Annotated in this window: 100 protein-coding genes and 3 tRNA genes (2 of these 103 only partly in view); 19 read left to right on the forward strand and 84 right to left on the reverse strand. The window is 40.1% G+C overall.

Features of this window, described 5'->3' with window-relative positions:
- The 7 genes from R8G33_05085 to R8G33_05115 all read right to left on the reverse strand — a co-directional run.
- Window positions 1-538, reverse strand: partial view of a hypothetical protein gene (locus R8G33_05085; protein MDW3095032.1) — the 5' portion only. 47 nt of this gene lie to the left of the window's left edge; only the first 538 of its 585 coding nucleotides appear in the window; the start codon lies at window positions 536-538; the stop codon falls past the left edge of the window.
- Between the two features lie 241 nt (window positions 539-779).
- Complete coding sequence (trxC, locus tag R8G33_05090; protein ID MDW3095033.1) at window positions 780-1,217, reverse strand: thioredoxin TrxC; 438 nt, start codon at window positions 1,215-1,217, stop codon at window positions 780-782.
- Window positions 1,218-1,777: 560 nt separating this feature from the next.
- Window positions 1,778-4,027: a multiheme c-type cytochrome gene (locus R8G33_05095; protein ID MDW3095034.1), complete on the reverse strand. Its 2,250-nt coding sequence runs from the start codon at window positions 4,025-4,027 to the stop codon at window positions 1,778-1,780.
- 210 nt (window positions 4,028-4,237) lie between these two features.
- The gene (locus tag R8G33_05100) at window positions 4,238-5,764 is read right to left on the reverse strand and encodes an arylsulfatase (protein ID MDW3095035.1); all 1,527 of its coding nucleotides are present in this window, start codon (window positions 5,762-5,764) and stop codon (window positions 4,238-4,240) included.
- A 117-nt stretch (window positions 5,765-5,881) separates the two neighbouring features.
- Window positions 5,882-6,640: a hypothetical protein gene (locus R8G33_05105; protein ID MDW3095036.1), complete on the reverse strand. Its 759-nt coding sequence runs from the start codon at window positions 6,638-6,640 to the stop codon at window positions 5,882-5,884.
- Between the two features lie 91 nt (window positions 6,641-6,731).
- Window positions 6,732-7,529, reverse strand: coding sequence for a hypothetical protein (locus R8G33_05110; protein MDW3095037.1), 798 nt, complete (start codon window positions 7,527-7,529; stop codon window positions 6,732-6,734).
- A 229-nt stretch (window positions 7,530-7,758) separates the two neighbouring features.
- A complete protein-coding gene (locus R8G33_05115; protein ID MDW3095038.1) occupies window positions 7,759-8,739 on the reverse strand; it encodes an AraC family transcriptional regulator in 981 nt (326 codons plus the stop codon).
- 165 nt (window positions 8,740-8,904) lie between these two features.
- Here R8G33_05115 and R8G33_05120 point away from each other — a divergent pair, with 165 nt between their 5' ends.
- Window positions 8,905-9,996, forward strand: a complete 1,092-nt coding sequence (locus R8G33_05120) for an integrase core domain-containing protein (protein ID MDW3095039.1) — start codon at window positions 8,905-8,907, stop codon at window positions 9,994-9,996.
- 153 nt (window positions 9,997-10,149) lie between these two features.
- On the opposite strand, the gene R8G33_05125 is transcribed toward R8G33_05120, so the two are convergent.
- The 6 genes from R8G33_05125 to R8G33_05150 all read right to left on the reverse strand — a co-directional run bounded on the left by R8G33_05125 (window position 10,150) and on the right by R8G33_05150 (window position 16,227).
- Window positions 10,150-10,239: transfer RNA gene (locus tag R8G33_05125), tRNA-Ser, on the reverse strand.
- Between the two features lie 25 nt (window positions 10,240-10,264).
- Window positions 10,265-10,600 carry a DUF1820 family protein gene (locus R8G33_05130; GenBank protein ID MDW3095040.1) on the reverse strand — a complete coding sequence of 112 codons (336 nt, stop codon included), beginning with the start codon at window positions 10,598-10,600 and terminating at the stop codon, window positions 10,265-10,267.
- Between the two features lie 36 nt (window positions 10,601-10,636).
- Window positions 10,637-12,304, reverse strand: a complete 1,668-nt coding sequence (locus R8G33_05135; protein ID MDW3095041.1) for a diguanylate cyclase — start codon at window positions 12,302-12,304, stop codon at window positions 10,637-10,639.
- 62 nt (window positions 12,305-12,366) lie between these two features.
- Window positions 12,367-13,059: a response regulator transcription factor gene (locus R8G33_05140; GenBank protein MDW3095042.1), complete on the reverse strand. Its 693-nt coding sequence runs from the start codon at window positions 13,057-13,059 to the stop codon at window positions 12,367-12,369.
- 39 nt (window positions 13,060-13,098) lie between these two features.
- Entirely contained in the window at window positions 13,099-14,442 is a 1,344-nt protein-coding gene (icd, locus tag R8G33_05145; GenBank protein MDW3095043.1) for an NADP-dependent isocitrate dehydrogenase, read from the reverse strand.
- A 198-nt stretch (window positions 14,443-14,640) separates the two neighbouring features.
- Window positions 14,641-16,227 carry an isocitrate lyase gene (locus tag R8G33_05150; GenBank protein ID MDW3095044.1) on the reverse strand — a complete coding sequence of 529 codons (1,587 nt, stop codon included), beginning with the start codon at window positions 16,225-16,227 and terminating at the stop codon, window positions 14,641-14,643.
- Window positions 16,228-16,577: 350 nt separating this feature from the next.
- On the opposite strand from R8G33_05150, the gene rraA reads away from it, so the two are divergent.
- From rraA to R8G33_05165, 3 genes are all read left to right on the forward strand, one after another.
- Entirely contained in the window at window positions 16,578-17,054 is a 477-nt protein-coding gene (gene rraA, locus R8G33_05155; protein MDW3095045.1) for a ribonuclease E activity regulator RraA, read from the forward strand.
- A 31-nt stretch (window positions 17,055-17,085) separates the two neighbouring features.
- The gene (locus R8G33_05160; GenBank protein MDW3095046.1) at window positions 17,086-18,039 is read left to right on the forward strand and encodes an MBL fold metallo-hydrolase; all 954 of its coding nucleotides are present in this window, start codon (window positions 17,086-17,088) and stop codon (window positions 18,037-18,039) included.
- 104 nt (window positions 18,040-18,143) lie between these two features.
- Window positions 18,144-20,609, forward strand: a complete 2,466-nt coding sequence (locus R8G33_05165; protein MDW3095047.1) for an MMPL family transporter — start codon at window positions 18,144-18,146, stop codon at window positions 20,607-20,609.
- A gap of 5 nt (window positions 20,610-20,614) precedes the next feature.
- Here R8G33_05165 and R8G33_05170 read toward each other — a convergent pair whose 3' ends face one another.
- From R8G33_05170 to R8G33_05180, 3 genes are all read right to left on the reverse strand, one after another.
- On the reverse strand, window positions 20,615-20,887 hold the full coding sequence (locus tag R8G33_05170) for a Rap1a/Tai family immunity protein (protein MDW3095048.1): 273 nt from the start codon (window positions 20,885-20,887) through the stop codon (window positions 20,615-20,617).
- Between the two features lie 168 nt (window positions 20,888-21,055).
- The gene (locus R8G33_05175; GenBank protein MDW3095049.1) at window positions 21,056-21,499 is read right to left on the reverse strand and encodes a DUF6174 domain-containing protein; all 444 of its coding nucleotides are present in this window, start codon (window positions 21,497-21,499) and stop codon (window positions 21,056-21,058) included.
- 4 nt (window positions 21,500-21,503) lie between these two features.
- Window positions 21,504-23,210, reverse strand: coding sequence for a M12 family metallo-peptidase (locus tag R8G33_05180; GenBank protein MDW3095050.1), 1,707 nt, complete (start codon window positions 23,208-23,210; stop codon window positions 21,504-21,506).
- Between the two features lie 246 nt (window positions 23,211-23,456).
- On the opposite strand from R8G33_05180, the gene rrtA reads away from it, so the two are divergent.
- The gene (gene rrtA / locus R8G33_05185) at window positions 23,457-23,990 is read left to right on the forward strand and encodes a rhombosortase (protein ID MDW3095051.1); all 534 of its coding nucleotides are present in this window, start codon (window positions 23,457-23,459) and stop codon (window positions 23,988-23,990) included.
- 17 nt (window positions 23,991-24,007) lie between these two features.
- Here the strand turns inward: rrtA and R8G33_05190 are convergent, their stop codons facing one another.
- The 12 genes from R8G33_05190 to R8G33_05245 form a co-directional block, all read right to left on the reverse strand.
- Window positions 24,008-24,817: an ABC transporter ATP-binding protein gene (locus R8G33_05190; protein MDW3095052.1), complete on the reverse strand. Its 810-nt coding sequence runs from the start codon at window positions 24,815-24,817 to the stop codon at window positions 24,008-24,010.
- 88 nt (window positions 24,818-24,905) lie between these two features.
- On the reverse strand, window positions 24,906-26,249 hold the full coding sequence (locus R8G33_05195; protein MDW3095053.1) for an ABC transporter substrate-binding protein: 1,344 nt from the start codon (window positions 26,247-26,249) through the stop codon (window positions 24,906-24,908).
- Window positions 26,250-26,318: 69 nt separating this feature from the next.
- The gene (locus R8G33_05200; GenBank protein ID MDW3095054.1) at window positions 26,319-27,425 is read right to left on the reverse strand and encodes a branched-chain amino acid ABC transporter permease; all 1,107 of its coding nucleotides are present in this window, start codon (window positions 27,423-27,425) and stop codon (window positions 26,319-26,321) included.
- A gap of 2 nt (window positions 27,426-27,427) precedes the next feature.
- Window positions 27,428-28,348, reverse strand: a complete 921-nt coding sequence (locus tag R8G33_05205; GenBank protein ID MDW3095055.1) for a branched-chain amino acid ABC transporter permease — start codon at window positions 28,346-28,348, stop codon at window positions 27,428-27,430.
- 33 nt (window positions 28,349-28,381) lie between these two features.
- Window positions 28,382-29,170 (reverse strand): ABC transporter ATP-binding protein, encoded by a 789-nt coding sequence (locus R8G33_05210; GenBank protein MDW3095056.1) that lies wholly within the window; start codon window positions 29,168-29,170, stop codon window positions 28,382-28,384.
- Between the two features lie 13 nt (window positions 29,171-29,183).
- Window positions 29,184-31,019 carry an AMP-binding protein gene (locus R8G33_05215; GenBank protein ID MDW3095057.1) on the reverse strand — a complete coding sequence of 612 codons (1,836 nt, stop codon included), beginning with the start codon at window positions 31,017-31,019 and terminating at the stop codon, window positions 29,184-29,186.
- Window positions 31,020-31,453: 434 nt separating this feature from the next.
- Complete coding sequence (locus tag R8G33_05220; GenBank protein MDW3095058.1) at window positions 31,454-35,959, reverse strand: EAL domain-containing protein; 4,506 nt, start codon at window positions 35,957-35,959, stop codon at window positions 31,454-31,456.
- Between the two features lie 8 nt (window positions 35,960-35,967).
- Window positions 35,968-36,924 (reverse strand): ABC transporter substrate binding protein, encoded by a 957-nt coding sequence (locus R8G33_05225; protein MDW3095059.1) that lies wholly within the window; start codon window positions 36,922-36,924, stop codon window positions 35,968-35,970.
- A gap of 31 nt (window positions 36,925-36,955) precedes the next feature.
- On the reverse strand, window positions 36,956-39,019 hold the full coding sequence (locus R8G33_05230; protein MDW3095060.1) for a TonB-dependent receptor: 2,064 nt from the start codon (window positions 39,017-39,019) through the stop codon (window positions 36,956-36,958).
- Between the two features lie 34 nt (window positions 39,020-39,053).
- Window positions 39,054-39,857, reverse strand: coding sequence for a citrate/2-methylcitrate synthase (locus R8G33_05235; GenBank protein ID MDW3095061.1), 804 nt, complete (start codon window positions 39,855-39,857; stop codon window positions 39,054-39,056).
- A gap of 6 nt (window positions 39,858-39,863) precedes the next feature.
- Window positions 39,864-40,670 carry a citryl-CoA lyase gene (locus R8G33_05240; GenBank protein ID MDW3095062.1) on the reverse strand — a complete coding sequence of 269 codons (807 nt, stop codon included), beginning with the start codon at window positions 40,668-40,670 and terminating at the stop codon, window positions 39,864-39,866.
- Window positions 40,671-40,816: 146 nt separating this feature from the next.
- Window positions 40,817-42,754, reverse strand: coding sequence for a thiamine pyrophosphate-binding protein (locus R8G33_05245; GenBank protein MDW3095063.1), 1,938 nt, complete (start codon window positions 42,752-42,754; stop codon window positions 40,817-40,819).
- A gap of 701 nt (window positions 42,755-43,455) precedes the next feature.
- Here R8G33_05245 and mltF point away from each other — a divergent pair.
- A complete protein-coding gene (gene mltF, locus R8G33_05250) occupies window positions 43,456-44,877 on the forward strand; it encodes a membrane-bound lytic murein transglycosylase MltF (protein ID MDW3095064.1) in 1,422 nt (473 codons plus the stop codon).
- A 1-nt stretch (window position 44,878) separates the two neighbouring features.
- Here mltF and tadA read toward each other — a convergent pair whose 3' ends face one another.
- From tadA to guaB, 3 genes are all read right to left on the reverse strand, one after another.
- A complete protein-coding gene (gene tadA / locus R8G33_05255) occupies window positions 44,879-45,358 on the reverse strand; it encodes a tRNA adenosine(34) deaminase TadA (protein ID MDW3095065.1) in 480 nt (159 codons plus the stop codon).
- Complete coding sequence (gene guaA / locus R8G33_05260; protein ID MDW3095066.1) at window positions 45,349-46,938, reverse strand: glutamine-hydrolyzing GMP synthase; 1,590 nt, start codon at window positions 46,936-46,938, stop codon at window positions 45,349-45,351. The genes tadA and guaA overlap by 10 nt, the downstream gene beginning before the upstream one ends.
- An 80-nt stretch (window positions 46,939-47,018) precedes the next feature.
- Entirely contained in the window at window positions 47,019-48,479 is a 1,461-nt protein-coding gene (gene guaB, locus R8G33_05265) for an IMP dehydrogenase (GenBank protein MDW3095067.1), read from the reverse strand.
- 100 nt (window positions 48,480-48,579) lie between these two features.
- On the opposite strand from guaB, the gene xseA reads away from it, so the two are divergent.
- The 3 genes from xseA (at window position 48,580) to gluQRS (ending at window position 51,773) form a co-directional block, all read left to right on the forward strand.
- Window positions 48,580-49,980, forward strand: a complete 1,401-nt coding sequence (gene xseA, locus R8G33_05270) for an exodeoxyribonuclease VII large subunit (protein MDW3095068.1) — start codon at window positions 48,580-48,582, stop codon at window positions 49,978-49,980.
- Between the two features lie 66 nt (window positions 49,981-50,046).
- A complete protein-coding gene (gene dksA, locus R8G33_05275) occupies window positions 50,047-50,844 on the forward strand; it encodes an RNA polymerase-binding protein DksA (GenBank protein MDW3095069.1) in 798 nt (265 codons plus the stop codon).
- Window positions 50,845-50,867: 23 nt separating this feature from the next.
- On the forward strand, window positions 50,868-51,773 hold the full coding sequence (gene gluQRS, locus R8G33_05280; protein MDW3095070.1) for a tRNA glutamyl-Q(34) synthetase GluQRS: 906 nt from the start codon (window positions 50,868-50,870) through the stop codon (window positions 51,771-51,773).
- A 52-nt stretch (window positions 51,774-51,825) separates the two neighbouring features.
- Here the strand turns inward: gluQRS and R8G33_05285 are convergent, their stop codons facing one another.
- The 46 genes from R8G33_05285 to hrcA form a co-directional block, all read right to left on the reverse strand.
- Window positions 51,826-52,041, reverse strand: coding sequence for a hypothetical protein (locus R8G33_05285; GenBank protein MDW3095071.1), 216 nt, complete (start codon window positions 52,039-52,041; stop codon window positions 51,826-51,828).
- A 39-nt stretch (window positions 52,042-52,080) separates the two neighbouring features.
- On the reverse strand, window positions 52,081-53,163 hold the full coding sequence (locus R8G33_05290; protein MDW3095072.1) for a 2Fe-2S iron-sulfur cluster binding domain-containing protein: 1,083 nt from the start codon (window positions 53,161-53,163) through the stop codon (window positions 52,081-52,083).
- 82 nt (window positions 53,164-53,245) lie between these two features.
- Window positions 53,246-53,899 carry a glutathione S-transferase family protein gene (locus R8G33_05295; protein ID MDW3095073.1) on the reverse strand — a complete coding sequence of 218 codons (654 nt, stop codon included), beginning with the start codon at window positions 53,897-53,899 and terminating at the stop codon, window positions 53,246-53,248.
- 101 nt (window positions 53,900-54,000) lie between these two features.
- The gene (locus R8G33_05300; protein MDW3095074.1) at window positions 54,001-54,180 is read right to left on the reverse strand and encodes a (4Fe-4S)-binding protein; all 180 of its coding nucleotides are present in this window, start codon (window positions 54,178-54,180) and stop codon (window positions 54,001-54,003) included.
- 34 nt (window positions 54,181-54,214) lie between these two features.
- The gene (locus tag R8G33_05305; protein MDW3095075.1) at window positions 54,215-54,577 is read right to left on the reverse strand and encodes a group 1 truncated hemoglobin; all 363 of its coding nucleotides are present in this window, start codon (window positions 54,575-54,577) and stop codon (window positions 54,215-54,217) included.
- 101 nt (window positions 54,578-54,678) lie between these two features.
- Window positions 54,679-55,821, reverse strand: coding sequence for a fatty acid desaturase (locus R8G33_05310; GenBank protein ID MDW3095076.1), 1,143 nt, complete (start codon window positions 55,819-55,821; stop codon window positions 54,679-54,681).
- Window positions 55,822-56,029: 208 nt separating this feature from the next.
- Entirely contained in the window at window positions 56,030-56,425 is a 396-nt protein-coding gene (gene msrB / locus R8G33_05315; GenBank protein ID MDW3095077.1) for a peptide-methionine (R)-S-oxide reductase MsrB, read from the reverse strand.
- A gap of 10 nt (window positions 56,426-56,435) precedes the next feature.
- The gene (pnp, locus tag R8G33_05320; GenBank protein ID MDW3095078.1) at window positions 56,436-58,511 is read right to left on the reverse strand and encodes a polyribonucleotide nucleotidyltransferase; all 2,076 of its coding nucleotides are present in this window, start codon (window positions 58,509-58,511) and stop codon (window positions 56,436-56,438) included.
- Window positions 58,512-58,638: 127 nt separating this feature from the next.
- Window positions 58,639-58,908 carry a 30S ribosomal protein S15 gene (gene rpsO, locus R8G33_05325; GenBank protein ID MDW3095079.1) on the reverse strand — a complete coding sequence of 90 codons (270 nt, stop codon included), beginning with the start codon at window positions 58,906-58,908 and terminating at the stop codon, window positions 58,639-58,641.
- A 94-nt stretch (window positions 58,909-59,002) separates the two neighbouring features.
- On the reverse strand, window positions 59,003-59,920 hold the full coding sequence (gene truB / locus R8G33_05330; protein ID MDW3095080.1) for a tRNA pseudouridine(55) synthase TruB: 918 nt from the start codon (window positions 59,918-59,920) through the stop codon (window positions 59,003-59,005).
- A gap of 62 nt (window positions 59,921-59,982) precedes the next feature.
- A complete protein-coding gene (gene rbfA, locus R8G33_05335) occupies window positions 59,983-60,333 on the reverse strand; it encodes a 30S ribosome-binding factor RbfA (GenBank protein MDW3095081.1) in 351 nt (116 codons plus the stop codon).
- A gap of 5 nt (window positions 60,334-60,338) precedes the next feature.
- A complete protein-coding gene (gene infB, locus R8G33_05340) occupies window positions 60,339-62,840 on the reverse strand; it encodes a translation initiation factor IF-2 (protein ID MDW3095082.1) in 2,502 nt (833 codons plus the stop codon).
- A 39-nt stretch (window positions 62,841-62,879) separates the two neighbouring features.
- Complete coding sequence (gene nusA, locus R8G33_05345) at window positions 62,880-64,409, reverse strand: transcription termination factor NusA (protein MDW3095083.1); 1,530 nt, start codon at window positions 64,407-64,409, stop codon at window positions 62,880-62,882.
- A gap of 24 nt (window positions 64,410-64,433) precedes the next feature.
- Complete coding sequence (rimP, locus tag R8G33_05350) at window positions 64,434-64,895, reverse strand: ribosome maturation factor RimP (GenBank protein MDW3095084.1); 462 nt, start codon at window positions 64,893-64,895, stop codon at window positions 64,434-64,436.
- Window positions 64,896-65,072: 177 nt separating this feature from the next.
- Complete coding sequence (locus R8G33_05355) at window positions 65,073-66,101, reverse strand: polysaccharide deacetylase family protein (protein ID MDW3095085.1); 1,029 nt, start codon at window positions 66,099-66,101, stop codon at window positions 65,073-65,075.
- A 146-nt stretch (window positions 66,102-66,247) separates the two neighbouring features.
- Window positions 66,248-66,324, reverse strand: a tRNA-Met gene (locus tag R8G33_05360).
- Between the two features lie 123 nt (window positions 66,325-66,447).
- Window positions 66,448-67,875 (reverse strand): NADH-quinone oxidoreductase subunit NuoN, encoded by a 1,428-nt coding sequence (gene nuoN, locus R8G33_05365; GenBank protein MDW3095086.1) that lies wholly within the window; start codon window positions 67,873-67,875, stop codon window positions 66,448-66,450.
- A gap of 1 nt (window position 67,876) precedes the next feature.
- Window positions 67,877-69,379: an NADH-quinone oxidoreductase subunit M gene (locus R8G33_05370; GenBank protein ID MDW3095087.1), complete on the reverse strand. Its 1,503-nt coding sequence runs from the start codon at window positions 69,377-69,379 to the stop codon at window positions 67,877-67,879.
- Between the two features lie 10 nt (window positions 69,380-69,389).
- The gene (nuoL, locus tag R8G33_05375; protein MDW3095088.1) at window positions 69,390-71,348 is read right to left on the reverse strand and encodes an NADH-quinone oxidoreductase subunit L; all 1,959 of its coding nucleotides are present in this window, start codon (window positions 71,346-71,348) and stop codon (window positions 69,390-69,392) included.
- A gap of 3 nt (window positions 71,349-71,351) precedes the next feature.
- The gene (nuoK, locus tag R8G33_05380; protein MDW3095089.1) at window positions 71,352-71,657 is read right to left on the reverse strand and encodes an NADH-quinone oxidoreductase subunit NuoK; all 306 of its coding nucleotides are present in this window, start codon (window positions 71,655-71,657) and stop codon (window positions 71,352-71,354) included.
- Window positions 71,658-71,668: 11 nt separating this feature from the next.
- Window positions 71,669-72,271: an NADH-quinone oxidoreductase subunit J gene (locus tag R8G33_05385; GenBank protein MDW3095090.1), complete on the reverse strand. Its 603-nt coding sequence runs from the start codon at window positions 72,269-72,271 to the stop codon at window positions 71,669-71,671.
- A 17-nt stretch (window positions 72,272-72,288) separates the two neighbouring features.
- The gene (gene nuoI, locus R8G33_05390; protein ID MDW3095091.1) at window positions 72,289-72,768 is read right to left on the reverse strand and encodes an NADH-quinone oxidoreductase subunit NuoI; all 480 of its coding nucleotides are present in this window, start codon (window positions 72,766-72,768) and stop codon (window positions 72,289-72,291) included.
- A gap of 40 nt (window positions 72,769-72,808) precedes the next feature.
- Window positions 72,809-73,867: an NADH-quinone oxidoreductase subunit NuoH gene (nuoH, locus tag R8G33_05395; GenBank protein MDW3095092.1), complete on the reverse strand. Its 1,059-nt coding sequence runs from the start codon at window positions 73,865-73,867 to the stop codon at window positions 72,809-72,811.
- A gap of 2 nt (window positions 73,868-73,869) precedes the next feature.
- Window positions 73,870-76,266, reverse strand: a complete 2,397-nt coding sequence (gene nuoG, locus R8G33_05400) for an NADH-quinone oxidoreductase subunit NuoG (protein ID MDW3095093.1) — start codon at window positions 76,264-76,266, stop codon at window positions 73,870-73,872.
- Window positions 76,267-76,269: 3 nt separating this feature from the next.
- Window positions 76,270-77,556, reverse strand: a complete 1,287-nt coding sequence (nuoF, locus tag R8G33_05405; GenBank protein MDW3095094.1) for an NADH-quinone oxidoreductase subunit NuoF — start codon at window positions 77,554-77,556, stop codon at window positions 76,270-76,272.
- 3 nt (window positions 77,557-77,559) lie between these two features.
- The gene (gene nuoE / locus R8G33_05410) at window positions 77,560-78,054 is read right to left on the reverse strand and encodes an NADH-quinone oxidoreductase subunit NuoE (GenBank protein ID MDW3095095.1); all 495 of its coding nucleotides are present in this window, start codon (window positions 78,052-78,054) and stop codon (window positions 77,560-77,562) included.
- Window positions 78,055-78,058: 4 nt separating this feature from the next.
- Window positions 78,059-79,312, reverse strand: coding sequence for an NADH-quinone oxidoreductase subunit D (locus tag R8G33_05415; protein MDW3095096.1), 1,254 nt, complete (start codon window positions 79,310-79,312; stop codon window positions 78,059-78,061).
- Between the two features lie 2 nt (window positions 79,313-79,314).
- Window positions 79,315-80,034: an NADH-quinone oxidoreductase subunit C gene (locus R8G33_05420; protein ID MDW3095097.1), complete on the reverse strand. Its 720-nt coding sequence runs from the start codon at window positions 80,032-80,034 to the stop codon at window positions 79,315-79,317.
- Between the two features lie 10 nt (window positions 80,035-80,044).
- Entirely contained in the window at window positions 80,045-80,521 is a 477-nt protein-coding gene (locus tag R8G33_05425; protein MDW3095098.1) for an NADH-quinone oxidoreductase subunit B family protein, read from the reverse strand.
- Between the two features lie 21 nt (window positions 80,522-80,542).
- Complete coding sequence (locus tag R8G33_05430) at window positions 80,543-80,899, reverse strand: NADH-quinone oxidoreductase subunit A (GenBank protein ID MDW3095099.1); 357 nt, start codon at window positions 80,897-80,899, stop codon at window positions 80,543-80,545.
- A gap of 368 nt (window positions 80,900-81,267) precedes the next feature.
- Window positions 81,268-81,558, reverse strand: a complete 291-nt coding sequence (locus R8G33_05435) for a hypothetical protein (protein ID MDW3095100.1) — start codon at window positions 81,556-81,558, stop codon at window positions 81,268-81,270.
- Between the two features lie 151 nt (window positions 81,559-81,709).
- Window positions 81,710-82,084, reverse strand: coding sequence for an antibiotic biosynthesis monooxygenase (locus R8G33_05440; protein MDW3095101.1), 375 nt, complete (start codon window positions 82,082-82,084; stop codon window positions 81,710-81,712).
- A tRNA-Leu gene (locus R8G33_05445) sits at window positions 82,043-82,127 on the reverse strand. The genes R8G33_05440 and R8G33_05445 overlap by 42 nt, the downstream gene beginning before the upstream one ends.
- Before the next feature lie 35 nt (window positions 82,128-82,162).
- Entirely contained in the window at window positions 82,163-82,669 is a 507-nt protein-coding gene (gene secG, locus R8G33_05450) for a preprotein translocase subunit SecG (GenBank protein MDW3095102.1), read from the reverse strand.
- A 26-nt stretch (window positions 82,670-82,695) separates the two neighbouring features.
- Window positions 82,696-83,454 (reverse strand): triose-phosphate isomerase, encoded by a 759-nt coding sequence (tpiA, locus tag R8G33_05455; GenBank protein ID MDW3095103.1) that lies wholly within the window; start codon window positions 83,452-83,454, stop codon window positions 82,696-82,698.
- Between the two features lie 112 nt (window positions 83,455-83,566).
- Window positions 83,567-84,907, reverse strand: a complete 1,341-nt coding sequence (gene glmM / locus R8G33_05460) for a phosphoglucosamine mutase (GenBank protein MDW3095104.1) — start codon at window positions 84,905-84,907, stop codon at window positions 83,567-83,569.
- Window positions 84,908-85,051: 144 nt separating this feature from the next.
- The gene (gene ftsH / locus R8G33_05465; protein ID MDW3095105.1) at window positions 85,052-86,968 is read right to left on the reverse strand and encodes an ATP-dependent zinc metalloprotease FtsH; all 1,917 of its coding nucleotides are present in this window, start codon (window positions 86,966-86,968) and stop codon (window positions 85,052-85,054) included.
- Window positions 86,969-87,015: 47 nt separating this feature from the next.
- Entirely contained in the window at window positions 87,016-87,639 is a 624-nt protein-coding gene (locus R8G33_05470; GenBank protein ID MDW3095106.1) for an RlmE family RNA methyltransferase, read from the reverse strand.
- A 30-nt stretch (window positions 87,640-87,669) separates the two neighbouring features.
- Window positions 87,670-88,146: a transcription elongation factor GreA gene (gene greA / locus R8G33_05475; GenBank protein MDW3095107.1), complete on the reverse strand. Its 477-nt coding sequence runs from the start codon at window positions 88,144-88,146 to the stop codon at window positions 87,670-87,672.
- 20 nt (window positions 88,147-88,166) lie between these two features.
- The gene (gene carB / locus R8G33_05480; GenBank protein MDW3095108.1) at window positions 88,167-91,391 is read right to left on the reverse strand and encodes a carbamoyl-phosphate synthase large subunit; all 3,225 of its coding nucleotides are present in this window, start codon (window positions 91,389-91,391) and stop codon (window positions 88,167-88,169) included.
- A gap of 5 nt (window positions 91,392-91,396) precedes the next feature.
- Window positions 91,397-92,527, reverse strand: coding sequence for a glutamine-hydrolyzing carbamoyl-phosphate synthase small subunit (gene carA / locus R8G33_05485; GenBank protein ID MDW3095109.1), 1,131 nt, complete (start codon window positions 92,525-92,527; stop codon window positions 91,397-91,399).
- A 145-nt stretch (window positions 92,528-92,672) separates the two neighbouring features.
- The gene (gene dapB / locus R8G33_05490; protein ID MDW3095110.1) at window positions 92,673-93,476 is read right to left on the reverse strand and encodes a 4-hydroxy-tetrahydrodipicolinate reductase; all 804 of its coding nucleotides are present in this window, start codon (window positions 93,474-93,476) and stop codon (window positions 92,673-92,675) included.
- Between the two features lie 9 nt (window positions 93,477-93,485).
- A complete protein-coding gene (dnaJ, locus tag R8G33_05495; GenBank protein MDW3095111.1) occupies window positions 93,486-94,622 on the reverse strand; it encodes a molecular chaperone DnaJ in 1,137 nt (378 codons plus the stop codon).
- Window positions 94,623-94,739: 117 nt separating this feature from the next.
- Entirely contained in the window at window positions 94,740-96,662 is a 1,923-nt protein-coding gene (dnaK, locus tag R8G33_05500) for a molecular chaperone DnaK (protein ID MDW3095112.1), read from the reverse strand.
- A 153-nt stretch (window positions 96,663-96,815) separates the two neighbouring features.
- Window positions 96,816-97,388, reverse strand: a complete 573-nt coding sequence (gene grpE, locus R8G33_05505) for a nucleotide exchange factor GrpE (protein MDW3095113.1) — start codon at window positions 97,386-97,388, stop codon at window positions 96,816-96,818.
- 59 nt (window positions 97,389-97,447) lie between these two features.
- Complete coding sequence (hrcA, locus tag R8G33_05510; GenBank protein MDW3095114.1) at window positions 97,448-98,494, reverse strand: heat-inducible transcriptional repressor HrcA; 1,047 nt, start codon at window positions 98,492-98,494, stop codon at window positions 97,448-97,450.
- A gap of 195 nt (window positions 98,495-98,689) precedes the next feature.
- Here hrcA and R8G33_05515 point away from each other — a divergent pair, with 195 nt between their 5' ends.
- The 6 genes from R8G33_05515 (at window position 98,690) to R8G33_05540 (ending at window position 105,984) form a co-directional block, all read left to right on the forward strand.
- On the forward strand, window positions 98,690-99,568 hold the full coding sequence (locus R8G33_05515; protein ID MDW3095115.1) for an NAD(+) kinase: 879 nt from the start codon (window positions 98,690-98,692) through the stop codon (window positions 99,566-99,568).
- Window positions 99,569-99,573: 5 nt separating this feature from the next.
- Window positions 99,574-101,247: a DNA repair protein RecN gene (recN, locus tag R8G33_05520; protein ID MDW3095116.1), complete on the forward strand. Its 1,674-nt coding sequence runs from the start codon at window positions 99,574-99,576 to the stop codon at window positions 101,245-101,247.
- Window positions 101,248-101,276: 29 nt separating this feature from the next.
- The gene (locus R8G33_05525; GenBank protein MDW3095117.1) at window positions 101,277-101,672 is read left to right on the forward strand and encodes an outer membrane protein assembly factor BamE; all 396 of its coding nucleotides are present in this window, start codon (window positions 101,277-101,279) and stop codon (window positions 101,670-101,672) included.
- Window positions 101,673-101,981: 309 nt separating this feature from the next.
- Window positions 101,982-103,649 (forward strand): L,D-transpeptidase family protein, encoded by a 1,668-nt coding sequence (locus R8G33_05530; protein MDW3095118.1) that lies wholly within the window; start codon window positions 101,982-101,984, stop codon window positions 103,647-103,649.
- 29 nt (window positions 103,650-103,678) lie between these two features.
- Window positions 103,679-104,248, forward strand: coding sequence for a DUF882 domain-containing protein (locus R8G33_05535; GenBank protein ID MDW3095119.1), 570 nt, complete (start codon window positions 103,679-103,681; stop codon window positions 104,246-104,248).
- Between the two features lie 392 nt (window positions 104,249-104,640).
- Window positions 104,641-105,984, forward strand: coding sequence for a DUF3179 domain-containing protein (locus R8G33_05540; GenBank protein ID MDW3095120.1), 1,344 nt, complete (start codon window positions 104,641-104,643; stop codon window positions 105,982-105,984).
- Between the two features lie 41 nt (window positions 105,985-106,025).
- Here the strand turns inward: R8G33_05540 and R8G33_05545 are convergent, their stop codons facing one another.
- The 3 genes from R8G33_05545 to R8G33_05555 form a co-directional block, all read right to left on the reverse strand.
- Complete coding sequence (locus R8G33_05545; GenBank protein ID MDW3095121.1) at window positions 106,026-106,295, reverse strand: RnfH family protein; 270 nt, start codon at window positions 106,293-106,295, stop codon at window positions 106,026-106,028.
- A gap of 67 nt (window positions 106,296-106,362) precedes the next feature.
- Window positions 106,363-106,794 (reverse strand): type II toxin-antitoxin system RatA family toxin, encoded by a 432-nt coding sequence (locus tag R8G33_05550; protein MDW3095122.1) that lies wholly within the window; start codon window positions 106,792-106,794, stop codon window positions 106,363-106,365.
- A gap of 18 nt (window positions 106,795-106,812) precedes the next feature.
- Entirely contained in the window at window positions 106,813-108,174 is a 1,362-nt protein-coding gene (locus R8G33_05555; protein MDW3095123.1) for a sodium-dependent transporter, read from the reverse strand.
- 109 nt (window positions 108,175-108,283) lie between these two features.
- Between R8G33_05555 and smpB the strand changes: the two genes are divergently transcribed.
- Window positions 108,284-108,760: an SsrA-binding protein SmpB gene (smpB, locus tag R8G33_05560; GenBank protein MDW3095124.1), complete on the forward strand. Its 477-nt coding sequence runs from the start codon at window positions 108,284-108,286 to the stop codon at window positions 108,758-108,760.
- Here the strand turns inward: smpB and dnaQ are convergent.
- The 3 genes from dnaQ to R8G33_05575 are packed head-to-tail and all read right to left on the reverse strand — an operon-like array spanning window position 108,757 to window position 110,678.
- On the reverse strand, window positions 108,757-109,479 hold the full coding sequence (gene dnaQ, locus R8G33_05565; protein MDW3095125.1) for a DNA polymerase III subunit epsilon: 723 nt from the start codon (window positions 109,477-109,479) through the stop codon (window positions 108,757-108,759). The two genes, smpB and dnaQ, sit on opposite strands and share 4 nt — an antisense overlap.
- Before the next feature lie 31 nt (window positions 109,480-109,510).
- Entirely contained in the window at window positions 109,511-109,951 is a 441-nt protein-coding gene (gene rnhA / locus R8G33_05570) for a ribonuclease HI (protein ID MDW3095126.1), read from the reverse strand.
- Complete coding sequence (locus tag R8G33_05575) at window positions 109,935-110,678, reverse strand: methyltransferase domain-containing protein (protein ID MDW3095127.1); 744 nt, start codon at window positions 110,676-110,678, stop codon at window positions 109,935-109,937. Before R8G33_05575 ends, rnhA begins: the two co-directional genes overlap by 17 nt.
- Before the next feature lie 228 nt (window positions 110,679-110,906).
- On the opposite strand from R8G33_05575, the gene R8G33_05580 reads away from it, so the two are divergent.
- The 3 genes from R8G33_05580 to R8G33_05590 are packed head-to-tail and all read left to right on the forward strand — an operon-like array spanning window position 110,907 to window position 113,962.
- Window positions 110,907-112,235 carry a serine/threonine-protein kinase gene (locus R8G33_05580; GenBank protein MDW3095128.1) on the forward strand — a complete coding sequence of 443 codons (1,329 nt, stop codon included), beginning with the start codon at window positions 110,907-110,909 and terminating at the stop codon, window positions 112,233-112,235.
- A 20-nt stretch (window positions 112,236-112,255) separates the two neighbouring features.
- Complete coding sequence (locus R8G33_05585; GenBank protein MDW3095129.1) at window positions 112,256-113,083, forward strand: Stp1/IreP family PP2C-type Ser/Thr phosphatase; 828 nt, start codon at window positions 112,256-112,258, stop codon at window positions 113,081-113,083.
- Between the two features lie 6 nt (window positions 113,084-113,089).
- Window positions 113,090-113,962 (forward strand): FHA domain-containing protein, encoded by an 873-nt coding sequence (locus R8G33_05590; GenBank protein ID MDW3095130.1) that lies wholly within the window; start codon window positions 113,090-113,092, stop codon window positions 113,960-113,962.
- 21 nt (window positions 113,963-113,983) lie between these two features.
- On the opposite strand, the gene R8G33_05595 is transcribed toward R8G33_05590, so the two are convergent.
- Window positions 113,984-115,343: the 3' portion of a dipeptide ABC transporter ATP-binding protein gene (locus R8G33_05595; GenBank protein ID MDW3095131.1), read on the reverse strand. It continues 299 nt past the right edge of the window; 1,360 of the gene's 1,659 nt are visible here — the last part of the coding sequence; its start codon lies beyond the right edge, outside the window; it ends in the stop codon at window positions 113,984-113,986.

The following is a 115,343-nucleotide window of genomic DNA, read 5'->3' on the forward strand; positions in this document are numbered from 1 at the left end:
AAGGACCTAGTGGCTTGGAGCTTTCGATCTTTTCATGTAATGCAGGGATGCCGCCGCTTAACTTATAAACAACAATATCTTTTTTAATTAAAATGACACCCTCAAATGTCCATCCAGTAATATTAGTTTTACGTTTAAAATTGAGTAAGTCTGAAAAAAAATTCCCATAACGTTTACTTCTTAAAAATTTTTCATTTACTAAATAGCCCTTGCATTCCGACTTTGCAATTATACATTCACTAATACCTTTGTCTGGTATATAGCCATGGATATAGCTACCTAAATCGAAACGATTTGCAATGTCTGCATAATTTAATAAAGTTATATTTTTGTTATTTTCAAGATTTAAATTTAAATTGATAAGCTCATCTTTAGTCGTAACATATGGAATAATTGCATTGAATGTGTTTTCTGCCTCTTCATATGTATCCCAGACACCTACAGTTAGATTCTTTTCCTTTGGCAACAAACTAGAACATCCGCTTAATAAATATAAGATTAAGACAAAGTTAAGGAAAAAATAATATTTTGAATTCACTGCTAAAATATAATATGTATTTTACTTGGTGGATAATTTATTAAACCCTTAATCACGTATTTTATACTTTTTAATTATCTCTTAATTGATATAAGTCACTTAAGGAATATCGGAGATTCACTTTGCCCCCCCATTTCAACAAGTTCGTAGTTGTTGCTAGTAATGACCGCTATTGAGCCATTAGTAGGAAAAACTTATAAGCAGATTATTTATAATTACTTTTGACTCAATGAGAATAAGTTTAAATATTATTCTGTATAAAATTACTCAAAGTTTTTAAATCCATTGCACCTGACTGCCTACTAATCTCTTTACCATTCTTAAAAATTAATATTGAAGGAATGCTGCGTATACCATATTGAGATGCTATTGCATGAGAGCTTTCAGTATTAACCTTGGCAAGTATTACTCTTGGCTCCAACTGATTTGATACTTGAGCAAAGATTGGTGCCATCATTATGCATGGCCCACACCAAGATGCCCAAAAATCTACGACCACTGGTATACTTGTCTTGTCGATGAATCTACTAAAGTTATTATCGGATAGCTCAATAGGCTTGCCTGTAAATAGCGATTGACGACACTTACCACAGACTGGGCCATCCTTTAATTTGCTGTTTGGCACTCTGTTTGAAGTAAAGCAGTATTGACAGACTATATATGTAGAATCATTACTCATTTACCTAATATATGGCTTGAATAAATCATTTCAAGACTCAGAATCTTTTATTCTTACCTAGGGATAAGTGATGACTGCCATTTCGCCGGAAGCGGACATAAATTTCACGAATTAGTGCAAGTTTGGAGTCTAATTATTGAAGCAATAGTTAACTACAAAAGGAACCGCGTTTTTGCGAAAGGAGACTTTTTACAGATCTTGCTCTAAATACATCAAACCCGATTCTCTTACTTGGATTCGAACTGCGCAAAGCCTGCAGAAATAGGCTATTTTTCATGTATTTACGTAGTCTCCGAACGGAGACAGACTCGGTGGCGGTGGTTGGAGTCTGTAGCGAACTCTACTCTTCTATAATTTCCCTATTAAACAGCTAATTTACAGGGAATATTTGAATTTTTGCCACTATTTTTTCTTCAAATTCCAAATAGTCTCTGAAATTACACGTACTTACAAAATTTTAGTCCAAATTTAATTTTTCAATAACAGGGAAAATACAGGGAATTCTACACAAATTTATATCAAAGTATTTCCAAAATTACTAATTCGCCATGCACAGTCATTTACTGGATCAAGTTTCGTAATATTTTTTCATAATTTTGTGATTTTTTAATATCACCTTGCTCTTTATTTATCGATACCAGTGCGCTCAGAATATCCGTATTTGTAGGATACTGGTGCTGTGCTTTTTCTAAAACCTTGAGCGCCTGCTGTGCTTTTCCAATAGAGTTTAGTGCTATAGCGTAAACATAAATATAACGATCAGTTGTTTCGGTGCTATCTGCTGCCAAATGCAGATACTCAACTGCAGCATCCATTTTTTTTTGTCTTACCTTTAATAAACCCAATGCATGATAAATAGTCGATTTGTTTCTTACCTGGGACAAAGCGATGTTTAAAACCTCTTCGCCTCTTATATCATTTCCTAAACTACGGTAATGATTCGCCATATTCACGTATGCCGGCGTAAAATAAGGTGCCAGTTCTATCGCCTGGTTATAATATTTTTCTGCTAGTTCTGGTTTATTTTGTTGCTCATAAAAATCGGCAAGATTGACTAACGACTCAGGTCGGTCAGCATTAAATAACTGTACGTTTTGGTATTCCTTGATCGCGTTGTTAAACCTATCTGCCGCATCTTCTGGTAGATCATTCAGCGAGACACCCAGTAGCGATCTGCCGGCCAGCATTCGTGTACTTCTGCTGTCATCGTATAGCAAGGGATAAGCAAATGGCAGGCGATGTTGTGAGGCGATCGAATCAAGCGCATTCGCTAATCCAAGGCCTAACAAAGGCTTTTCGTCATTAGCAGCTAATTGCAGCACAGGTGCAGTCTGCTGTGACAGATACGGTGGCAATAAAGTGACTGCCGTCGCACGCGCTATGGCAGGTTGAGTTTCATCCAAAATCAATTGTGATAAAAATTGCGGCGCTCCTGGCAGCCTGAATCGTCCAGCATGAATCGCTTCTGCAAAGTGTTTTTTAGTAGGCTTACCATTTTTATCTTTTAATATTGCTGCAGCCCATTCTGCCGTTTTATCACTATGACATTGACTACATGCATTGGGCACACCTAACTTAACGGACAAATCTGGACGTGGTATGCGCATGCTATGATCACTCCTTGCATCGATCACCATGTAATTTTTTTCAGGCATATGACAATCCACACACTGGCTTCCCGGCGTATCGTTAACATGTAAATGATGTTCTGTAGAATTATATTTATCTACTTGATGGCATTGCGCACACAACGCATTACCATTAGCTCGAAGTTTTAAACTATGAGGCTCATGACAATCACTGCACGTCACACCGGCATGATACATTTTGCTTTGTACAAATGAACCGTAAACATACACCTCACCATTAATCTGACCATCTGCGTGATACAGCGGTTCTGTAAGCAGTGATGGCATAAAATTATTCAGCAAGGCATGCTTAGGTCGCGCACCTGACTTGAGCGTTGTGCGTCGTGAATGGCACTGCGCACAAGCTTCGATCTCGATATTAGAATGTTTACCAGGATTGCGTTTTGCATTTCCGGTGACGGAATCGATCAACCAGCTGGCATTTTTACGCTCATTGAAAGCGACATCAAACCCTTTGTCGTCACCCTTATTTTTCTTTTCAGACCAAGCAATATGTCTTGATGCGGGACCATGGCAAGCCTCACAACCAACATCAATCTCAGACCAGGTGGTGGTGTATTCTTTCTTAACTACATCATAATTTTTCTGCAAGTTAGTCGAATGGCAATCGGCACACATATAATTCCAATTTTGGTTGATGCCGGTCCAGTGCAGTTCATCATCATGCTTAATATGCTCATTCGGGTATAAATGTAACCAGCGTTGCCCTCCTTCGGATTTGCTGCGCGTATCCCAGACGATATTCAAAGCCTGATAACGCCCTTTAGGGAATTTAATTAGATATTGTTGAAGCGGATATACTCCGAAGGTATATGCGATAAGATAATCCGTTAACTTGCCATTAGGCCCATCTGTCTGTATGTAAAAGAGATCCTCTTTTTTGTAGAATCTAGAAACTGTTCCAAAGTAATTGAAAGAAGTATTATCAAAATTCCCCAGTACCGTTTTTTCATCTGCATGTTGCATTGCCAGATCATGATGTGAGTTTTGCCATGATTCATATTGGTCCTGATGACAATCTAGACACTGTTTTGAGCCAACATAGCTGGCTGACTTCGGAGCTGATGACTTTAGCTGGGTACTCGTATCTGAATTAGAATTCTGATCGCTGCAGCCACAAAGTATTACTGTCAACAGGATAAGTCTACTTATTAATTTCACGATGTTAAAACCCAACCATTTAGGGTGTACTTTACTCTGTTTTAAACATATTGCTTGTAGTATGAGCAACAGTTCTTGTGAAGTCATGAAAATAACTATTAAGAATGATGATGCAGTATAAAATTACTACATCATCATTTAAAACGAACAAGATTTCAGATTTATTACTTTCGTTTTCTACAGTTTATGTAAATCTGATCTAAGTCTGGGTTAATGTGATCCAACAGAAGACTGTAGCTTCTCCATTACTTGATCAATAGAGAAACTTGCCGGTTTTTGCCTCGGTGGAAACTCTTTAAAAGTATACAAAAATTCTCCTACATATGCTTGTGCAGGCACTAAGAAGTAAGCTCTGTCGATTAGCCAGTCATAGTAGGTGTTTGACGTGCGGTAAGATCGCTCATAAGGATCTCTCCTAAGATTGAAGATCAGAGGTACACGCAATTCCGTCCAGGGTTCAATCCATGCTCGCAACGTGCCGTATTCTTTCTGCTCAAGGAAAATTGCTTTCCAGTCATTGTAGCGCAAGGCGGTTAATTCGCCTGTGTCTGCAAAATAGAAAATCTCGTTACGCGGTCCTTTTTCTTCCTCTCCTGTAAGGTGAGGCAGGAAGTTGTAGCCATCGAGATGAACTTTATAAGAGCGACCGATGGCTTTAACGCTGCCTTTTTTGAGCTTTTCTTTAACATCAGATTCACCTGCAGCTGCTAAATAGGTGGGCAGCCAGTCCATATGATGCATGATCTCGTTAGAAACGCTTCCTGCTTTAACTTTGCCAGGCCAGCGCACCATAGAAGGTACTCGCCAGCCGCCTTCCCAGTTGGTATTTTTCTCCCCAAAGAAAGGTGATGAACCTGCATCTGGCCAGGTATTCATATGTGGACCATTATCCGTTGAGTAATGCACGATGGTGTTATCAGCAATACCCAGCTCATCTAACTTAGCCAGCAATTTGCCCACATGCATGTCATGTTCGACCATGCCATCGCCATATTCATCCTGACCTGATATGCCACGCAATTCTTCTTTGACATGGGTGCGAAAGTGCATTCGTGTACCATTCCACCAGACATAGAAAGGTTTGCCATCTTTATGCGCGCGATCAATAAACTTAAGTGCCGCTTCTACTGTTTCATCGTCAATCGTCTCCATTCGTTTCTTGGTCAGTGGCCCAGTATCTACGATCTTGCCATTCGCAAATGAATGAATAACTCCGCGCGGTCCAAAACGTTCCTTAAATTTTGGATCTTTAGGGTAATCTTCATTCTCTGGTTCCTCTTCGGCGTTCAGGTGGTAGAGATTACCTAGAAATTCGTCGAAACCGTGATTACTCGGGAGATGTTCATCCTTGTCACCAAGATGATTCTTACCGAATTGACCGGTGGTATAGCCTTCTGCTTTGAGTAATCCCGCGATGGTCGGGTCTTCTTCTTGCAAGCCAAGATCTGCGCCCGGCAAACCAACCTTTGACAGTCCTGTGCGATAAACACTTTGGCCTGTGATGTATGATGATCGGCCGGCTGTGCAAGACTGTTCTCCATAATAATCTGTGAAGATCATCCCTTCGTTCGCGATGCGATCGATATTAGGGGTGCGATACCCCATCATACCCATGGTATAGGCACTGATATTGGATTGGCCAATGTCGTCACCCCATATCACCAGGATATTAGGTTTGTCTGCCGATACCGCAGCTAATGGCATGAGCAACAATACTAAAACCAACTTCACCTTCATCTTTAACCCCTTTTACAAAAAATAATATTATTTCATCAATACTCTTATTATTAATTAATCTACATCAATTAATCTACATCAATTAATAAACTTCGTTACAACAAACTTACTCTATATCTAAAACCTGTAAGAAACGCCTAACATCGGTCCTGAAAAATCTGCATCTATTTCAAAGCGGGACGTTCCAGAACCATCTTTATATTCAAAATGATAATGGCGATAGCCACCAAAAAGCTTTACGTTATTTTCGAATTTATAATTTACTAGGCCCACCAATTGATAAGAGTCACTATCTGAACCAGCACCAACATCTGCCCATCCTGTCAGACCCCAGCCATTGTTATAGCCGTATTGTGCCCTTGCACCCACAACACCATCTACCCAATCTTTCTTTCGACTTCTTGATCCTGACGTCATTAATCCTAATAGACTTGCTTCAGCACCTATATCAATTTCAACACTGTTGTATCGAACACCACCAAGGAAGTCTATGCCAAGCTTGGCATTTTGATAATCTTGTTCAATAACACGATACGCAACAAAAACTTCAGCCAAGATTTGCTTAACTTCTGCATCAAGCTCAACTGAGAGTATTGGCCCTGACGCCAAAACGCTGTCAGCTGAAAGATCGACATAAACAACATCACCTAAAAAAGACCACCGTCCATTTCGATGTTCGATATAAGCCATTGCGCCTAGGTCAAGGTTTTCCAAAATATCGCTAAAAGAAACATCTAAATCTGTTTCAATATTTCGAAATTGCGTTTCACCTTCTATATCCGCTGCAAATAGATAACCACCCACTTCTGTCCATGAGAATTGCGCATAAGAATTATTTAACGAAAAGATAACAATGAGATAAAATAATTTTTTCATTTTTTTCAGCACCTATATCTCAAAAGAAAAATTATTGAGCATTATCGAAACGACAGTTCTATTCAGCAAGTTCATATAATAATATTCTTCGTCACCAAATCTGTTTCCAGCCTAACTCAATTGAGCCATCTGTCAATCTATCTGGACCAATGCCTATTGATGGTCGAACATAAACACTACGCCCATCTAGATTAAAGCCCAAGTGGTTCAACATGACGCCCATCTCAGCTTCGACAGCACCACCTTGTGTATGTAGATTATGGTCAACAATATATTGCGGATTAACAAGAACCCATTTTTGTTTATCATCTGATTGTTTTAGAAAGAAAAGATCTAAAGCGCTCTGATTTAAACTCCTTACATCATCTTCTTCATACACGCTAAATCTGTGCTGATAAGCAGGTGCAATTAAACTGCCTTTGATGCCAAATGGATTGAAAAAGACCCCAAAAATTTGCGGGCCAAAGGAAAGTCTCTCTGATCCCACAACTGAATTTCCTGTCGGCAAAAATGTTTCCAATCCAACTGCAAGCGCAAACTTGTCTTCCATTTTTACAATAGGAACAGTCAATACACGAAAGTCAATCTCTCCTAATCCGTTAGTGTCTAAATCATCATCACCATCATCATTCAAGTCTGCTTTAGTCTCTACAAATCTAATTCTAGTTCTAAATTGCCATTTCCCACCAAGAAATGGTGTTCGATATTCAGCTGTTGTAATATTAATATTGCCATCACCTTCCGTATCCAACCATAGGTACTCATTATATAACCGAAAATCATTTGTAAAATTAATCGGATTGGTTCCTGTTTTATCCGATGTATCAGCAGCAAATACAGGTAAAGATACAAGTATTAATACAATAAAACTTTGTATGTATAGTTTCATTTTTTCTTGGTTAATCTTTTTATATTCTTATCTTAATATATCAGTTTCAAAATTACGGCTAGTGCCAGTTGCTTTCAAATGTCTTCTATAAATTAAAAGTTGTAACTTAAAATAGCTATAGTTATAGCTTAAATTCAAGCATTTAAGCACTATATGCATGACTTCAAAATTATTACAATTGTCATTACACGCCACTCTTAATTCAGCATATATAATTTTATAAGCTATACTATTGATCACGATAACTCATTGGCGTGACGCCGGTCCATCGCCGAAAAGCACGCATGAAATTGGGTGCATTTGCATAACCTAACTGCTCATAAATATCTTTGACTCTTAGCTCTGCATTCTCCAATAATTGAATGGCTTTAATAAACCTCCATTGATCAATCACTTTTGATATGGAAGTGCCTTCCTCAGAAAGCCTGCGTTGCATGGTACGCACAGGTGTTTCAGTTATTTGTGCTATGAGATTGAGATCGGCAATCAAATTTGGTTCTAACGAACTCAGTAAATTATCGATCTTACTTGCATAGGTTTTAAATTTTGGAAATTCTTCAACTAATTCGCTATGCACAGCTAGACCTAACATAGGCATAGTTAACATAGAAGTTGGAAAAACAATCGCAGTAGCAGTCTGACCTAATAGTATTTTTGTATGGCTGCTAGATGGTAATAGAACATCAAGATTAGGCGACGTATTACTTTGCAGATGAATTTCTAAAGGCGCCCAATCATTACCTGCCGCAAGTTGAAACCCCTTTAAAGCAAGCGCAAAACTTATAAAATCTGCTTGCTCTCTGCCATTTGATTGACTGTCAGTAAAACGCTGCCAATATTTAGATTTAATACCATTAATTTCGAATCCAGCTTGCTCATTAGTCGCTATCACACCATCATATTTTACTGCCAGTTGAATAGCAGAATACACATTCGGCCTATAAGCAATCATTTTACCCAGCTGAGATAATCTAGCCAGATGAATATAATTGCTAAATTGATCTAGCACATCAGCAATTCCTTCTTGACGATTAAGCTCATCAAAGAATGAATACATAGAATGTACAGGGACATAATTCTCAGAGTTTTCGAGATTAAATTTATTTAAGCTAGAAGAAATTAATAAATTACTAAGGTTAGCTCCAGCATCATTTACGCCTTCGAATATAGGCTTGATGAATCCTGCTTGCACTAAATGAAGTTGACCCATTAACGCTCCCGCAAAAAACTTTTTTATCCTTAGAAAGGATAGCAGTATTCACGATTTGTATACACACCAATATTATACGTATGCATGGCGAATTAGTATTTTGGCACAAATTAACTTGAATTCGCAGTCTTGTTCTCAATTAAAATCTATTTATGATAAGTCTGCATGAAGGATGCATTCTTACTTGCCATTCATTTGATTAGTTTAATCGTTCGCCTGCTCAAACCAGGCGGCATGAAAGCCGTTGCCGCTGAAAATCTATTACTCAAACAACAACTTCTTATTGTTCGCCGATCAAAATTAAAAGCACCCAACCTCACGACGAAGGATCGCTTCATCCTTGGATGGCTATCAATATTATTAACCCCTGCTCGTCTGGCTCGATCTGCAATTATCATTCGCCCCTCAACCCTACTCTCGTTTCACAAAGCCCTCGTCAAACGTAAATATCTACGACTCTTTTCTTCTACGGGTAAAGGAAAGCCAGGACCTAAAGGCCCTAACAGCGATTTGATCAAAGCCATTGTCGAAATTAAACAACGCAACCCCAGATTTGGTTGTCCTCACATTGCACATATAATTAACAATACTTTCGGTATCGATATCAACAAAGATGTTGTACGAAGAGTATTGATGAACCATTATCATCCACGCCCTAATGATAGAGGCGGTCCTTCGTGGCTATCATTTATTGCAAATATGAAAGACAGTTTATGGAGTATTGATTTATTTTGTTGTGAATCCATCACCCTGAAATCACATTGGGTACTCGTCGTCATGGATGTTTGGAGCCGAAAACTTGTTGGCCTTTCTGTTAATAATGGCCCGGTTGATGGTCCCACTCTTTGCAGAATGTTCAATCAGATCATTTCTAATAAAAGTACACCTCAGTATATAAGTTCAGATAACGATCCTCTTTTTCAATTTCATCGATGGAAAGCCAACCTTAGAATCCTAGAAATTGAAGAAGTGAAGTCCATTCCCTTTACTCCGATCTCACATCCTTATGTCGAACGAGTGATTGGAACTATAAGGCGCGAGTGCCTAGACCAAACATTATTTTGGAGTGATGTCGATCTACAGAATAAACTGGATGACTTTACGGACTATTACAACAATCATCGCGTGCATGCTTCGCTTAATGGCGAGATACCTGCTGAATTTGGTGAAGAAAGATTGCAATCAGTTGCAGGTCTAGGAAAGTTTAATTGGAAAACGCTTTGTCGTGGACTCGTGCAACTCCCAATTCCTGCTTAAATTACCAATTCGCCATGCACAGGAGACTTTTCACGAATTTTGCCCTGAATGCTTAAATCCCGGTGCGCTTAGATGGATTCGAACTGCGCAAACACTGCAGAAATAGGCTATTTTTCATGAATTTACGAAGTCTCCGAACGGAGACAGACTCGGTGGCGGAGAGAGAGGGATTCGAACCCTCGGTACCGATTAAAGTACACACGCTTTCCAAGCGAGCACATTAAGCCACTCTGTCATCTCTCCTGATAGATTTGCTGATATTACTTCTTTAGGATTTATCTATGTCATTCCCTGCTGTGTATATAGTGCCTGGAAATTGCGTTACTTTAGAATCTATATCGGAAATTTTAGAAACTCCCTGCTTTTCAACTTCATCGATTCTAATGATAGAGTGCATAGGAATATAGCATCTCTTCACTGAATCGAATTCAGTTTTTAATTTTTCCTCTCCAGGATCAACTACCACTGAGTCACGATCACTAAAAGTGATTTGCTCAATTGTAATAAAGCCATACATATCTGACTGATAAACCTCTCTGGCAAAAACTTCATATACTTTACCTTGATTATGGAATATCACTTTAAAAATTTCTTCACTTGCCATGTCTAATTTCTTTCTTCCCTTTATAATAGCTAAACGTTAAGCAATACCTGCAACTAACATATTTCTACCTGCTACTTTGGCTTCATATAATTTCTTATCTGCTTCAACTATCAATGTTTCAATATCCAGCGGTTCAGTAGGACGTGCTGCAATCAAACCAAGACTAATTGATACTCGCACATCTGCATTATTTACTTTTATATTATGAGCAACTAGATTTTTTCTAATCATATCTAATACTAAGTAGGCGCTATCTAAATCTGTATCTGGTAGAAGAACCAAAAATTCATCACCCGCATATCTGCCCACTACATCAGAGCGGCGCAAACGATTGTTTAAATAATCCGAGATGTGTCGTAAAACATAATCACCGACCACATGGCCATTTTCATCATTGATTTGCTTAAAGTGATCGACATCAATCATAGCCAAGCAAATACTTTCTTTTCTACGAATCGATAAACTAATTTCTTCATTCGCGCGCTCCAAGAATGCATCTCTATTCAGAGCTCCTGTTAATGAATCCATAATAATCAGATGATTCGCTCTTCTAAAACGTAAGATTCTTTGCTTTAGAATCAGGAATTGCTCATTTTGCAACTCATGCCCAAAAATACAATCATCAGCCCCAGCATGTAATGCTTCTAATTTTGCTTGATTATCCTCATCTTCCATCAGGAAGATAATTGGCATATTGAAATGCGACTCATGCAATCGAATGATACGCGCGCCATCCCGCCAATATGAATCATCTTTATCGTGTGCAATAAGAATCAAATCTGGTTTAAAGTTAACAAGTTCATCAACAATACCATCAATCATACTAATAGAACGACATTTTATGTTTTCGCATAATAATGCTTTCTCTATATAAGAAATACGCTTTTTATCTTTATCTATTAACAATACTCGACAACCATTACTACCACGGGACTCAAGTACAACATCCAAAGTGGAACTGAAATTATGAGCATTAATAGGAGTTGCGAAAAATGCTTCTGCTTCAAATTTTGCGGCCATTTTTCGTGTTTCAACATCATCTCTACGCGAGATCACCACAAATGCTGGCAGTTGGTTTTCAACTGCTTCAAATGCGTCTTTAGTTTTCTTATTAAGTTTAATCTGATTCGCATCACCTAGATCTAATACCACAATAGATGGTGCAACTGTTTGTGCCATTGCTTGCGCACGCTCTATGGTACTAAATGCAATGACAGTAAAGCCTCGCGTCTCAAGCAAATTCGACAGCAACGATAATTCTACAGAACGATGACTAACAATAAATATTACCAACTCTCGATGCGACAATTGCAATGCATCTAGTCGAGGAATTTTATCTTCTTCCTCATCACTGAAATTATAGTTCAGCAGTTGATTCTCCAACATATCAACTAATTGCTGAACCAGATTACCAGTAATTTGTTTATCTTTAACCCAAGTGGCTTTCTCATCAAGTATTTCGACAATTTTTTCTTCTACTTTTTTTGCCAATACATGAATATCATCAAAATCATGTGAACCACTAGAACCAGCTATTTTGTGTACTAGTACTCTTAGTGTTGAAAGTGGCTCAATATATTCTTGCGTAGAATTCAAATCAGCCCAACATTGCCTAAGGTCTTGAATTTTTTCTGGAAATGACTCTACATATATTTCGCGTATCCGCTCGAACTTTTCATTCTCCAGCGGCTTTAAATCTTTCACGTTCGAACCCCCATAGCTATGAAAATCATAACTCGCATCTATAAAAATTTTTGCAGCAATATTTAAGTTGGCATTTCACTTTTCTCAAGACGATAACCGTGCTGATAGATAGATGTTAACTTCCAGCCATTTTCTGGCCCAATAATCAATTTGCGTCGCAAGCGACTGACATGAGTATCTACAGTTCTCGTATTCACTTCAGCACTTCTTCCCCACACAGTTTCTAATATATATCCCCTAGACAAAACACGACCAGCATTCCTAAAAAGAAATAAAGTCAGTTCAAATTCTTTGCGTGTAATCTCAATATTTTCACCATTCAATTTTACTGTCTTTGATGAGCGCTGTAGTGTATAGGGAATAAATTCTAGCTCATCTTCTGAAGTGCCTTGTTGAGAACGACGACTAATTGAGTATATGCGTGCAAGCATTTCAGCTCGTTTAACTGGTTTTGACATATAGTCATCCGCACCTCCCTGCAACGCCTGCACTACATCTTCTTCTTTTTCTTTTTGAGTAATAAAAAGTACAGGAATTCGCCAATCCAAAGAATCGCGAACCCATTGAAGCACCTCCAAACCATTCATATCAGGAACTAACCAGTCAAGAATCAGTAAATCAAAACTCTCATGAAGCAATGACATAGTCATGTCTTTCCCTGATGCAAACACAGTACAATTATGGTCAGCATCTTCTAGCCATGCTTTTAATAATGTAGATTGATCTTGATCGTCTTCTAGTAAAGCTATATGCATTATAAATTTGATCGGTTAAATTGGTGCTACTTACATTTTTTATTTCATGTGAGAAATAATAGCCTCACTAAATCCTGATGTTGTCACTAATGTTGCCCCTGGCATTAGCTCTTCTAGCTGTTGCTCGATATCTTTAGCACTAGATGGCTTCGCTTTAATTTTAGTCGACATGCCTGCACGCGCACGTGCCAAGTCATAGGTTACAGTTTTTGCAGCAATTGCTCCACCGACTCCTTTCAAAATGAGATCTGCTGCGGCTTCCCAACCCATGTAGCGTAACATCATTTCAGCAGACAATATTATGGAACCAGGATTAACACGGTTTTTACCGGCATATTTTGGTGCGGTTCCATGAGTAGCCTCAAACACAGCAACCGAGTCGGCTATGTTCGCCCCTGGTGCAATACCTATTCCGCCCACCTGTGCAGCAAGAGCATCTGATATGTAGTCACCATTAAGGTTTAAAGTAGCAATGACATCGTATATTTCTGGTTTTAAAAGTATTTGTTGCAAGAAATTATCTGCAATAACATCTTTTATAATAATTTTCCGCTTTGTTTTGGGATTAATCAGCTGGCACCATGGACCGGAATCTATAAGTGTAGCTCCAAACTCATTCTGAGCTAATTCGTAGCCCCAATTACGAAACGCCCCTTCGGTAAATTTCATAATATTGCCTTTATGCACCAGAGTGACTGAACTCCTATCATTATCAATCGCGAATTGAATGGCTTTTCGAATTAAACGTTCTGAACCCTGCTGAGAAACCGGCTTAATACCAATACCTGACGATTCAGGGAAACGGATTTGATCAACCTTCATCTCATTAATAAGAAAATCCAACACTTTTTGTACTTCAGGAGATTTTGAAGCCCATTCGATACCTGCATAGATATCTTCTGTATTCTCACGAAATATGACCATATTTGTGGTCTCGGAATCCTTCATTGGCGTTGGCGTACCTGGAAAGTAGCGAATCGGGCGTACACACGCATATAAATCCATCTCTTGCCGTATTGCCACATTTAATGAGCGCATACCCTCACCAACAGGTGTTGCTAGCGGTCCTTTAATAGAGACAACATAGTCTTGCATAGCCCGGAGCGACTCTTCAGGCAGCCAAACATCTTGGCCATATAGTTTATTGGCTTTTTCCCCAGCGAAGATTTCCATCCAAACAATGGAGCGCTTACCTTGATAGGCATGCTCTACTGCAGAGTCAACCACACGACGCATAGCAGGTGTAACATCAATACCAATGCCGTCTCCTTCAATATAAGGAATAATTGGGCAATCTGGAACTTGTATAGAACTATCAGGATGGATGGTTATTTTTTCACCATCTGAAGGCGGTTGAATATGCAAGAATGAATCAGTTGTCATATTTTATTCCCGTGATTTACCACATGCTTAGTATTGTAGAAATACAACAATTACCAATGGAATAAGTGTATACGAAAACTGGGATGCTAGCTGAGATCCAGACATAGACATCAGCTAGACTTTCAAGTAATTACTCGGAACGGAAGCGCCGCAAGAAAAATAAGCTAGTATTGAACTTCTCTTCTTCTATAGTACCCGTTAAAACTGGTTAGACGTATTTTTCTCACCAGCCGCTTTCAGCGCATTTTCACCGGCAAAGTATTCTTTATGGTCATCACCCATATCAGAACCTGACATGTTTTGATGTTTAACACAGGCAATACCTTGACGAATTTCTTTACGCTGCACGCCTTCAACATAACCCAACATCGCTTGGTCACCAAAGTATTCTTTAGCAAGATTATCAGTGGATAATGCAGCAGTATGGTAAGTCGGCAATGTAATCAAGTGATGGAAGATACCCGCATCACGAGAGGAGTCTGCTTGGAAACTTCGAATTCTGTTATCGGCAAGAGTAGCTAACTCAGTATCATCATACTTAGCATTCATCAAATCAGCACGATCATAGCTAGAGACATCTTTACCTTCTTCAACCATTGCGTCATAGGTTTGTTGGCGGAAGTTTAAGGTCCAATTAAATGATGGGCTATTATTATAAACAAGCTTAGCGTTTGGTATTTCTTTACGCACACCATTCATCATAGCCGCAATGTCTTTAACGCTTGGTGTGGCAGTTTCAATCCAAAGCAAGTCTGCACCAGCTTTAATAGCCTCAATACAGTCAAATACACAACGCTCCGGGCCTGTGCCTTTACGAAACTCGTATAAACCTGAAGGTAGTCGCTTAGGGCGAAGAAGCTTGCCGCCTCGATTAATGCATACATCGCCTTCAGCCATATCACCGACACCAATTTCTTCTACATCTAAGAATGAATTATAAACGTCACCTTGATCACCCGGCTCTTTAACCACAGCGATTTCTTTAGTTAAGCCAGCACCTTCAGAGTCAGTACGTGCAACAATAATACCATTATCAATTCCTAGCTCTAAGAAAGCATAACGGCATGCTCGAATTTTTGCGTGAAAATCATCATGAGGAACGGTAACTTTACCGTCTTGATGACCACACTGCTTCTCATCGGCCACCTGGTTTTCAATTTGAAGTGCGCAAGCACCCGCTTCGATCATTCTCTTAGCGAGTAGGTAAGTCGCTTCTTCATTACCAAAGCCTGCATCAATGTCAGCAATAATTGGCACAACGTGCGTTACGTGATTATCAATTTTATCTTGGATTGCTGCTTTATCAGCGTCACTAGTTGCTGCGTCTAACTCGCGGAAAAGACCACCTAGCTCACGTGCATCGGCTTGACGCAAGAAGGTATAAAGTTCTTCAATTAATGCAGGGACCGAAGTTTTTTCATGCATTGATTGATCAGGCAACGGACCAAATTCACTGCGTAGTGCAGCAACCATCCACCCAGAAAGATATAAGTAACGTCGGTCTGTGTTGCCACCAAAATGTTTCTTGATAGAAATCATTTTCTGTTGACCAATAAAACCATGCCAGCAGCCAAGAGATTGAGTGTACTTAGAGCTATCAGCATCATATGCAGCCATATCTCTGCGCATAATGTCTGCAGTATATTGAGCAACATCTAAGCCTGTTTTAAATTTGTTCTGTGCTCGCATACGGGCTACTGATTCAGGGTTAATAGCATCCCAAGAGCTACCTGCTTTTTCTTTTATTGCTCTAACTGCTTCAATAGCACTTTGATAATTTGACATATCTCGATCTCCAATAGTTTTATAAATTCTTCTATGGTCTTATTAGCTTTAGCACTAGTAGTTAAATGTGTATGTCTGATGCAAGTACACTAAAAATATCTGTGCATTAGCCTAGCTAGCCACCCTCGTCCTGGAGGATGCCCAAAAAAAGGTTCCGTATATTAGCAAATACTTTTAAACGAGTCTTGTGATATCTAACCCATATCGGTACATTTATATGATGCCCCTTGCCTGCACCCTATTGGGCCCCTATTATTCAAACACCTAGTTAATCACCAGTCTAAATTATTTGCCTTATCAGGCTCCTATATAATATAAAAATTAACATAAATTACAAAGGCTTACAGAACATGTTTAAGACAGCAGATTTATGTGACGATCATTCCGATTCGTTATCTATTGCTCAACCTCTGTTTCAAGATTATGGGAAAAATATTTCCTTCAGCGGTGAAATCTCAACCGTAAAATGCTTCGAAGATAACTCACTGGTCAGAAAGCAACTAGAACAGGACGGCAAAGGCCGGGTATTAGTCGTTGATGGCGGCGGTTCTACTCGATGTGCCATGGTTGGCGATATCCTGGCTCAAATGGGAGCAGATAATGCGTGGAATGGGATCATTGTCTATGGATGCATCCGTGACTCTGGCGTCATCGCCACTATTGGTATTGGCGTCAAAGCCATAGGCACGCTACCTTTAAAAAGTGTTAAAAAAGGTGAAGGTGAAATTGATATTCCAGTTCACTTTGCTGATGTTGATTTTATTCCCGGCCAGTTTGCTTATGCTGATGAAGACGGCATTATTTTATCGTCGACTAAACTCATCTAATTTATAAACATATAACCAGTAGATCCTAATTGTGAAAAATTTTGCCGAATCATTAGCATTCGACATTCATTGTATAGATGTCGATTATATGCGCCCGCGTTTGGCATGTAGCTACCTAGTAATCCATCAAGGTAAAGCAGCCTTTATTGATTGTGGCACTAGTCTCACCGTGCCTCGCCTATTATCTGTATTACATGAGTGCAAACTCGACCTTACTGATGTTGAATATGTCATCCCTACACATATTCATTTAGATCATGCTGGAGGTGCAGGAGTTCTGATGCAGAAGTTTCCAAATGCTAAACTGGTTGTTCATCCAAAAGGTGTTCGACACCTTATTGACCCACAACGTTTAATTGATAGCGTACGACAAGTGTATGGTGATGAACTTTATGATTCTTTATACGGAGAAATCATTCCAGTTGATGAGCATCGTGTTATTGCTGCAGAAGATAATTACTGCATCGATCTAAATGGCCGATCCATACAAGTTGCAGATACGCCGGGACATGCTCGCCACCATTTCTGTCTATATGATGAACTCAGTAATGGTTGGTTTACTGGAGATACATTTGGCCTCTGTTACCCTGACATTAGCATCAGCACAGGACACTACTTATTACCTACAACATCCCCTGTCCAATTTGAACCCGACGCATGGCAACAGACTATAAAACGGCTGTTAGAGAAAAACCCACAACGGATGTATCTGACACATTTCGGCATGGTTGAAGATGTACAACAACTTGCAAATAAACTCAGCCAAGACTTAGTTGCATACACCGAGATTGCTTTATCACAAAAGAATCAAAATCATCGTGTTGATAAGCTAAAAGAATCACTAACTCAATATACATTGAATGAATTACGTGAGTTAAAGTGCTCACAAGAAGAAGCAATAATACTTGAACTCCTCAAAACCGACATCACGCTTAATGCTCAAGGCTTAGATGTCTGGCTACAACGCCAAGAAAAATCAAAATAATTGATTAACATTGTGGCTGTTTAAATAGATGCTAACACACTAAATCGGTACAATTATGCAACTAATCACTCAATCAAATAAATTCTCATACAGACATCTAGCTTATGCTCATTAAAGCCATCCTAAAAAAACCGATTGTTGCGTTGATTTTGATAATTGCAGTAGTAGCAAGTTTATCTATCAATATCCAATATATTAATATTGACGCATCACCTGACTCTCTATTATTAGACAGTGACCCTGATTTAGAATTTTACCGTGAGGTACACAGAGAATATGGCTCCGATGAATACATTATCGTCGGCTTTCAGCCTACTAAAGACCTATATCAACAAGAAACAATTGAATTCATACAAAAATTAACTGAAGAATTAAAAACAGCTCCAGGTATTTCAGGCGTTAATAGTATTACTAATGTTCCTCTTTTGCAGCAGTCTCGCAGCAAAGGTGAAGATGGTGTATCTGCTTTTCAGAATTTAATTAATCCAAACGTTGACATAGCCAGCGCCGCAGAAGAATTTGCTACAAGTCCGATCTACTCTTCTAACCTGGTTAGTCTTGATACCAAATCAACAGCAATAAAAGTTGACATCCAAAAGAACCAAGAATTGGTTTCACTTATACAACAAAAATATATCCTATTAGATCAGCTAGACGACTCAGCCAATCATGAAAACCAAGCGTTAGAAAATCAGCTAGATGATATTAATTCCAATATACCGATACAAAGAGCCATTATTAATCAGCGCTATAAAGATGCATTAGAAGACATACGATTAACGATAAGTAATTATGATGATCAAGGTAAATTTTATTTGGCTGGCGCACCATTAATTGCTAACGATATAAAAACATTTATCAATAACGATGTTCGTGTATTTGGTATCAGCATGATCGCTATAATGTTTATTGTATTATTTCTGTTTTTCCGCAGACTATCCTGGGTACTTTTATCTTTGGTTTGTGCATTTTTAAATGTACTTATGGTTTCTGGTTTAATTGGATTATTTGGATTGCAACTGACTATTATTTCTTCAAATTTTGTTGCTCTATTAATTATATTTTCTATCACACTCTCTATTCATGTAATCATCCGCTACCAAGAAGTATCAAGCAAAAACCCAGATGACTTAGACAACAATCTTGCAAACGCCGTAAAACAGATTGCCACGCCTTGCATTTACATGGTAGCCACATCAGCGATAGCATTTATTTCCTTAATTGTGAGCGATATTCAGCCAGTGATATTTTTTGGTTTGATAATGGTAATGGGATTACTATGCGCATTCTTACTGACTTTTACTGTGCTGCCTATTTTAATCCACTTATTTAAACCTATAGTTAATACCAGCCAAAGCAAAAACTCCTCAAGCATTCTGAATGACATACTAAACGTAATAAGACAAAGCAAACCAGTAATGGCTTCGTCTATTTTCTTAATTGCAGCAATAAGCATTTATGGCATTACACAAATAACTGTTGAGAATAGATTCATTGATTACTTCAAGGCCGACACCGAGATATATCAAGGATTAATATTTATCGATCAAGAACTAGGTGGCACAGTTCCTCTTGAGATCTTATTAGAGGCACCCGAAAAAAATATAGATGACAATGAGGAATTGGAAGAAGACGATGAATTTGCCGATTATCTAGAAGAAGAAGAGGACAGCTTCACGCAACAAAGTTACTGGTATAACAGACGAGGCATCAATAAAGTCAAGACTGTTCATGATTACCTTGAAAGCCTAGATCAAGTTGGCAAGGTATTATCAATCTCCAGCACTGAAAAAGTATTTCGTCAGTTAGCTAAAGGCGAAGAGCTAGAAGATTTTCACTTAGCTCTGATCCACAAAAAAGTACCTGAAAACATTAAAGATGTATTAATAAATCCATACATTTCCAAACAAGGCAACCAAGCAAGAATAGTTGCAAGAATTAAAGATTCCGATCACACGCTAATACGTAATGACTTATTAAACAAAATCGATAGCGATATTAATGCTAATTTAATTAGCAATGGCGAGAGTATTCGCCTAAGCGGGATCAGCGTGCTATATAACAACGTCTTACAAAGCTTATATCAATCACAGATACTCACATTAGGAACAGTATTTATATGCATACTGATAATGCTGCTAATATTATTCAGAAGTTTTTCATTAGCGGTAATAGGTACACTACCAAATATATTCACTGCATTTTTTATATTAGGAGCAATGGGTTTACTCAAGATTCCTCTAGATATTATGACCATTACAATTGCTGCGATCACTATTGGTATCGGTGTTGATTATGCAATTCATTACATTCATCGCTTCAAAAAAGAAATTAACAATGGCGCAAACTATCAACAAGCTATAGGCACAGTACAATTAACAGTAGGTAAAGCCTTATATTACACATCAATTACTGTAACTTTAGGCTTCATTATTCTGGTTACCTCAAGCTTCAAGCCTTCAATATACTTTGGTTTATTTACCAGCATCGCAATGATTGTTTCACTACTTGCAACTTTCACCATTATTCCTCTGCTAATTAATTGGATAAAACCCATAAAATTAACATAGCAGCATTAAGACCCTTCACATGAGTATTGCTGTTGAAGCACGTCAACCAACACATATGTCGCGCTACGCTCATCTGATTCCGCACTACTTTCCACCTCAAGCACATATTGATTAACCACGTCATTCAAATTAATCTTAGCTCTATCACATAAGCGCCCTGACAAATCCATAATCTCAATACCAGAAGCAATGTAACCAGAACATATACCGGCCTCTAACTGTTTTACCGGAGTCTTCAACTCAATCAACTTTATATACTCACGACAGTATTCAGCCATTGTGTCTGCCTGATAAAATGAAGCCAAACTTTGAGATGTAAAAAAAAGAAATATTATCGAGAAAATAATTGCAGAATAATTGCAAGGATACGCATACATAATATAGAAAACGCCTCTGTTGATTATTACCTAACAGTAGCAGAATATGACTGTTCTGAAAATTAAATGTTATCGCTTAACCACATCATAAAAAAAAACAGACATTTCATCGTCTGCACGACGTTTATGCATATCTATTTTAATGCTAACAGGGTAACCAAGTTTGTTATCGTATTGCACATCGATAGTGCTGTTTTCATTGTTAGCAACGCTTGATATTTTATCAAACCACTCTGAGATAGTGAGAAAACTATCTATAACTTTATCTGGGACTTTTTCATCCGAATTTAGATATAAAGCAGACACAACTTCTCCATTCACCACCGACACTTGAGTCATTTTCATATACTCAGGCGAACAGAAACAACTTTTTTTTATCGTATAAATATAGCTACTGAAATTTAACGCATCCCACTTTTCTTTATTTTTAACATTCCCAGCAGTAACCTTTTCACAAGCTACTGCAGGTACAAATACACATAAAATTATCACGTAAAAAAAGCACTTAGACATTTTTTTAATTTCTAGCTCTACTACATACATATACACCAAGCATGAATAAAGTAAATAGTATTCCTTGACTGCCACCACCACCTTCTTCAGCAATATTGTTGGTATTATTAGTAGGAGTGTTCGGAATTGAAGGTGGTGGAGAAGTACTACATATTGCATTATTACCAGCAATGCTGCATGTGCTAACTAATATATTATTAAACGAGTTTACTTCCTGCACATCTGCTGTATCTTCATTAATATTTTGGGTAAGCGTGATACTGCTTGCTGCAGCATTTACTCTCATGTTTGCTATTACTGGAAATGATATTGGCGGATTAGCAATAATACAGCTATATGAACCGCCACCTGCAGCAACTGTACAGTTAACACCATTTGCTATCACGCTCATCAGTACTCCTTCTGCGGGATTGATGGAACCTGTTAAATTTATTCTGTCTACTGCTTTAAAGCCATTTAATGTAGTCGCAGTAAATGATGATGTGAAATCTAAATTTGCATTAAGTATCCCACCATTACCAGAATTTTCAATAATTGAAACATCTACAGGAAAATCCATACACAATTCAGGTGTAACAAGTGCTGAAATTGTTGCCTCAATATCTTCTGCACTACATGAAGAGAAGTTAGTTAAGTTGAATGCCGGGTTAATAATTGGAGACATAATAAATGTGGAACTGGGACACAATACATTTGCACCTGGTCCATCATGATCTGATCCCAAGTTATGCGCTAATTCATGCGCCACAACCACAGCAGTAAGTGCAATATTTGGCGTGGCAAGGTTGTCGAAAAAAATACTTGATGTTCCAGTACTAAAGCCATTTGCTTCACAAACACTACCCAGATAAGCGACACCCAATGTACCTCCATTGAAATCGCGACCAGTGACTACATGTGTTAAAGCATTATTATTTGTAATGAAGGGTATTAGTGCATTATTTTTCTTCATCTCTATATCATCTAGTAGCACACCAGCATCTAATACTGGGCTTGCTGCAACACTTGTACTAAACAAATCATCTGTTAACATTTCTACTGTAATAGCATCAATAGAAATTTTCAGATCATTCATGTAATGACCATCTACTATATTTAATATAGACATTGCCTGAGCTGTCGCTTGACCTCCAAATACAGCTTGAAATTCTAAATCGAATGCAATTTCTATTTCTGCTATCACGCAAATACCATTTACTTCTTGGCTACAGAATTGAGCAAAAGTAGCTGACAATGGTGATGGAGATGATGCAGACGTCATACCGCTAGTTGCTGATAACTGTGCCACATGATCCAACATTGTGTCTGTACCATCACCACGCCCACATGTTCCTTGAAGGCCATCCATTTCAGCAACTGGCTTAGAGTTCATGACCTCATTGGTTGTAGCAGCTGCTGCTCCAATGGGTACTACTTGATGTTGAATTATGTGCATGGCGTTATTTACCGCGACAATGCCTTGCCATTGCCCATCGACTAGCGATACGCGCACCCAACTATTATTTTCATTTTGCAATACACCAACATAGTGCTTGCCACTTAGTTCTTCATCAATTCCAGAAATTTTCGATGCAAGATTTGAATTCTCAGAAATAACGGCTTGGTATGTTAGGCCTTGTATGTCAACTTGAAGTTGCATCTCTTCAGCTGCATATAATAATTGTGTATAAATAAGTATCAGAGTAACTAATGCAACATGAATTAATCGCATAATTGGGCGAGTCTCCTAGTGACATTGGAAGTAATTTGATGCCGTCAAATAATGTGAAGAGGATCTAATATTTAGAGAGAAAATCGTCTACATCGAGACAGAAGGTATAAAAAAAGGGATCAGCAGCATCAGTAATATCGAGACAAATGAGTAATTTAGTTTATTAATTGCATACAATTAGCATCAGCCATGCTTACTTTTCCTCACAAATCAATATTTGGAATTATTCTGGTTTGTTTCATTTTCATGTTACTACCAACGAATGTTCAAAAATTTTTCTACCTTAATATAGAAAGTTTTAAACAAGGAGAATATTGGCGCTTCCTATCTGCACATTTAATTCATTACTCATGGATGCACTGCATTAGCAATGTTGCAGGCTTAGTACTTTTAATAACAATATTCAAAAATTCCAAACTATATATATACTGGTTCTTGGCATCTGTTGTTATCGCCATCGCAGTAAGTAGCGGACTGATAATTTTTAGTAATCGGCTTATGTGGTATGTAGGATTTTCAGGTGTATTAACAGGCTTATATGCATACGCATCAATAAAAACATATAGCGAGAATATTAAATTATCAATGGTAGTATTAATAACACTATCCATATACGTGACAATACAGATACTACAAGGCGAGCTGATCAGCTCTATATTAATTCCTGATTTAAAAGCATCGTCATATGCTCACGCATACGGTTTATGTGCTGGAACTTTATTTGGAATTTTTGATAACTTTATTACTAACCACAAGGTCAAAGTTAGTACTGACAGGTAGTCAGATTATTTATAGGTCTATACCATGCAGGGCTTTCTGCGGTGATAGTACTTAACATCACTAAAGCTAACATCTTCAGCTCCACCACCCATATACATATCTTTAACGCTATCTGATTCAGATAATTCTTTTGCAGATCCTTTTAACACTACGCGGCCATTCTCAATAATATAACCTGTCTTAGCATATTTAAGCGCTATATTTGCATTTTGCTCTGATACCAAGAAGCTCACACCGTCCTGTTCGTTTAATGTTTTTACAATTTCAAATATTTCTTCAATTAACTGAGGAGCAAGACCCATAGAAGGCTCATCCAATAAAATCAAATTAGGCCTAGCCATCATAGCTCTACCCATAGCAACCATTTGTTGCTCACCACCAGAACACAGCCCACCTAAGTTCTTTCTGCGGTCTCTGATACGCTTGAATCTATCATAAACGTATTCTAAATCTTGTTTAACCGACGCAGAGTCTGCATTTCGAATAAATGATCCGGTTAAAAGATTTTCTTCTACTGTTAAGTGGCCAAAAATATGCCGGCCTTCCAATACTTGTACAACACCTGTTTTCACCATGTCATATGCCGACATAGTTTTTATATCAACACCGTTATACTCAATTGAGCCTTTGCTAACTTCACCACGTTCTGCTTCTAATAATCTTGAAACAGCTTTACATGTCGTTGTTTTACCAGAACCGTTAGCACCCAGCAGTGAAACAATCTCACCTTTTTGAACTTCTATAGATACACCGTGCAATGCTGAGATGACACACGCATAAAGAACTTCAATATTTTTAATCGCTAGTATGGGTGTTTCGGTACTCATTTTTTAACCTTATTTATGTCTTTAAATTAACCTACCGGACCATTATAGATCCGGTAGGGAAATATACTCTTACGACTAGGTCTCGATCTTAAAGGTCGAAGTCATCGTCGTTGTTGCTTGCATCACAAGGACGTCTCTCGATGCCATTGTCTGCTGCATACTTCTCTGCACCTGCATCAATGATTGCTTGTGATAATGGTACATCACCTTCAATCCAATCTGACACAATGTTCCACTGACGTGCACTCGCATCCCATTGCTGGAATTTCGCTAAGTGACCGCCTACATGGTCCATACAGCTCAAGTTCAACTCAGGCACTAAGCCAGTTGCGCCTAACTCTTCAATGCGTGCTGCAGTTAGAGTTAAGTTCTCAAAGCCCCAACGAGCTTCTGAGCTAGTTAACGCACGGTTACCAAATCGCTCTTGAGCAATTCTTAGTGCTTCTGTGTGAACAACACCAGCTAGTACACCTAAGTTCCAATATACAGAACCTAAACGTGACTTATCCTGAAGGTCGCCGTTACCTGCGCCATACACGTCAGAAATGATGTCTTGAACCACTTTGAAGTCTGTGCCCGCAGGGTGAGTTGTAATCGCTTGGTAGCCATCTGCTGCACTACCTGCTGGAATTACGTCCTCATCTGAGTTAGACCAGATGTTTCCGATTAATCGGCTTACTGGATAACCCATACGCTTAGCAGTCTGCATAGCCACTGGATTCATCACACCCCAGCCACGTAGTAATACGTAGTCAGGCTTTGATTTACGAATCTTCAACCATTGTGATTGCTGCTCGTTACCTGGGTGAGGTACTTCGATTGCTTCATGTGAACATCCGTGCTTCTCACACATGCTGTCCATGAAATCAATTGCTTCACGACCATACGGTGATCCGTGGAACAACATCGCAATCTTCTTACCTTTAAGATTGCTCATGCCACCTTCTAAACCACCAATGTAGTGCACCATAATTGAGTGCTCATCATATGTGTTGATGCCTGGCATAAAGTAGTATGGGAAAATATCGCCACGTTGACCGGCTGTTTTACCATGGTTCACTGCGATGATTGGCATCTTGTCTGCGCGACCTGTTTCGATCAATGCAGTTGAGATACCTACTGATAGTGGATCAAAAAATACAGCGCCACCTTCACGATCTTTCAATCGCTTGTAGCACTCTACTCCACGCTCTACTGAATACTCAGTTTCACACTCAGACCAAATTAGCTTAACTCCGCCGATACCGCCACGTGAGTTCAACAAATTATAATAGTCTAAGATTCCACCAAAATATCCTGTACCACCCGCTGCATATGGGCCCACACGATAACTTGGGATTGGAACGTACATCGTATCTTCTGCTACGACTACGCTACTGGTGCTGACCATCGCAAATAATGCGGCTGCCAGTATCATTACTCTCGTCTTCATATTTTTACTACTCCTTTAGGATGCTTTTTTGTGTTTCCCAACTACTTGTTCGGGAATTTATAATTCTGTTTACTTAGAGAATGGCCACACTCTTAATTTTTGTTTAGTGGTATTCCACAATGCTGCGAATCCACCTGGCTCTCTAATAAGTAGAACAATAATAATTGTTCCAACTACAATTTTAGAGTTGTTCTCTACGAATGCTGTATCCAGTGTACCGCCACCAAAGATTGCATCACCAAGTCGTGTCACTAATATTGGCCAGCCATATACGAAAATTGCACCTAGGAATGAACCTAGAATAGAGCCCAGTCCACCAACGATCACCATGAACATTACTAAGAATGATCTGCGCAGATTAAAGATCATAAAATCAAGATTGCCAATGTAGCAGTACGAATACATAGCACCAGCAACGCCACAATAGAATGTGCTAACAAAGAATGCCATTAGCTTTGTTTTTGCAACTGATATACCAATTACGTTCGCTGCAATATCCATATCACGCACTGCCATCCAATTCCGGCCAGTAGAGCTTCGTACCATATTCTTACAAGCAACGATTAATGCGATCGTGACTGTCAGAGTAATGATGTAACGCCCACGTGATGAATGCCAAAATGCATCATTAAGTGGAGTTAGCTCTTGGAATGGGAATACTTTGTAGTGAAATGGCGGTAAAGCAACAACACCAGAAGAGGTGTAATTCAAAAACCATGGATATGCATTAAATACCCACTCCGCGAAGAATTGAGCGGCTAATGTTGAAACGATTAAGTAAAAGCCTTTAATCCTTAGTGCCGGCAGTCCAAATATTATACCTACCAGACCTGCAATTATCCCTGCTAAAAAGAATGCGAGCGGGATGTACATAAAATCAACTCGTAGAATCAAGTTAAAGGCAGCAAATGCACCAAAGCACATAAATCCGGCTGTTCCTAAAGACAACTGCCCTGTATATCCAGTTGCTATATTTAATCCTAACGTGGCTACTCCAAGTACCATCATTGGAATAAATATGGCACTAAGCAAATAATCACTGGCTAACCAGGTCACCAGCCCGTACATAACAACCACAACAAACAATGTTGCTACAAAACGATCTTCCTTGAGTGGAAGCATGCGACGGTCGGCCGCAAAACTTTTTACTAATCTCCCTGCTTCACGATAATACATGCTTAAACTCTCTCAATTTCTTTCTCACCGAATATGCCGGTGGGTCGAATCATTAAAAATATCAGTGCAGTAGTATATGCCCACCAGTGCTCAATACCTTGGCCACCAAATAACTCAGCTAAATATATTTCGCCCAGTTTTTCACTCGCACCAATAATGAGTCCTCCCACAATGGCGCCTGGAATTGAAGACAAACCACCAATTAGAATGACTGGCAAACCTTTTAACACAGCAGCTGTTAATGTAAATGAAACACTGACACGATCACCCCATAAAAGGCCGGCAATCAGACATATGACACCTGTTACTGCCCATACAATGGCCCAAATACGATTAAGTGGAATACCGACAGCCATAGCAGCCATGTGATCATCTGATACTGCACGTAAAGATAACCCTGTTCTGGTGTACTGGAAGAATAACGTTAAACCCAGAATCATTGACCCCGCGATTACCGCAGCTGCAATATCAAATTGACTAATAATAATGTCTAGTCCTAGCCCCGGGAATTTATCGATTAAGAAAATTGGGTCGTTTGATATACCTAGATCTACACCATGTACAGCTGAATCCCATACACCTTGAGCTAATCCCTCTAAGAAGTAGTTCAGACCTACTGTTGCCATAAATAATGATAACAACGACTGGTTTGCTAAAGGCCGCATGACTGTTCTTTCAATAATAATCCCCATAACAACCATGATAACTAGCGTAATGGAGAACGCGACCCAGAAATTCACTTGTCGCTCAGTCATACTTACAAAAGTCAACGCTGCAAATAAAAGCATTGTTCCTTGAGCAAAGTTGAACACACCGGAGGACTTATAAATAAGTACAAAACCGATTGCTACCAAAGAGTACATTACCCCGGATAATAACCCTCCGACTAATACCTCAAGAAAAAACGGCAACCCTTCCCACATATCTTATTTTCCTCTATCCCTTAAACTAGGATTTTAATGACTAACACCTAAGTAGGCATCAATGACATCTTGATTATTCATCACTTCTTCTGGTGTTCCGTCACCAATTTTTTTACCGTAATCCATCACTACGACATGATCTGAGACATCCATGACAACTCCCATATCATGCTCAATTAACACAACAGTGGTTCCTAGATTCCTGTTGACCTCTTGTATGAAACAGGACATATCTAATTTTTCTTCCATAGTCATCCCTGCCATAGGTTCATCTAGCAACAACATTTTTGGTTGTGCTGCTAATGCACGCCCCAGTTCTACACGTTTTTGCAACCCATATGGCAACGAAGATACAGGCGTTTTACGAATTGACTGCAAACCCAAGAACTCAATAATTTTTTCAACTTCCTTTCTGCTTTCTAACTCTTCACGTCGTGCTCGCCCAATATTTAAAGCTGTTTCCCAGAAAGTCGCTTTCATGAAACTATTTCTGCCTGTCATAATGTTATCCAGAGTCGACATGCCAGCAAATAATGCGATATTTTGGAAAGTTCTACCAATCCCCATACTGGCCGCTGTACCGGGCTTCATTTTTTTAAACTGCTTACCTTCAAAAGTAATTGTGCCTTCTTGTGGAATGTAGACACCATTAATGACATTCAACATGGAACTTTTACCTGCCCCGTTAGGGCCAATTACCGCACATATTTCACCTTCATATACATTAAAGCTAATGTCAGTAATTGCCTTTACGCCTTTAAAAGACAGGCTAATATCATCTAGAACGAGGATAGGTTTTTTAGATTCTGTACTAGTATTCATCGTATTCGTTTAATTACGCTGTTTGTAATTTAAGCTGCACTACAAGTTCACCATTTGAATCAGTGATATCGTATTTATCTGCGCCAGAATATAAGGCATCAATCAATGACTTATAATTGTTTGCAATGACATCGCGTCGGATTTTACGAGACCTTGTCATTTCTCCTACGCTGGCATTTAACTGAGTATGCAATACCGTGTGTCTCATAATCTGAGGACAGTTATCACCGGCAACATGCTGCATACATGAATTAACTTCTTTCACTTTTGATGAAATTAATTCAGTGACCTCGTCTTTTGTAGCAAGATCGCGCAGACCGGTAAATTGCATTTGTTTTCTCTCAGCCCAAGCACCCACTGATTCAGAATCAATAACAATTAACGCTGCAATATGTTCTCTTTGCTCACCGATAACGACCGCATCTTGAATATATGGAGACGACTTAAGTGCGTTTTCGATTTGCTTAGGCAAGAAGTCCTCACCATTACTAAACTTACTAATACAATCTGCTCTTTCAATCACATGTATATGGTTATCTACCATTTCACCAATGTCGCCTGTCTTGATCCAACCATCAGCACTCACTACTGTATTAGTATGAGCATCATCACGATAGTAGCCTTTAAATGCGTTGCTGCCTTTAAAACAAATCTCTTTATTAGAATCCACTTTCACTACTACACCAGGCAATGGAGCACCCACCATAGTTTCGGCATGGTCGGAACTAATATCTTGTGCATCTTGCACACTCATACACCCAGCACTTTCTGCGCAACCATAGGTCGCTTTCAAGTTAATACCTAATGCTAGATAAAATTTAAATATATCTTCACTCAGTACATCTGCACCCACATACGCATGCTTGATATTACTTAATCCGTACAAATCTTTAATTTGATTAAACACCAATTTATCACCCAGCCATGTACGACCTTGAGTAAGCAAGGAACCCATGTGCTTTTTGATTAATGACGAATTAGTATTTTCTGCTCTTGAATTAATTTGAGAATAAATTGCTTTGTAGAAATGTGGAGGACCAAAGAATAAGGTCGGGCCGACTTCACGCATATCCGTAAGAATTGTTTCATTACTTTCAGGACAGTTAATGGTGTAGCCTTTAATCATCCATAGCGCATAGACAAAGAACAATGTATTTGCATAACACAGCGGAAGATAAGCATAGACTTCCTCATCTTCGCCTATACCTTCTTTATCGACAAATGCTTGGCCAGTAGTCAAAAAGTTAGAGTGCGTTAAAATAGCACCTCGGCAATGACCTGATGCCCCTGCAGTATAAACTATAAATGCTTCAGAATCGGGAGTAACTTTTGAGCTGACATCATCCATAAATGATGGGTGCTCTTTTGCAAACTGCTCACCACGCTCTTCGAACTCTATGTAGCTCTTAAGATGTGTATGATCATAATCTCTCATGCCTCGCTCATCGAAGTAAATTACTTCAGAAAGCAAAGGTAGCTCTTTTATGACTTCATAAATTGCATCAACTTGTTGCTGATCTTGAAGTACTGCAAATCGTGCTTCACAATTTTCTAATAAACCTTTCAATTCTTCAGTGGTTGAATCCGCATGCATGGGCACGGGTATTGCACCTAAACTTTGGGCTGCCAAAATTGAGAAGAATAATGGTGGGACGTTATTACCAATAACTGCAACTTTATCTCCAGGCTTTAAGCCTGTTGCTGCGAACCCACAAGCCAATTTTTGAACTTCATTTGCAACATCCTTCCACGAATATGAATTCCATATACCGTGTCGCTTCATTCGAAGCGCCGGGTGATTACTACTTTGTGTTGCATGTTGTTGCAGTAGACTAGGAAATGTTTCCATATTAATTTTTATGACAACTCTTAATATTAATAAACGTTTTTATGAGGCCCACACAATTAAAACTCAATAGCTAACAAAAATGCACACTGGTAGCGGACATAGATTGTAACCTTAAGTAAATATCGTATTACTTTGACCTATTGATTGATAGCTATCTTGACACTATTCATTGTTTTAATATGTGTCAGCTTTTGAGGGATCACTCCTCCACCCTTAGTACGACTTGTTAACCGTAATATGTGTAAACTACACCAACGGACTGGGAAATCCAATATTTTTTTTCATTTTCAACGCTTACTATAATCGTTCTAAATTATGCTTAATAAACAGCCGCTATCTTGCTGGATTTTATAGACTTTCAACCACTTCATAAATATAAATAATAGAGAAAGTTTCGATATATCATTGGCTTACAGTGGGAAACTAAGGGGATTTCAACTTTCGCGGTAATCTGATAACTCTCTTATAGCAGTACTGCCAGCTTGATCATTTTTAAGAATGCGTTCTTCAAACTCTTCAGCACACACGGGGCGACCAATATAATACCCTTGAATATAGTCACAATCTAATGCTTTCAAGAACTCCTGCTGCTGGCGAGTTTCTACACCTTCCGCGACTACTTTCAGACGCATGCTTTTAGCCAGAGCAATAATACTTTGAACAATTGCACGGTCATCAGCATCAGTTTCTACATCTCTCACAAAAGCAGCATCAATTTTCAATAAATCGATCGGGAAGCGCTTCAAGTAATTTAATGAAGAATAGCCTGTGCCAAAATCATCAACTGCTAATTGAACCCCCATATCTTTGAGTCGCTGCAATATTTCTATCACTCGCTCTGGATTATGCATTATGGTGCTTTCAGTTATCTCTAACTCAAGCAAAGAAGGATCAATTTGAGTCTCATCAAGCACTTGCTTTACTTGATTAATAATTTCACCATTTTCAAGTTGAACACCGGACAAATTAACCGCAATTGAATATGGCCCAAAACCTTGGTCTATCCAGTCTTTGATTTGCAAACATGCGCCAATCATTACCCATAAACCAATTTCATTAATAATGCCGGTTTCTTCTGCTAAAGGAATGAACTCTTGAGGGCAAATAATACCTTTTTGGGGGTGGTTCCAGCGTACCAACGCTTCCATGCCTACAATTTGATTTGTCTTTAAATCAGCTTTAGGTTGGAAATACACATCTATTTGATCACGACTAACAGAACGACGAAGATCAGCTTCTATTTCCATTTTGCGTGTCACTGCTGCTTCCATGTCGCTTTCATAAAAGAAGTAGCTGCGCCCCACTTCTTTAGCTCGAAACATAGCTGTATCTGCATGTTTCATAAGATCACCAATATTATCTCCATCTAATGGATATAGTGAGATACCAATACTGGTTGATACAAAAATTTCTTGTCCTGAAAACGAGAAAGGCTGTTCAATACTGTCACATATTGTTTGCGCTATCCTAGCTACCGAATCACGTGATTTTGCTCGATCTACAATAATGGTAAATTCATCACCACCTAATCGAGCCACCATGTCACCACTGCGTACACATCGCTGCAAACGATCTGCCACTGCTTTTAACAGAAGATCGCCTACGCTATGCCCTAATGTATCATTAACTAATTTAAATCGGTCTAGATCCAAAAATAACATTGCCACCATATCATTGCTGCTATACGCTTTACCTAGCAATTCATTTAGGTGTTTTGATAAAGTAGTGCGGTTCGGCAATCCAGTCAACGGATCAGTATACGCAAGTTGACGCACATGACGTTCAACGCTTGCCGCATGCAGTAACCGAGATATACGTTGTCGCAAAACTGCAAAGTGAACTGGTTTAGGCAAGTAATCAGTGGCGCCTACTTTGAATGCGCGCTCAACCGACTCTTCATCATCTAGTGCTGTCACAATCAAAATAGGTATATGACTACCATTTTCTAGTGTTCGAATTTCTTCGCAAGCAGTAAACCCGTCCATTTCTGGCATCATGGCATCAAGTAACACCAAGTCTGGCATATTATTTTGGCAGTATTGCAGCGCTTCCTGCCCATTTTCTACTTCGTGAAGTTCGTAACCATCTGAGTCCAACACATTCATCAATGCAAGACGCATACTGCGATCATCATCAGCGATAAGTACTCTATCCACCTGATCACTTGCTCTTACTTCACTGGTTGGCAACGTTTGCGAATATTCTGGGTCAATCAGTTTATTTAAATACTCTATTACGCGATCCACTTCTTCAAATAATGCAATTAACTGAGTATTAGCATCTTGTAATTCATTAGCTCTTCCCATGTCTTCAATTTCTTTAGACACATTTGCTAATTCAACTGCACCAAAATTTTTACTACTTCCTTTTATACTATGAGCAAAATGCTGAACTTGCTCCGCGTCTTTTGAATTCACCGCATCTTCCAATGACGTTACTAAGATTGGCAGATCCTCAACATAAGCTTTTACCATTTGGTCAAATGCAGAAGCAACACTGTCACGCAGTTCTTCAATTCGTTCTTCATCTATTGGACCAGTTACCCCAGGCTGGGCTACATCAACTACTGGAATACCATCAACTGTATTTTCATTCTCGTCAACATCAGGCAACCATTGTTCTAGTTTTGCGCGAATTCTATCTAGCTTTAAAGGCTTTGATAAATAATCATCCATCCCTGCTTGCAAACATTTCTGTCGATCACCTTCCTGTACATTAGCGGTCATAGCAATGATAGGTATGCCGGCACTTTTCCCTCCAGTTGTACGAATTTTTAGTGTAGCTTGATACCCGTCCATTTCAGGCATATTGCAGTCCATAAAGACCAAGTCAAATCGATTCCTCTCCAGCAAGTTAGTTGCGTCTATGCCATTGCTAGCAACAATTACAGAACAACCCAGACGCTCCAGCATACCAATAGCAACCTGCTGGTTTGCAGCATTATCTTCAGCCACTAAAATATGCGCGCTAATGGAATTATCATTATTATCAACCTCCTCAGTAAACAATGGATTGATAATATTCATACTACCCTTCATAACTGTTGAGATTGAATCATAAAGGCTAGATTGCAGAACGGGCTTTTGCACAAAGCCATCGATTTCCACAAATCGCTCTAGGAAAGATTCTGCATGCGCTTGATTTGTCATTAATAACATTTTCACCAGACTCACTTCTGGGTTTCGACTGATTGAACGCATCAATTCGATACCATTACAGCCCGGCATTAATTCATCTATAAGTGCCACATCAAATGGTTTATTAGTGTGAGTGGCATGACGCAATTTCAATAAAGCAGAATCACTGCTATCAGCACATTCAACATAAGCACCCCACTTTTCAAATGTTTGCTGTATATTAAATTGAACGATTTCACTATCATCAACAACCAAGACACGTAGATCCATGGAGCCTTGAGCGTCTCGCGTCATCTCGCAATTAGTATTTGATAATCGCATAGGCAACTCAAACCAGAACGTACTGCCTTCTCCAACCGCGCTATCTACACCGATCTTACCATCAAGCACACTGACCAGCTGTTTACAAATTGCAAGACCCAAACCTGTGCCACCAAATTTTCGAGTTGTTGAACCATCTGCCTGTGAAAATGCATCAAAGATTTTTTCTTTTGCACTTTCAGCAATTCCTATCCCAGTGTCTTTAACTTCAAATCGCAAACAGATATCACTACCACGGGCTTCCATCAAATTAACATGAATACCAATTTCACCCGAGCTAGTAAATTTAATTGCATTACCACATAGATTAAGCAGCAGCTGACGTATTCTGCGAGAATCCCCCATTACTGAGTTTGGCACACTAGTGCATATCAAATGCGCAAGATCAAGGTTTTTACTCTGTGCCTGTGAAGCCATAATGCTGACTACATCATCAAGGAGTTCACGCAGATTAAATTCTTTAGAATCGACCACTAACTTGCCCGAGTCGATCCTTGAAAAGTCTAAAATATCGTCAATCAATGCAAGCAGCGCATCACTAGAATTGCGCGCAATATTTACATATTCTCTTTGTTTAACGGTAAGCCCCATGCCTGACAATAACTCTAGCATTCCCAGAATACCGTTAAGGGGTGTACGCAACTCATGGCTCACGTTTGCAGCAAAATCTCCTTTAATACGAGCTGACTGAATAGCATCATCACGGGCAGTTTCAAGTTGCACCTCACGATCCTGAAGAGATTTAATCATTGTATTAAACGCAGCTTCCATTTCACGTATATCACGCGGACCTGAAAGTTCTGCGCGCACATCCGTTTCACCAGATTGGGCACGCCGCATTAAACGCATCAACTCTTGCAAAGGTTTTGTTACACGCTGTGTAACCATTAATAACAGCACCATCAATGCCGCTGCTAATCCTAAAGATATAATAATATTAACTTTACGAATTTTGCTAATTAATAGTATTAAACCTTCTTTACTTTGGACGACTCTTACATGCCCTAAAAGCTCGGGTTGCACCTGTTCATCAAAAGCATCTTCTTCTAATTCTTGCAGGTAATATACGGGTGCGACGAAATACCAAGCCTCATCAGTTTCTTTGACTAAGCCTACTTCATTGCTCCACACTGGTTGATCAGACGTTAAAGTATCTTTACCCCTTTCTACTAAAGGTTTTTTATCAAGATCATAGACTCCTACACCCTCCACTCCAGGAAAATTAAGAATAGCTGTCACTGAATCTTCGACATTCTCAACATTACTAACCAATAAACCTAAAATACTTTGCGATGCAAAGGTCTCTGTAATCTTTTTTCCTTCTTCAAGTAGATTTTTACTGACCGCACTTGAAGTGAATTCGGAAATGAAAAATGTAGAAATAATTGCCGTTGAAATGATGCCGCCAATAAGCACCGCAACCAACTGCCGACGAAAGTCAGGCGGTGTAATTATTTTTTTTATATAAGTTAAAAATTTCATTTCAATATTTAGTTTGATAATGGAAACACTACGTCAAATTCTCTCAACTCAGACCTTGAAACAGATAAACCTAGATGTTCAGCCGTGCGAGAATTAATTGCATCTTGCAACCCTTCAGTCGGGTACAAGCCATTATTTAGTGACGATGCAGAATTAGAACTCGCCTTAAGCATCAGTTCTGCTAACTGCTTACCATGCAATTTATTATCTGGATACATAGAAAAAAGCACGCCCTTTTTCACATGACTTAGCGCGCTAGAAAACACTACAATTTTCTTTTGCCATGCCTTCTCCAGAATAAATGGCAACACTACTTTTGAGTCCACTATCTTTCTATCTTGCAACAACCAAATAGCAGTTTCATCTAACTCACTGCCATCAAATACTTTATCGTAAATAATTGCTGACTGCTTGATATCTATCGCTTCATAAGCAACCAGTCGAACCCCTTTTGCTGCTGCCTGTCGCTTTGCTAAATCGACTAGCCATTGGTTCTTTTTAGGGTTATACACGACTACAATTTTTTTCCGTTTATTATCTAATCTTTTTAAAAGATTGAATAATGATTTTGGATTAGGAGTTAAAGCAACCCCAGGTAACTTATTTGCCGGACCTGGTGAAGATAATAATGCCCCCAACACGATCGGAATATTTTTTGGTACATGTACTGAAGCTTTCCGACCAACACCGCCCAAAGTAATTACAGCTCTGATTTTTTCTTTTTCAATCCAGCGATTGATTGATTGAGGATCATAGCCTTTCTTGAGTAATAATTTTGATGATTTCTTATTAAGGCGATCATCAACACCCATACCCACAGTTTCGAAAATTACATTAAAGGGTGCACGCAACTCTGGAATAATTACACCCACTCTAGGTTCCGCATAAGCCTCTAAAGACAAAATCACATATGAAAAAATTACTGCTGAAATTGCAGTACTTAGGTTTTTAAACCGCGAAAACACTTTACAATCCACCCAACCGTGAAATTGATTATTATTGAAAGTCTATTCTTAATTCTGCAAATGCAGATCTTCTCTCAAGCGGCAGATCATTAGATATATTCAAACTGGCATCTGTTGGTTCTTCGGGAGAGGAATTAAATAAATTACGCACCCCCGCTGATAATTCCCATTGATCACTGAAAGCTTTACTTCTGAGTGTTAAATCAAATACAGCGTAATCGTCTAGCTCATCTCTTGTATCTAGTGGAGGCCTGTCACGATCTATCACATAGTTAACTGCAGGAGTAATAGTCCAGCCGGGCAAGAATTCCCAATCAGCGCGCGCATAGATTTGATGATGAGGAGCATTTCCTGAATCCTCATTAGAATCTTCATCCTCAGAATCTTGGAATGCATAATTTGCCAATAATGAAAATGTACTGTTCGGGTTCCACTCCATTTCCAATTCGAAGCCATAACCAGTTTGCTCACCTGCATTTTGCGCTGTAAAGGTTGTTGCAGGAAGCGGATCCGCCACAAACGTTATAATATCGTCCCATTCATAATAAAATACATTAGCGATAAAATGTAAATCTTCGAAAGGCCGATAATCAACAGCAAATTCTATTGTTTCTATTTCTTCAGGATCAAGATCATCATTGCCAACGGCAACCGGATTAACGGGACGATTTCTAAACTCTGCAAATGACGGAGCACGAAACGCTTGACCATATAAAAGCTTTACAGTCGTATCATATCTTGCTGACCAAACGAGTGCGGCACGTGGATTCCAAGTGTCACCAAAGTCATTATAATCATCATAGCGAATGCCCGCTGTCAGCTCCCAATCATTTGCAATACTCCATACATCCTGAATAAAACCAAACTTGTTATCACGATGCTTCTCAGGTAAGAATGCAAATGGTGTATCTGAAACATCCATCACTAGACCAGTCATATTGAAGTTATTGTTATCTTCAACTCTATAAATTTCACTGTGAGTATAACCAGCACCAACACGTATTTGATGATTTTCAAATCCAGTGAAAAGCGATGTCGTATTAAAGCGCCAATGTCTCTCCCATACTTCAGGATTTCCAATCAACCCTATCGGAGGAGTCATAGGAGCACCCGGAGGTAAAATGAAGGTATCTTCACTTACAATTTGCGAAGTATTAAAGAAGCTAGCTTGCACTTGAAAATCTAAATTATCTGCAATTTCTGGGTTTAGATAAGTTAGATCTGCATTCCATCTATCCGATTCGTATTCTGCATTTGTATCTAATGCTTGCCCCACTCCAAACCCAATCTCAACATTACGTCTTCTTTGGAGTCCACCGCGAAAATTCCACATACCCTTTTCTACGTCTAATCTTAGATCAAGATTATCTCTTCCATTTGTTGTGGAACCAGGCGTTAATGACGCGCCACTCCCTGTTAACACATCTGAATTGACATCTTCATGATGCCCATCTGTCGATTTAATTTCGGCCATCAAGCCGACTTCAAAACCTGCATAATTACCACCATGCAATATCCAACTTTCTTTAGTATCGAAAGATCCGTAACGTAATCCAACCTCAGTGCCATTTATTTCACTACCTGTCTTAGTTACTATATTAATCACACCAGCAAAAGCATCGGCACCATAAACTGCTGAGCCAGGACCTCTTATCACCTCAATCCTAGAAATTGACTCGACAGGCATGCCTCCCCATACTTGATTCCTGTTTCCTGTAAACAAATTGGATATTGAAATTCCATTGATCAAAATGAGTACTTGAGGATTTTGTGAAGCATAAATTCCTCTAAACGTGTAAATTGGAACACTACCAATTGGACTTCTTGATACATGAAGGCCTGGCACTGTTTCCAATACATCATCAATATCACGTGCACCTATTTCTTTGATATCAGCCGCGGTAATAACAGAGGCCACTGCCGGCGCCTTAGAAATTGGTTGCGCTGTACCTGTGGCGATACTTACTAACTCTTCGTCACCATATAACTCTAACAATGCTTCCTCTTCCTCTTCATCTGCAAAAGTTAACGTAGAAAACGTCAACGAGATTAAAAGCATTAGATATACATTGATCTTAAAAATTCGTGAATCCATGTTTGGCCTTCCTTTATATATATTAATGGAGCAATTAACTCCATTTCCTATTTTCAATTCCATCATAATCAATACGATTACAACGAAGTGGAAATAATGTTCCCTCATCTTTACTTGACGCATCGGCGAAACAAGCAGTAATACCCGCATTAAAACCATTAACGGCATACAGGTAATATTCTTTCACCGAAAAACCCATATCCGCTCCGATTGCAGCAGCCAAGCCAGTAATATTCATTTGAAGCCGCCAACGTCCGGACATAAGGAATTTTTCCACTTCATTAGCTAACTGAACATGTTTACCGTTGTCGAAGCCATTCTTTACCATCAATTCCTTAATAGGCTGTATTCGCTCATCACCATTTGCAATAGGTCTTCCATAACCATAGATAGCCCTATTTGTTTTTAACTCAGTCTTTATTAGATCTTCTAACTTTTCGCCTGCATCAACTTTCTCAGAACACTCTTTTATAAAATCAATTGCAGCAATATTTGCCTGTCCACCATAAATTTTGGCCTCACTCACAGCTGCGCCAGCACCGACACCCAAACTTCCTGTACTCCTAGCAGTACCTGCAAGCGCTCCTATTCGATTGTTCCAAACACGAGGATCAGGGTAACTTATTGTCAACGCCCAAATCTTATCTAGTAGTTCTACAGCGTTATCTTCAAACTCACGACCCGTGATCATAAATAACAAAAGCTTAAGCCAAGAGAAGTCTTTCAATTCCGAAAACAAATCCCTACCACGCACAACAACTCGCTCTCCTGGAATCGAGCCCCCTAGATCTGTCTGCCAATTTTCTTCAGATTTAATTAAATCAATTTTAGATTTCATTCTCATTCAACCAGGATCATTTGTGATTTTTAATGCGGGCCCAAAGAAGGGATATTTCTTCCACCCCATTTTCTTTTGCTCTAATGCGTGAGCCGCAGCACCAGGTAATTTCAAAAACAGATAAATCATTTCTGCCTGCTCACATGTCAGATCTAATTCCGCAAAAGCACACGCAATTACACCTGTCATCGATAATGGGCTTTTTGTTAATTTTTCAAGTTCTTGTCTATTCTCTGCTAACCAAAAAAGTTTTCCATCATCGCTTATTGATTTCAGTGCTTCTAATGTTTGCAGTACAGGCTTTGCACAAAATGAGCTGTGAGGATCGAAGCCTGGAAAATGTTCAATATCATCCCAAACAGATGCTCGTTTCAATTTTGGAGGATTGATTATTTGCACTTTCCACTCATTGATGTCTTTTCCACATTTAGCCCACCATTCCATTGCAATAAATATTTCTCTAGCACCATTAAGCTGTCCTGCTCCGACAGCTAATGCAGCCATTAATGCTGACGCCGAAGATGACCCACCAACACCCGCATTCATTGCCGCTCTTACGCTATGATCCCTAATCCCAGGATTTGCGACTGCAATTGCAATTTTTTCAAGTAGCTCGGCTTGCCATCTTTCAGGCTTTTCCAACTTGAACAAAAGCCAGATGTATTCGAACCAAGATGCTTTATTTAACAATTCTCCATAAACGTCATAGCCGGAACAAAAGCACTTATCTGCCACAAAAGGGTTATCGACACTAGGTTCTTCCTGCCAAATTTTGGTATGGATGACCTCTATCTTTTCGTTGTCATTTTCCATAGTTTACAAATACAAAAAACTCATGACTTATTAATAGCTTACTGTTAACGAGAACCGTTAATAGTGTAATGTAGAAGAATCTGCATCAGGGATAATGCATCGGCGGTTTACCACCGTGAGTCAGGCTATAGCCGAGGTATTTATACTTAATCTACGGCACCTAACGCTTGTAGGCGGTTTCTAATCGGTGGAATTTCTTCAGAATCTATATATACATCAAGTATTACTGGGCCTTCGCTAGACAATATGTCCGCAAAATTTAGACTTTCAAGGTCACTAACAGTTTTCACATAAAATCCCGGAATACCCATACTTTCACCCCATTTAACGAAATCCACCTGAGTTAGAGTATGAGCTGTTGGCTCACCTGAACCCATACGTTGTCCTTGCTTCACCATGCCATATTCGGCGTCATTTAGGATTAAAAAGACTACGTTAAGCTTTTCTTGAAGCGCTACCGTTACTTCTCCACCGCTCATTAAAATAGACCCGTCTCCCGTTATACACACAACGGGATCATTTTTATTTGATAAAGCCGTACCAATCGAGGATCCAATCGCCCATCCCATAGAACCATATTCTAAACAAGTCCAGAATAAACTGCCTTGCTGTGAACGCCTTCCATTGGTTCTTTGGTGATCCACTACGCTACTTAACTTTATTACTGATCTTCTACTCTTAACTCGCCGATCATAGGGGTGCAAGTAATGAATACTCCACACCATACTATTGCCTGAATCACACAAGTAATGAGTATTAGGTGGAAATAGTTTAGGTAAACTATTCATTAATCTTTGTGGTTTTAAAGGCGCGCTATCATCTATACATTTCTCATCATTTTCCATTGAAAAATGATAGTTAGCTATTTCACCTTTTCCACCTAATTTCTCAAGTTCTTCAACTTTAGATCTACGACTCTCAAAAGACGGATCATAAGTTAACTTCACATTCAAAAAATCGAGGACTTTTTCAAAGACTGCATCTATATCGCCATGCACGTGCAGCCTTGCCATGGGAGATCCAGCAAAATTGCAATCTGCAGCATCAACGTGAATAAGCTTACTATTCAGAACAGATTCATCCCAGTTGTTACTAGCAGTTTCACTAAGAGTTGTTCCAATCGCTACAATTAAATCTGTGTCTTTACGATTTATAGTTGACACTGCTGATTGATGTCCCGCGAAACCAATGACTCCTCGGAATAAAGGATGATAAGGACTGACCAATCCTTTTGCATGCGGGGTCGTAACAATTTCAATGTTAAGCATCAAGGCAACATCTAAAATATAAGAAATTGCATCAGCACATTGCTCTCCTACAATAAATACAGTTCTCCCATTTTCAAGCAGTTCGTGATTAAGTTTATTTAAACTATCATCATCTACTAAAGAAGTTTTCTTAAATAAATTATTCAATTCATATGATGGTCGTTTAACAGAAGCATCGCTTCTAAACACATCCAGAGGAATACTAAGATGCACAGGCCCTTTTGGAGACTGCAGAGCTTTCATTATTGCCGATGTTAATTTCCGTTCAAATTGGTCAGCATGTGAAACCAAAGTACTGTAGTGAGTACAGTGCTCAAACATTGCTACTGTGTTTATTCCCGTATCACCTGATTCTTGAGCTGCGCGTTTACCAAAATTTGTAATGGCTGTTTGAGCAGTAATGACTAACAGAGGGGAATGGTTATCGTAAGCGGATGCAACGCCTGTGATTAAATTAGTAGTACCTGGACCAGCCGTACCACAACAAACACCGAGCTTTCCACTATTGCGAGCATAGCCATCGGCCATGAATGCCGCACCTGTCTCATGGCGTGCTACAACAGATCTGATTCCTCCGCGACGCTCACTTCTCGCTAGAGCGTTAAACAGTGGCTCAATTGCTCCACCAGGTATTCCAAATACATACTCAACACTAAGCTGCTCTAAATAACTAACCAACAAGTCGCCGAGTTCATATTTTGTCTGAATTAATTGAGTGACACTTTCTTTGGTAGATTTAACAGGAACATCAATAGTATCTCTGCTTTGTATCATGCGTCTTGTTTGTTCACTGATAATTCGCGTTGGAGTACTCATTGATTTCTATTTATTAGGTTTAAGAAAATCTCAATATTAGAAGTTAATAAATCACTTTAACTATATTATTGAATTTAAAGCTTTTTCTTGGCTTTGACTTATAACTTATATTAGATTAGTACGTTAAGTGACTGTTTTAATGCTAATAATAGACCCTTACCTCTAGTTTTGTCTAACTTTTTGTAATCCAGTAGTTTATATACTTAGAATCCAACAATTGATAATACTAGTCAATAATTATTTATCACCAACTAAAAATTGATAAATACCTGATATTTATGACATGTTGTTGAAATTATTATACGAATTTTATAGTTAAACCAAATCGATGGATTTAGCTATATTTTTAATATGGAAGGATATTTTGAGCAGATACAAGAAGTTGGAAGACATATCTAATATAGAAGCAAAATTATACTTTTATTTATCTTAACTTAGCAGTTAGATGAAATTTACTTTTGAATGGTAAAAAATTTACCAATACAATTGCGTAGTAGCGATGAATTCATGAATATTTAGCATTTGTTAATTGAATGCATTTACGTGCATAAAGACTATCCAAAACAGGTATAGACATCACACTTATCATCAAAATCCATAAAATTCATGCTATTAGCCTAATCATTGCAAGCTATCTCACAACAACTTATAGAGATTTTTATACCATTAATCAGGAAATTCGTTACCCTGTATGAATATTTATGTTTGCACGCACTTACCAAAACATCTTTGTCCTCGGCCTAATAATATGCGGCTTAGGTTCAGTACTGCAATTTGAAAGCAGAGAGCTTCATACAACTGACCTTGAAAGGATACAGCGTAGTGGTGAAATCATCATCATCACTCGCAATACTCCTACAACATATTACATAGGCGCTGAAGGACCCACTGGTTTTGAGTATGAGTTAGCAACTGAATTTGCACGCTTTCTAAATGTTTATCCAAATGTAATTATTAGTAACCAATTTTCCAGCATACTGCCATCTATTAGCCGCAAGTCTGCCAATGTGGCCGCTGCTGGTATTACAGTGACTGAATCTCGAAAAAGACTAGTTAATTTTTCTGATAGCTACCAAGATATTACTCAGTTAGTTATTTATAAAGCCGGAAACAAGAAACCACGTTCGATAGAAGATCTAAGAGGTGTGACTGTGCACGTCATACATGGCAGCAGCCATGAAGAGCAGATTAGCGAACTCCATAAGCAGTATGATTTTTTAACATGGCAGTCACATGACAAGATTGACATTAGCACCCTGATGCAAAAAGTCGAAGATGGTGAGTTTGAATACGCCATTAGCGATTCCAACGATTATGAATTCAACAGAAGGTTTCACCCAAAATTACGTAAAGGATTTGAGATAAGCGCACAACAGTCTCTCGCGTGGGTGTTTCCAAAATCACGAGACAACTCAATTTTAGTAGCTGCAAACGAATTTTTAGCACAATCAAAAGCCAATGGATTCATAGATCGTTTACATGAAAAGCACTATAGCCACGTTCCGGGACTTAATTACGCAGGCGCACATACTTTTAGAAAACACATTAATTCACGTCTAGAAGATTTAATCCCAATTTTCAAACAAGCTGCTGCAGAACAAGATATCGACTGGAGATTCTTAGCCGCAGTCAGCTATCAAGAATCACTATGGAATCCAAAAGCAGTATCACCAACGGGTGTTCGTGGTTTAATGATGTTAACCAAAAGAACTGCTCGCCAACTTGGTATTGAGAATCGCACTGACCCTGTAGACAGTACTAAAGGTGGCGCATCTTATTTAGTAAAACTAAAAAAGAAAATACCTGAGCGCATTGCTGAACCTGATAGAACATGGATGGCACTAGCTGCATACAATGTAGGCTTTGGACATTTGGAAGATGCACGCGTATTAACTCAAACTCGTGGCGGAGATCCAGACCAATGGTCGGATGTGCGTGAATCTCTACCATTATTAACTCAAAAAGAATGGTACAAAAAAACTAAGTTTGGTTACGCTCGCGGACACGAACCTGTTTTATATGTCAGAAATATCCGCAATTACTATGACTTGCTAGTATGGAAATACAATGACAATCAAGGCCTGCAAGATTCAATTACGCGTATTCTTCCAAAAGTAATGTGAGCTAACTTTTGGCATCCAATCTTTTTTGCTTAAAAAAGTTCTGCAAAAGTGAACCACATTCTTCTTTTAAAATGCCGCCCTGCACTTTAATTTTATGCACTTGCATTTCATCATTAATCCAGTCACAACAACTTCCTGCAACACCAGTTTTCTGATCATAAGCGCCAAACACTAATCGTTCTATACGTGCATGCAGCATTGCACCGGCGCACATCATGCATGGCTCTAATGTGACATATAGAGTTACTCCTGGTAAACGATAGTTATTTAGCGCTATCGACGCCTTACGAATTGCCAGCACTTCAGCGTGAGCACTAGGATCATTCAAACTAATAGGAGAATTACTTGCTGTTGAGATGAGCTTGTTACTATCAACTAGTACAGCACCAACTGGAACCTCGTCATTTCTTTCAGCTTCACGTGCAGCAGCTAATGCTTGCTGCATCCAATACTCGTCATTTTTTAAGTCAGCTATTCCCATTCGATGGTTGCAGGTGGCTTACCTGAAATATCGTAGGCTACACGTGAAATTCCATCAATTTCATTAATAATTCGACGAGATACCAAGTCAAGAAATTCGTAAGGCAAATGCGCCCAGCGTGCTGTCATGAAATCAATAGTTTCAACTGCTCTTAATGCCACGACAAACTGATATTTTCGGCCATCACCCATGACACCCACTGATTTCACTGGCAAGAATACGGTGAATGCTTGCGACACTTGGTCATATAAGTCATTACGTCGCAATTCCTCTATAAAAATATGATCCGCTCGACGCAAAATATCTGCATACTCTTTTTTAACTTCGCCGAGTATTCTAACTCCCAAACCCGGACCTGGAAATGGATGACGATGAATCATCTCATAAGGCAAACCAAGCTCATCACCCAGTCGCCTCACTTCATCTTTGAATAATTCACGCAATGGCTCAACCAGGGATAACTCCATATCATCAGGCAGACCACCTACATTGTGGTGCGACTTAATTAAATGTGCTTTACCTGTTGTCGCCGCGGCGGATTCAATCACATCTGGATATATTGTTCCTTGAGCTAACCAACGCGCATCTTTTATTTTTCGTGCTTCTTCTTCAAAAATTTCTATAAATAAGTTACCAATTTTTTTACGCTTAAGCTCCGGATCATCGATAGCATTCAATGCAGATAAAAAACGACCTTCTGCGTCTATACGAATAACTTTTACACCCATATGTTTACTAAAAGTTTCCATTACCTGGTCACCTTCATGTAAACGCAATAATCCATTATCAACAAATATACAAGTGAGTTGTTTACCAATAGCCTTATGCATCAAAGCGGCGACAACTGAGGAATCAACACCGCCAGACAACCCTAAGATGACATGTTCAGAACCAACCTGATCTTTCACTCTATCGACAATATCTTCAACAATATTACCTGCTGTCCAATTTGCATTACACTCGCAAACACCAACTAAAAAAGAACGCAGTATTTCTTCGCCATTTTTAGTATGTGTTACTTCTGGATGAAATTGTAAGCCATAAATATTCTTATCTTCGTTTGCAATGGCTGCAAATTCTGCGCTATCAGTACTTGCTAAAGTAACAAAACCTTCTGGCAATGATGTAACTTTGTCTCCATGAGACATCCATACATCTAGCAGCTGTTGATTATGTTGATTTTTATTATCACTTAAATCTGAAAATAATTTACTTGCTTGCTTAACAGAAACTTGCGCAAAACCAAACTCACGTTGTGATGACTCACTAACAGTACCACCCAGTTTTTTTGCTATCGCTTGCATGCCATAACAAATACCTAACACTGGGAGATTTGCATTTAATACATAATCTGGCACATAAGGCGTGTCATCCAAAGTCGCAGACTCAGGTCCACCCGATAAAATTATCCCCTGTGCGGTTTCTGCAAATTTTTCAGCGTCGGGGAAATCCCACGAGAAAATCTCGCAATACACACCTATCTCTCGCACACGTCGTGCAATTAATTGTGTGTATTGAGAACCGTAATCGAGAATTAGAATACGTTGTGAATGTATGTCCGCATTATTTGCTGGATTCATTTAAGCAATGTTTTAGTAAAGGGGTCAGAGCCCTTTTTAAATTTTACAATAGACACAAAAAGGACTCTGACTCCTTTTTATCATTCTACGTGATAGTTTGGTGCTTCTTTGGTAATTGCAACATCATGCACATGGCTTTCGCGCATTCCTGCGGAAGAGATTTTCACGAATTCTGTTTTAGCATGCATTTCATCAATGTTGTTGCAACCTACATAGCCCATGCTAGAACGCACACCTCCCAGTAGCTGCTGCAATATTGATGCGATAGATCCTTTATAGGGCACGCGTCCTTCAATACCTTCTGGGACTAACTTATCTTTTTCTGCTACTCCATCTTGGAAGTAACGATCACTTGATCCTTGCTGCATTGCACCGATGGAACCCATTCCACGATAAGTTTTATAAGAACGTCCTTGATACAATTCTACGTCGCCTGGAGATTCTTTAGTGCCTGCAAACAAACTACCAACCATAATTGTGTTAGCGCCTGCTGCAATTGCTTTAGCAATATCGCCTGAGTAACGAATGCCTCCATCAGCTATAACTGGAATACTTTTCTTATTAGCTATACTCACAACATTATCAATAGCGCTTATTTGTGGCACACCTACACCTGCAACGATTCTAGTGGTACATATGGAGCCCGGACCTATACCTACTTTTAACGCATCAGCTCCACTTTCAATAAGAGCAAGGGCTGCATTTGCGGTCGCGATATTGCCACCAATCACTTGTACTCCAGGATATTTTTCCTTAACCTTTTTTACGGTATCTAATACTGCTTGAGAATGGCCGTGAGCTGTATCAACCACAATAACATCGACGTTAGCTTGTATTAACGCATCTACTCTCTCATCAGTATCTGCTCCAACCCCGACTGCTGCACCTGCACGTAATTGACCTTGTTCATTTTTACATGCATTAGGATTCTCAGATGATTTTTGAATATCTTTGACTGTAATCATTCCACGTAGTTGGAAATCTTTATTCACTACCAGCACTTTTTCAATACGATGTTTATGCAATAACTCTTGCACTTTATCTAAGCTTGCGCCCTCCTCGACCGTCACCAATCTTTCTTTTGGTGTCATTATTGTTGTGACAGGTGCATCCAAATGAGTTTCAAAACGTAGATCACGACTAGTAACAATACCCAGCAATTGTTCTTTATCGACGACAGGCACTCCAGAAATATTATTTGCACGCGTAATAGCCAGCACTTCAGAAATACTGATATCAGGTCCCACAGTAATAGGATCCTTAATAACGCCACTTTCATATTTTTTCACGCGTGTTACTTCTTTTGCCTGCATTTCGACAGACATATTTTTGTGGATAATACCCATGCCACCCTCTTGTGCCATCGCAATGGCCAATCGGCCATCGGTGACTGTGTCCATAGCAGCTGACAATAAAGGGATATTTAGGCGAATCTCTCGCGTGAGTTGGGTGCTAAGATCTACATCGCGCGGAAGCACACAAGAATGTGCTGGTATAAGTAGTACGTCGTCAAATGTAAGAGCTTCCTGAATAATGCGCATTTCGATGTCCGGTGTTCGAGATGGCGGCTAATTATAGAGACTGACTTCAACAGGGTAAACTGCTAGCAAGTAATATAACTCCCTAATTATGGATGGACACATGCCGACCGATTCAACCAATGCACGTGAAATATATTCTGTTTCCGAGATCAACCAGCAGCTAAAGCATGCAATTGCATCAAATTTTGCTCTATTGTGGGTTGAAGGCGAAATATCAAATTTGGCTCGTCCAGCCTCCGGACACCTGTATTTTTCAATCAAAGATAAAAATGCACAATTACGTTGTGTGATGTTTCGAAACAGTAATCAACGCGTCCCTTTTGAAATTATAAATGGTGTCCAAGTAATTATACGCGCTAAAGCAAGCCTGTATGAGGCCAGAGGCGATTTACAATTAATTGTAGATGGCATGGAGGAAGCCGGCTTTGGTGCACTTCAAAGGCAATTCGAAGCATTAAAAAGCAAGTTATCAGAAGAAGGGCTATTCGATGAAAGCCAGAAAAAACAAATTCCTGCCTTCCCTGGTGAAATTGCCATAGTTACTTCACCCTCAGGTGCCGCCATTAAAGATTATTTACAAGTAGCACAGAGACGCTATCCTTGTTGCAAGAAAACGATTTATTCAGTGCCTGTGCAGGGCGAGCAGGCTGCTGATAAAATTAGCAACGCAATACGGGCGATTAATACTCAGGCAAGTGCAGATATTATAGTACTCATAAGGGGCGGTGGTTCCATAGAGGATTTATGGTCATTCAATAGCGAAGTTCTTGCTCGCAGCATTTCAGCTTCAGATATTCCAATAGTTTCGGGTATTGGCCATGAAATAGATTACACAATTGCCGACTTTGTTGCTGATTTGCGTGCACCAACGCCTTCTGTTGCGGCAGAATTAACCTGCCCTGAAACGGATGTTTTATTCGCCATGCTGACCAATTCTCAGCGCAGATTGGAAAAGCTATCAATCGAACTAATAAATACCTGTGCCCAAAGCACAGATTGGCTCTCTCAACGATTGCAACGCTCGCATCCCTCTACGGTTATCAATGCTCAGAAACAATCGCTTAAGGGGCTATTAGATAGGCTACAGCGAAGCACTCTAACTCAGACTATAAATAATAGTTACCAACTCCAGAGTTTGACACAACGTTTTCTTACTCAATCCCCACAAAAATGGCTAGAAACAAAGAAATCGCATGTCAAGACTATTAATTCTCGTCTATACGAGACAATACGCCACCTAATTGACCAAAAGACCCACAATTTAGAATTACAGTCCACCACAATGAATGCCGTCAGCCCTCTTAATACTCTTCAGCGCGGGTATTCCATTACCGTAATGAATAAACAATCCTCACAACTCGTTACTGATCACACGCAAGTCAATCACGGTGATCAATTAACCACCTATTTAGCTAGCGGTGAAGTAGTTAGTCGCGTGGAATCAACAAGTTCGAAAAACATAGTAGAAAAAATTTCACCATCCACGAAGGACACAAATTAACTAATTTCTTGCAACTACTGATTTATTCTGATAATAAAGCGGGCTTCTTTTATTAGGGCTAACAACATGGCAGTTAAAAAAGCGGTTTCAAAGAAAAAGGCAGCTCCGGCTAAGAAGAAAGCAGCAGCGCCTAAGAAAAAAGCCCCTGTAAAAAAGAAGGCTATAAGAACTAAGAAAAAAGCAGCAGCACCTAAGAAAAAGGCAGCAGCACCTAAGAAAAAGGCAGCAGCACCTAAGAAAAAGGCAGCAGCACCTAAGAAAAAGGCAGCAGCACCTAAGAAAAAGGCAGCAGCACCTAAGAAAAAGGCAGCAGCACCTAAGAAAAAGGCAGCAGCACCTAAGAAAGCCTCATCAAGTGCAAGTGCTGTCAAAAAGAAGATCATTGCCAAAAAGCCAGTACCTAAGCCTAAAACTCGCTTAATCCCTGATGAGCCTATTGTTGGTATGACTTTACCTGTAGAAGGTATCGACCCTTATATGCCGAGCAATGGCGAGCTTTACATGAGTGATGGTCAATTAGTCCATTTCAGACATATTCTGCTCGAATGGAAAAAACAGTTAATGCAAGAAGTTGATCGAACTGTAGACCACATGAAGACTGATGCAGCTAACTACGCTGATCCAGCTGACCGTGCCACCCAGGAAGAGGAATTTAGCTTAGAACTTCGTACTCGAGACAGAGAACGCAAATTAATTAAAAAGATTGATGAATCTGTTATAACTTTAGATACAGGCGACTATGGCTACTGTGAGTCATGCGGCATAGAGATTGGTATAAGACGCCTTGAAGCAAGGCCAACAGCAACTCAGTGTATCGATTGCAAAACGTTACAAGAAATTAAAGAGAAGCAAATTTATTCATAAGTCAGGAAGATATCCGCACTAGAATTTCACAATACGGCCGTTATCGCGGCCGATTTGCACCCTCTCCGACGGGTCCTCTCCATTACGGTTCATTAGTAACTGCAGTCGCCAGTTATCTACAGGCACGCAGTCAACATGGCCAGTGGTTTATTCGTATCGAAGACATCGACCCAGACAGAGAATCTAAAGGTTCCATTCAAGCAATATTACAAACATTAAAAGACTACGGTTTTCAGTGGGACCACAAACCAATTTTACAAAGCAAACAAGCAAACCTTCACAAGCATATCGCTTTAGAATTACTAAATAGCAATCAAGCTTATGCGTGCAGTTGTAGTCGCAAAGAGTTAGCCAAAATTGCAAAACATGGTGACATGGGATCGATTTACCCTGGCAGCTGTTCTAAGAAAAAATTGATTTATCAAAAAGGTACTTCACTACGTGTACGTGTTGATGACTCCAATATTGAATACACAGACAATAACTTTGGTGAGCAAAAATGTAACTTAAAGAAAATTAGTGGTGATTATATTATCTACCGAGCAAATAAATTACCTAGCTATATATTAGCAGCAAGTATTGATGATTTATTCGAACAATATACTGAAGTTGTAAGAGGTGCAGACTTGTTGGCTATAACTCCCAGACAGATTCACTTAAGCAAGCTAATTCAGAATAGGTCTCCAGCTTTTCTGCACATACCTATAATTACACACGAGAATGGAGACAAACTAAGCAAGCAAACTCACGCTCCGGCATTAAAAAAGCATAATGCACGCACCTGGTTAATTAACGCGTTAACTGATTTAGGCCAGGAACCGCCAAACAATCTTAACTGGAGGCCAATCTGGACAATATGGGAATGGGCAATTAATCATTGGCAACAAAATAAAATTCCAAGACTAAAGACTCTTCCACTGAAATACTAAATAAAAAAGCCGGCATAGAAGCCGGCTTTTTTATTTATTCATCTATTTAGCTTTATTCGTTATCAGAATCTTTAAACCATGCCCATGGCTCTTCTTGTGCAATTCCGATGAACAACCAAACATTACCAATTAATGTTACTACCAAGAATAGTGCTCCACCAATTGCCCAAAGCAGGTTCTCATGATGGTTCTGGAAACCAATAAAATTAAAAATTGAAATCATAGCAATCGTAAATAGTGCCATAACTCCTAATGCTTTCATTGTCATAATATTATTCTCCTAATTTTTTATAATAAAATCAAGGACCTAGCGCCCACCAGGTATTGAGCTAGCGTCTAAGAATTTGTCGTAATATATACTTTCTTCATCAATTCCACCAGCTACAAGAATCTTTATCGCAGCGTCAATCATTGGAGGTGGCCCACATAAGTAGCCTTGTGCATCCTTCATATCAAGCGCAGATGTATCGATATATGACTGCTTAAAATAGTCTGTCACAAATCCAGTAGGTCCTGTCCATGACGAGCCTTCTATATCTGCAGATAAAACTTCTACAAATTCGAAAGTATAGCCTTTGTGCCATTGTTCTTTAATGCGCTGCATTTCTTCTTGACAGTATAAATCTCTCTCGGCTTGCGCACCGAACAAGTAGATACAATTACGTTCAGTTTGCTCTAGCACACATTCTTCTAGTATTGCTTTAATAGCACTCATACCGCTACCACCTGCCATGCATATCATTTGAGAGCTCGCTGGTCGATGATAGAACTGGCCATATGGTGCTGCAAGGTTAACTGGGGTACCCACTCTATCTTGTGCATATAGCCATTCTGTAAACTCACCGCCAGGCACTTTACGAATATAGAAGCTAAATTCATCTTTGTTTTCGTTTCTTGGTGATTTTGCAAATGAATATGATCTTGGTGTGGGAATATCATCAACGGATATCTCTGCATATTGCCCAGCCATCATGTTGCGACTAAATTCACCATCACATTTTACAACTAACTCTTTAATGTCATAGGTTAAGTCATTTACTCTAGCTATCGATCCTTTCAATTGGAGCAGCTCAGTTGCGGGCGCATCTCCCATTTCAACTTCAACTTCAATATCATTTTTCAATACAGTCTGACACGCAAGCGCAGTACCAGCTTTCAACTGATCACCATCAAGTACATAAGAAAAATCTGTTAACGCTTTAATTTTTCCTTTTTTAATAACGCATTTGCATGTTCCACAACTTCCCACACGGCAATCGTGAGGCCATGCCAGCCCTGCTTCTAAAGCAGCCTTTAGTAAGTTATCACCCGCCTTGACAGTAACAGTTGCTTCACCGTTATTTATGTTTGCAGTGTGCTCTTGTTTCTTATTTCCAAATAATCCAAACATGATTTCTTATGGTATATAAAATGCTATATACGTAAAAAGCGCGCAGACTTTAATCTGCGCGCTTTTCAATTTACGTCAACATTTATGAGTTTATTGAAATTCCGTTTAATGTACCTGATGAGATATCTCCTGCGGAAGGTAACACTGTGAATGGAATGATTTTTTCTTTACTTGTACTTGGGTGCGATTTCACTTTATCGTACCATTTAGCCACTCCCGGACGAGAACTTATCAAGTCTCCAGCACCACCAATTTCGATCAAGTTGCAGCAAGATGACCAATGAATATCTGCCAGTGAAAAATCACCACAAATAAAATCACCTTTTCTTGGAGGATTAAGTACTTGCTTCTCAAGACCATCAAACAAAGGAGCTAAAGCATCTTTGTTAATAGAGTCACCTAGATTAGGAGCAACACATTCGGTCGCAATGATTGCCCACTGATACATGATTGCACGGCTCACGCCATTACGAGGAACAAGTGACGGACCGAAACCCTTATCATCTAAATATGACATTACTGCAGTAGTGCCATAAACAACAAAGTCTATGTCCTGCAATACCGGGCCTATTCCATAAGGGGAGACAGCACGAAAATCGCTTGCATCAAGATCTGTAATCACTTCAGTCTCAATGTCCACTCCCTTTTCTGCGGCAGCCTGCAAACACTTACCTGTGTTAGGGCAACTTGGATGCCCACGCAGAATCATTTTTGTTCCTAATTTATCTCCGATCATAATCTTCCCCCTAATTCAATAACCTCATCTAATAATCATCTAGCGATGAACTTTTGGTTTTTTGCGAGGTTAATGATTAGCTTTCTTAGTTAATTTTTTGGTTAATCTTCTATCTTTATTGCACCAGATGGACATTGTGCAGCTGTTGCACGAATCTCATCTTCAGGTGCACCAGACTCATCAATGACAAAAGCGCCATCAACAACCTTGAAGACATTTGGTGAACCTTCAACACATTTACCAGCATGAATACAGGTACTCTCATCCCATGTTACTTTCATAACTACTCCTCTTAAAATTTATTATTTAGTTCAGTTACACACCAACAATTTCACCTTTCATTGAGTACAAAATACATAAGACTTCGTCTCTTTCTTTTGCACCAACATTATTTTTATCTAACGCAGCAAGCACATCATCACAAACAGCAACGAATTCTTCATCACTAATATTCATACCAGTATGTGCAGTTAACATATCTTGGCCTGTATATGTCTCTGGCCCACCGATACCGGCACCAAAAAACTCTCTTACTAAACGCTTTACATTTTCTGGGTCACTTTGTGCGTAGCGCTGTTTAATTTTTGGATTTGAAGTATGATTTATCCAGATATCCTCAACCACTGCTGCAATACCATCTGCACCACCCAGGCGCACGTATAAGCTAGCTTCACTCATTTTATTTACTCCTCAATTTTACCACTGATTTATATGTATATTTTTTATTCAACCGGGCCTTACAGAATATAAACTATAAGACCCGATATAAATTTTACAGATTAAGCGTAGCCAGCGATCTGATTAATCTTGGCCGCGACCTTACGCTCGCCTTCTGAGGCCATTTCATCATCCCACTTGTTCATCTGCTCATTCATGTACTTATGCCATATTGGCGGTAACAATGCCAATGCAAATAACGTGAAATAGCCACGTCCGCAGTTCGGTGATCCCACTTCGTCTAACTCCCAAAAGTGGGTCTCTCCACGGTCATGGTGATCTCCTTGACGTCCAATCTCGATAAAGAACCAACTCGTGAATGCCGTGCTGTTATCCCAGCTATGACGGTAATCAATCGGTTGCCCTTTCTCGCGAATTAAACCGTAGTGCTCCAGGTAGTTCAATGCTTCTAACTCAAAGTTAGAAATTAACCACACAATCGCTAAACAGCCTATGCCAACCCAGCCGCCGACAAACCAGAACAAAAATACTGTTGGCAATGCCATGAAGTATCCGCGTATCCATCGGTTCTGCCATGATAAGAATGGCACTCCCAGTCTCTCTAGACGTTGCTTCTCCATCACGAATAAAAATTTACTTTGCCCAATCCCAGATAATGGATAATGCTTGTACAAGCTTCTTCCACGTGGTGATGTCGCTGGATCATCGACATGACCAAGCTCTAAATGATGGTTGTATACGTGGGCGTAGCAGAAGTGTGCCTTGCCTGATAACGCCATCATCCAACGCGCTATTACAAAGCTGAAGCCTTTCGTATGCGCTAACTCATGACCATAGATAATGCCGATGCCGGCAAATATTCCTGTTGAAATTGTTGCACCAATTAGCTGTGCGCCTGTAATGCCATCTTGAATAGACATGCCTAGAAGCGTTGACGGAGCAATTGGAACACCTGTCATGTACTGGAATATGCGCCAGGCCAACACTATCTGTAAACAGATAAACACGCCTAGCATGCCGTACATCACACCATTGTGTAAGGCAGGAATACCATACAGTTCGCCGTCTTCATCAAAACCCGCACCCGGGGTTTGTGCTTTGGTTAATGTGTCAATAATAATCCCAACACCCAATAATGCTACGCCCGTCCATACCCATGGACCGCCAGCTAGCACGCCAAACAATGCTGCCAGTATTAGCAACGGAGCTAAAAAATAGCGCACGTTGATTAAAAATTTCTTCATATGACCTCCTATTTACTTACAGAATACCTGAGCTATCGTATGCAGACCTTATTTTTATATATTATCTATTTTTAACTATTAATCATTATATACAGTTAAAACTACCAAAATAGCCTCTGGAATGCGGAGATTATAGCACCCAAACTTAGTAAAACCACTCTGAATAACGCATCCTGACTAGCTAATTTATAAGCAATTTATTCAATCTTTAGTCACTTTCTGGGACAAAGTCTAAAGATAGTGAGTTAATGCAATATCGCTTGCCGGTAGGTTCAGGACCATCTTCAAATACGTGCCCCAAATGTGAGCCACACTGATTGCAACATACTTCAACACGAGTCATACCATGTGAATTATCTGTAATATAGCGAATCGCTTGATCTGATGCGGATTCCCAGAAGCTAGGCCAGCCTGATCCCGAGTCAAATTTTGTTTCTGATGAGAACAATCGGCTCTTGCAGCAAACGCAAACAAAGGTTCCTGCGTTTTTTTCGCCTAAATATTGACCGCTATATGGTGGCTCAGTCCCCTTTTGCCAACATACGGCAAATTGTTCAGGGGATAGTTTATCTTTCCAGCTGTTGGGGTCGTCTTCGCCAGCCATGTATATTTTTTTACTCTACGACAGCTTTCATGCTCAAGCGAATTCGATTTTGTTTATCTACTTCTAATACTTTAACAGTAACCATGTCACCCTCAGAAAGTTCATCAGACACATTTTCAACGCGCTCATTTGAGATCTGAGAAATATGTACCAAGCCATCTCGGCCAGGAAGGATTGTGACAAATGCACCAAAGTCCATAATTTTAGCCACTTTACCTTCGTAAGTAGCACCAACTTCAACATCTGCAGTAATTAACTCGATACGCTTCTGCGCTTCTTCACCCGCAGCACGATCAACAGAAGCAATCTTTATGTTTCCTTCATCATCAATATCCACTGTAGCGCCAGTTTCTTCAGTGATCGCACGTATAACTGCGCCGCCTTTTCCGATCACATCACGAATCTTATCCGGATGAACCTTCATAGCTAATAAGCGAGGTGCAAACTCAGACATTTCTGCAGGATTTTCAAGCACTTCATTCATCTTTGAAAGAATATGCATGCGGCCTTCTTGAGCTTGAGCAAGCGCTATCTTCATAATTTCTTCAGTAATACCCTGAATTTTAATATCCATCTGAAGAGCAGTAATACCTTCACTAGTACCTGCTACTTTGAAATCCATATCTCCAAGATGATCTTCATCACCCAAGATGTCAGATAGGACTGCGAAATTATCGCCTTCTTTTATTAGACCCATGGCTATACCAGCGACCGGAGCTTTAATTGGTACACCTGCGTCAAGCAAAGACAAACTCGTACCACAGACTGAAGCCATAGAACTGGAACCGTTAGATTCCGTAATTTCAGATACCACGCGAATCACGTATGGAAATTCTTCTTGTGTTGGCATAATGGCTTGAACACCACGTTTGGCTAGTTTTCCATGACCAATTTCTCTTCGCCCTGGAGAACCTGTCCTGCCTGCTTCACCCACTGAATAAGGAGGAAAGTTGTAGTGCAACATGAAGGTATCTTTAAATGAACCTTCAATAGCATCAATAATCTGTGCATCTCGACCTGTACCAAGTGTTGTGACTACTAATGCTTGGGTTTCACCACGTGTAAATAATGCAGAGCCGTGTGTACGCGGAAGGACTCTAGTACGAACATAAATAGGTCTTACAGTCTTTGTATCTCTTCCGTCTATTCGCGGCTCACCAGCAATGACTTTTCCACGAACAATGCTCTTTTCTAATTTACCAAACGCACCACTAACATCGGCTGCTGAAGGGCCATCTTCAGAACTAATATCTTCAACCGCTTTTGCTCTTAATTCACCAACGGCCTCTTGGCGAGATAGCTTTTCTGAAATTTTATATGCGTCACTTAAAGGTTGCTCAAATGCTGCAGCTACTTTTTCAGCTAAGGGTTTATCTTCTTCTTCTGCAGTCCATTCCCAACGCGGCTTACCGATTTCGCTGGCAAGTTCTTTAATAGCATTAATAACCGCTTGCATTTCTTTATGGCCGTACATGACTGCGCCTAACATAACGTCTTCTGACAATATGTTCGCTTCAGACTCTACCATCAACACAGCGCTATCTGTTCCGGCAACGACTAATTCAAGATCTGATTCCTCAAGCTGGCTAATAGTAGGGTTTAACACATACTCACCATTTATATAACCAACTTTTGCAGCACCAACAGGGCCATCAAATGGAATGCCTGAAATTGATAACGCTGCTGATGTACCAATTAAGGCAGGAATATCTGAGTCAATATCCGTATTCATTGATACAACTGTCGCAATCACCTGGACTTCATTCTTGAATCCTTTTGGGAATAGAGGTCGTATCGGACGATCAATTAGACGACAAGTAAGCGTTTCTTTTTCTGAAGGCCGGCCTTCACGCTTGAAAAATCCACCAGGAATTTTACCTGCTGCATATGTTTTTTCTTGATAGTTAACAGTAAGCGGAAAGAAATCTTGCCCTTCTCTAGCTTGTCTTACTCCAACAGCAGTCACAAGAACTGAGGTATCGCCCATACTAACTAATACAGCACCGTCCGCCTGACGAGCTATTTCGCTTGTCTCGATAGTGACTTCATGTGCCCCGAATTGGAATGATTTCTTTATGCTTTTCACTCAAGATTTCCTATTTGAATTGTAAATTTAAATACGTGAATACGACACTATGCCGACAAGTATAGTGTTAATAGATTTTCCTAGATAAAAGGCATGGCTAGGCAATGTTTGCTGAGCCATGTAGGTATTATCGACGCAGACCTAATGAAGAAATCAGCTGCTGATAGCGTTGCTGATCTTTACGCTTAATGTAATCTAGTAATTTGCGACGTTGATTGACCAACTTCAATAAGCCATGTCTAGAATGGTGGTCATGCTTGTGATTACTAAAATGATCACTAAGGTACTTTATTCGAGCAGACAGTAATGCCACCTGAACTTCAGGTGATCCAGTGTCGTTTGCTGACTGTTGATACTGCTTGACGATGCCCGACTTATCTTCCGCTGTTAGTGCCATTTTTTATAAACTTTCTAGTAGTATTTTCTGGGTGGTATTCTTAAGAGAGCGCGATTCTACCATGTGTCTGCAAAGGCACAATACCTTAATTGCCTTAACCCATGTAAAACTTACTAAAATGGACAAATCCATCGTCTTTCTTCTCCCCTAAGCCGCGAAAAATCCTATTGGTGTCATATATACGTATATATTTACTATTTATAGCCTCTGGAAATCTAATTTTACCACCCTGCTCTAAAGACAAAAGTAGCCCATTTTTCATCTCAAATCGAGGATATCCAACAAAAGCAGCCTGCACAGGAAGCATGGTTTTTTCTAGTTCATTTACTCCTGTTGAACTCAGCTGCTCCAATTGCTCATAGGTATACATTTTATAAGCTAACCCAAACTCGCCCACAGACAATCTACGCAACTCATCCACATGAGCAAGGCACCCCAATTTCTTACCAATATCTTCAACTAAAGTGCGAATATAAGTCCCTTTTGAACAATGTACCGTCATAGCGACTCTTTTGTCTTGAATATTCTCAATAGCAATAGAGTGAATGTGTACTTGACGAGAAGCACGTTCGACTTGCTTGCCTTGCCGAGCAAACTTATACATTGGCACACCATCTTTTTTGATCGCAGAGTACATTGGCGGTATCTGTTCAATGTCTCCTTGAAAAGATTTGACTGTTTCTACTAACACATCAAGTTGCTGTTGATTAACTTTTTCACTAGCGACCACTTGGCCTTCTTTATCACCAGTATCAGTTTGCTCACCTAACTTTGCCACCACGTAATAAGATTTTTTAGCTCCCATGACATGATCAGCAATTTTTGTTGCACGACCAAAACATATCACTAGCACCCCTGTGGCTAGGGGATCTAGCGTGCCTGTGTGCCCTGCTTTTTTAGCATTAAACAAACGCTTCACTCGTTGCAAAGCATGGTTTGAACTAAGCCCAAGAGACTTATCAAGCACCAGCAGACCATGAATATCACGGCCAAATTTATTTTTCTTTGCCAAGTGAGAATAATTACAAATTCTGTTTCAACAATATGACTGAGTATGTACTGAATTATCGAAATTTAATCCAGCTTCTCTTTAGACAATATGTCGTTCAAGCGCGCGGAACGTTCCAAGGTGTCATCATAATGGAATGACAACGTCGGAATAACTCGCAGTCGCATTAACTTTCCAAGCTCTTTCCGCAAATATGCAGAACAACTATTTAGTCCGATCTGCAATTCTTCAATATCGGTATTTTGCGCGTAAGGAGAAAAATATATTTTTGCTGCAGACAGATCTTTAGTAACAATGACTTCCGAGATAGAAAAGTCTTTAACTCTAGGATCATTGACCGAATCTCTAATCAATACTACTAATTCTCTTCGAACCTGTTCTGCAACACGTAATGCACGAGGAAAGTCTTTAGGCATTACAATTAAATCGTACGTGCGACTTCAGTACGCTCGTAAACTTCAATATTATCGCCAGGCTTTACGTCATTGTAGTTCTTAACGGCAATACCACATTCTGTTCCGGCACGAACTTCCGACACATCATCTTTATGTCGACGCAAAGATTCTAATTCACCTTCGTAGATAACGACATTATCTCGCAACACGCGAATAGGATTACCCTTCTTAACTAGTCCATCTATAACCTGACAACCGGCCACTGCACCTAATACCGAAGACTTAAATACATCCTTCACTTCTGCAATACCAACAATTTCTTCGCGCAACTCTGGTGACAACAATCCGCTCATTGCACTCTTAACATCATCGATTGCTTCATAAATAATGCTGTAGTAACGCAAGTCAACACCATTTTCATCGATAGCTCTACGCGCACTTGCATCTGCTCTCACATTAAATCCAATCACAATCGCACTAGAAGCTGCAGCCAAATTAATATCCGATTCAGTAATACCACCAACACCAGCACTGACAATTGTCACTTTCACTTCTTCTGTAGAAAGATTTTCTAATGAATCACGCAACGCCTCGGCACTACCTTGCACATCCGCTTTAACCAAAATATTAACTGCAGCCACTTCACCTTCTTGCATTTGATTGAAGATGTTTTCAAGTTTTGCAGATTGTTGCGCGGCAAGTTTTGATTCACGAGTCTTACCTTTACGCACTTCAGCCACTTCACGCGCTTTGCGTTCACTCTCGACGACGATAGCTTCTTCACCGGCGTTCACTGTGCCTGACATGCCTAGTACAACTACTGGTATCGAAGGCCCGGCAGACTCAACAGGCTTACCCTGCTCATCGAACATAGCACGAACACGACCATACTCTTCACCGCATAGAAGAATATCTCCGCGAGATAACTTACCTTCTTGAACTAAGATAGTACTTACTGGCCCACGACCCTTATCTAATGAAGACTCAATAACAATACCTGTTGCTGGACCATCAGGCACACCCACTAATTCCATAACTTCTGCCTGCAGGCTGAGAGCATTAAGAAGATCATCAACTCCTTGGCCTGTTTTTGCAGACACATTAATGAACTGCACATCACCACCCCATTCTTCAGGGATCACTTCTAAGCCAGATAAATCTGTGCGAACACGGTCAGGATCAGCGTCTTCTTTGTCAATTTTATTCACTGCAACAACCATCGGCACACCGGCTGCTTTTGAATGTTTCACTGCTTCAGCAGTTTGCGGCATGACACCATCGTCAGCTGATACAACTAATATAACAATATCAGTCGCTTGAGCTCCTCGCGCACGCATTGCAGTAAATGCTGCGTGTCCAGGAGTATCTAAGAAAGTGATCACACCATTTGGCGTTTCCACATGGTAGGCGCCAATATGCTGGGTAATTCCACCTGCCTCACCGGCAGCAACACGTGAGTGACGAATATAATCTAGCAAGGAAGTTTTACCGTGATCAACATGACCCATCACAGTAACCACTGGAGGCCGAGTTACTGAAGCTTCAGAATCGTAAACATGCTTAACAACTTTTGATTCAATATCATTTTCTTCAAATGGCTTCGCAGTATGCCCAAGTTCTTCTACTACTAGAATCGCAGTGTCTTGATCAATCACTTGGTTAATGGTGGCCATTGCCCCCATATTCATCATGACCTTAATTACTTCGGCAGCCTTAATCGCCATCTTTTGCGCAAGGTCTGAAACAGAAATACTTTCAGGGACCAATACTTCTCTTACAACAGGTGCTACGGGTCGCTCAAAGCCATGCTTACCAGAGGCTTCAACTTTTTGTGTGCGTGCCCGTGATTTTGGTTTACGACGACCTCGTTTATCACTAGCAACATGTAGCTCTTTGCGCTTGGCGTGATCATCATCGGTCTTGCCTTTCTTGCGACCGGATTTTTTCTCTTTAGCAGGGGCTTCTTTAACCGGCGCCGCAGGTGCTATAGTTACAGCTTGCTTCTCTTGAGCTGCTGTCGCAGCTTCTGCTGCTAAACGCTGCTCTTCAGCTTCTTTAGCAGCGATTTCTTCTTGAGCTTTGCGCTCTTCTTCAGCAATACGCGCTTCTTCAGCTGCTTTTATATCTTTCTCTTTTTGTTCGGCTTCGAGTCGTTGTTGCTCAACCTCTTCCTCTTCTTTGCGCTTTTGTTCTTGCTCTTCAATTAATTCACTACGTTTAACGTAAGTTTTCTTGCGCCGCACTTCAACGTTAACAGTCTTAGTATTTGCAGTACGTCCTTGCCCACCACTAACCTTCAACTGAGACGTGCTCTTACGTCTTAGAGTTATTTTCTTACCTTCAGTGGCTCCGCCTAATTTGGCACCCTTGCTTTGGCGTAAATGCTCAAGCAATTGCAACTTCTCGCTATCAGAAATTTCCTGATCAGGCGCGGAAAAACTTAATCCAGCGTCTTTTAGCTGCTCCAGCAATTTATCAACCGGAGTACCAACGACTTCTGCTAATTGTTGTACAGTGACTTGTGCCATGCGCCCTCTAATATATTGCTTTTTTAATTTATGACTTCTTTATTTTGCTTCTTCTTCAGCAAACCATGGTGCACGAGCCTTCATTATCAGCTCGCCCGCCTTTTCTTCTGTCAGCCCTTCAATACCTTTTTCATCTTCCTTCTGTCCCTCTATCTCAGCAATATCATCAATGCCTTGTTCTGCTAAGTCTTCCATAGTAATGACACCTCTAGCTGCTAACTCAAATGCTAAATCACGCGTCATGCCTTCCATTTCGAGCAGGTCTTCTGCGGGCTCAGCATTGTCATCGCCACCACCCGAAATAGCTTGTGTTAATAGCGCGTCACGTGCACGCCCTCTTAACTCTTCTACAATCTGCTCATCAAATTCTTCAACTTCTAGTAATTCTTTAGGCGGCACATAAGCTATTTCATCAACTGTTGAGAATCCTTCTTGAACTAAAATTGCTGCCACTTCTTCATCCACATCCAATTGATCCATGAACAGCTGTTGCAACACTTTCATTTCACCATCATTCTTCTCTTCCGCTTGACCTTCAGTCATTACATTAAGCTCCCAGCCTGTCAGTTCACTTGCAAGCTTAACGTTTTGACCGCCACGACCAATGGCTTGAGATAATTTTTCTTCTTCAACAGCTATGTCCATACTGTTGGATTCTTCATCGACAACAATTGACAGCGTCACCGCCGGAGACATTGCATTAATCACAAATTGGGCAGGATTCTCATCCCACAAAATAATATCAATTCGTTCACCGGCTAGTTCATTTGATACTGACTGAACGCGTGAACCACGCATGCCGACACAAGCACCTACTGGATCAAGCCGTGGATCAAGAGAACGCACTGCAATTTTTGCACGCAAGCCTGGGTCACGTGCAGCACCTAATACATCAATGACATTCTGCCCCACTTCAGGCACCTCAAGCTTAAACAATTCGATTAAAAATTCTGGCGCAGTTCTAGTCAAAAACAATTGTGGCCCACGCACTTCTGAGCGTACGTCCTTTAAAAATGCACGGATTCGATCACCCGGACGAATAGACTCTCGTGGAATCAAATCTTCGCGAGGAATAAATCCCTCTGCATTGCCACCAAGGTCAATATAAACTCCGCTATGTTCAGCACGTTTAACGACACCCATCACTAGTTCGCCAACACGATCTGCATAAGCATCAACTATTTGTGCACGCTCTGCTTCTCGTACTTTCTGCACAATCACTTGTTTAGCGGTGTGCGCAGCAATTCGACCAAAAGCAACAGATTCAATACTTTCTTCTACGTACTCACCCACTTGAATTTCTGGATTATTTTGTATGGCGTAGCTATATAGAATTTGCTTATCTGGAGATTCAAATTCAGGATCTTCATCATCCATCACCAACCAACGCCGGTATGTGTCGTAATCACCAGACTCACGATCAATGCCTACACGCACCTCAATATCTTTTGTATAGCGTTTACGTGTCGCTGTTGCCAACGCTGCTTCTATGGCCTGGAAAATTATATCTTTCTCAACACCCTTCTCGTTAGAAACAGTATCCGCCACCATTAAAATTTCTTTATTCATAAACTTATGCGTTCCTAAAGTGCCTTATTTAAATTCGCTATAAATTAAATTTGCGCGTTTTACCGCATTCAAAGGAAACTCGACCAATTCACCATCGACTTCCATAGTGACCTCATCTTCACTTAGATTAGAAAGTGTCCCTAAATAATTTTTCCGCTCTTGTACCGCCCAACTTAACCTTACTTTTATTTCTCGGCCCAGATACATTTCAAAGTGTTCTCGCTTCATTAATGGTCGTTCAACTCCCGGTGAAGATACTTCTAGCGTATAAGCTACACTGATTGGATCCTCTACATCCAAAATTCCGCTAATCTGATGGCTGACTTCTGAACAGTTATCCACTGTTATGCCGTCTTCATGATCAATAAAGACCTTCACCAAGGCATGATGCTGCGAGCTTCTAAGCTCAACACCCCAGAGGGTAAAGCCCAATCCCTGCACAACCGGTGCAATTAGCGCCTCAAGACCATCCGAGTCTAGCTTCACGTCCGTCCTCCCTAAAACCGCAGAATTTTCGTTCGGCCAACAAAAAAGCCCCAAACGGGGCCTCTATCCAACTTCCTATGCTCACCACAACTCCTACCAACGCGGGGATTATATTTTACAGCGCTCAATTCAGCAACAGAAATAACATCAATCTAGCCTCCTTAGTTCCATCTATATTCAAGATCTAGCCATTCTAAGCAATTCATTAAATCCCGATACTTCGGCTTCGAACTCTATTTGGGATACGCGCGAACTATCCAAGATTCTCGGCCATGCGAATAATGGTGACTTCTCATCGACCAAACCTGTTGTACAAGTTGTTGCAGTGAGCACATCTTCCTTTGCTAACGCATCCCAATGACGCTCAGTCCAAACACCACTGGGGTAACAGAAATGTTTCATTGGTTTAGCCAACAAAGGATCCACAACAAATTTGTTATCTTGGATCTCTTTTATAGCAATTTCATGGTCAACTGGAAAAGTATGGCGGTGGGTATGAAGCTGAATATCAACACCGTATTCTTGCAGTTCTGCTAACTCTTGTTTAGTCACCAAATTAAAAAGTCTCTGTTGGTTTAGCTGGTCATAATCAACCTGCAAAATCTCACCTAACCTTTTAAGCAGTTCCACTCGATGTTCATTTCCTTTTAAGGCTTGACCATGCTCTTTAAAAATTGCCTCAACTTTATTCTTATTATATGAGGTTAACTGACAGTCTTTATAGGCTTGTAAAGCAGGTATATCTAGCTGTGAGAAATCTGCTTGGCTAACCTTAGATTTCCAAAATATATAGCCTGTCGCTAGAGGAAAGACTGGACAATGCTTATCAAAAAAATATGAGGTTAAATATAATGTTGAAGGAAATTCATATTGTTTTAATATAGGCGCAGCCTTTCTCAACACACTAACAAAACCGTCATCAATAGTAATTACGACACGGTTATCCTTACTGACTCCCTTGCTAACATCTTCATAGGCCTGATCTAGCTCAATAACCTGATACCCATTTCGCTTCAAATAACTCATCCTTTTATCAAAAATTTCTGGCTCAATAAAAAGACCGGGCACATTGTGATGCTCGTCAATAGTTGTAAATCCGTGATAGCAAAGTACACGAATCTTGTTCCTCAACAACCAGCGCGACATCGCAAATAACCCTAGATATTTGCTGGCAAGAAAAACAGAATTTTTTACTAAGGGAGACATTTTAGGGTGTATAACAATATTCTAATTACACAAGTGTACAATTAGAACTTATATTCGCTTCGGCCGCTGTGTAATCAGCCACAAACTCGGCTAAAAAGAAGACTTAAGGAAGATTTTGAAAGGTGGAAACCTAGACACAGAGATTTTGGTAGCGGGGGTAGGATTTGAACCTACGACCTTCGGGTTATGAGCCCGACGAGCTGCCAGACTGCTCCACCCCGCATCAATTAGGCAATTTTCAGAATCAGAACAAACTTATAAAACTAATGTTCGCGTTAATCTGAGCGGGGGAGTTTACGCAGCTAAGCGTTATATTTCAAGGAAGTTAAAAACGGATATTATCTGATCAACCTATAGCATGCTTACAGAGATCAATTAATATCTGAGGAAACACAAATAGGCCTACTACCATTAAAGAGTGGATACTCAACACACTTATATGGCCGGCGGGCATCATTGTCCTTTGAGCAATATTACCCTCTTCAAAATACATCAGCTTGATGACACGTAGATAGTAGAAAGCGCCTATAACCGAGGAAACAACCGCGATGATAGCCAGCATGACGCTTCCATTGGCCACTAACGCTTGAAGCACATTCAGTTTCGCATAGAAACCTACTGTCATCGGTATACCTGCCATTGAAAACATTAACAACAACATTAAAAATGCCAGCCAAGGATAATTCTTAGATAGACCCTTTAGGTCGTCCAATTCTTCTAACCGATAATTCATTCTTTCGGCACACAATAATATACCGAATACAGCTGAACTCATTAACGCATAAATTAAGGTATAAAATAATGCAGCAGAGTAGCCAATTTTATTTGCGATTAGCAGACCCAATAAAATATACCCAACATGCCCTATCGTTGAATAACCCAACATGCGTCTCAAGTTAGTTTGCGCAATAGCAATAATATTACCTGCTACAAGAGACAATACTGCCAAAACGACAAGAGACTGTTGCCAATATTCATGCATGAATTGCAATCCGTCCATCAATAATCGTAATGCTAATAATAAACCTGCAATTTTGGGTACACTTGCAATAAGCAATGTGACTGACAATGGAGCACCCTGATACACATCAGGAAGCCACATATGGAAAGGAACTGCTCCGAGTTTGAATGCCAGACCGATAACAACAAAGATAACGGCAGCAATAATCCCTATGCTCATATCATTTTCTACTGTCAGTTCTGACAAATACAGTGTGCCCGTCAATCCATAAATTAAAGAAATTCCATATAGTAAGAACCCAGAAGCAATTGCGCCCAACACAAAATATTTAATTGCCGCTTCTGAACTTACAGAATCATCTCGATTCATAGCAACCAAAGCATACATAGATAACGAAAGTAGCTCTAAACCCAAATAAATCATTAACAAATGATTCGCAGAACTGATCAACATCATCCCCAGTAAAGAAAATAATGTTAAGGCGTAATACTCTCCACGTGGAAAGTTATATGAATTTATAAATGCGCGTGAATAAATCATGACAATAATCATAAACACACACATAGAAGATTTTGCCAATACTGATAGATCATCGCTAATATAAAAGCCATTAAACAACTCAACAGCTTGACCTGTAAATGGTTGTATGCACAAATACAGCGTTGCAAGTAACACCATTTGAGTCAAGACATATGTCCAATGGCTTTTTGCAGAGATAAAAGCACCTGCTAACAAAACGACACACGCACCTAGCAGTAAAACAATCTCTGGTACAGCAATAATATAATCAACAATAATGGTTTCAATTTGCATATCAGGAAATTTTTGTCGTCAGTGCATAGTTAAGAACTCTTTCTAGTGAAGGCTGCAAATAATCCACTAGAGGTGCTGGCCATACACCCAATAAAATCACCATGACCGCCAAAGTCAGTAATATTAGAAACTCTCGCGAATTAACATCTTGCAAAGCTGTCACAGTGTCATTTAATACCTCACCAAATATCACTCGTTTCACTAACCATAAAGAATAAGCTGCGCCTACAATTAAGGTAACAGCTGCTAATGCCGCATACCATAAACTGGCATCAAAACTGGCAACAATCACCATGAATTCTCCAACGAAACCAGAAGTACCAGGTAAACCTGAATTAGCCATTGCAAACAACACCATAAATGCTGCGAAAACCGGCATGCTATTTACGACACCTTGATAATCATCAATATTGCGCGAATGCATGCGATCATAGAGAACACCGACACATAAAAATAAAGCACCCGATATAAATCCATGCGAAATCATTTGAATCATTCCACCTTGCAAAGCCAACATTTGAAAATCAGTATTACCAAGACTAATCTGATATATAACAAAAAATCCTAAGGTAACAAAACCCATATGAGCGATTGACGAATACGCGATTAGCTTTTTCATGTCTTTCTGAGCAAGCGCTACAAATCCGATATAGACAATTGCAATTAACGACATCGCAATCAGCAACCAATCTAACTCACGACTAGCATCAGGTGTAATTGGAAGATTAAATCGCAAAAATCCATAACCACCAATTTTCAACATAATTGCTGCCAATATTACTGACCCACCAGTTGGAGCCTCAACGTGCGCATCAGGAAGCCATGTGTGAACTGGCCACATAGGCACCTTGACCGCAAAGGCAATTAAGAAAGCTAAAAAGATTGGTATTTGGATATGTAATGGAATAGCCACCTCATACAATCGTGCTATTTCAAAAGTATTAGTTTGCGAATATAAATATAACAATGCAATCAACATAAACACCGAACCAAAGAATGTGTATAAAAAGAATTTAATAGTTGCATACACACGTCTCGGGCCACCCCAAATTCCTATAATTAAAAACATAGGAATAAGCATTGCCTCAAAAAATACATAAAACAGCATGGCATCCATTGCACAGAAAACACCAACCATTAGCCCTTCGAGCAGTAAAAATGCAGCAAGGTAATTATGGACTTGATGTTTTATGTTAGTCCAACTTGCAATTACCACTATCAGTGTCATGAATATTGTTAACACTATTAATGTGATCGACACTGCATCAGCGCCTAATGCATAATATATATCAAACGACTCAATCCAATTGCGCCTTTCAACAAATTGCATTTCAGCACTAATATGGGATTTAGAAATCAGCAACACACCGAGAATCATTTCCACGACGGAGACAAGCAAGGCAAACCACTTCATCCCCTCACCGATCTCTCTACCCATTAACATAATCAGGACAGACGCCAAAATTGGCATCCAAATGAGTAGACTGAGAATAGGAATTTCCATGAGCTCCACTCTAATTCTGGAAATATAAATAAGTTAACAAGCCTAACGACCCAATAATCATTGCAAAAGCATATTGGTATAAATAGCCGCTCTGGAATTTACGCAATTGCGTTGAAACGCCCCGTACCATACTTGCCGTTCCATTTACCATTAAACCATCAATCAATATTCGATCACCCAATGCAGATGCAACTTTCCCTACTCCCACACCGATTCCTGCAAAGCCTTTTACAAACAACCAGTCGAATCCATATTTTCTGGTAAGAATGAAATTTGGAATTGCAAATATTGGCGATAGTAGTTTTGGAATATTTGGGAACAACCAATAACATAAGCACGCAAATACGATTCCGCCCATCAACAAATAAAATGCATAGGTGACAAAGCCATGCTGGACCATTGCTAGAACACCATGAAAGTGCTCCGCCATTGCACGCATAACACCATGTGTTTCATTTACATAAATGGAGTCAGCAAAAAAGTCTCCGTAAATCATTGGTTGAATAGTGTAGCCAGCAAATACACTACAAATAGCTAAGATAATTAGCGGCACAGTAACAACTCTAGGTGTTTCATGCACATGCGTATAGGCTTCATCACTCATACGAGGTTTGCCATGGAACACTAGAATAAACAATCTTAAGGAATAAAATGCAGTTATAAATACACCAGACAAAACCATCCAATAGACATAATCTGCGCCTGGTAGATCTGATAAATGCACCGCCTCAACAATCGACTCCTTGGAAAAGAATCCTGAAAAACCTGGGAAACCAATTAGCGCCAATGTGCCAATTAACGACGTTACATAGGTAATTGGCATCCGTTTCCATAAACCACCCATTTTGCGAATATTTTGCTCATGATGCATAGCAATAATGACAGAGCCTGCCGCCAAGAATAATAATGCTTTAAAAAATGCATGCGTATAAAGATGAAAAATTGCTAAGGAATAAGCAGAGACGCCAAGCGCCACGGTCATATAACCCAGTTGTGACAAGGTAGAATATGCAATAACTTTTTTAATGTCGTCCTGAACAGTTGCTACTAAGCCCATAAAGAACGCTGTGATTGCACCAATAAACATAATGAATAGTAACGCGGTATCACTCAACTCAAACAATGGGGACATGCGAGCTACCATAAATATGCCTGCGGTTACCATGGTAGCTGCATGTATTAATGCTGAGATTGGTGTTGGGCCTTCCATAGAATCTGGCAACCACACATGCAATGGCACTTGCGCCGACTTACCCATCGCGCCAACAAATAATGCAATACAGATAAATGTTACCAATGGCACTTGAATTGCGCTTGTGATTTGCAATTGCGAATCTACCAAAGTTGGTGCTACTGAAAATACTTGTGAATAATCCAAGCTAGATGTGGAAACAGCAATTGCAGCAATTCCCAAGAGAAATCCGAAGTCACCAACACGATTAATTAAGAATGCCTTAATATTTGCCAATATCGCGGAAGGTCGTGTATACCAAAAACCAATAAGCAAATACGACACTAAACCTACCGCTTCCCAACCAAAGAATAACTGTAAGAAGTTGTTAGACATCACCAACATCAACATTGAAAATGTAAATAATGAGATGTAACTAAAGAAACGCTTATAACCTGGATCTTCATGCATGTATCCAATAGTGTAGACATGCACCATTAGCGACACAGAAGTGACTACTAACATCATAGTAACAGTCAAGGAATCGATTAAAAATCCAATCCCCATTGAAAAACTACCAATACTAGCCCACTCATAGACAGAGAAATTTTGCGGCTCAAAATTTGTTTGAAACAATTCATAAAAAATTATGCTAGATGCAATTAACGAAATTGTCACACCGCCAATGGTGATCAGGTGAGCATGAGAACGAGTTAACCATCTGCCTAGCAGGCCTACGAGGGCTGATCCTGCCAAAGGGGCAAGCACAGTGATTAAACATAAATGCAAGACAGACATGCGTTAGCCCTTCATCTCGTCAAGATCTTGCACGTTAATGGTTCCACGATTACGAAATACCACAACGAGTATGGCTAAACCGATAGCAGCTTCAGCTGCAGCCACTGTAAGTATAAAAAATACGAACACTTGACCAGCTAAATCATTTAGATAATACGAGAATGCAACAAAATTTATGTTCACAGCTAACAACATTAGCTCTATGGACATTAGCAATACGATTAAATTTTTGCGGTTCATAAAAATGCCTGCTACCGCAAGAGAAAAGAGAATAGCACCAAGAACAAGGAAATGAGTAATTGTAATCATATCGTCAGCACTTAATACTCTTTCTTATTCTCACTTGGCAAAGAAACTATTCGCACACGATCTTTAGCTTTTACCTTGACCTGCTCTGAAGGATTTTGACTTTGCGTTAGAGGGCGTTGGCGCAGCGTCAGCACAATCGCCGCAATAATTGCAACTAACAGAATTACAGCAGCCGTCTCAAATGGTAGCAAATAATCTGTATATAAAATCTTACCCAGCTCGTGAGTATTTCCCAGCTCTTGAGCACTGTGAGATGCGCGCTCAATCCTAAATTCTTTAGAAATAACTATAAGTACAAGTTCAGCAATCATAACTAATGCAACTACAATCGCGACCGGCATAAATTTCACAAAGCCTTCTCGTATCTTTGCTGTATTGATATTTAACATCATCACAACAAATAAGAACAACACCATTACCGCACCAACATAAACCAGTACTAACGTAATCGCTAAGAACTCTGCTTCAAGTAATAACCATATTGCCGAAGAAGTGAAAAACACTAACACCAAGCTCAATATAGAGTGCACAGTATTTTTTGCTGTAATCATCCGCAACGCAGCCACAACCATAATGGCAGAGAAAAAATAAAATATGATTAATTCAAATGACATAAAAAATAATCAAACAATTAGCGATACACGGCATCGGTTTCACGGTCTTGGGCAATTTGTTCTTCATATTTTTCTCCAATTGCCAGCAAATCTTGTTTCTTCATAATTTGTTCGCCGCGGTTTTCAAAGTGGTATTCAAAGTTTCTTGTCTCTACAATGGCATCTACTGGACAAGCTTCCTCACAAAACCCGCAGTAAATGCATTTAAATAAATCAATGTCGTAACGTGTGGTTCTTCTTGTGCCATCGTCGCGCTCATCTGTATCAATGGTAATCGCTAGCGCAGGACATACTGCTTCACATAATTTACATCCGATACATCGTTCTTCACCACTGGGATAGCGTCGCAATGCATGCAACCCACGAAAACGAGGAGATTGAGGTGTTTTCTCTTCTGGATATTGAATAGTTATTTTCTTTGCACCGAGTTTTCTGCCTGTCACAGACAAACCTTTGAACAATTCCCACAAGGAAAAACTTTTAAGAAAATGTATCATTGATATAACTTCCTAATTACTCGCAATTGCTTATATGCAGTTAATCGAACCATGGCCCAACCCCATAAGCAATTGCTACACCTTCAACGAAAATCCAAACTAATGTCACCGGAATTAACACTTTCCAACCCAAGCGCATAATCTGGTCGTATCGATAACGTGGGAATGTAGCGCGAAACCACAAGAAGCAGAATATAAAGAACGATGTTTTCATGAAGAACCAGTGCGGGCCAGAATCGAACACCGCACCAATAACAGGTGCATTTACCAGTCCATTCACATTTTCAAATGGACTCAACCAGCCCCCCAAGAAAAGCAACGCAGTCAATGCAGAAATTAAAATTATGTTGGCATACTCAGCAAGAAAGAAAACCGCAAACCCCATTCCAGAATATTCCACATGAAATCCTGCAACAATTTCTGACTCGCCTTCTGCCACATCAAATGGTGCGCGATTAGTTTCAGCAACTCCCGAAATTAAATACACTAAAAATAGCGGTAACAATGGTAACCAATACCAGTGTGTAACACCGCCGCTTTGCTCATTAACGATATCCGTTAGATTCAAACTACCACTGGCCATTAATACGCCAACCAATGCAAAACCCATCGCTATTTCATAAGAGACTATTTGTGCTGCAGAACGCAATGCGCCTAATAAGGCATACTTTGAGTTCGATGCCCAACCAGCAACAATCACTCCGTAAACACCCATTGATGTCAACGCAAGTACATATAGCAATCCTGCATTGATATTTGAGAATTGAACACCTTCAGTCAAAGGTATTACTGCCCACGCACCTAAGGCGGGCACGATAGATAATACTGGTGCTACTCGAAATAAAAATTGACTAGATTTTCTTGGAAGAATCATCTCCTTAGTCAGCAACTTCAACGCATCAGCAATTGGTTGCAACCATCCTCTTGGACCAACACGATTAGGCCCAATACGAACTTGTATGTATCCTATAATTTTACGTTCAGCAAAAGTTACATAAGCCACAGCACCCATTAATGCCAACAAAAATATAACAACCAATACCGAGGTAATAAATAAATCTCTGTACAGTTCTGGAATGGCATACCAATAAGACATCATCGTTAAGCCACCGATAAATTTTTAAGTTCTACTGCTACAAAGAAACCACTAAGTTTTTCACTCCTAGGCAAACCTCTTGGTATATGAACAGTGCCGGGTAAAATATCATTATTAATGACACATTTAAAAATACCACTATAATCTCCTTGCGAGACCTTGACCCACTTACCCTCAATCAAGCCATGCTTCTCTACATCAATGACATTTACCATCATGACTGACTCGTCAAGATTTTGCGCTTGCTTTAAAGAACTGGCATTTCTGACAATTGCATCTATAGAATAAATTGGTGTAGCACCCGTACTAAATATTACATCGGACTCCCAATGCTTGATATCCACATCAGGAAAAGAAGGCAATACGTTGCTAAATTCAAAAGAACTATCTAACTGCTGAGAAATTTCCTTACGAACATCTTCAATACTGAGGTAATCAAACTCTTCAAGCTCTAATTCCGAACCTAACATGCGAAGAATTTTCCAGCCATCTTTCACATCTTCATCTGCCTCAACAACCTTTGAATAAGATTGCCATCTTCCCTCCATATTAATCTTAGTGCCTTCCGCTTCGGCATAGCATTTAATTGGCAACATCCAATCACAGTATTGCTGCATGGCTTCAGTTGTAAATGAGTTAATTGCAATTACTTGTTCTGCTTGCTCAAGCGCTCTTAAAGTTTCTACAGGTAATACACAGTCCCACTCCGGCTCAAGACCTATTAACACTAAAACTTTTCTCGGTGACTGAATCATTTGCTGGTAAGTCATACCAGGTTCGTCAATCGCTTGAGACATAATGGCCCTATGCGGCAATACTCCCAATAATGATGCACCACTAGCATTTGATGCTGTCGATATGTAACCAAATGTTGATTCAGTTAATTGCGCCAAACAAAATGAAACAGCCCTTAAATTTGAGTATTCATAATGATGCTGCATTAAGCTGCCTATCAACACAGTACTATTTTCTTTATCTAATAATGCTTTTGCGATGCCAGCCATATCATCATCGAATTTAGCGCTTGACAATAATGATTGCCATTCACTAGGAGCTTTATGCTTAGCACTGTTATTTAATCCGGCCAACAGGCCTATTAATCTCGCCAACCATTCTTGTGGCTTCACAATAATATTGCCAGATAAGCTCATGTGGAATTCACAATGATGCGGATTTACTACAAAGACCTTAGCGCCACGTGCACTTGCCTTACGTACTTTATGTGCAAGCATTGGCTGCTCATTACGCAAATCAGAGCCAATAATTAAAATCGCATCTTGTTTTTCCAAGTTTGCGATATTTTGTCCGAGCCAAGGAAATGCCGGATCTGAATCTTGGTGCTGAAAATCAATTTGATTTACTCGATGATCAATATTGTTAACACCTAATGCACGAGCAATCTTTTGAGTTAAATATAATTCTTCATTACTTTGATTTGGACTAATCAAAAATCCAACATCATCAGCATCATATTTTTTCAAAATTGCCGCAATCGAACTCAATGCATCTGACCAATGCAATTGTTTCCACTCTTCGGCGTCTTTATACATCACATGCTTTAATCTATTATCGCTATACATACCTTCATAGCTAAAACGATCTCTATCCGAAATCCAGGTTTCATTAACGTCAGGATTCTCTTGAGGAACAACACGAATTACTTCATTACGTAGTGTATGCATTATCAAGTTGGAGCCGAATGAATCGTGCGCACTAATATTACTTTGCTCGACCATCTCCCACGCACGCGCTTTCATACGCGATGGTTTTGCATTCAGCGCACCGACGGGACATAGATCAATCACATTTCCAGACAACTCAGACGATAGAGACTTCTCAACATAGGTACCAATTTCCATAAACTCACCACGACCTGTCGCGCCAAGCTCACTGACACCTGCAATTTCATTACCAAACCTCACGCAGCGCGTACAATGAATACAGCGTGTCATGTCTGTTGAAACCAGTGGCCCAATATTTTTATCTCGCACAACTCGCTTTCTTTCATTGAAGCGACTCACATCACTACCATAGCCCATCGCAACATCTTGCAGTTCGCACTCGCCACCTTGATCACACACCGGGCAATCTAAAGGATGATTAATTAATAAGAATTCCATCGTGCCTTTTTGTGCATCTAATGCTAACTCTGAACGAGTAAAAACTTTCATCCCATCACTCACAGGTGTTGCACAGGCAGGTAACGGTTTTGGTGCTTTTTCAACTTCGACCATACACATGCGACAGTTAGCAGCAACGGATAAATGTTTGTGGTAACAAAATCTTGGAATACTTACTCCTGCTTGGTCTGCAACTTCGATGAGCATTGCATTACGTGGTGCCTGTACATCCACACCATCGATTGTGACTGTGACCAAATCTTTTTGGTTTTGATCCGTCATAGTCTACGCCGCATTTTCTTGTTTTGTGACCATACTGTGACCATGCTTTACATAGTGAACAAATTCTTCACGGTAATGCTGTATAAAACTTTGCACAGGCATTGCAGCCGCATCACCCAATGCACAAATAGTTCTTCCTTTTATTTTCCCGGCGACATCATCAAGTGTATCGATATCTGACAACTTGCCTTCACCTCTGACGATTCTTGTTAGCATTCTATAAAGCCAGCCGGTACCTTCTCTGCACGGTGTGCACTGTCCACACGATTCAGAAAAATAAAAACGTGAAATACGCCGCAGTACTTTCACCATGTCTGTTGCGTCATCCATCACTACTACTGCACCAGAACCCAAGAAAGAACCTGCCGCTCCGATAGAGTCGTAATCCATATTTGTTTGCATCATGATCTCACCAGGTATTACTGGTACCGACGAACCTCCTGGAATGACTGCTTTAAGCTTTCCACCATTCCATACGCCACCTGCCATATCTAGTACTTCACTAAATGGAGTGCCTAGTGGTATTTCATAATTACCTGGCTTAGCTACATGACCAGACACAGAAAAACATTTCACGCCACCGTTATTAGGAATGCCCAAATTTGCAAACCATTCTGAGCCTTTATTAATAATAGAAGGCACAGAAGCTAAACTTTCAGTGTTATTTATAGTAGTTGGACAACCATACAAACCGAACGCTGCTGGAAATGGCGGCTTAAATCTAGGCAGACCTTTTTTACCTTCTAACGATTCAAGCAATGCAGTTTCTTCACCGCAAATATAAGCACCAGCACCTAATACATCGTATAACTCGAAATCAAAACCAGAACCTAATATGTTTTTTCCTATATATCCTTGTTCATACGCTTCACTGAGCGCTTGCTTAAAACGTTTATAAGGTTCATCTATAAATTCGCCACGCATATAGTTGTAACCTGCGTTAGCACCAATGGCATAACCCGCAATTATCATTCCCTCAACTAATGAATGAGGATTAAAACGAAGTATGTCACGGTCTTTACACGTGCCCGGCTCTGACTCATCTGAATTACATACCAAATAAGTTGGCTTCTCCGTATTTCTAGGCATAAAACTCCACTTCAAACCAGTAGGGAAGCCTGCACCTCCACGACCGCGCAAGCCGGAAGATTTCACTAACTCCACCACATCTTCTGGTGAAATTTTTTCGTGTAATATTTTTTCTAGCGCTTTATACCCACCCACTTTCTTATATGTTTCAAGCGACCATGGCTCAGTTAAATTACGAGTTTGATATACGACGTCGTCCATTCCCTAATCCAATGCATCCAAAATCTCATCGACTTTGGCTTCGGTTAAATTTTCGTAGTAGACATGATTGACTTGCATCATGGGCGCACCACAACAACCTGCCAAACACTCCTCTTCTTGCTTCAAAAAATATTTTCCATCAGGAGTACTTTGGCCGCATTTAATGCTCAACTTATTTTCAATATAGCCCAGCATCTCTTCACCTCCACGCAACATACAAGATAAGTTTGTGCAGACTGCAATTGTATGTTTGCCTACAGGCTCAAGCTCAAACATGGAATAGAAAGATGCAACTTCATACACAGCAATTGCAGGCATCTGCAATTTATCTGCCAAAGCATCCATTTGCTCAACAGGCAAATAACTATACTCGTGCTGAATGGCATGTAAGCCACCCAATACTGCCGATTGTTTTTGGTCATCAGGAAATCTGCGCAACCAATCTTCAACTTGATGCTGCACTTCTACCGATAAATTTCTTTGTGTTGTTTTAGTCATAGCGTTATCGATCAATTTCACCGAACACTATGTCTTGAGTGCCAATCACTGCAACCACGTCGGCAATCATATGACCTTTAACCATTTCATCTAAAGATGCAAGATGCGCAAACCCTGGCGCCCTAATTTTTAGACGATAAGGCTTATTTGCTCCATCAGATACCAAATACACACCAAATTCGCCCTTTGGATGTTCAATTGCGGTATACACTTCACCTGGAGGCAAACAATAACCTTCAGTAAATAATTTGAAATGGTGTATTAGCGCTTCCATATCATCTTTCATGTCAGCTCGAGGCGGCGGCGTGACCTTATGGTCATCGAGCATCACAGGACCTTTATTATTTCTTAACCACTCTGCACACTGTTTAATTATTATATTGGACTGACGCATTTCCTCTATACGCACTAAATATCGGTCGTAACAATCTCCATTAACACCCACTGGAATAAAGAAATTCATCTTGTCATAAACTTCATAGGGTTGCTTACGTCTTAAATCCCACTCTACTCCAGAACCTCTCAACATTGGCCCGGTAAATCCAAGTTGAAGCGCTCGCTCCGGTGACACAATTCCTATATTAACTGTACGCTGTTTCCATATTCGGTTATCTGTTAATAAAGTTTCGTATTCATCAACGCATGAAGGGAATCGCTGCGTAAAAGAATCGATAAAGTCGAGTAAAGAACCTGACCTTTCCTCGTTTAACTTATTTACTTCTTTATCGTTACGCCATTTAGAAGTTTCATACTGAGGCATCGTGCCAGGCAAATCACGATACACACCACCCGGACGATAATAAGTTGCATGCATACGTGCGCCAGATACAGCCTCATAACAATCCATTAAATCTTCGCGCTCTCTAAATGCATACAAGAACATTGACATTGCACCGACATCAAGCGCATGCGCACCAAGCCATAACAAATGATTCAAAATTCTAGTTATCTCATCAAACATGACACGTATATATTGCGCACGTTCCGGCGCCTCAATCCCAAGCAACTTCTCAATTGCTAACACGTAACCATGTTCGTTACACATCATCGACACATAATCGAGTCTATCCATGTAACCAATACTTTGATTGTATGGCTTACTTTCTGCTAATTTTTCAGTACCTCGATGCAGTAAACCCACATGAGGATCAGCTCGCTCAATTACTTCCCCGTCTAATTCTAAAATTAAACGCAACACGCCATGAGCAGCAGGATGCTGCGGGCCAAAGTTCATAGTGTAATTACGTATCTCAGCCATGACTACGACTCTTCTGCGTTAGGTTCTTCGCTATCTGAATAACGATTATCTTCGCGAATTACCTTAGGCACGAGTACTCGAGGTTCGATAGAAACAGGTTCGTATATTACTCGCTGCTTGGATGGCTCATAACGCACTTCTACATGACCTACTAAAGGAAAATCTTTTCGCAGCGGATGTCCAACAAAACCATAGTCAGTTAACAGCCTTCGCATATCTGGATGACCATTAAAAACAATGCCGTATAAATCAAATGCTTCACGCTCATACCAATTAGCACAATTCCATATTGAACATACAGAATTGACCATCGGCATTTCATTGTCTTGGCAAAATATTTTCACGCGTAAACGTTGATTTTTAACAACTGACAATAAGTGATACACCACAGCGAAACGAGGTGTCTGCATATCATCATCAATAGGATTATCGTCAAACTTAAACCGGCCAAAAGTATTCTCAGAAACTCCACGGCTAAATCCTGAGCCTGTCGCTTGCTTTGTTTTCCATTCAGTTTTGCCATATTCCAAATAATCAATGCCTGCGACATCCATTAATTGATCAAACTTAAAACTTGACCCATCACGTAATTGCGTAAGCAATGAACTTGCCTGATCATTTTTAATAATCAAAGTGAATTCATTACGATCCAACTCAAGCTGGCACTGTTCTTTATCAGCAAGTACACGCAAGGCCGATTCAAAAGTATCTGTCTGGCTCATACGATTTTGATTAGCGTGAAATAGAATTGCTGCGACGTATTTTGTTTTGCAATTGCAATACGCCATACATCAATGCTTCAGCGGTAGGCGGACAACCAGGAACATAAATATCAACCGGGACAATTCGATCACAACCACGAACAACAGAATAGGAATAATGGTAATAACCACCACCATTGGCACATGAGCCCATAGATATCACCCATTTTGGTTCTGGCATTTGGTCATACACTTTACGCAATGCAGGCGCCATCTTATTAACCAATGTACCTGCCACAATCATCACGTCAGATTGTCTGGGGCTCGGCCGAAACACCACACCGAAACGATCTAAATCATAACGAGAAGCACCTGCATGCATCATTTCTACTGCGCAGCAGGCAAGTCCGAATGTCATTGGCCACATTGAACCTGTTCGCGCCCAATTAACCAGCTCATCCAGTTTTCCAACAGCAAAGCCTTGCTGCATTATTTGCTCAGTATCCATTTCTCTCCAAGCATTCCCTGATTAATCCCAATTTAGCGCACCTTTTTTCCATTCATAGATGAATCCAATGATAAGTATGGTAAGAAAGAATGCCATTGCCAATAAACCAGGCATTCCAATATCGCGAAGTGCTACTGCCCATGGAAATAAAAATGCAATTTCAAGATCAAAAATAATAAATAGAATTGCAACGAGATAATAACGAACATCAAATCGACTGCGTGAATCCTCGAAGGCTTCAAACCCACATTCATAGGGCGAGTCTTTAGCTGCTTCGGGCACTCGCTTGCTAAGCAACATACCGGCAATAATTGGCACCACACCTATAACCAGGGCTATGGCCAGAAATATAAGGATTGGAACGTAGTTCTGAAGCATATCTGTAATAATTTTTATAAGTGTCGATTATGCCGCAATCTGTGCACTCTTATGGATCGCCTACAGATATTAAGCCCCCGATGAAGGGAACACAAATTGATGAATTGTATGGGACGATAAATAGGCTAGAACTGAGTAAAATATATCCAAAATGTAAATTTCTAGCCAATTATTACGTTCTAGAGGGAAAATCTAGATATACATCCCGCTGCAAACAAAGCTACTGGAGCATTGATGGAAGAATCACCGTGATATTTGAGGGGTACACCGCGCCACGGACCTAGATATTTCCGCTTTCAGCGCAATAGTAATGATGTGAGCAATATTTTATTATTAAATATTGAAAGTTTATTATTTCAGAATATAGGCTATAAAAAGACTATCAATATATAGACAGCGACAACTGAAAAAAGGCCGGCTGCCATGCATCCAGCCACAATTAATCTATCATCTGCACGGAGTTGCCTGAGCGCTCTAGGCGATGAAATTACTTGTGAACCACTCACACTGACTTCTTTTTGTTGACTTTCTGCTGCGACCAAATCTGCTTCATCATTAGCGTCACAACTTTCAGGCTTTTCAACTGACTCGGGCGCTGGTTTATCCAGAGTTAATCCAGCATCTTCTTCATTGTATTCAATTTTCGGGTTTACTTGCATATTGCCATTTCCTTTTGGGATCACCTGCAGTTAATAAACTTAAAGAAACAATTCAAGCAACACTGTGATCACATCGAAGAATTAAAACATGGCAGGATGGATGGCTTGATACGCCGATAAATGGTAGTTGCACCTTTAGGCGCAAAAGCCGTCACTGGTTATGTTCAGTTATTTGATAATGTCGTTCAACATCTACTGTTGCTGCACCCCAGCGCGAACTACCAACTCGTTTTTGGTGTCTTTCAAATGATTCACTATCTATAAATTCTTCATAGACATGATAAATGTTTTTGTTTGCATCATCCTGAACAACATTAAATACTAAGCAACCTTCTTCTTTCATTGACTGTTCAATATGCAGAGGAAGCTCTTTTTGGATTTCTGGAAGATCACCGTCAGAGACTAGGATATACCCTTGAAGAATAATTTTTGACAAAGCTTCATTCCTAGTTTCATACGTCTGCTTTCGACTCAAAAGCAAGTATGGTGCCGATGGCCGGAGTCGAACCGGCACAGCTTTCGCCACAGCCCCCTCAAGACTGCGTGTCTACCAATTCCACCACATCGGCTAGTTTTTTTACGCTGCAGGAAACAGCTTAAAGAATTACTGAGGAATATCAGACGGTATTGCTTGTTCAGCTTTATCGATCGTATCATCCAACGCTTCTCCAGCAGCTTCAGGGATATCCGAAGCCTGATCTGCTTTCTTCTCTATTTCTTCTTTGATGATATCGAGCATCTCTTCCCCGGTAGCATCTTCAGGCAAGTCAATTACATTTGGCAGATCTGAAGGTGTTTGAGGAATATCAATCTGCTGTTCTTGTGTAACGGACTCCATGACACTCTCTGTTACATCGCGATTACTCGCAAGATAGGCAAGCACAATACTATTCACGAAGAACGCAGCAGCAAGTATTGCAGTTGCACGCGACATAAATGATGAAGAACCTTTTGCACCAAATACTGTTCCAGAAGCACCGCCGCCGCCACCGCCGCCACCGCCGCCAAATGCTGCGCCTGCGGCCGCACCTGCACCTCGTTGCAATAAAACTAATCCAATTAACCCAGCCGCAATAAGTACATCTACTGATACTAAAATACTATATAACATTCGTCACTACCGTATGTGTGTTAAATCTATTTAGAAGAACCCGCAGATACAATCGCATTAAATTGCCCTGCGTCCAAAGAAGCGCCACCAATGAGGCCTCCATCAATATCCGGCTGAGAAAATAATTCAGCCGCATTATTTGCTTTCACGCTACCGCCATAAAGTATTCTTAAACCTTGTGCAATATCGTCAGACTGCTTAGCTATTTCTGATCTGATAATTGCATGTACTTCTTGAGCTTGTTCAGGCGAGGCAGTTTTACCTGTCCCAATCGCCCAAATTGGCTCATACGCCAATACTGCGTTTTCCATATTAGCTATACCTGCTTCATTCACCACTGCATTCACTTGTCTCACAATGGTGTCTTGCATTATTCCTTGTTCGCGCTGTTGTAAACTTTCACCCACACATAATATAGGCACAATTCCAGCCGCTTGAATGCGCAAATACTTAGCCGCCACAATAGCATCGGTTTCGCCGTAATATTCACGTCTTTCGGAATGACCAACAATGGCATATCGACAACTCATTTCAGCCACCATCTCAGCGGATACTTCTCCTGTATAGGCACCGTTTTGATGCTCAGCAACCGACTGTGCACCTAAATACACATTATTTGCAGAAATGTGTGTAGCAACATTACTCAAATAAGGGAATGGCGGACAAATTACCGCATCGACACCCTCTAGACCGTCACAATGGGTATCAATAGCTTTAACCAACGATTGAGCCATTTCAAGGCTGCCGTTTAACTTCCAATTTGCCGCTACAATGGATCGACGCATAAAATTATTAACTAGATTAGGATGGAGCGCGCAAGCTTACCTAGCGCGCATAAGAAATTCAATCAAGGAGGAGTATATGAGGCGGCTATTTTAGCCTTGAACATTATAACCTCTAGGCAGCACACTCATCTGAAACTGCCGAAGCAATCTGCTCAGCCAGAGTACGCACTTGTGGTGCATCTACTCCTTCAACCATGACACGGATAAGTGGCTCTGTCCCAGATGGCCTTAATAATACTCTACCCGTATCAGCCAATTGTGATTCCGCATCACTTACCGCTTCACGAATACCTTTGGATTTAGAAATATCGATTTTCTGCCTAATTGGCACATTCACCAAAGTTTGCGGATATTTACTCATGCCGTGCTTAGCTTCACGTAAGTTAATGCCTTCATCAACCAACACTTCAAGCACCTGTAAAGCGGCCACAATGGCATCTCCGGTTGAAGTCCTATCCAGACAGATTATATGGCCAGAAGATTCTCCACCTAACTCCCAGGCCTGTTGCTGAAGCATTTCAAGGACATATCTGTCTCCAACTGCCGCTCGCAAAAATTCGATATTTTGCCGTTGCAATGCGTGTTCAAGTCCTAAGTTGGACATCAATGTGCCTACTACGCCACCTTTCATATAATTCTTACGTTTTCTAGCAGCGCCAATAACATAAAGCAGTTCATCTCCATCAACGACTTCGCCATTTTCATCTACCATAATAAGACGATCACCGTCACCATCAATAGCAATGCCTAGATCCGCATGGTGCTCAATCACTGCCATGCGCAATTTCTTTGGGTCTGTTGCACCGCACATATGGTTGATGTTTAAACCATTTGGCTCAGCACCTATAGTGACAACTTCTGCACCTAATTCACGAAATACGTTTGGAGCGACGTGATAGGTAGCGCCGTGAGCACAATCAATTACCAATTTAAGATCGTTTAATCGTACCTTTGCATTAATAGTGCTTTTACAAAATTCAATGTAACGGCCTGATGCATCACGGATTCGCTCTACTTTACCTAACTGATCAGAACTGACAGTCGTTAGCGGCTTTTCCATTTCTTCTTCAATGCGCTGCTCGATATCATCCGGCAGCTTTGTTCCCTCTGAAGAGAAAAATTTCACGCCATTATCATAATATGGGTTATGAGAAGCACTAATGACAATACCTGCAGAGGCTCTCAATGTTCTGGTTAAATAAGCAATCGCTGGCGTTGGCATTGGCCCAAGCAAACGACTATTTACACCTGCTGCCGATAACCCGGCTTCTAACACCGATTCCAGCATATAGCCTGAGATACGCGTATCTTTTCCTATAAGAATCAAGTTATTACCTTCTTCGCATAAAACTTTGCCGGCAGCCCAACCCAGTTTCAATACAAATTCCGGCGTCATAACGCCATCACCTACGCGACCACGAATTCCATCTGTACCAAAAAATTTTCTTTTCATGCCCGATTCCAGGTTTCTTCTAATAATTGGTTCACTTTACCCAGCTAAGGTACTGTTTTCTACACAGCTCGTCAGTGATCTAGATAGCACAAATAAAAACGGCTCGCATTTGCGAGCCGTTTATTACCTAACTTAAGTACTTGCCTAGTGTAGGCTAGCCGGACCTCCGATTGGACCTGGCTCATCGACATCTGCTGGTGCAGCACTGCCGCCTTCATCGGGCTCATCATCTTCCCAATCTTTAGGAACTCTAGGTGTTTTACCTTCCATGATGTCATCGATCTGATCTGAATCGATGGTTTCATATTTTATTAACGCTTTTGCCATCACATGAAGTTTTTCTAAATTATCCATTAGAATGGTTTTGGCACGATCATAGTTAAAGTCGATAATCTTCCTCACTTCACCATCAATAGTATGGGCAGTCTCATCAGACACTGTTTTACGCTGTGCAACAGAGTGGCCTAGGAAAACTTCACCCTCTTCTTCACTATAAGCAAGGGGGCCCATTTTTTCGGACAATCCCCATTTCGTTACCATGCCTCGCGCAATGTCAGTCGCACGCTCAATATCATTAGAGGCGCCTGTAGTTACTGCTTCAGCACCAAAGATAATTTCTTCTGCAAGACGCCCACCAAAGAGTGTAGAAATTTGGCATTCTAATCGTTGCTTGCTGTGACTGTATCGATCTTCTTCAGGTAAGAACATAGTGACACCTAGAGCACGCCCACGAGGAATAATCGTTACTTTATACACAGGGTCATGTTCTGGCATCAACCGACCAACAATGGCATGACCCGCTTCATGATAAGCAGTCAGTTTCTTTTCATCATCACTCATCACCATGGATTTGCGCTCAGCACCCATAATGATCTTATCTTTTGCGCGTTCGAACTCATTCATTTCTACACTACGTTTGTTTGCGCGCGCAGCAAATAAAGCAGCCTCATTAACAAGGTTAGCTAAATCGGCGCCAGAAAATCCTGGTGTTCCACGAGCAATTAAATCGGCGCGTACATCTTTACCTAGTGGTACTTTACGCATATGTACTTTTAGAATTTGTTCTCTTCCACGTAAGTCTGGCAATGGCACAGTCACTTGGCGATCGAATCGACCAGGTCTTAATAAGGCAGGGTCTAGCACGTCTGGGCGGTTAGTCGCTGCAATGACAATCACACCTTCACTACCTTCGAAACCATCCATTTCAACCAATAACTGGTTAAGTGTTTGCTCACGCTCATCATGACCACCACCTAGACCAGCACCACGATGGCGGCCCACTGCGTCAATCTCATCAATAAAGATAATGCATGGTGCATGCTTTTTAGCTTGTGAAAACATATCGCGAACTCGCGAGGCGCCAACACCTACAAACATTTCGACAAAGTCTGAACCAGAGATTGTAAAGAATGGCACTTTGGCTTCACCAGCAATGGCTTTAGCTAATAATGTTTTACCAGTACCCGGCGAGCCCACCATGAGTACACCGCGTGGAATTTTTCCGCCTAGCTTTTGGAACTTACTTGGGTCACGCAAGAATTCAACTAGCTCACCGACTTCTTCTTTTGCTTCTTCAACACCTGCTACATCTGCAAATGTGACTTTAATTTGATCTTCACCCATTAAGCGCGCTTTACTTTTACCAAATGACATTGCACCGCGCGAACCACCACCACCTTGCATTTGGCGCATAAGGAATATCCATACTCCAATCAACAACAGCATGGGGAACCAACTAATAAATATATCAACTAGTATTGATCGCGACTGCCCAGGGTTAGTTTGAATGACGACATTATTTTGCAATAACTCATCGACTAACTTCGTGTCATTTGGATTATATGCTGTGAATTTCTTGCCATCTGACCTATAACCATGAATTGTTCGGTTATCTGCTTCTATGGTCACTTCCCTGATTTGACCAGAGCGAACCTCTTCAACAAATTGCGAATAAGACAACTCAGCAGTTGGCTTATTTGTTTTCGTGAAGTTATTAAAGACAGACATTAGTACAACGACTATGACTGCCCATAAAATTAAATTTTTCACCATATCATTCATTCAAAATACCTCAATGAGCACACTGCATCCTTGTGAAACTGATCTTACTATAACTCAAAATCGCGAGCGACCGCATACATCTCTCTGCTTTCTTTTCTAGATGCTTGCGGCTTAAAAGTCGCTACACGTCTAAAACTAGTCCTTAATTCCTGGATATATGGTGCATATCCTTCACCTTGGAATAACTTAACGGCAAAAACACCGCCTTTTGTAAGGTGTTGTCTAGCAAAGTCTAGCGCGAGTTCAGCCAAATACATTGATTTAGGCTGATCGACGGCCTTGTTACCAGATATATTGGGGGCGATGTCTGACAATACAAGGTCTACTGGGTGATTATTGAGCGAACTAACTAATTGAGCTAGTGTTTCGTCCTCAGTAAAGTCTCCTTGTATAACACACACACCTTCAATAGGGTCCATCTCTAGTATGTCTAGGCCTATGACCTTACCGGATGTGCCTGAAATATTTTTCACTACATACTGGCACCATGCACCTGGTGCTGCACCAAGATCGACTATAAATTGGTTAGGATGAAATATCTGGTATTTGCCATCAATTTCTTGCAGTTTATAAACAGCGCGAGAACGATAACCTTCTGCTTTTGCTTTTGCGACATAGTGATCCTTACTTTGTCGACTGATCCAGCGCGAACTGCTTTTACTACGTGCCACTAATTTGTATCAATAACGCGGTTAACAATTTCAGATAAAATGCACATCTAAAATTTCGTATTCTTTTTCGCCACCTGGTGCAATCACAGTGGCTATATCACCTACATTTTTGCCAATTAATGCACGTGCGATCGGAGACGTTACAGAAATTAAATTCTTTTTTATATCAGCTTCGTCTTCACCAACAATTTGATACGTGACTTCATCTCCAGTTTCCTCATCCGCCAAGTCAACAGTGGTACCAAAAACTATTCGCCCACCAGTATCTAATTTAGTCACATCAATAATTTCGGCATTGGAAAGAATTCCATCAATGTGCTGAATGCGGCCTTCAATAAAACTTTGCTGTTCACGCGCTGCGTGGTATTCAGCATTCTCTTTTAAATCACCATGTTCGCGTGCCGTCGCAATTGCTTCAATCACTCGAGGACGATCAACTGATTTAAGCTGCTTTAATTCATCACGCAAGCTTTCTGCGCCACGCGCTGTTAAAGGAACTTTATTCATATAAACTCTTATCTAATTTGTTAATGTGCCAATTGAGCATGCAAATCTTGTAAAGGATAAACATCATTAGAAGAGCCTTGTTTAATAGCCTCTATCAATGCCCACGCACCTGTTATTGTAGTCGTATAGCAAACTTTTTTCTGCAATGCTTTTCGTCGTATTGTGAATGAATCAGCAATCGCTTGCTTACCTTCAGTAGTGTTTACAATTAGATCAATTTTTTGATCAATAATCATATCAACAACATGCGGCCGACCTTGTCTTACTTTATTTACATGTTGACAGGCAATTTTTTCAGATTCTAGAAAGTTCGCAGTCCCATCCGTAGCAACAATTTCAAAGCCAAGCTTAATTAATTCTTTAGCTACTTTAGCAGTTTGCTCTTTATCCACATCACGCACACTAACAAAAACTTTCCCACTTAATGGCAAGTCCACTCCTGCGGCAAGCTGTGATTTAGCAAATGCTTCACCAAATGTTTTACCTACACCCATAACTTCTCCTGTGGACTTCATCTCTGGACCAAGAATAGGGTCAACACCAACAAACTTCATGAACGGAAATACTGCTTCTTTTACTGAATAATGCTCAGGCACTATCTCGATCTTTACATTCTGTTCCGCCAAAGATACTCCTGCCATACAACGAGCCGCTATTTTAGCTAACGGCAAACCAATTGCCTTTGACACGAAAGGAACTGTTCGCGAAGCTCTTGGATTAACTTCCAGCAAGTAAACATCCTGGCCTTTAACAGCATATTGGATGTTCATTAAACCTATCACGTTAAGCCCAAAGGCTAATTTATGTGTAATTTCTTTAAGCGTGTCTTGCAGCTCTTGGGAAAGCGTGTGCGGCGGCAAAGAGCAGGCAGAATCACCAGAATGAATGCCAGCTTGCTCAATGTGCTCCATTACGCCCGCGACGAATACATCTTTCCCATCACATATAGCATCAACATCAATTTCTATTGCATCTGACAAGAAACGATCCAGCAATACTGGTGAATCATTGGAAACAGAAACAGCTGTAGTCATGTAATGCATTAGGTCATCATCATTATGTACTATTTCCATGGCACGCCCACCTAATACATATGACGGCCGAACTACTAAGGGATAACCAATTTCATTTGCCAAAGGCACAGCTTCTTCTGCACTACGTGCAGTTGCATTGGGCGGTTGCAGTAAATTTAATTTATTAACCAGCTCTTGGAAGCGTTCACGATCTTCTGCCAAATCAATTGAATCAGGGCTAGTACCAATAATCGGTACCCCAGCAGCTTCTAGATCTCGAGCAAGTTTTAATGGCGTCTGTCCCCCAAATTGAACTATCACTCCAACCGGCTTTTCTATTTGGCAAATTTCCAATACATCTTCTAATGTTAAAGGATCAAAATACAATCGATCAGAAGTATCGTAATCAGTAGAGACTGTTTCTGGATTACAGTTAACCATAATGGTTTCATAACCATCTTCACGCATCGCTAATGCTGCATGCACGCAACAGTAATCAAATTCAATCCCCTGACCAATTCGATTTGGTCCGCCACCCAGCACCATGATTTTCTTTTTATCTGTTGCTTGTGCTTCACACTCTATTTCGTACGAAGAATACATATAAGCAGTACTAGTTGAAAACTCTGCCGCACAAGTATCTACACGCTTAAATACAGGTCTAATGGAATTTTTCCAACGATATGAGCGCACATCTGCTTCTGTGACACCATCAATTATCTGCGCAATTCGTTGATCAGAAAATCCTTTCTGTTTAATTTCAAATAATTCTTCAGCAGTGAGTTGATTTAATGTTTTTGATTGAATATGTTGCTCCCAATCAATTAACTGTTTCATTTGCGCTAAGAACCAATGATCAACCGCAGTCATTTCATAAAGTTTTTCTATGTTGTAGCCATTGCGCATCGCATCAGCAATAAACCATACACGACTTGGGCCAGTTTCCAGAAGACGTTCGTCTAATTCATGCTCCCAGTCAGCATTGGTTTTATCAATGACAGGATTCAATCCATCCATGCCCGTCTCTAAACCACGCAATGCTTTTTGGAACGACTCCTGAAAAGTACGACCAATCGCCATAACTTCGCCCACAGATTTCATTTGAGTACCAAGTATTGCAGGTGCTTGCGGGAATTTCTCAAATGCAAAACGAGGAATTTTAGTTACGACATAATCTATCGTTGGCTCAAATGAAGCAGGTGTTGCACCACCAGTAATTTCATTATCCAATTCATCCAAGGTGTAACCTACTGCAAGTTTCGCCGCCACTTTAGCGATAGGAAAACCAGTTGCTTTTGACGCTAATGCCGACGAACGCGATACGCGCGGATTCATTTCAATAACAATCAAACGCCCATCTTTAGGATTAACCGAGAATTGAACGTTAGATCCTCCGGTATCGACACCAATTTTGCGTAATACTTCTACCGAGGCATTTCGCATTATTTGATATTCTTTATCTGTCAGGGTCTGAGCAGGTGCAACTGTTATAGAGTCTCCCGTGTGAACACCCATAGGGTCAAAATTTTCTATTGAGCAAATGATAATGCAGTTATCAGCATGATCACGCACCACTTCCATTTCATATTCTTTCCAACCCAGAAGAGATTCTTCCAACAATACTTCGGTCGTTGGAGAAAGATCTAAACCACGAGCAACAATGGTTTCAAACTCTTCCATGTTGTAAGCAATACCACCTCCGCTGCCACCCAACGTAAAAGAAGGACGAATAATGGTTGGGAAACCTACTTGTGGTTGAATTTGCAATGCTTCTTCTATGCTGTGCGCTACAGCAGATTTAGCAGACTCCAGGCCAATCTCACCCATCGCCACTTTAAATTTTTCGCGATCTTCTGCCATATCGATTGCATCTTTAGAAGCACCAATCATTTCTACATTGAATTTTTCTAGCACACCTTCACGATCCAGATCCAATGCACAATTCAATGCTGTTTGACCACCCATAGTAGGCAGCAATGCATCAGGATTTTCTTTTTCAATAATCTTTGCAACAGTTTGCCATGTGATTGGCTCTATATAAATCACATCAGCAGTATCTGGATCAGTCATGATAGTGGCAGGATTAGAATTCACTAAAATGACTTTGTAACCTTCTTCACGCAACGCTTTACATGCCTGAACCCCTGAATAATCAAATTCACACGCCTGACCAATAATAATGGGTCCTGCGCCAATCAATAATATCGATTTTATATCTGTACGTTTTGCCATAACAATTATGCTTCGCGCCTTGAGTCCATTGCGTCTACAAATGGTTGAAATAATTCGCGCACATCATGTGGACCAGGACTAGCTTCGGGGTGACCTTGGAAACTGTATGCAGGAACATCGCGATGCCTCACACCTTGAAGGCTGCCATCAAACAAAGAACGGTGTGTAGGAATCAACGTGTCAGGTAGTGAGTTTTCATCAACTGCAAAACCATGATTCTGGCTACTAATCATTACTCGGCCTGACTCTAAATCTTTAACAGGATGATTCGCTCCATGGTGACCAAACTTCATCTTAACTGTACTCGCGCCGCATGCTAAACCAAATAATTGATGGCCCAAACAAATTCCAAAAGTAGGAATGTTCGCCTCTATGACTTTTTTAATCATAGTGATTGCGTAATCACAGGGTTCTGGGTCACCCGGACCATTTGAAAGGAATACGCCATCAGGATTTAGAGCTGACAATTCTTCAAATGAAGTTTGCGCAGGCAACACGTCTACTTCACACCCTAAATCTGTGAGTATTCTCAAAATGTTATGCTTTACTCCATAATCAAGTGCGGCCACTTTATAAATAGCTTTACCACTGGCAGCATATCCATCTTTGATCGACCAAACACTCTCTCGCCAAGCATAAGCTTTATTGGTAGTTACTTGCTTAGCCAAATCCATACCTTTCAATCCAGCAAATGACTGAGCCCGCTTCAGCAGTTCATCAATATTTACTTCGCCTGTTGCAATCACACCATTGAGAGAACCCTTCTCTCTAAGTCGGCGGGTTAAACTGCGTGTATCAATATTGGCAATAGCGACAATATTGTGGCTAATCAAATAATCCTGTAAAGATTGCTCGCTACGCCAATTAGAAGTTGTAACAGGCAAATCACGAATGACTAAACCTGCAGAATATAACTTTTTTGATTCCCAATCTTCTTGGTTAGCGCCTACGTTGCCTATATGAGGATAAGTCAGAGTAACAATTTGTTTGCAATAGGATGGATCAGTAAGAATTTCTTGATAACCTGTCATCGAAGTATTGAAAACCACTTCACCTTCAGTAGCGCCGTGAGCACCAATCGAAATTCCTTGGAATATGGTTCCGTCTTCAAGTACTAAATAGGCCGGTGTAGCCAAACTCTTCCTCCTGGACGTGCATGTAAAAAACGGGACATCGATGATGTCCCGTTAAGAATTTTGTGTTTTGACTTGAGGCCGTGACCTCGGGCGTTGATTGTACTGCAACTCGTGCTGTCCCGGTAGGGCTAGCACTCAAATAAATTCAAGATAAGCCGAGCACATTATGCATATCATATAACCCAGCGGGCTGATCTTGTAACCAAGTCGCTGCACGCACTGCACCGCGCGCAAAAGTTAATCGACTGGTTGCACGATGAGCAATTTCAACCCGTTCGCCAATGCCTGCAAAGATTACGGTATGTTCACCCACAATATCCCCAGCACGAATTGTCTGAAATCCAATAGCGCCTGGCTTGCGAACACCGATATTTCCATGACGGGTATATTCAGCTTTATGTTCTAAATTAATTCCGATTGATTCTGCAATCACTTCCCCCATACGTAATGCAGTGCCTGAAGGCGCATCTACTTTGTTCTTATGGTGTGCTTCTACAATCTCTATATCGTAATCTTCACCCAGGGTTTTCGCTGCAGTTTGAAGAATGTTTAAGCAAAGGTTTACACCCACACTCATATTGGGCGCAAAGACAATGGGAATTGTAGTCGCTGCTTGAGTAATTGCCTGTGATTGCGATTCGCTTAATCCAGTCGTACCAATCACCATAGGAATATTATTCGTTAGACAATAATTAAGCGCGTCCATCAATCCCTCTGGCAAAGTAAAGTCGATCCAAACATCAACGCTAGGCAATTTACTTCGTTCACTTTGCATTAACACTTTCGTAGGTGCAATACCTGCCACAGTGCCAGCATCGCTACCCTCGTATTCTGAACCAACACGGACTAGCGCTGCAGCCAGACTAGTACTCGAGCATTCCACACAGGCTTGCACCAAGGCTCGCCCCATACGCCCACTTGCACCATTGATTGCGATTGCTGTAGTCATTATTTCAGTTTAGTCCGACCAAAATTTTAGATCTTCAAAAAAGCTTTTGACGCCATCACCCCATCCTTGGGATTTAGGGCTATGTTTTTTACCGCCCGAGAGCAATGAAGTATTAAGCTCTTGCAATAATTCTTTTTGTTTCTTGGTTAAGTTTACCGGTGTTTCAGTGAGTACATGTACAAACATATCACCTTGAGCACCGCCTCTTACGGGCTTTACACCTTTGCCTTTCAGTCTAAACTGCTTTCCAGTCTGAGTCTCGGCCGGAATTTTTAAAGTAATCTTTCCATCCAGTGTAGGAATTTCTACTTCCCCACCTAGAGCAGCATCGACAAATCCAATAGGAATTTCACAGTGCAGATGTTCTCCATCTCTCTTGAAGATAGGGTGTCGCTTAACGCTAACCTGAACATATAAATCTCCTGATGGGCCACCATTTTCCCCTGCCTCACCTTCATTGGCTAGTCTAATTCTGTCTCCAGTATCCACACCACCGGGAACTTTGACGGATAATGTTCTTGGTTTCTCAACCGTCCCAGCTCCTCTGCAAACGGTACAAGGATTAGCAATTACTTTTCCTTTGCCACGACACTTCGGACACGGCTGCTGTATGGAGAAGAACCCCTGTTGCATTCTAACTTGTCCTACACCGCCACAAGTTTCGCAATTTTCAAGTGTTGAGCCGGGTTCAGCGCCGCTACCAGAACATGTCTCACATGACTGTCTTGATGAAATATTTATTTCAGCGTCTTTACCAAAGACTGCTTCTTCTAAACTTAGTTCTAAATTGTATTGAAGGTCTGCACCTCGATAAGCACGATTTTGTCCGCCACGACCTCCTCCTCCGAAAATATCACCAAAGATATCACCGAACACATCTCCAAAATCAGCACCTCCTTGCGATGAAAATCCACCTTGTTGTTCTATACCCGCGTGGCCGTACTGATCATAAATTTGGCGTTTTTGCCCATCTGACAATACATCGTATGCTTCTTTAGCTTCCTTAAATTTATTTTCAGCATCTGCATTATTTTCATTTCTATCAGGGTGATATTTCATAGCCAAACGTCGATACGCTTTTTTCAAATCCGCATCGCCGCTGTCGCGTGAAACCCCCAGTACTTCGTAATAATCCCTTTTCGCCATCTGCAACTACACTAAATTTATTAATTCCCAGATAAAGTAAAGTCCAAAGTCAGACCCCGCAATTATATTGCGAAGCCTGTTACTTCGGACTATTGATACCGCGCTTAATACTGATGCTTAAGACTTATTTTCTTTAACTTCCTCAAACTCTGCATCAACCACATCATCGCCATTTTCTTTGCTTGCATTCTCTGCTGTAGGCTCACCTTCAGCGGCGGCACCTGCATCCGCATACATTTGCTCAGCCAGCTTTTGCGATATCTCAGTTAATGCTTGCGTTTTAGATTCAATTGCATCTTTATCATCCTTGTCTAACACTTCACGCAAATCAGCAATCGCCGCTTCAATACGAGATTTTTCATCCGCATTCACTTTGTCACCCATTTCGCTTAATGTTTTTTCAGTCGCATGAATCATGCCATCTGCTTGATTCCGCACACTCACAAGTTCCTGGAACTTGCGGTCTTCTTCTGCATGCGCTTCAGCGTCTTGAACCATCTTGTTGACTTCTTCATCTGACAATCCGCTAGATGCTTTAATCACAATGGACTGTTCTTTATTTGTCGCCTTATCTTTTGCAGATACATTTAAAATACCGTTGGCGTCAATATCAAAACTTACCTCTATTTGTGGCACACCTCGTTGCGCAGGAGGAATGTCACTCAAATCGAAGCGACCCAAAGATTTGTTCCCGACTGCTTGTTCTCTCTCACCCTGCAGCACATGTACCGTCACAGCTGTTTGATTATCTTCAGCAGTTGAGAACACTTGCGATGCAGTAGTCGGAATAGTTGTATTCTTATCTATCAACTTAGTCATCACGCCACCCATAGTTTCAATACCAAGCGATAGAGGAGTCACATCAAGCAATAAAACATCTTTAACATCGCCGCCTAATACACCTGCTTGAATCGCTGCACCCATTGCCACTGCTTCATCAGGGTTCACATCTTTACGTGGTTCCTTACCAAAGAAGTCTTGTACCGCTTGTTGCACTTTAGGCATACGGATCTGGCCACCGACTAAAATAATATCGTCAATATCAGAAGCGCTAAGACCAGCATCTTTTAATGCCATTTTGCACGGAGCAATAGTGCGTTCAACTAAATCTTCGACCAATGACTCAAGCTTGGCACGTGAAACCTTAATATTAAGGTGCTTAGGACCATTTTGATCTGCAGTAATATACGGAAGATTTATTTCAGTCTGCTGCGATGATGAAAGTTCGATTTTGGCTTTTTCTGCAGCTTCTTTAAGTCTCTGCAAAGCAAGTGGGTCGTTATGTAAATCAAAACCTTGCTCTTTCTTAAACTCATCAGCAAGATAATCAATTAAACGCATATCAAAATCTTCACCACCTAAGAATGTATCACCATTAGTTGATAACACTTCAAATTGGTGCTCGCCATCAATCTCAGCTATCTCAATAATCGATACATCGAAAGTACCACCACCAAGATCATACACAACAATCTTACGATCGCCCCGTTGCTTATCCATACCGTATGCAAGCGCTGCCGCAGTTGGCTCGTTGATAATTCGCTTCACATCTAAACCAGCTATTTTGCCTGCGTCTTTAGTTGCCTGACGTTGAGAGTCATTAAAATAAGCAGGTACTGTAATAACAGCTTCGCTAATTTCTTCACCCAAATATTCTTCTGCAGTCTTCTTCATTTTCATAAGAACACGCGCAGAAATTTCTGGTGGAGCCATCTTCTTTCCATGAGACTCAAGCCATGCATCACCATTTTCAGCCTTAATAATTTTATAAGGTACTAACTTGATATCCTTTTGCACAGCATCTTCTTCAAAACGTCGCCCAATCAAACGTTTAACCGCAAAGAATGTGTTCTCAGGATTAGTCACTGCTTGACGTTTAGCTGACTGGCCTACTAATACCTCGTCATCTTCACTAAAGGCAATAATCGATGGAGTGGTACGATCACCTTCAGCATTTTCAATCACTTTGGCAGTACCGCCATCCATGACCGCAACACATGAGTTGGTGGTACCTAAGTCAATTCCTATAATCTTTCCCATTTTTGCTACTCCAAAAAAATAAATATGTTCAAGTTGTTAATCTATGCACTCATATATGAGGCCAAGCTTACTAATTTCAAGGATTTAATTTAATTTATTTAGCCTATCCTCGACCAAAGGCCTAAAAATGCTTAAAAATTCTTAAATACACCTCTAGGAAGGGGCCTTTGATACCATCACCATCGCGGGACGCAACAAACGGTCGTTCAATACATATCCTTTTTGCATGACAGCAATGACTGTATTGGGCTGATGTTCAGCAGATTCTTGCATACTCATTGCCTGATGAAGATTTGGATCAAATGCTTCACCAACAGGATTAACTTCCATAATGCTAAATTTTTCCATGACCTGAGTGAGCATTTTCAACGTTAGATTTGTCCCCTCTTTGAGTTTGGCAGCATCGCTGTCTTCGACGCTCAAACCCAGTTCGAGACTGTCTTTAACCGATAGCAATTCCATACCAAATTTCTCTAACCCAAATTTATGCGCATTCTCCACATTCCGATCCGCACGTCGCTTAGTATTCTCTAACTCTGCCTGAGAACGCATATAAAGCTGCCAATTCTCTTCAGCTTTGTTCTGCGCTTCGACTAGCGCTTGCTCTATATCAGCTTCAGCAGTTGCTTCATCAGAAGATTCTTTCTTTGCTTCTTGTTCCACTGCAGCTTCAACATCTTCTTGATCAGATTGTGACTCTGGATGTGATTCTGATTGTTCTGACATTGTGTACTCCTACACGAAAAATAAACTGGTATTTAGATGCATGATTAAGTGGGGGCAACTCATTCCGAGTTCAAGGCTTCACTGAGCAATTTAGCTGTGACATCAACAATAGGGATGACGCGATCATAAGCCATACGCGTGGGACCAACCACAGCCAACACACCTTTAACATCCTCATTGATACTGTAAGGGGCGGATACTACGCTACAATCATCAAAAACGTCATATCCTGATTCACTACCGATAAAAATTTGTACGCCCTCGGCACATATGCAGCGATCTAGCAAATGCAGTATTTCTTTTTTCTGGCTGAATGCTTCGAACAAACCACGTAATTTCCCTACATTTGATAACTCTTCAAATTCCATCAAATTAGTTTGGCCATCGACAAAATAATTTTGCGCAGAAGAAGATTCCTCTTCTTCAGCAAATATTTTCTCACCTAGAGTAATCGCTGTACGCATTAAGTTATCCATATCTTGGCGCACACTATCTAACTCTTTAAGCAATAATTTGCGAACTTCTTGCAAGCTTCGCCCCGCCAGGATGTCATTCAAATAATTAGCTGCTTCTCTCAATTCACTAGATGAGTAATCTCTATCTAAATGAATAATCCGGTTATGTACTTCCTTTTGGTCAACCACCAGAATAGCTAGTATGCGTCTATCAGAAAGACTCAAAAACTCAATTTGTCTGAATGCTGCTTTATCATATTGTGGCATAGTCACTACACCAGCCATTTGTGTCAGTGATGAAAGTAAACTTGATGCGGTTTCAACAACACTCTGCTGATTTACACTCGTATCAATCAATTGCGACTTAAGACCAGTAACAACTGAAGAATTTAGTGGTTTCACCTCTATGAGTGTGTCCACGAATAACCGATAACCCTGTGCCGTGGGAATTCGCCCTGCGGATGTATGGGGAGAATGCAAGTAACCTAACACCTCCAGGTCCGACATAATATTGCGTACAGTCGCCGGACTGACATCAAGATCTGACACACGCGCAAGGGTGCGAGAGCCGACTGGCTGCCCATCATTAATATAATTTTGTACAAGCACTCGAAATAAGTGCTGTGTACGTGCATCTAGCTGATTGTCCATTTAATCGACCAAATCTGTTTTCTGCATTAATATCATCCTCAGGGACACCAATATAAAATCTTGGCACTCAAGATCCTAGAGTGCCAATATACACCATCCTAAAATTCTAGGGCAAAATTGGACTGATACCGGATTAACGGTAAGCTGCGCATAGATTGCAAATATACCCACTAAAACCTGAATACTATTTAACCTGTGACTAATAAATTCAAATCTGTCGGCATTATCGCTAAACACAATGACATGCTTGTTTTCGAGACGGTTCGTAGCCTGCATGACTTTCTGCAGTCTAATGATATTCAGATCTGTGTCGACGAAGATGCCAAACATTGCCTTGAAAATACAACGGCCAGCTGTGTTGATATTAAAGATATGCATAAACACATTGATTTAGCCATTGTTGTCGGTGGTGACGGCACTCTTCTAGCTGCCGCCCAGTCGATGGTGGAGCATGACACCCCGATTATTGGCATTAATCGAGGCAGGCTCGGTTTTCTTACTAATATTTTGCCTGAAAATATGCATTATGATCTGAAGCAAATCTTTAATGGCGAATTTACACTAGAAACACGCACCGTCATGACTGCTAAGCACATGCGAGGTGATGAACAATTAGCGGCTTGTCTTGCCATCAATGATGTCGTTTTGCATGCACGATATGTAGTACGCATGATTGAATTAGAAACACGGATAGATGATGAATATTTAAACACCGTAAGAGCAGATGGCCTAATCGTTGCCACGCCAACAGGCTCCACTGCCTATTCACTATCTGGGGGCGGTCCGATTGTTCACCCAAGTGTAGCAACGACATTATTAGTTCCTATTTGCCCACATACTCTAAGTAATCGCCCGATTGCGGTCGACGAAAATAGCCGCATTGAAATTGTCTATTCGACTCACAATGAATTAAATGGCATTGCCTCAATTGACGGCCAAATGGAATCTGAAGTAATTCCTGGTGACCGAATCATTATGCAACGATCGACCAAGCCACTGACACTTGTTCAACCTAATAGCTATTCTTTCTTTAAAGTATTACGTGAGAAGCTAAATTGGAGTCAACAACCGTAAGTATTATGCTGAAGTCACTTCATATTCAAAATTTTGCAATTATTGAAAAACTAGAGTTAGATTTTTTCTCTGGCATGAGCGCTCTCACAGGCGAAACCGGGGCGGGAAAATCCATCATTATTGATGCAATTGGTTTAGTACTTGGTGACCGAGCAGACAACAATCTAATTCGCGCTGGCAAAGAAGCCGCAGAAATTATTTTGGTAATAGAAATAGAAGCCAAATCTAACAGCGCACATTGGCTAAAAGAGAATGACTTCGAATTTGAATCAGAATGTATCCTGCGTCGAGTTGTACGCAAAGATGGCAAGTCTAAAGCCTACATTAACGGTATACCTGTTCCACTAAAAACACTCAAGGAATTAGGCGAATGTGTTATCAATATTTATGGGCAGCACGCACACCAATCTCTAATGAATGTCACCACTCAACGTGAATTAATTGACCAATTTGCCGGGCAAAAACAAAACTTAAGCAAGTTAGCACTATTATTTACAGACTGGCGTAAAAAAAATCAACGCTATGAACAGATCAGCAAAAATTCTAGTGATATACAAGCCACTGTTGAGCTTTTGCGCTACCAGGTTGAAGAATTAGACCAATTAGGATTAGAAGTCAATGAAGTAAGCAGTCTAGAAACAAAACATAAACGCTTGGCCAATGCAGAAGAATTAAAAAAATCTACACTTCAAGCAAGCCATCAATTGAAAAATGATGAAAGCTCTGACGTATACACAATGCTGAATCAAATATGCACACAAGTCAGCGCACTACTAGATAATGACAAAGATTTGCAAGCTACAAGCCAATCACTTGAAGAAGCATTTACTATTATCAGCGAATGCGCAGACGACTTACGCAATTACGCAGATGGAATTGAAATTGACCCCGAAGACTTATTTCAGACTGAAGAACGTCTAGCCAACATCGATCAGATATCACGCAAACATAAGGTATCTCCTGACGATTTAATCGCCTTACACGAAAAAATCAGCCAAGAACTAACATCACTAACACAACCAGAGTATGACTTAGACACACTCCTAACTATGTTGGAGAAAACTGAAAGTGATTATAAAGCACTCGCTAAAATAATTAGTGGAAAGAGAAAGTCTGTGGCTAAAAAACTTAGCACTGATATTACCAAAGCTTTAGCAAAACTCGGCATGGAAAAAGCACGTGTTGAAATTGCTGTTAGTCACGATGGCAATGCTAATCCAACCTCCTATGGGCTGGACTCAATTGTGTTTAACGTACAAACCAATCCCGGACAGAAGATGTTACCACTTTCACAAGTTGCCTCAGGTGGGGAGTTATCTCGTATAAGTTTAGCTATTCAAATGATTGCTGTTGATAAACTAGATGTACCAGTATTAATTTTTGACGAAGTTGATTCTGGCGTCGGCGGCGCAGTGGCAGAAGTTGTTGGCAGGGAATTGCGAACAATTGGCGAAAAAAGACAAGTAATGTGTATTACACATCTTGCCCAAGTCGCAGCAAATGCACACCATCACTACCGTGTTAACAAGCAATCTGAACAATCAGATACAGCTTCTGCTATCGAATATTTAAGCCAAGCAGACAGAATTACTGAAATTGCACGCATGATTGGCGGAGTAACATTAACTGAAAATACGTTCTTGCATGCTCAAGAAATGTTAGAAGCAGGCATTCAATAATATTAATTCAAAAAAAAGATGACCATTCCATGATCAAATCACCACTAAAATTCATTTTAATTATACTGTTAATAACATTAACAGGATGCAGTGGACGACTTTTCACTGTTCATAAAATTGATGTTCAACAAGGCAATGCTGTTGATCCAGAAAAAGTAGAACAATTGCAAATTGGCATGAGTGAAGAGCAGGTTAAATTCTTAATGGGTACCGCATTAATCAATGATTCATTTCATCCCGATCGCTGGGACTACGTTTATTATTTAATCCCAGATTACGGTGATACCGAAAGACGTCATGTAGCGGTATATTTTGAAAATGGAAAGGTAATTAATATTGAGAAAAGCGACATCCCATTGCCGCAACAAGAACAAGTTTCAGATGCAGACACTGAACAAGAAAACAGCAAAGTAGCACAAGAATAAACTCGTCAATCAATCACTCCAACAAATACTTCCAGGCGCCACTAAAGATAAAGACTCGCGAAATCACATCGAAAGTATTACAAATTTCTTGTAATTTAAAAACCACAAAACAGTTTCCCAAACTGTGACCTACTTAAAATTGTAATAACTCACATCGCCGTTAGGTCTGTTTTGATAACAGCTCATCATTAAAATTTACATTTTACGACAATTTTTTACTTTCGAATGAGAATTTCAACAAAGAAGTAAATTGAATTAGCACATAAAGTAACGGCAACAATAAAGCTTCAAAAGTTAAGGAAACTAGAGTTGAAACAACTAGCAGTCAAACAGTGTGCATGGTTAAAATTACTTTCGCCCGCTAGCGCCATCCTAGGCTTTGCAATTATCTGCTTATGGTTCAGTGCGCCTGTGCATGCAGGCCTTCATTTCACATTTATGGGTACAGGCTCTATTCCCCAGCCTGCAGAAATTAATATTATAAACGCCATAAAAACATCTTCATTGCCACTCAAGAATCAGCTAAGTAATTTATACCAATTAAGAGACTATGAACTAATCTGGAGCGATGGGAAACAATACAACGAAAATGCTAAACAGCTTTTTAGCGCTGTCAAGCAAGCACATGAATATGGGCTCAGCGCCTTTGATTACGATGCAGAGTTGTTGCAATCTTTCCTAGAAGCAACTTCAGTAGACCCAACACTATTAAGCAAGTCTGATATCGTTTTTTCACATGCTTTCGTTAAACTTGCAAGCCATGTAAGCAAAGGGAAACTAATTGAATCAGAATTCACGCTTCATGAATACATCCCTTTACTTGAAACTCTAAATGAAGCCGCAAATAACAATGCTATTCAGTTAACGCTAGAAAATTTACAACCCAAACATAGTCCTTATAGAAATCTAAGACATGCATTAGCCAAGTACAGACAAGTTGAACAGAAAATTGATCATCATCATGAGCCATTAAAGCTTTCTAAACGTTCGTACCAAATTGGTGATCGATCTTCAGAAATACCCAAACTAAGAAAGTTGCTGAATAACTATGGCGACTATCGAAATGATGATTTATCTAGTGAGTTATATGATGAATCCTTGATGCTTGCGATTAGCGAGTTTCAAACTCGCCACGGCCTAGATGCTGACGGCGTACTCGGAAAACAAACTGTAAGCGCATTAAACATTCCAATTTGGGAACGAATACAACAACTAGAACTTAATTTAGCAAGAGCGCAATCTTTGCCTGACATATCATCGGGACGTCACCTACTCGTTAACATACCTGCATACAAATTGTATTTATACGATAATCAACATCTTACATACCAATCCAATGTCGTTGTAGGCAAGAAAAAACACAAGACGCCTATAATTTCTTCACAGTTGACCAAAATTATTCTTAGCCCTTACTGGAATGTACCCAAATCAATCACCAATAATGAAATCATTCCTGCTATTCAACGAGATCCAAATTATCTCGCGAAAAACAACATGAAATTACTAAGCACTGATGGAAAATATGCTCAAGTGATTAACCCAAATACGATAGACTGGTTTAATATTGATCAATCAAATATTAACTTTAGAGTTCGCCAAGAGCCAGGAGTAGGAAACTCTCTAGGAAATATAAAATTTATATTCCCAAACCCTCATAGTGTTTATTTACATGATACACCTTCAAGACGCTTATTTGCTTTACCGCGACGCGCTTTCAGTCATGGATGTATACGTGTTGAAGACCCTTTCGGGCTAGCGGAATCATTGGTATCAAATGATCTTGGCTGGTCAAAATATGACTTACTCAATCTATCAAAACAGAGCAAATCTAAATCAGTTCCGCTGGATGAAGCAGTACCTATCCATATTACCTACATGACTGCATGGGCGGATGAGCAAGGAATCGTTAATTTTAGACCAGATATCTACAATCGGGATTCCCAATTGCTGGCGAGCTTGTATAATGCTAAAAATTAAAATAATAAGCATGTATACAGGGGTAAATTTTGGCTCAGCATTCCAATGCGAAGACTCTAGCTCATCTCAATAGACGCAAATTTCTAATTAACGCTTCTGCCGCCGCGTTAGCAGCTTCTTGTCCGCAAATAATTCTAGCAAATACAAATATTGCAGATGACAAGATTCTGTCTTTTGTAAACCTGCATACAAATGAAACATTACAATGTTGCTACTGGAAAAATAACCAGCTAAATCAAGACGCGCTTACAAAAATCAATTACATCTTGCGCGACCACCGCACACAAGAAGTTGCACAGATAGATCAGCAACTTATCGACATGCTTTATAACTTGCATTCATTAACTAAATCAAATTCACCATTCGAAATTATTTCAGGTTATCGTTCCCCCAAAACTAACGCATCACTACACAAAAGCACATCAGGTGTTGCAAAACGCAGTTTACATATGCAAGGCAAGGCTATCGACGTACGCCTTCCCGATATTGGACTGAAAAAATTCCGCGATACTGCCATTTCGCTACAAGCCGGCGGTGTTGGTTACTACTCAACAAGTGGTTTTTTACATTTAGATACAGGCCGTCCTCGCAACTGGTAATAAGCTCCAATTCAAGCATCAACTTAACGATAATTTTCGAATATGTGAGCTACCCCTCAATTCAATATTAACCTTTCCCTCTGCAGTGCCAATAATAGATTGTATATAAGCATACGATCTTAATGGTCTAACGTGAGGTAAAGTAATGATTACAAACAGCCTATTGCACTCAATCGGCATAATGTCCGCATTAGCCACTGTGTACTTTATAAACGGTGAATTCTATTTTTATTCATGTTTATGCACTGTTAGCTTTAGTTACTGGATTGTCTATAATTTAAAAACATTAATGAGCGTACACAAAATAAAATCAAATAAATAACTATCTTTAATGTAAGCTCAATTACTAAACACCGGTCTAGTTAAGACACTATCGTGGAAGTTTTAACTATATGGCCAGACAATATCTTTTATTGATAGCTTTAATCTCTGCAGTTACCGTTTGCTTAGCAAATAATACTGACAAACATAAAGCTACCTATCAATACGCCATTGATCTATACGGCACCTTTGAAGAACGCACCATCGCTCGAGAATGGATAAAAAAAAGAAATAAACCAGATATAGTACCAGCGTTAATACGAACACTACGCTATTTCCCAGAAGACTCTGCCTATACATTACCATTATTAAAGCAACTAACAGGACAAGAACTAGGTAAACGTTGGTTCAACTGGGTAGTCTGGCTAGAAGCAAACCCAGTAGATAGCTATGAGAATAATGAATTATTTTTAAGTCATATTTTTAGCCGAATAGATCCACAATTCGAAGTATTCTTTTATAGCGACATAGAACGAAAAATTCGTTTAAATGAAATTATTTGGGGCGGTGTGCGCAAAGATGGTATCCCCGCACTCACTAAACCCACTTTAGTTTGGCCGCAAGAAGCAAGCTATCTTAAAGAAAAAGATCTAGTGTTCGGCATTTCAATTAATGGCGACACCCGCGCTTATCCTTACCGCATTATGGACTGGCATGAAATGTTTAATGATGTGATTGGCGGAATACCTGTTTCACTAGCGTATTGCACATTATGTGGCTCTGGCATTTTATATAAAACACAACTTGAGACAGACAAACCAGCAATAATATTTGGCTCTTCTGGTTTTTTATATCGCTCCAACAAATTAATGTATGACCAGAAAACACATACATTATGGAATCAATTTAGTGGCAAACCGGTGGTTGGCCCATTAACAAATAACGATATCGAACTAGAAGTACTACCCGTTGTCACCACGACCTGGGGAAAGTGGTTGGCAAAGCATCCAAATACAAAAGTACTAAGCAGTAATACAGGCTTTAAACGTGATTATTCGCCAGGCGTAGCTTATGGCGCCTATTTTGGCAGCGATGATTTAATGTTTCCGGCACACCTAAGAAACGATTCATTACAAAAAAAAGAACAGGTGTTTGGCCTACGCATCAGCGGCGCAAAAAAAGCCTGGCCATTAAAATTATTTGCAACGCCCAAAGCAATTAATGACAAAATTGGCATTATCCCCATTGTAATAATTGGTGATGCTTCGACGCAGACCGTCAGAGCTTATCGCTCCAAAGGGAAAAAATTCATATTGAGCAACGACGGGAAATTACTCGAAGATGATATACAATGGCATCTTAGTGAAACAGAATTAATCGGGCCGAATAATGAAAGTCTAGCTCGATTGCCTGGACATATCGCTTATTGGTTTGCATGGAGCGGGTACTTCCCTGATACGCTTTCAAAAAATTAGCATCCAAATAATTACTTAGAAACAAAAAATTTAGACTCAAATTAATCATGCTGCGCACGTAATCTGCGCGCTTCCATTGGATCTATTGCTAACGGGCGATATACTTCAACTCTATCGCCCTCTTGCAATACTGTTTCTAGCGACACTAGCTCACCAAAGATACCAACCTCATGCTTATCCAGAGAAATGTTTGGATATTCTTCTAATAGGCCTGATTGTATTATCGCATGTTGCACTGATGCACCTTTGGATAACTCCATATCAGACAAAAACTGAGAATTTTGATTTATATATATGACTTGAATTTTCACTAGCAAATAATTTATGTATAAATTTAGTTCGCACTGTAAATACAATAGGCAACGTATTTAGCATTACTCATCTGTAAACATCATTGGCACGCTGCACAAATGATGTCACCAAACGGTCACAAATTTGACTGAAAAAAGTTTCCAATGCAATTTTAAGCATGCGATTAGATATCTCAAATTCTAAATCTAGCTTTACATGCGAGCCATCTCCATCTATATCAACAAACTTCCAGCTACCATGCAACTGACTAAATGGACCGTCCACTAAATGTAACTCAATACTCTCATCAGGCGATAATGTATTCCTAGTTGTAAATGAAGTTTTAATAGCTCCTCTCGAGAAATATAATGCTGCTTGCTTTTCATTTTCCGAAATTTTTTTTGAGCTGCTTTTTGAGCACCATGGGACAAAGTTTGGATAACTTTCAATATCATTCACCAACGCATACATTTGCGTTGCTGAAAATGGCACTATGGCACTTCGACTAACACTAGACACAGTTTCAAAAAATCCCGTTTAGATAATTCCTATTACTCGAAGGAATATAAGCAACACACCTAGTGGCGTAACGAAACGAATTAAGAATCTCCATAGCTGATACAAAATAGGATTTACGATAGCTATCTCATCTTTCACCGAGCTCTCTCTCATACTCCAGCCAACAAATACCGCGATTAACAAACCACCAAGGGGCAACATTATATTTGAGGTTAAAAAGTCCAATAAGTCGAATACAGTCTTATCAAATACGGTATAAGTCTTCCATATGTTAAATGAAAATACTGTTCCCAGACCGGCCGACCAAGTAACAAAGCCACAAATTATACTTGCTCTAATTCGAGTGAAACCACGTCTTTCAACTAACCAAGCTACTGCAGGCTCAATCAAAGAAATCGATGATGTCCATGCAGCAAATACTAACAATACAAAAAACAAACTGCCAAAGAAAATGCCGCCAGGCATTTGTCCAAATGCTAGCGGTAAAGTATTAAAAATCAGCCCCGGCCCCTGTGCCGCTTCTAGCTGGTATGCAAATACAATTGGGAAAATTGCTAAGCCCGCCAGTATTGCTATTGATGTATCCGCAAACGCAACTGCAAAACTTGTTCTTGCTATAGAGGCCTTATGTGAGAGATAAGAGCCATATATCATAATTGCACCCATCCCTAAACTTAATGAGAAAAATGCTTGACCCATTGCATCTAATAATACTTCTTGATCAATTTTTGAAAAGTCTGGTGTAAACATAAATTCCACACCTAACATAAAATTGCCTTGAGAAATTGAGTAGCCTATTAGCACAAATATTAATACTGCTAGTGCCGGCATCAAATACTTAACTGCAGCCTCTAATCCATTACTAACACCTCTTGAAACGACAAACATGGTCATCACCATAAACAATGTATGCCAAAAAATTAAAGTTAATGGACTAGCAACGAGATTTGAAAATAATTCGCCTGCTTGTGTTTCATTAATTCCCTGAAGAGAACCAGAGATACTTTCAAGCACATAAGAAAGTGACCAACCAGCAATGACACTATAGTAAGAAAGTATTAACACACCTGCCAGTACGCCACTCCAACCTAATAAACCCCAAGCTTTATTTGTATTTTCCTGCTGGCTAAGTGATTTCATTGTATTGATCGGACTTTGTCTACCGCGACGTCCCAGCATGACTTCAGCCATCATTATGGGCAATCCAAATAATGCAATACACGCTAAATAGATTAAAACAAATGCACCCCCTCCATTTTCACCAGCCATATAGGGGAACTTCCAAATATTTCCGAGTCCAACTGCCGAACCTGCTGCAGCCAAGATAAACGCTAGCCGCGAGGACCATTCGCCATGTATGGAGGTATTTTTAGTAGGCATACTTACGATGTTTTATTGTTAGACTCCGCATTCTGATCAATTTTGCAGTTAGTCTCAAGTAAACTGACAAAAATAAGCGTACGTGCCAACAGCTGTTTATAATGACCTTATGAGTAAGAAAAATAAATCATCATCCGACAATACTATTGTTTTAAACAAGAAGGCTCGCCATGACTATTTCATTGAGGACACATATGAGGCTGGCATTGCACTAGAAGGATGGGAAGTAAAAAGCTTGCGTGCAAAAAGTATCCAGATCAAAGAAAGCTACATTTTATTGAAATCAGGAGAAGCTTGGTTACATGGCGCCCACATCTCTCCATTAGCCACCGCATCAACCCACATTAAACCAGACCCAGTGCGCTCACGAAAATTATTAATGCATAGAAATGAAATAGACAGACTGATTGGTGCGGTAGAACGCAAAGGATACACTATCGTTCCCGTTAAACTTTATTGGAAAAGAGGACGGGCTAAAGTAGAAGTCGGATTAGCTAAGGGTAAACAGCAACACGATAAGCGTAACACAGAAAAAGACCGCGACTGGGATAGGCAAAAGTCACGCATTTTAAAACATTCAGACTAATCGTTATCAGTTTTTAACATCTCTGACCAGAGTGTCGATTGCTTATCATTATTTTGAGCAATGTGCAGTAGCATTTTTTCATGCTCAGCCATTTCTTCCTGATTAGCAGAGACCACCTTCAAGTTACGCGTCTGAATTGGCTGATTTTGTGGATTTTTATTTTGTTGTGCTTGCGTAGTTGCTGCTAGACTCAAAGACACCTGCCCACCTGTCATCGCCAGATAAACATCCGCTAGAATTTGCGCATCTAATAATGCTCCGTGCAATTCTCTATGCGAATTATCGATTTCGTAACGCTTACATAATGCATCTAAACTATTCCGCTGACCAGGATGAAGATTACGAGCTTCTTTTAACGTGTCCGTGACTTTACATATTTCGTATATATCTTTTAATTCATGCTCTACACGATGCAGCTCATAATTTAAAAACCCAATATCGAATGCTGCATTATGAATAATTAGTTCACTGTCGCGCACAAAGCTTAGAAATTCTTCACATACATCATTAAATTTTGGCTTATCTTGCAGTGATGCCAAACTAATGCCATGAACCTCCTCTGCACCAGCATCGATTTCACGCTCTGGATTTAGGTATTGATGATAAAAACGATCTGTAACCTGCCTATTTATTATTTCAATAGCACCAATTTCAATAATACGATGTCCATCTGAGGTCTCTAAACCTGTGGTTTCTGTATCAAGTACGACTTGCCTCATATTAATTTCACTTCATATATTAACAAGATAATTAAACATTCATTTCATCAATGGCGTCATTCGCTAACTGATCAACTATTTCATTTTCTCTGTGACCACTATGCCCTTTCACCCAGTGCCAATCAATTTCATGAACACTAACAAGTTCATCTAGTTTACGCCACAAATCTTCATTCTTGACTGGTTTTTTATTCGCTGTTTTCCAGCCACGTTTTTTCCAGTTAGGCATCCACTGCTGGATACCATCCATTACATAACGCGAATCAGTTGTCAGTTGAATTTTACATGGCCTCGATAAGCTTTCTAAAGCTGAAATTGCAGCTTGCAATTCCATTCTATTATTAGTCGTATCATTGACTGCACCTTTAAGCATCTTTTCCGAATCATCAAAACGCAACAATACTCCCCACCCTCCTGGACCAGGGTTACCACGGCATGCACCGTCAGTAAATATTTCAACGTGATTCGACATCTTCATGCATCCCTACAGTTGGTTTGGGTAATTTACCTGTCAATATTTGATTAGTTGCAGTCGGCCATACACGCTTAAGAAGGGTTAACCTTGCTACACGCTTACGCGCTACAAAAATATAAACACCGCCAATATTTGATAAATGATATTGCAATATCCGCCCCAGTGATTGCATTTTTTTCCATCCCTGTATTCGCTTGAATGGCGGCAAGTGAGCAGTAAAATGCAATTCAACTTCTTCAAACCCTAATAATGATGACCAGTCTCTAAGGCGTCTAACACTATAAAATTTAGCACTCCATGGCGCTTGTTTCTTGCGTGAAAGAAACAAGCGCCACAGCCCATAAAAAGAATATGGATTAAAACCAACAATAATCATATAACCTTCTGGAACTAAACATCGTTCGACTTCTCTCAAGATTTCATGAGGTTTTTCAGTAAAATCTAGCGCGTGCGGTAACACAAACAAATCAATACTGTCACTGCATATTGGCAATGCTGCAGGGCTACTTATAATGTCTGCACTACTAGATCGGTCAATTCTTACCTGCTCAGATATCGTACAATTTTTCAGTAGCTCGCAATTAGCAAATGTATCTCCCACCTGAATTGCGCTATAACCAAATATACACGAAGTGATCCTCCACACATGCTGCTCGATGGCATGGGAAATTATCTCGCCTGCATCAGTTTGATACCAATCTCTTATGCCTTTTAAATCAAACACTCAACTATTTAACCTCGGCTAATTAGTAATAAAAACTACTCGTGCCATTCTACGCAAATAGCAGCCTGACTGAAATTGTGTAACCGATCACAAATCCACGAAAGACTATGAAAATACACGTATTTCATCGCCTGAGCAGAACGCTTAGTTCGCTACAATCACACTTGCCGTGTTTTCTATTGCTAATATACGTAATTAACTGAATTTAGATGAAGTCTAGCGCCAGAAATGACCATAACCCCGCAAAAATCACGCCTTTTTTTATACCTGTTCATAGGTACTGCTTTAGTCGTGATCGCATTATTGGTGAAACTTAATAGCCTAGAAAACAGTTTACAAACATCATTTTTAATCATTGCAACCATTCTCACTGTAGCACTATATTACGCATCTACTTATTTAGGAATTGACTACGAAACTCCTCGAAAAAAACAAGACGACCTAGATTATAAAAATATTCGCTTAGCACTTAACTTCCAAGGCCAAGGAAAACTTGATGCGGCTTATACATTATTTAAGCAATGCAAACCTTCAGAAAATTTAGTGAAATTATTAAAAAATCTTGCGCAAGATTATGAAATCACCAAGCAAACAGATACTGCCAACAAAGTTTATGTTCACATAAGTAACCTTCAAAATGAACTGCATAATAAAATTAACCAAACTATAGATAAGCCCGAAAAGAAACAATCTATCCAAAAGAAAGAGCCTACAGACTCTAGTAGCTCTTTATTCAACGACCGATATGAAATTGTACGCAATATAGGCAAAGGCACAGGAAGCACTATATTTCTAGCCAAAGATTATATGCAAGACAAACAACCAGTCGCACTAAAAATTCTAGAAATTAATTATGATGAAAAAAATGCTTTAGAAACAGAATTACTTGCGCGTTTCATGCGTGAAGCTGAAACGGCTGCATCGTTGCATCATAAGAATATCATTGAAATTACAGATTCGGGCCACGCCAACAATGTAGCCTATATTGCAATGGAGTACATTCAAGGCAAATCATTACAAGATTATAGTCAGCCAAAAGCATTGCTACCCAAAGCACTAATTGTCGAATTAATTGCTCAATGTGCTGATGCACTTCACTACGCTCATGGAAAAGGTATTATTCACAGAGATGTGAAACCTGCAAATATCTTATATGATCACAAAGCATCACTTGCTAAGTTAGGAGATTTTGGTATTGCACATATTGCGAATTCCACTCAGACATTGGCCGGTTCTTTTTTAGGCACGCCTTTTTATATGTCACCTGAGCAATTAGGCAGTTTAGAATTAGACGCTCGTTCCGATATATTTTCTCTAGGAGCGACGTTGTATAGACTTCTAACTGGTGTTCCACCATTCTCTGGAAATTCAATGGCTAAGCTGATGCAAACTATTGTGAATGAACCACATCAAAATATTCTGGAAATCAGACCGAATCTACCTAAAAACCTTGTAAATGTGGTAGAAATAGCACTGGCTAAGGACCCAGAGCAACGGTTCCATAATGCTGAAGAATTTTCTGAACAATTGCGCGCTTGCTCGTTACAAAAACAATAACCAAAAACGCACTTAACCAAATGAATCTAAAAGGAATTTTATCAGTTGCCGGACGTACTGACACAGGAAAAGTACGCTCCCACAATGAAGATTTTCTAGGCGAAAACCTCGATATTGGTTTGGTTGCTTTAGCCGATGGCATGGGTGGCTATAAAAGCGGCGAAGTAGCAAGTGAACTAGCCATTTCAACGGTTTTATCTGAATTAGAAGTACGAATACCCAAGTTAACTCCTGGTGACTTAGACCCTCAGACCGGATATTCAAATGAAAGTCTAGCTGTTCGTGAAGCGATCATTAGCGCTAATGAAAAAATATATCAAAGGGGAATGGATGACCCAGAGTGCCGCGGTATGGGCACAACCCTAGTGCTGGCGGTAATGTATAACAATCAAGTCACAATTGCCCATGTTGGCGATTCTAGAATGTACCGCTTTCGTAGCTCAAAATTAGAGCAAGTCACTGTCGACCACACATTTTTACAAGAATTAGTCGATAGAGGTTACTATACACAAGAAGAAGCTGATGCCTCTCTTAACCGGAACCTAGTTACAAGAGCTCTTGGCATCCAGCCAACCACTGCAGTGGACATCCGTGAGGACATGGTGATTCCGGGCGACATCTATTTACTATGCTCCGATGGTCTGACGGATATGGTAGATGATCAAGAAATATCTAATATAGTGAGTGAGTTCCGTGATAATCTCGACAAAATAGCTGAAAATCTGGTGGAATGTGCAAATGTTAAAGGTGGCCGAGATAATATTTCAGTATTATTGGCTCAACCGACAAAGGCATTCCCAGAGAAAAAACGCTGGAACACTAATTTAAAAAAGATATTTGGACAATAGATGGTCATGTCACACTTAGTAGTCACACTTGAAGATAAGCTGGTTGGCGAATTTCCTATTACTAAAGAAAAAATGACAATAGGTCGCAAGCCTGATAATGATATATGTATCAATAACTTAGCTATCAGCAGCTACCATACCCAGATAATCACAGTATTAGATAGCTCTTTCCTTGAGGACTTAAATAGTACCAACGGGACTTATGTTAATGCGCGTCTAGTAAAGAAACACGCTCTAGAAGATGGCGACTTAATCGATGTAGGTAATCACCGTATACGCTATGTAGGCAATGAGCCTCAAGAAGCGGATGACGAGGAAAATGATATATTAGAAAAAACGATCGTGCTATCTCCTGGTGACGCAGGCTCAGTTGATGAGTTCCTCAAAAAAGAAGACACTCTAATTGAACCTAGACCAACAAGCCCTGCAACAAATCATCCCGCACCTATTATTGATACGCGTGATGAAGCTGAAGTCAAAGAAACTTCATCGCAAACATCTAAAGTGTCAAAATCAGCTGATTCAACCAATGATGAAGTTGAGCCCAAACCAGCCGCTGCACCAAGCCCTAACCCAGTTCCACCAAGCAGTGAAAGCACCCAAGATCCTGATCGCCTTGGTAAGCTACAAGTTCTAAATGGTAAGAATGCTGGCTTAGTATTAGATCTGAAGAAATCCCTGACAACATTTGGTTCGCCAAAGCTAGCTGTCGCTGGTGTAACTAAACGCGCTAAAGGCTATTTCCTAATTCACGTACAAGGTCAGGATGGACAGCCAACATTATTAAATGGCGAGCCTCTTAAAGACAAGGCAACACAACTAGAAGACAACGACATAATTGAAGTCGCAAACATTAAATTAGAGTTTTTTACAGAATAATATTTTAAGAATCAATTTAATTTAATGTAAATGCAGTTTTGGAACTGCGGAAAGTAGCTTTTTAGTGTAATCATGCTGAGGATTTTGAAGTACATCTAAAGCAGTACCGCTTTCCACAATTTCTCCGCCGTGCATCACTGCAACGTCGTCTGCTAAATAACTCACCACCGACATATCATGAGTGATAAATAAGTAACTCATGCCTAACTTTGCTTGTAGGTCTTTTAATAGATTCAATACCTGTGCTTGCACTGATACATCCAGAGCACTAGTAGGCTCATCACAGATAATTACTTGAGGTTTAACAGCTAATGCCCGCGCTATACAGATGCGTTGTCGTTGCCCACCTGAGAACTCATGCGGATATCGATTACTTGCATCTTCAGGTAAACCAACCTGACCTAACAACTTTGCCACAGTCAGTCTGCGTTGACTTGCATTATTTTCAATACCCAGCGACACCATACCCTCTTCAATAATATCGCCTACCAACATTCGAGGATTTAAAGATGAATATGGATCTTGAAATACAATTTGTAATTCACTTCGACGAGCACGTAATGCTTCGCCATCAAGACTAATTAAATTTTGACCTTGGAAGTTAACATCTCCATTAGTAACTTCAAGCAACCGTAAAATACTTTTACCTACTGTTGTTTTACCGCACCCCGATTCACCGACTAACGCTAGCGTTTTACCTGGATACAGCTTCAGAGAAACATCATTCACAGCTTTCACATAGCCAACCACACGCTTAAAAATACCCTTTCTTATTGGGAAGTGGACTTTAAGCTGGTGTACATCCAATACAGGATGATCGTGTTCATCGGGTTGCACTGAAGGACTAATACTATCTATAGCTTGCTCACCATTGACCGATAGACGAGTCCCCCTCTTGTGAATACTTGGCACCGCGTTAAGTAACTGTTGGCTATAAGCATGTTTGGGAGATAAAAAAAATGCTTCACTAGAAGCAGTTTCTACAATTTCTCCATAGCGCATCACCGCGACCCGATCAGCGATTTGTTGAACTACCCCTAGGTCATGAGTGATAAATATCAAACCCATTTTTAATTCTTCCTGAAGCTTTTTAAGCAGCTCTAGCACTTGTGCTTGAATTGTCACATCTAGGGCAGTTGTTGGCTCATCCGCAATTAACACATCTGGACTTGCTGCCAATGCGATTGCAATCATAATACGCTGACGCATGCCACCAGATAATTGATGAGGATACTCTTTCATATTACGTTGAGCATTAGGCAGCCCAACAGCGTTCAATAAATCCAAACACCTTCCACGTGCAACTGATTTCGATATACTTTCATGGTGAATCATAGATTCAATTATCTGGTCACCGATTTTTATAACCGGATTTAACGAG

The sequence above is a fragment of the Gammaproteobacteria bacterium genome (genome assembly GCA_033344735.1).
In the GTDB taxonomy this organism is placed as follows: Bacteria; Pseudomonadota; Gammaproteobacteria; order UBA4575; family UBA4575; genus UBA1858.

Excerpts from the sequence above, each read along its gene's own strand:
- trxC (MDW3095033.1), bottom strand. The coding sequence starts at position 1,217 with ATGAGTAATGATTCTACATATATAGTCTGTCAATACTGCTTTACTTCA.
- R8G33_05100 (MDW3095035.1), bottom strand. The coding sequence starts at position 5,764 with ATGAAGGTGAAGTTGGTTTTAGTATTGTTGCTCATGCCATTAGCTGCG.
- R8G33_05105 (MDW3095036.1), bottom strand. The coding sequence starts at position 6,640 with ATGAAAAAATTATTTTATCTCATTGTTATCTTTTCGTTAAATAATTCT.
- R8G33_05110 (MDW3095037.1), bottom strand. The coding sequence starts at position 7,529 with ATGAAACTATACATACAAAGTTTTATTGTATTAATACTTGTATCTTTA.
- R8G33_05115 (MDW3095038.1), bottom strand. The coding sequence starts at position 8,739 with ATGGGTCAACTTCATTTAGTGCAAGCAGGATTCATCAAGCCTATATTC.
- R8G33_05120 (MDW3095039.1), top strand. The coding sequence starts at position 8,905 with ATGAAGGATGCATTCTTACTTGCCATTCATTTGATTAGTTTAATCGTT.
- R8G33_05130 (MDW3095040.1), bottom strand. The coding sequence starts at position 10,600 with ATGGCAAGTGAAGAAATTTTTAAAGTGATATTCCATAATCAAGGTAAA.
- R8G33_05140 (MDW3095042.1), bottom strand. The coding sequence starts at position 13,059 with ATGCATATAGCTTTACTAGAAGACGATCAAGATCAATCTACATTATTA.
- icd (MDW3095043.1), bottom strand. The coding sequence starts at position 14,442 with ATGACAACTGATTCATTCTTGCATATTCAACCGCCTTCAGATGGTGAA.
- R8G33_05150 (MDW3095044.1), bottom strand. The coding sequence starts at position 16,227 with ATGTCAAATTATCAAAGTGCTATTGAAGCAGTTAGAGCAATAAAAGAA.
- rraA (MDW3095045.1), top strand. The coding sequence starts at position 16,578 with ATGTTTAAGACAGCAGATTTATGTGACGATCATTCCGATTCGTTATCT.
- R8G33_05165 (MDW3095047.1), top strand. The coding sequence starts at position 18,144 with ATGCTCATTAAAGCCATCCTAAAAAAACCGATTGTTGCGTTGATTTTG.
- R8G33_05170 (MDW3095048.1), bottom strand. The coding sequence starts at position 20,887 with ATGGCTGAATACTGTCGTGAGTATATAAAGTTGATTGAGTTGAAGACT.
- R8G33_05175 (MDW3095049.1), bottom strand. The coding sequence starts at position 21,499 with ATGTCTAAGTGCTTTTTTTACGTGATAATTTTATGTGTATTTGTACCT.
- R8G33_05180 (MDW3095050.1), bottom strand. The coding sequence starts at position 23,210 with ATGCGATTAATTCATGTTGCATTAGTTACTCTGATACTTATTTATACA.
- rrtA (MDW3095051.1), top strand. The coding sequence starts at position 23,457 with ATGTTACTACCAACGAATGTTCAAAAATTTTTCTACCTTAATATAGAA.
- R8G33_05190 (MDW3095052.1), bottom strand. The coding sequence starts at position 24,817 with ATGAGTACCGAAACACCCATACTAGCGATTAAAAATATTGAAGTTCTT.
- R8G33_05195 (MDW3095053.1), bottom strand. The coding sequence starts at position 26,249 with ATGAAGACGAGAGTAATGATACTGGCAGCCGCATTATTTGCGATGGTC.
- R8G33_05200 (MDW3095054.1), bottom strand. The coding sequence starts at position 27,425 with ATGTATTATCGTGAAGCAGGGAGATTAGTAAAAAGTTTTGCGGCCGAC.
- R8G33_05205 (MDW3095055.1), bottom strand. The coding sequence starts at position 28,348 with ATGTGGGAAGGGTTGCCGTTTTTTCTTGAGGTATTAGTCGGAGGGTTA.
- R8G33_05210 (MDW3095056.1), bottom strand. The coding sequence starts at position 29,170 with ATGAATACTAGTACAGAATCTAAAAAACCTATCCTCGTTCTAGATGAT.
- R8G33_05215 (MDW3095057.1), bottom strand. The coding sequence starts at position 31,019 with ATGGAAACATTTCCTAGTCTACTGCAACAACATGCAACACAAAGTAGT.
- R8G33_05220 (MDW3095058.1), bottom strand. The coding sequence starts at position 35,959 with ATGAAATTTTTAACTTATATAAAAAAAATAATTACACCGCCTGACTTT.
- R8G33_05230 (MDW3095060.1), bottom strand. The coding sequence starts at position 39,019 with ATGGATTCACGAATTTTTAAGATCAATGTATATCTAATGCTTTTAATC.
- R8G33_05235 (MDW3095061.1), bottom strand. The coding sequence starts at position 39,857 with ATGAAATCTAAAATTGATTTAATTAAATCTGAAGAAAATTGGCAGACA.
- R8G33_05240 (MDW3095062.1), bottom strand. The coding sequence starts at position 40,670 with ATGGAAAATGACAACGAAAAGATAGAGGTCATCCATACCAAAATTTGG.
- R8G33_05245 (MDW3095063.1), bottom strand. The coding sequence starts at position 42,754 with ATGAGTACTCCAACGCGAATTATCAGTGAACAAACAAGACGCATGATA.
- mltF (MDW3095064.1), top strand. The coding sequence starts at position 43,456 with ATGTTTGCACGCACTTACCAAAACATCTTTGTCCTCGGCCTAATAATA.
- tadA (MDW3095065.1), bottom strand. The coding sequence starts at position 45,358 with ATGGGAATAGCTGACTTAAAAAATGACGAGTATTGGATGCAGCAAGCA.
- guaA (MDW3095066.1), bottom strand. The coding sequence starts at position 46,938 with ATGAATCCAGCAAATAATGCGGACATACATTCACAACGTATTCTAATT.
- guaB (MDW3095067.1), bottom strand. The coding sequence starts at position 48,479 with ATGCGCATTATTCAGGAAGCTCTTACATTTGACGACGTACTACTTATA.
- xseA (MDW3095068.1), top strand. The coding sequence starts at position 48,580 with ATGCCGACCGATTCAACCAATGCACGTGAAATATATTCTGTTTCCGAG.
- dksA (MDW3095069.1), top strand. The coding sequence starts at position 50,047 with ATGGCAGTTAAAAAAGCGGTTTCAAAGAAAAAGGCAGCTCCGGCTAAG.
- R8G33_05285 (MDW3095071.1), bottom strand. The coding sequence starts at position 52,041 with ATGACAATGAAAGCATTAGGAGTTATGGCACTATTTACGATTGCTATG.
- R8G33_05290 (MDW3095072.1), bottom strand. The coding sequence starts at position 53,163 with ATGTTTGGATTATTTGGAAATAAGAAACAAGAGCACACTGCAAACATA.
- R8G33_05295 (MDW3095073.1), bottom strand. The coding sequence starts at position 53,899 with ATGATCGGAGATAAATTAGGAACAAAAATGATTCTGCGTGGGCATCCA.
- R8G33_05300 (MDW3095074.1), bottom strand. The coding sequence starts at position 54,180 with ATGAAAGTAACATGGGATGAGAGTACCTGTATTCATGCTGGTAAATGT.
- R8G33_05305 (MDW3095075.1), bottom strand. The coding sequence starts at position 54,577 with ATGAGTGAAGCTAGCTTATACGTGCGCCTGGGTGGTGCAGATGGTATT.
- R8G33_05310 (MDW3095076.1), bottom strand. The coding sequence starts at position 55,821 with ATGAAGAAATTTTTAATCAACGTGCGCTATTTTTTAGCTCCGTTGCTA.
- msrB (MDW3095077.1), bottom strand. The coding sequence starts at position 56,425 with ATGGCTGGCGAAGACGACCCCAACAGCTGGAAAGATAAACTATCCCCT.
- rpsO (MDW3095079.1), bottom strand. The coding sequence starts at position 58,908 with ATGGCACTAACAGCGGAAGATAAGTCGGGCATCGTCAAGCAGTATCAA.
- rbfA (MDW3095081.1), bottom strand. The coding sequence starts at position 60,333 with ATGCCTAAAGACTTTCCTCGTGCATTACGTGTTGCAGAACAGGTTCGA.
- infB (MDW3095082.1), bottom strand. The coding sequence starts at position 62,840 with ATGGCACAAGTCACTGTACAACAATTAGCAGAAGTCGTTGGTACTCCG.
- nusA (MDW3095083.1), bottom strand. The coding sequence starts at position 64,409 with ATGAATAAAGAAATTTTAATGGTGGCGGATACTGTTTCTAACGAGAAG.
- R8G33_05355 (MDW3095085.1), bottom strand. The coding sequence starts at position 66,101 with ATGTCTCCCTTAGTAAAAAATTCTGTTTTTCTTGCCAGCAAATATCTA.
- nuoN (MDW3095086.1), bottom strand. The coding sequence starts at position 67,875 with ATGCAAATTGAAACCATTATTGTTGATTATATTATTGCTGTACCAGAG.
- R8G33_05370 (MDW3095087.1), bottom strand. The coding sequence starts at position 69,379 with ATGGAAATTCCTATTCTCAGTCTACTCATTTGGATGCCAATTTTGGCG.
- nuoL (MDW3095088.1), bottom strand. The coding sequence starts at position 71,348 with ATGTCTGTCTTGCATTTATGTTTAATCACTGTGCTTGCCCCTTTGGCA.
- nuoK (MDW3095089.1), bottom strand. The coding sequence starts at position 71,657 with ATGATTACAATTACTCATTTCCTTGTTCTTGGTGCTATTCTCTTTTCT.
- R8G33_05385 (MDW3095090.1), bottom strand. The coding sequence starts at position 72,271 with ATGTCATTTGAATTAATCATATTTTATTTTTTCTCTGCCATTATGGTT.
- nuoI (MDW3095091.1), bottom strand. The coding sequence starts at position 72,768 with ATGATACATTTTCTTAAAAGTTTTTCCTTGTGGGAATTGTTCAAAGGT.
- nuoH (MDW3095092.1), bottom strand. The coding sequence starts at position 73,867 with ATGATGTCTTATTGGTATGCCATTCCAGAACTGTACAGAGATTTATTT.
- nuoG (MDW3095093.1), bottom strand. The coding sequence starts at position 76,266 with ATGACGGATCAAAACCAAAAAGATTTGGTCACAGTCACAATCGATGGT.
- nuoF (MDW3095094.1), bottom strand. The coding sequence starts at position 77,556 with ATGGACGACGTCGTATATCAAACTCGTAATTTAACTGAGCCATGGTCG.
- nuoE (MDW3095095.1), bottom strand. The coding sequence starts at position 78,054 with ATGACTAAAACAACACAAAGAAATTTATCGGTAGAAGTGCAGCATCAA.
- R8G33_05415 (MDW3095096.1), bottom strand. The coding sequence starts at position 79,312 with ATGGCTGAGATACGTAATTACACTATGAACTTTGGCCCGCAGCATCCT.
- R8G33_05420 (MDW3095097.1), bottom strand. The coding sequence starts at position 80,034 with ATGAGCCAGACAGATACTTTTGAATCGGCCTTGCGTGTACTTGCTGAT.
- R8G33_05425 (MDW3095098.1), bottom strand. The coding sequence starts at position 80,521 with ATGGATACTGAGCAAATAATGCAGCAAGGCTTTGCTGTTGGAAAACTG.
- R8G33_05430 (MDW3095099.1), bottom strand. The coding sequence starts at position 80,899 with ATGCTTCAGAACTACGTTCCAATCCTTATATTTCTGGCCATAGCCCTG.
- R8G33_05435 (MDW3095100.1), bottom strand. The coding sequence starts at position 81,558 with ATGCAAGTAAACCCGAAAATTGAATACAATGAAGAAGATGCTGGATTA.
- secG (MDW3095102.1), bottom strand. The coding sequence starts at position 82,669 with ATGTTATATAGTATTTTAGTATCAGTAGATGTACTTATTGCGGCTGGG.
- tpiA (MDW3095103.1), bottom strand. The coding sequence starts at position 83,454 with ATGCGTCGATCCATTGTAGCGGCAAATTGGAAGTTAAACGGCAGCCTT.
- glmM (MDW3095104.1), bottom strand. The coding sequence starts at position 84,907 with ATGAAAAGAAAATTTTTTGGTACAGATGGAATTCGTGGTCGCGTAGGT.
- ftsH (MDW3095105.1), bottom strand. The coding sequence starts at position 86,968 with ATGAATGATATGGTGAAAAATTTAATTTTATGGGCAGTCATAGTCGTT.
- greA (MDW3095107.1), bottom strand. The coding sequence starts at position 88,146 with ATGAATAAAGTTCCTTTAACAGCGCGTGGCGCAGAAAGCTTGCGTGAT.
- carB (MDW3095108.1), bottom strand. The coding sequence starts at position 91,391 with ATGGCAAAACGTACAGATATAAAATCGATATTATTGATTGGCGCAGGA.
- dapB (MDW3095110.1), bottom strand. The coding sequence starts at position 93,476 with ATGACTACAGCAATCGCAATCAATGGTGCAAGTGGGCGTATGGGGCGA.
- dnaJ (MDW3095111.1), bottom strand. The coding sequence starts at position 94,622 with ATGGCGAAAAGGGATTATTACGAAGTACTGGGGGTTTCACGCGACAGC.
- dnaK (MDW3095112.1), bottom strand. The coding sequence starts at position 96,662 with ATGGGAAAGATTATAGGAATTGACTTAGGTACCACCAACTCATGTGTT.
- grpE (MDW3095113.1), bottom strand. The coding sequence starts at position 97,388 with ATGTCAGAACAATCAGAATCACATCCAGAGTCACAATCTGATCAAGAA.
- hrcA (MDW3095114.1), bottom strand. The coding sequence starts at position 98,494 with ATGGACAATCAGCTAGATGCACGTACACAGCACTTATTTCGAGTGCTT.
- recN (MDW3095116.1), top strand. The coding sequence starts at position 99,574 with ATGCTGAAGTCACTTCATATTCAAAATTTTGCAATTATTGAAAAACTA.
- R8G33_05525 (MDW3095117.1), top strand. The coding sequence starts at position 101,277 with ATGATCAAATCACCACTAAAATTCATTTTAATTATACTGTTAATAACA.
- R8G33_05540 (MDW3095120.1), top strand. The coding sequence starts at position 104,641 with ATGGCCAGACAATATCTTTTATTGATAGCTTTAATCTCTGCAGTTACC.
- R8G33_05555 (MDW3095123.1), bottom strand. The coding sequence starts at position 108,174 with ATGCCTACTAAAAATACCTCCATACATGGCGAATGGTCCTCGCGGCTA.
- smpB (MDW3095124.1), top strand. The coding sequence starts at position 108,284 with ATGAGTAAGAAAAATAAATCATCATCCGACAATACTATTGTTTTAAAC.
- dnaQ (MDW3095125.1), bottom strand. The coding sequence starts at position 109,479 with ATGAGGCAAGTCGTACTTGATACAGAAACCACAGGTTTAGAGACCTCA.
- rnhA (MDW3095126.1), bottom strand. The coding sequence starts at position 109,951 with ATGTCGAATCACGTTGAAATATTTACTGACGGTGCATGCCGTGGTAAC.
- R8G33_05580 (MDW3095128.1), top strand. The coding sequence starts at position 110,907 with ATGACCATAACCCCGCAAAAATCACGCCTTTTTTTATACCTGTTCATA.
- R8G33_05585 (MDW3095129.1), top strand. The coding sequence starts at position 112,256 with ATGAATCTAAAAGGAATTTTATCAGTTGCCGGACGTACTGACACAGGA.
- R8G33_05590 (MDW3095130.1), top strand. The coding sequence starts at position 113,090 with ATGTCACACTTAGTAGTCACACTTGAAGATAAGCTGGTTGGCGAATTT.